The following is a 115,343-nucleotide window of genomic DNA, read 5'->3' as shown; positions in this document are numbered from 1 at the left end:
GTCATGACCACCATCGCCCACCACCGCACGGCCGGTCCGGCCATGGAGTCCGCGGGCGCCCTTCGGCTCGGCTCCGGCCTGATGGCACTGGCCGGCGCCGCGTTCGTCGCCTACGCGGTGATCTTCTTCGTACGGAACTTCACCGGCTCCTTCCTGGAGCTCGGCATCGACCGGGCCGAGGCCGGAACCACCAAGGCCGGCATCCGCGCCTTCAGCGGACCTGTACGAGTACATCTCGCACCTCCACGTCGCCGTGTCCGGGTTCATCGCCGCGGCCGGGCTCGCCGTGACGGCGCTGGCCTGGTTCGGCGTGCGACGAGGCCTGCTGTGGGCCTACGTCACCGCAGTCGCGGTCCCTGTCCTCGGCCTGGCGGTGGCCCTGCCCGCCCACTACCCCTACAACCTCGACACACTGGGCCACCTCGGCCTGATCTACCTGGCCACCGCCGTGTTCGTCATCGGCGCCGCCATCGCCCTCAAGCCCCTGCTGGCCGCCCGGGCGCATTCACCCGAACCGTGACGTCCACCCGGCAACGTTGTACTGCCGGACCCGTGCTCGATCATGCGAGGAACATCGCCAAGGCTGTCGGCTGAGGGCATGTCAGACGGCTTGTGCCGTCCACAGGCCCGGGCGGGACGGCCGGCCCGACGCGATGGCGAGGAGATTCCACTCGGAGCTCTCAGCTTGGGCAGCTGCGGTCGCTTGCGGCCAGTCTGAGCGCTGACCTGTGCGAACGGCTGGTAAGGGCTGATCAGCCCGGGCTAGGCATGGGACGGTCTACGCGCCAGGAGCCCTGTACTGGACTTGCTCGGCTTTGCGCAGGGCTTCCACTGTTTCATCGACGGTCAGGAGAACAGTCGTCTCGAACGAGCTGAGCGCGCCGCCTCCACTGATCGCCAGGGCAACCGCTGCCATGGACACGTTGTCGGGAGCCTCCCACAGGTTGTAGCCGTCGTGCGTGCCGAAGGCGTACCAGAAGCCGTGGAGCTTCCCGCCCACGGACTCGATGTACGACTGAGCGGCCTTTGCGCGGTCCTCGGGGTGGCCGATCAGCCTCCCCCAGGTCTCCGGCGTGTAGCTGAATCTCGATAGATAGAGCGGCATCGTGTCTCCCTTTCGTTCATCAAGGGATGCCCCACGGGGTGAGGAACGCGCCGGAGGTGGCCCGCGTATCCCCCGAACGGCCGGGGACGATGACCGGCATGGCCACTGCCGCCGGGTGAGCGACCCAGGTCAGTCGTCCCTGCGGGGGGTCCAGTCGGCCGTCGGTGCTCGACCGAAGGCATACTGGCGACATGAGCCCGGTTGGCGAAAGTGGCGACAAGCCGTCTGAGCAGGGCCCTGTTCCTGATCGGGTCGGCGTGGTCCAGTACGAGTGCAACGGGGCCTGGGTCGTCGTCGCTCACGGCACCTATGACATGAACTTGATCGCGCCCCTGGTCGAGGCGCTGGAGGCCGCCGCCGAGAAGCACTCACGTGTGGTGGTGGACGCCTCCGGCCTCAACTTCGCGGATTCGACGTTCCTGAACCTGCTCCTACGCATCCATCACACCACTGAGCTGCGCGTGGTTGCGCCCGCACCACAGCTACGGCGCGTGCTGGAGCTCACCGGAGCCGATGCGGTGCTGGATGTACGGGCGACACTCGAGGACACCACGTCCTAGCCCTCCTGCCTCAGTCAGGTCGGCCAGTGACTACGCGACTCGGCGGCACACCATCCGCCGCAACAGTCCCACGACGGCCCGGCAGCACCCTCGTGCGCCGGGCTCAGCGCATGATCGGGCCGATCGCGGGTAGGCGTTGAGTCGTCTCGGGGGCGGACCTAAGGTGCGGTGTTATGACTGAGATCCCGGCAGAGGTCTTCGCATCGGTGGCGCGGAAGGCTCTGCAAGACCTGTCCAGCGCCCCGGACCTGCGGGCCCTGGAGGCCCTGGCCGGCTGTGACGTGCTGATTCCTGCGATCGGCGGGATCCGGTACACGCGTAACCGCAGTGAGCTCGTGCGGCTGGTGCTGCCGGTGATCGAAAGCGTCTACGACGCCCCCGCGGTCATGGTGTTCACCTCGGAGGAGCGGCTGTTCCAGGCCTTCCCCCTGGTGCCCTGCTACCGGCCTGTCACCCTGCGGGACCTGGCCTCTCGCTGGCCGACCGACGAGGTGGTGCTGGTGATCGACGCCGGGGACGAGGACGAGCTGACCCTGTCCGCGCACAATGCGCGGTGGCTGCTCGGCCGCTGCCTCGTGTGACCGCCAGGTATGGACAGCCGCCGCGCACTCCGCGAGCGTGGTGAAGTCGTCCTCGCGCAGGCCGGTTCGCGGGCTGACGTGGTGGACCAGTGCGGGCCCGGGATGGTGGCCGGCCACGAACTCCTCATCCCGCCTGGGTCTGTTCGCCGTCCAGCCGAGCGACAGGAGCGGCCGCCGGCGGACGCCCCGATCGCCTCCGTCCGTGGGCTGGCTGCACTCGGGGCAGGCCGGCGCGGTGGTCCGTGCCCCGAGCTGGACCGAGGTGACAGGGCACGCGACCCGGCCTGGGCACAGGCTTCCCGGCTCACCTACGATCGACAACGGGTAACGGATCCAGCTTGTCCTGTTCCCTGCTGGGAGTGCCCCGCAGGAGCCCCTCGTACCCCAGAATGCCTCAATGGGTAACGGCATGATTGCGCTCGTCGTTGCGGTAGTCGGTGTGGCAGGAACGCTTCTTGCTCCGATTCTTTCGCAACGTCTACTGGCCCGGTTCCAAGGCCAACAGTTCGAACGTCAACAGCAGGCCGCTCATGCCGGCTGGCTCCGCGAACAGGAGAAAACCGCGCTGGCAGAGCGCAGGGCCTGCTATGTCATGACAAACGCGGCTTTTCGGCGCTTCCGAATCCAGCTCATGGACTACTTGTGGCACCTGAACCGTGGGACTGCCGATACAGAGACGCGGGCCGAGTTGGCCGCTGCCCGTGACGCACACAATGCTGCGTTCGCCGAAGCCCAGATGGTCGCTTCCGCAGCAGTACTGACTCACCTCGACGACATGGTCACAGCACTCCATGCTGCGTATGTGAAGATCGTCTACCTGGAGAGAGGCGATCCACGTGCCGATGGATCGCCTGAAGACATAGACAGGGAGCTTCGCGAACTCGGGGACCGCTCGCATGAGATGCGCAGCGTCATGCGTGCCGACATGGGGATCGACGCGCCGTCTGCTGTCCCGGGTCAACAGAGCCTCTGACCTCTTCGAGCGGCGTAGCGTCGAGGCGGCCGACGCTGAAGTAGGGGACTGTGTTGCGGACTACCGTCGCCCGGGGGTGCAGCTGCTGGGACTGAGGTCGGTGGAGTCTCATGCCGAACGTCGGCTTGAGGTAGTTGCGGTGATGCCTTCGGTCCGCTCGTACGACGTCTCGTCGAGCTCCGCGACACCGAGCCAGCGGTCGAGCAGGAAGGCCGAGGTCACTTCGCGCTTGGGGTGACGTTGCTCGTCGATCTGGTGGAGGAGCTTCGTGCGGACCTTCTCGGCTTCGGCCTCCGTCTCGGCCTGCTCGTGGAGGTACACATCCTTCTTCGTGAGAGGGTCACGCCCGGCGTACACCCGGACCTGGAAGCCGGACCCGTTGGGGCGGATGCTGCCGCGCTGACCAGCCGATGACGACGGTGCGCAGGCCATCAGCTTGGGAAGCGACGGCGCTGGGGCAGCCGGAGCGCTTCTGACCTGGGCATACGTGCTCTGGCGGGGCGCCTGGGAGCGCACGATCGCACCGTAGTCGACCGTGGTTCACCGATCCCACGGGCCCGCTATGGGCACGCTGAGGGCACAGCACCGAGGAACGATGTCGGGAAACGACAGTCGGCGTGCCGCTTCGACGGGCTCCTGGCCCGACTCGGCTCAATCACCTGGCCGACGGGGGCGCTTCGCCGGTGCACATTCCTCCGCCGAAGCCGCTCCCTTGCCGGCTTCCGGGTCCCTCCGGGTTGATCGCTCTCGCCTGCCATGTCGTCGGGCGTAGGCTCGAGGGCACCGAGGGCGCCTCGTGTGCCGGCTCACGCGCCGGTGCCGTTCTCGGCGAACGACGACGCCGGGCCGGACCCGTCCGGACCCGGAGCAGGGTTCGCCCATGACCGTGAACACGCCGGACCGCCCGGAGACCGCCCACCCCGGGACACCGGGGCGACGACCAAGGCTTCCCGAGGCGCCGCCGCAGCGGCGCCGGCCGGGGCCCTCACCCGAGCAGGGCGAGTTCGTCCGTCCGCTGACCCGGCGCCAGATCGACGACCGCATGCGAGAGCTCGGCGAGCTGTACACGCACACCTCGTTCAGCCAGGTGCGGGCCTCGGACGCGTCGAACCAGGACCGGTCCGCCGCATTCCGGCGACGGCTCGCGGGCCACATGCGGTGGCCGGGGTTCGAGCTGCTCGTGGCGGAGACCGCCGGCCCCTCGGGCGTCGTCGTCCTCACGGCATGCGCCTATGGCTTCCCCGTGCGCGGCGACGGGCCCTCGTGGGACGGTCTCGACGGGTACCTCCCGGAGAGCCTGCTGCGCGTCGCCGCCTTCGGAAGGCTCTTCGCGATCGCCGACATTCTCGTCGAGCGACGGGTACGCACCCAGGACCAGAGCCGCGAGTGGAACCTCGCCCGGCGCCTGCAGAAGCGGCTGCTGAGCGATCACCCAGCCGCGCTCGGTGTCACGCTGGTCGACCGTGACAACTCGGACACACTCGAAGCACTGCTGTCCTGGGGCTGGCGCTGCCTGTCGACCGAGGCCCGCGAGGCGTCTCATCTCGCTCCCAGCCGACTTCTGGTGCTCCGCTGACCGGCGACCGGCGGGCGCGCCCTGTCCGTTCTCGTTTGACCGGCACCCGCGTGGACCGCCCTGCCGGCCGTTCGTGTTCCACCCATCCCGGATCCGTCCCGACCTTTGTGAGGCACCATGCGCTGTGTGATCGCCCGTTACCCCTTCGACCTGTCCAAGGCCGAGGTGGAGATGTCGATGGAGAACGTCCGGCCCGAGCCCGCGACGGGGGAATGTGTCGTCATCGGGGAACGGGTGTACCCCGTCAAGCAGGTGGGAGTGGTGATCACCCGCCAGGACCCGCGCGACTTCACCGCCGTGGAGATGGTCCGGGCACTGGTCCGTCTCGGCTTCACCTGCCGGACCGCACCTCAGCAGCCCTCGCCCACGCCCGGCCTGTCGTACGGTTCCGTCGACCGGTTGCTCGGCTGACCCGTACGTCCGCCGCGATCCGGCCAATCCGGGACGCCGCCCTCCTCCGCGCCGCCCGCCCGCGCAGGTCACCGCACCCGCGCCGGGCCGACGCCGAGTTCCCGCCGACGGGGGCGGCGCGACCGGTGGCGCGAAGCCTGCGGTCGCCCGACCGCCGGCCGTCCGGTGTGCTTCGACCGCTGCGGGGTAACCGGCCCGCAGCACCGGCACGCCGTGACATACGCGACCGACGGGTCCCACGGCAGCCGCACGCCGATCCAGAAACACGCACCACACACCACGCGCCACGCACGCGAAGCGACAGCGGATCCCGGAACATCACGGGGAAGCGAAGCCCGGTCCCGCGCCCGCAAGCAGACCCAGGAACAAGCGCAGGAGCAGAGGCACACCCATGCCCGTGCCGAGGCCCGCGCTGCCGTCGCTGGTCGCGGACCGGCTCACCGGGTGGTGGTCCGGACGTACCGGAGGACGGATCCTGACGGCCGCGTCCTGGCTGGCCGGCCCGCTGACCAGCCCCTCCACCCCCGACGACTACCTCGCCCTGCTGACCCGCTGCTGTCCGCTCCGGCCGGATCGTCGCCGTGCGTGCCGAGAGCCCCGTCGCGGCCACCCTGACCATCCGGCCGGCTCCAGCCCCTCTACGCCGCCCTGCTCGCGCCCGTCTTCGAGTGGGGGCATCGCCCTGTACGACCTCGAGGCGGAGGCCGTGCCGGCCGGCCGCAAGAGCTGCGGGCCTTCCTCGGCGGCCTCACCGGCCTGGCCCGTAAGGCGGTGGCCCAGTTCGCCAAGGACTGCGTCCTCTTCCCGCTGCTCGCCGGCCCCTCCGCCGTGCCCTGCCTCCTCGGCTCACGGCGACGCCCTGCGCAACATCTGGGCCCACACGGTCATCTTCTGCGGCCACTTCCCGGGAGACGTACGGACCTTCACGGACGACCAGATCGAGGGCGAGACCCGCGGCCAGTGGTACCTGCGCCAGATCCAGGGCTCGGCGAACATCGAGGGCCGCTCCCTCTTCCACGTGATGACCGGCAACCTCAGCCACCAGATCGAGCACCCCGTCTTCCCCGACCTGCCAGCAACCGCTACGCCGAGGTCGCGCCCCGGGTGCGGGAGATCTGCGCCCGGCACGGACTGCCGTACGTCACCGGGCCTCTCCGTCGGCAGTACGCGTCGATGCGGGGGCGCGTGCTGCGCCACGCGCTGCCGTAGGCGTTCCCCGCCAGGCGTCCTGGGCGCTGGCATAGGCCGGGAAGCGGCCGAGTACGCCGCCGCCGAGCAGGACGAGGTCTATGCCGCGGCTGTTGTGGACGACGCGGACCCAGCCCCGTCGGGCCCGGCAGTCGTCCCACGCTTCGCACAGCGGTCGCAGGATGCTTCCGTCCGCGAAGGTCACCTCGCGGAGATCTACGATGAGGAAGACGCGCCCGCATCCGGTGCGGGCACCCTCCAGAGCGTGCACCAGGGGTGCCAAGGTGGTCAGGTCCAGCTCGCCGCGGGCGCGCACCATCCGGCATTCGTCGAACAGTTCGGGCGTACGGAAAGGCTCGGGCGGGTCGGGATGAGCGCACATGCGCCCCATCTCCTCTGTCCGGTTGGAGCTTCAGTGTGCGCAGAGCCTCTGTTGCGCGGAACGGACTGCACGGAGAGGGCCGGGGCCAAGGGCTGCCGCGTGTCGAGCCTACTGCCGTGTGGTGCCGTCCGGCGTGTCTTTCGCGGAGGGGGCGGCGGCCGCACACCGTCACGTGTCCCGGGAGTCGGGGCTCCCGAGCGCTTCCGAGGCGGCCTGGAGGGGGCTGCGGGCGCGCTCGTCCAGGAGCGGTGCGGCCTCGGGACGGGCGTGGCAGGTGAAGCCGAGGCGGGCCATGGCCCGGGTGACCTCGCCGCTGGTGAAGTCGCGGCGGTCCTGCCGGGTGATGACCTCACCGACCTGCATCACGGGATAGCGGCGGCGGCCGATGGTCACGGAATCACCGGTGACGATCTCGGGCGTGACGCCTGCCATCGAGGCCAGCACTCCGTGCTTGGTCAGTTCGAACGGGTAGCGGGCGATGACACAGCGCATGATGCCTCACAGGGAGAAGGGGAGGGGCTGACGACCGGGCACGGTGCGCCGAGGACGTCCCGCAGCCGGACGCGGTCCGTGTAGGCGGAGCTGTCGCGGTGCACGGCGAGTTCGGCCCGGGTGACCGAGCCGGTGCTCTCGTCGTCCCCGTCGCACAGGAGCAGGTACTCCACACCGGCACCGGCCATGATGGACAGGGCCACCTCGACGGTGATGTCGTCGAACACCCGTAGCTCGACCGGGTCCAGGTGGTCGACCCGGGTTATGACGTCGGGAGTGGGCGCGTTTCGATGGGTCCGAAGCGGTGTCACAGCTGCCTCCTGCGGTACGGGCGGATCTTCTGAGCGCGACGGCTTTGCGCAGGCGGTCCGTCGCCGACCGGCGATGGGCCGGCGACATGTCATGCTGCGCGGCGCTTCCCGGCGGGCCCGCCCCGAGCGGCACGCCCTCGACGGCCTCGGGCCGAGGCCGAAGCGCGGGCTGCGGCCCGCCGGGGCGGCTCCGCGGGCGGCGCGGTGATGACGACCGGGACGCCGGTCGGGGTCCGGGCGCCGGTGATGCGGCTCAGTTCCGCCTCTCCCGAGCGCACCGCGGTGATCCTCGGGGTGATGCCGGCCGAGGCCATCAACCGGCTCACGTCGCGGCGTTGGCCCGGCGTCACCAGGGTGACGACGCTGCCGGACTCCCCGGCGCGCGCCGTACGGCCGCCACGGTGCAGGTAGTCCTTGTGGTCGCCGGGCGGATCCACGTTGACCACCAGGTCGAGGCCCTCGACGTGGATGCCACGCGCCGCGACGTTGGTCGCCACCAGCACGGTCACCTGCCCGCTCTTGAACTGCGCGAGGGTCCGGGTGCGCTGCGGCTGGGACCTGCCGCCATGGAGGGCGGCGGCGCGGACACCGCTGCCGAGGAGGTGCTTGGTCAGCCGGTCCGCCGCGTGTTTGGTGTCCAGGAACATGATCACCCGGCCGTCCCGCGCCGCTATCTCGGTGGTCGTTCGGTGCTTGTCCGCCTCGTGCACATGGAGCACGTGGTGCTCCATTGTGGTGACGGCACCTGCCGGCGGGTCGACGGAGTGGACCACCGGGTCGGTCAGATAGCGGCGGACCAGCCGGTCGACGTTGCGGTCCAGGGTGGCCGAGAAGAGCATCCGCTGGCCCCCGGGACGCACCTGGTCGAGCAGCGCGGTGACCTGAGGCATGAACCCCATGTCGGTCATCTGGTCCGCCTCGTCCAGGACGGTCACGGCGACCTCGCCCAGCAGGCAGTCGCCCCGGTCGATGAGATCCTTGAGCCGCCCCGGTGTCGCGACGACGACCTCCGCCCCGGCCCGCAGCGTGTTCGCCTGCCTGCCGATCGACATCCCGCCGACCACGGTGGCCAGTCTCAGCCGTACGGCGCGGGCGTACGGGGTGAGCGCGTCGGTGACCTGCTGGGCGAGCTCCCGGGTGGGGACCAGGACGAGGGCCAGCGGCCGCCGCGGCTCGGCTCGCCGGCCTGCCGTTCGGGCCAGCAGCGGGAGGCCGAAGGCGAGGGTCTTGCCCGAACCCGTGCGGCCACGGCCGAGTACGTCACGGCCGGCCAGGGAGTTCGGCAGGGTCGCCGCCTGGATCGGGAACGGCACGGTCACACCCTCGTGGCCGAGCGCGGCCAGCAGCGGCGTCGGCAGGGCGAGATCGGCGAACGACTCGACGGCGGGCAGTGCGGGCACGGTCGTCTTCGGCAGCGCGAACTCGCCGCGGTTCGCACTCTGCCCGCCTCCGCTGCCCTTGGGGCGGCGCGGAGCGCCGGAGCGGGCGTGGGCGCGGGTAGTGCGTGAAGGGCGTGCTCGGTTCATGCGGAACCTTCCTCGATGCGGGCGCGTATCAAGGAATTCCCGCAGCACAATGAACGGCGCAGAGAATCGCGAGAACGAGCCGGATACGGCAGGGGCGATTCCCCCTGAAAATGCAGCGAGCTGGGGCCCGCACCCCAAGGTGCGGGCCCCAGCTGCGAAGTATGCGTCTGTGCCGTGGTCAGGCCGGAACGATGTTCTCGGCGGTCGGGCCCTTCTGGCCCTGAGCGATGTCGAACGACACCTTCTGGCCTTCCTGCAGCTCGCGGAAGCCCTGGGTGGCGATGTTCGAGTAGTGGGCGAAGACGTCGGCGCCGCCGCCGTCCTGCGCGATGAAGCCGAAGCCCTTTTCGGCGTTGAACCACTTCACAGTGCCGGTGGCCATGTCATTTCTCTTTCGGAAACGGTGCTCGGAGTTCGCCTTGTGCGGTCTCCGTGTCGCCGCGATGATCAGCCCGTCAGAAAAGTGAACCTATTGGCAACCACAACTGCAACCTGTCTCGACAGTAGCACGGTGTGCTCGGCCGCCTGCCGCGAATAACTCCGCTCCGCCGGTGGGCAGGGGAATATTCCCTCTACCCCGTCTTAAATTCTCCCTTCGAGCCGACAGATATCTGCCACCGCCGCGGCCGACCCCGCGGTCCAGGGTGATGACATGCTCCTCGCCCGCGGATCCGGTCGGTTCCACGCGATCACTCGGCCGGGTGCCATCACCGTGTGCGGTACGTCGGGCCATTGGGCGGCGTCCACGGTGACTGCCACCGTGGTGCCCCGCCCCCGCCCCCGCCCCCGCTCCAACGCGGCTACGAGCGAGGGCAGTTCCAGTTCCAACGCGTCGCAGCGCGGCCACCATGCGCCGTCCAGCGCCCCTCGCTGAGGCCCGGGGTGAGGGCCAGGCGGGGCAGGGGCACGCGGTAGGTGTGCCCGCCGTACGCGGGCGGGTCTTCGGCCGGCGTTCTGCTGGGTTCCATCGTGCGGTCCCGTCCCGGGAGCTGAGGTCGGCTGCCCGTTTCGTCACTCGCCGGGACCGGCACCGCCGGTCGCGCTGCGCGAATAGCCCTCGGTGGGTCGAGCCAACGCCCGGACGGTTGGCAGCGGGCCGAGGAGCGATGCCCGGCCGGTCACAGGGCCAGCACCGCACGCACTCTGTTGCCACCTCCGTCGACCGGATCGATGTCGAAGCGCTGCGCCAGACACCGCACCATGGCGAGGCCCCGCCCGCTCTCACCCCACGTCGTCAGCGGCCGAACGCCGGGTCGGCCGCGACTGCCGTCGTAGACCTCGACGGTCACCTGGGTGTCCGACATGTGCAGGCGCAGGCGGCAGCTGCCGCCGTGCCGCGTGGCGTTGGTGACCAGCTCGGAGACGATGAGGGTCGCGTCGCCGATGTGCTCGGCGTCGAGCCCCGCCGTCCGGCGGTTGGGCCGGGCGAGGAACTGCGAGGTCAACTTGCGCGCCCTGCCCGCCGATTCGGCCTCGTCGGGCAGCAGGTACTCGACTCGTACGGAACGCCGATGGGTACGCCGATGCGTACGCATGGCGGATCACTTCCCCTCCTGGGCCACCCGACCACCATGGCCGTGGCCGCTCGCCGGGCCGCGGCATGTCCTGCCCGGCCGGGCCTGCCCGGTGCTGATGCCCCGTGCAGGTGATCGCCAACCGGAAGCGGGTGGGCCGGGCGTCGCCGGCGCGGCACCGTGAAGGTCACATGTCCCGCGCCGGGCGACTGCCTCGCGTGTCCGCCAGGAGCGCGCTCGCGGTGAGGCGGAGCGCCGGATCGGCGGCGGCCGTCATCAGTCGCCCGGCCGTGGCCGTCCCGGTACCGGGCGGGACGACCAACAGGTCCCGGCGTCCGACGCCATAGGCGAAGAGCCGGATGGCGTGCGGGTCGAACCCGGACGTGAACCACGCCGCCCGCACGGTGTGGCCGGCGACCGGCAGCTCGCACGGTGCCTGGGGCCAGGCGCTGCGGTGTGCGGCCATACGGGTCACTCGCCCCCATGACCTGTCGAACGCCTCGATGAGAGCGGGCAGTTCGGTCGGCAGGTCGTCGGAACGGGGCCACCAGGCGCCACTCACCGGTCCGGGCGGGAAGGTCGGCGGACGCAGGGTGAGACGGGCGGGCCGAAGCGAAGAAGGGCGTATCCGCTCGGGCGAGGCGCGTTGACCGGTGGGCGCGTTCATGTCGCGGTCCCTGTCCCCGGACCGCCGTGCGACGAACCGGTGTCGTGGTGCGCCGAGAACGACGCCGACGGGGAGCCGGCGTACGGGCAACTCCCGGTTCGCTCCACGCTACTCCGCCCCGGTGCGTCGACAGCCGGGCCGTCCGAGGGATTCTCCATGGCCCCTCAAGGGTTCTCACCCGGGACGAGACCATCTAGGCTCGATGTATTCCCGCCGTGCACAGGTTTCCGCAGGAACGCACGCCGTTCGGCAGCCCGTGAGCTGCCTGTGCCCCGAGCCCCTGGGCAAGGACCGATTCGCAACCTCTGCAGAGCAGTCGGCTTTCGTTGACCGTTGTGGTCGGCTCCTGTGCTCCCCTCGTCCTGCTTCCCCTCGTCGCGAGACCGGCGCGGTGACCTCCCGCTTGCCCGTCGCACGGTCCGATGCGGGGCACACGGCTCCCGATCGCGCGCCCGCTCAGGGGGATTCGGCCGCGCGGGGAGGCGCAGACGGCCGCCGCCGAGGATCGGACGACCGGCGGCGGCCGTCGGAAGGCGCTTGCGCCGGCGGATCTGTGGCCGCTTGTGCGCGCGGCAGCCGCCCGGTTCACGCGCGCAGCAGCCGCCCGGTGATCTCCCGGTACTCCCGCATCGCGAGCCGGAGTTCGGCGGACTGTGTCTCGGGGTTCTGGTCCTGCCAGCCCGCGCGCAGGACGCGCCGCCGTTCCGCGAGGGCGTTGACCAGCGCGTCGGTGGCTTCGTCGAAGGCGCTCTCGGCCTCCTCCAGGGCCTCGCCCGGAGTGTCCGCGAAGGTGTTGACGGCGTGTCCGAGACGCCGGGTGATCTTGTCCCGCTCGTCGGACGGGAGCAGCGGTTCCGGGCCCGGGGCGCGGCGGTCGGCACGGCCCGGGGGCCGGTCGGCGGGTTGCTGGGCGCGTGTCTGGTCGTACATCGTCGTATGCACCGTTCCCGTTGTGAGGGGGGCGCCGCCCGAAGACGCTTCTGCTCTTCTCGGCGGCCTGCTGCAAGCAGTCGGAAACCCGGTCGGGCCTGCTCTTCACGGCCCTGCGCCGTGCCGTCAGTCAACGTCCGGCGACGATCCGTGTCAACGCGGCACCTGCCCGAGCGCACCCCGCCCGGGGCGTCTGACCAGCGGTCTCCGAGTGTTTCCCGGCACGGGGAGTACGGTGGGGAGAACGAGGGTGCGTCGTGCCGGTATGACAGGTCGTCTCGAGCACACCACCCATCCACCAGGGGCAGCCCCTGACCCCGGCCGCACCTCCGTCCCAGCGGCCTTCGCCGAGGTCAAGGAGCTCCCTCCATGTCATCCAGCCCCACCACACCCGCCAAGACGACCCCGCCGGTCACCGCGTCGCCGCCCCAGGGCTACGACGGCACCTCCCCCTTCCCGTCGGACGGTCCGCTCCCCGCACGCGACGGCGGGGAGCGGCTGTACGTGGCGGTGACGGCGGTGATCGTCGTCCTGCCGTTCGTGGCTCTGGGCCTGGCCGGCTGGTTGCTGTGGGGGCGGCTCATCCATCCCGTCGACATCCTGCTTGCCGCGGTTCTCTACGTGATCACGGGTCTGGGCGTCACGGTCGGCTTCCACCGAGGTCTCACGCACGGCGGTTACCGTGCGGTCCGTCCCGTGCGGGTCGCGCTCGCGGTGGCCGGCTCGCTGAGCTTCCAGGGCGACGTCATCGACTGGGTCGCCACCCACCGCCGCCACCACGCCTTCACCGACCGGCCCGGCGATCCGCACTCCCCGTACCGCTACGGCACGCATCTGCGTGGCCAGCTGCGCGGGCTGCTGCACGCCCACGTGGGCTGGCTGTTCCGCAACGACAGAACGCCTGCCGAGCGCTACGCTCCCGACCTGCTGGCCGACCGTGACATCCGTGCCGTCTCCCGCGCCTTCCCGGCGTTGTGCGTACTCACCCTCGCCCTGCCGTTCGCGGCGGGCTGGGCGATCGGCGGCACGTGGCTGTACGGCGTGACCGGCCTGCTGTGGGCGGGACTTGTGCGCATCGCGCTGCTCCACCACGTCACCTGGAGCGTCAACTCGCTCTGCCACATGATCGGTGAGCGCCCCTTCCGTACCCGGCGGCACGACCGGGCCACCAATCTGTGGCCGCTGGCCCTGCTCTCCTTCGGCGAGAGCTGGCACAACCTCCACCACGCCGACCCCACCAGCGCCCGGCACGGCGTCGACCGCGGTCAGATCGACCCGTCGGCCGCCGTCATCCGCCTCCTCGAACGCCTCGGCTGGGTGCACGACGTGCGCTGGCCGACGGCGGAGCGGATCGCGGCCCGTCGTGCCTGACGTCCATCACCCCATCGTGCAAGGCAGTTGGCAGGAGCCGACATGACCACCGAACTGCAGTCCCCGCTTCCCTCCCAGCCCGTCCTGCGCCTGCGTCTGGCCCCCCACAGGGACCTGCCCCGGGCCATCGACGGCGCGTGGTGGCCGCGTTCGTACGACCTGCTCGCCGAACTTCCGCAACTGCTTGCCGGGTTGCCGCGCACGTGGGGCCACATCACCAGCGTCACGGTCAGCGGGGCGACGTGGGCCGCGGTGCCCGGCCGGACGCTCGTCTCCAACCAGGTCGTACGACTGCGCAGGACACCGGGGGCATCCGCCCCGCGCACCGTCGTCCTGCTCGCCCCCGGCCGGGGGCGCTGGGACCTGCTGGTCGTCCCTCCGGACACGACCGAGGAGGCCGCGGAACCCCTCATGGCGGCCGCCGCGGCCGGTCAGGTCTGACCGGCCCGTCACGGACTGCCGGGCGGCTCACCAGGTCACCGGGGTTGCTGAGCGCCTGTGGTGGTCACGTCCCCGGCCGAGCACCCGCCGCCCGTCACGCACGCTCGGCTTCCTTCGAGAGGGGGCCCCGTGAGGCCGCGCGCTGAGCCGGCCGGGAATGTGACGCGGGCTCGGACGGCCGGGGTCGGGAGCCGGCCGTCAGAGGCCCGCCGCCGGGTCGGACCCGGCCTCGTACGACGAGGCAGTGCCGTCGGGCTGTTCCGCCGCCATGAGGGCGGCCGCGGTCGAACGCCGGCCGGTGCCGGCGCTCGCGGCGGCCATCGGCCGGGCGGCCGAGGGGTCGGCGGTCTCCGGGGGAACCACCAGGAGGTCCCAGGGACCCACCGTGCCGGACAGGAGCCGGATTTGTGCGGATCCAGCTCCGAGGTGAACCAACCAACCTTCACTACATGGCCGTTGACGAAGATCCTGCGCGGAATGATCGGCCAGTAGCGGGGATTGAGGGCGATCCGGGTGATCCGGCCCCACAGCGGGTCCAGTACGCCGGCCAGTGGGGGAATTTCCTGTGCCAGGTCGCGTGAGCGGGGCCACCAGGCGCCGTCCAGTTCGACGTGTTCCGGGGCGGGGGTGACGGGTTTGAGGGCGAGGTGTGCCGTCGGGGCCCTGAAGGGCAGGGCGCTCAGCGGAGGATGATCGGTGCTCGCGGACATCGTGCGGACCCGCCTCCGGACCCCCTGCGCCTGGGCAGTCGTCCGGTGTCGTGCTCACCAGGAACGACACCGGTATCGGGACCGGTGCGCGAAATGCTCTCGATGACCTGACGCTACTCCCCGAACAGGCCGGACGGACCGCTCCCGGCCGCCGCATCACCCGCGCCGGCGGTCCTCCTCCGAGGAGCGGCTGGTCTCCAGCCAGGACCGCGCCGGTTCCGCCGCCCGCGTCGTGTCCACGACGAGTTCGAGGCGCGTTCCTCCCCCGACGCCCGCGGGATAGCTGCGCTGCTCGGTGGCCGCGAAGCAACGGCGGAGCACCTCCGCGACGCGACGGGCGACCTCGGGGTCGGCCGCGACGATGCGTACGTCGGCGTGCCCTTCCGAGGGTGCTTCCTTGGGCTGTTGCATGGCGACCTCATCGTCTGAGCACGATCGGCGGACCGGATCTTCGACTCTACTCCGGCACGCCTCGCGGCTCACCCGCGTGACCAACGGGCTGCCCGGCCGCCGTGCGCCGCGGAGTACTGTGAAACGAGGAATCCACTCCGCGTTTCCCGTCGGCGGACAGACAGGTGAGTGTGATGCCCGACTCCGACCCCCCGCGTGCGGCCAGGCTCCTGCCGGACACGCTCCACCAGGTGGTGAAGCCCGGGACGGCTGTCGTACGGCTGGAGACGACACATGACCGCCAAGGCGTTTTGGACGGGGCATGGTGGCCGCGATCCCGTGACATCGCGGCCGAGCTGCCCGCCCTGATCGCCGCGCTGACCGAGTATCTAGGCCCGGTCGCCCGCATCGGCCTGGACGCCACCGCCTGGGAGGAACTGCCGACACGACTGATCATCGACGACCGCGTGGTCCACATCGACTCCTTCCCGGTCGGCGACGACACCGTCCTCATCACCAGGGGCGACCAGGACCACTTCTCTCTCCTCGTCGTCCCGCCGCACGCGACGCCCGGGGCGGCACGTGCCGCGATGGCCGAAGCGGTACGCGCCGACAACATCACCCAGGCCGCACAGATCCTCATCGACACCGGCACCGGCCCGGTGGTGCCGGAGACGTGACGACGGTCGGTCCGGTGCCGGAATGGCCGAGGTGCCGAAGCCGCCCGAGACGATCCGGGGGGCGAGGAACCTGTGAGGCCGGCGCGGCCGGTCGACTCGGCTGCTCCTCAACTGGATCACGTGGCGACGCGTGAACCCGGCAGGGGGCTGCCCTCAGCGCGGTCGACGATCTGCGTCGCTGGATGGGCCGGGGCCGTCTCCTCATGCCGGAGATCACAGAGGACCACCTGGGCGCCGCCCAGTCCGTCCGCGTCCGCCACCGCACGCTCGACCTCGACCTCGCCGACGCGGTGAACGTGGCGCTCGCCGCCGATTAGGACACGGACGCGATCCTCACCCTCGACCGACGAGACTTCCGGGCCGTACGCCCGCTGGGCCGCCACAAGGCACTCCGGGTGCTCCCCGACGACCTCCCGTTCTGACGCAGGACCCTCGGCGGTCAAGTGCCACCTCCCACAAGGGGCTTGCACCGCCCGCGACGAAGCACGTGCAGGACGGTATCCGCCATCGCCCAGGAACAGCGGGCTGAGGGCCCGCCTCCGGTTCATCTACGCTAAAGTGCAGGTCAGCGCCATGCTGCGACTTGAATGGGGCACCCTCTCAAGGCGCGTGTGCCCTCTGCGTGCCCCATCTCGGGGGTACAGGAGTACTCGCAAAACGCAGCAACGGCGGGGCCTTCCCCGCGATCGTGGACACCGGTTGTCATGCGGCGGTGGCCAGCGTAGTTGATCGCTGCTCGTAGGTGGTCGGGCTGATCTGGCCGAGGCGGGAGTGCCGGCGGCGTGTGTTGTAGCGGGTTGCCCATCTGAAGACAGCGAGGCGGGCCTCACGGGCTCCATTCCACCGCTTTCGTCCTTGCAGCGTTTCGCGTTTCATGGTCGCGTTCAAAGATTCCGCGGCGGCGTTGTCCGCGCTGGTGCCCACTGCTCTGAGCAGCCTGGCGGGAGCCTGGACGCAGGCGGCCCTCCGATCCCTAACGGGTCCCCTGCATCCGTCGCCGTCCGGCCACGTTGGTGTCAGTCGTGGATGTCATCGTGTCTGGCAGATGCCTCCCCCCTCTAGCGAACGGCATAGCCATCGGTGAGCGCGAGGGCGGAACTGTCAGACCTCGAACAGCGCATCCCCGTGTGCCTGAGGTGTCGGATCAAGAACCTGACGAAGCCGCCCCAATGGCGCCTCACCGCGCCCTGCCTGCCGTTTCCAGCGTCTCCCCAAAGTTCGGGTAGCTGTTGGAGCGCCGTTGGCTGCCGATTCAGTACCCGCAGTTCCCCGTGATTCTCGCACGGCCTGGCACGTGTCGGGCACGAGTCACTCGTCGTCGCATCTCTCCAGAACCAGGCTCGCCGCCCCGAGTGACTGGTCGTCCAGAGCGTCCGGCTTCAGCCCCGCCGGCTGCGCTTCCTCCACGGCCTCAGCGGAGACGGTCACATCTGTCATCAGGTGTCACTTCCTGGTCGAAGATCCACCGTTGACCGTACAGACCCGCGGCAAGGGCACCCCGGACCGCGTCGCCGCGCACCCCCGCGTGTTTGCCGCCTTCACCGCGCCCAGCTTCGGCCCGGTCCACAACCGCCCGACAGGCCGGGCCGGTTCGGTCCGCCGCTGCCGTTGCGGCACGCTTCACGACCAGGACGACACTGCACTCGGTACCCCGCTCGACGAGGGTGGGCCACAGCAGCTCGCGCGCCTGACCCGTGACCGCGACCCGGCGATCGCCGATCGGCTCGGCGCCATGATCCGGGACAGCGGGGGAGAGGCCCAGGTCCCCGGCTAGGGGGATGTGGCATCCAAGTGGACTGATCGTTTCAGAATGAGGTTCGGAGTCGTCCCAAGACCGAGTCGCCCGCTCAGGTGAACCGCCTGATACTGGGTTTATGGCCCAGAAGACCGCGAAGTCACATGGGCCGTCCACCGTGACGGTCAAGGGGCGGGACTTCCGGCTGCGTTCCATCGGCTTCTTCGTGCTCGCAGCTCTGGCCATCTGGTTCATAGCCGCCAACACCAACTCTGTGACCATCCGGCTCTGGATCTCCGAGGTCACCCTCCCCCTGTGGATCGTCCTGTCCGTGACCCTCCTCGTCGGCATCCTCCTGGGGCTGCTGATCGCCTACCGCCGGGCCCGCAGGTAACCCGTGCCCGGAAGCGGCATCGGTCAAGACTGACCGTCGGAGGCCGGGCGCTGGTGTGGGCATCCGCGCCTCGGGCTGTAGGCGAGCCGCGAGGTCGGATGGGACGCGCCCACTCAGTGGCACGCGTGTGGCACGGCGCCTGAAACGGCCAAGGGCCAGCTTGGGAGGAAAACGCTCCTGAGCTGGCCCTTCTGTGTGTGCCCCCGGCAGGATTCGAACCTGCGACACCCGCTTTAGGAGTTCGATCCATCCTCGGCAGGGTGGGGTCTTCCTTCGCGCACTGGGGTCGTGGGCGACCGCCGACAACTGCGGCTGTTCCTAGCCGTTGATGTCAGCGATGGATGTCAGCGGAACAGCTCTGGCACCGGGCATGTCTCCAGGGGCTCGTCCGGCCGGTCGGCTCGGTTCCACCAGACATGCCGCCCGGCACATCTTCACAACGCACGGCAGGCACGCCGGTTGTCGTCTTCCCGCTCATAGAGCACGAATTCATGGGCTGCCCGCAGTAAGGACAGGTCAGTGCGCCGCTGGTCATGTGGCGCGCACCTTAACGGGGAGGGGCCGCGGCTTCGCGCTGGCGTGTACTGCGCCGCTGGAGGCCTGAACCTCAGCCCACGACAGTCAGCCACGACGGCGAGTAGGCCGGCCGATCAGGCGCGCGTGTGCCTCGCTGCACCCCCCACCGGCCTCAGCCACGCTGTCGGGGTTTGTCGTCAACCACGGCAAGTCGCGACGGCCGACCCGCGACGACGACACCGGAGCCCTCAGCTTGGGAAGCTGTGATCATTTGCGGCCAATTCGGGGGCTGACCTGCGGGAACAGTCGGGCTGTGACCTCGTGGGCTCGGCTGCTTTCACCGTGATTCCCCGCTGCTTCCCGCTCGATCTGGTGCGGTTGTGGTGCGCTCATTGATCTGCTGATCTGGTCCGTCGGCCGTCTGGGTGCTGTGGACGCCGAGATCCTGCGGCTCACGGTGGATTACGTTTCGCAAGCCACTCCGTCACCGTCTCGGTCAAGATGTGGCGCGTAGCCAGGCTCACCCTCATAGATGGGCGCGGCGCCCGCGGCTCGTGCCTCAGCGCAGTTCTCGTAGTAGGGGGAGGCTTCGCTGGGCCGCGGCTCCGGCCCGGTCACCTCGCGTATGTCAGCCGCGACGATCGTGCCGTCGTGAACCGTGTAGGTGCCTTCGAAGACCCGAAGCGAGCCGTCGGTCTGCGTGGCCTCCAAACTGACCGAGACGGTATCGCCGGCCGTGTCGAGGATGTGAACTGTGTCGTGGGCGGTGGTGGCGAACCCGTCCACGAAGGCTGTGTAGGAGCCTGAGAGGTTCTTGCCCCCGAGCTCCCAGGCCCGTCGATAGTCCTGAGCGTTGATGGCAGCGAAATACTCGCGTACGACGGACGATTCGTCGGCGACCGTCGACGGAGTTGTCGGCCGGGGGGACACGGGCGCCGGCGTTGTCGGCTCGGGCGCAGCTGTCGTGGTCTCGGGTGGTGGGGTCGTCGGCTCGGTGACGGTCTTGGTCACTGTGGCAGGGTTCTGCGTGGGCGTTGAGTCATTGTCCCCACAGCCGCTCACGCCTATCACTGCGGCTACCAGCAGCGGCACGACTGCCGCATGAACGAGGCGGCTCATGGGCGTCACCTCACGACACGAGGCTCTTTCCCTTCAGACTGCGCCGCCGTCATCGGAAGAGCAACGCATGGTGGACAGAGCACGCGAGGCGAACTGGAGCTGCCCAGCTGACCCCGGGCACCTGAGCTTGGGAAGCTCGGGGCGTCTGGGGCTTGCTCCAGGCCTGACCTGCGGCGGAGTGGTGCTGGCACCCCGTTCGTGCCCGCGGCAAGTCCCCGCTGTTCCCCGTGGTTCCCCGCACGATCTGGCATGCGAATGGCACGTTCCCTGTTACGGAGCATCCTGGGCGCAGGCAGAACTTCGGCGCGCTGGGGCTTTGCATTGGGTGGTGTGCCTCTCTCACGTGCTGCGATGGTCCGTAGGACTCCCCGATTGTCCGTCGGTGTACATCGGCGTTGTCACAGAGTTTGAGACTCGGCCGCCTGATGGCAATCCTGCGGAAAGTGCCTCCAGGAATCACCCTGTTGGCCGGGAGGTAGAAATTGGCGCATCTGGTATGTATGTACGCGTCTGCATAATTTAGGGGAGTGGCATGCCTTATTGGCAAAAGGTTGTCTTGCAAGCGGCTGGCCCTGTGATCTCGGCAATCATTCTGGGCCTGATTGGAGCATGGATTGCCCGCCGGGCACAGCTGCGCAAGGAACAGTGGTCCTTGCGCCATGAGTTGATCCATGAAATGACAAAGGCCGCAAGTGCGCTATATAACGAAACGCTGCGCTTCCGTCGGGCGGTTGTACTCTTTAAGGTAGATGACAATGGAGAGGGAAGGGGAGAATATCAAAGTGACCTGGAGAGGCAGTACAAAAAGTCGCGCCTCGCTGGGCAAGTGATCGAAGATCGACTAAGTGCGTATTTTCCTACCGGGGATGCCAGGAAATTTTGGCATCGCGCAATGGACCTCTTGTCTATGAGATATTTTTTGCTGACCGAGGCGGACCTGCCAAAGGAATTTATTCGCGATTACTCGGGGGATGATCACACTGGACTTACTGTAGACAGTGGGTTGTGTGATCATCCTGCACTGTTGGAGAAGTATCGTGAAAGCCGCGAACTAGCGGCGAATGCGGTCCTGAACGATCCATTTGTTGGGGAGTGGATCGGGTGGCGGGTCGGACTTCGATTGTTACTAACGTCGTCGTCCGGTCAATCACAGGAAGAAAGTGAGCGTGCCGTGAAGCGACACCCGCTTTAGGAGAGAGGCTGGGGTGTTGTACCGGTGACCTGAGGCTTCGATGACTGGTGCGATGCCCAGCAACTCGACCGCCTGACGCCCCGGTTGACCGTGACTGACCCCTGCATCTGGCACGACAGTGGCACGAACCTCGGCCGACGACAGTCAGCCACGACGGCGGGTGCGCCGGCCGACCACGCGCGCGTGTGCCTCGCTGCACCCCCACCGGCGTCCGCCACGCTGCCGCTGCCGTCGACCAGAGCAAGCCGTGACGGCCGTCCCGTAAGGACGGGCCTGAGCCCTCAAGGCTTCCTAGTGGATTCTGTGCTGCTCAGCGTTTTAGGGCTGTCGTTCATTCTTGCCAGCCTGGCGATAGCGGCGGCAAGCGGGAGACGTTGGACGGCGCATCGAAAGCTTGTGGCAACCAGTGCTGCAAGAATTAGCCCGATTGGCCCTGAGGGGATGCGGGTTTCGCGGCTTAGGTATGCCATGGCCATGAGAGGCCGGGTGCCATCCAAGCTGGCTCGACTATGGGAGCGAATCCGAGATGGGGCAGGATGAGAATCTGAGATTGCAGGAGTGGATCCAAATATCCATCGAGGAGTACCACGAGGTCGAGCAGGAAAAGCGCCTATTTGAGCAGAGCGTGTATGCACTCGTAACGCTTCTTGCGGTCGGAACAGTCGGTGTCTTGACTGCGTTTCTTCACTCGAAGACCCTCACGGATCGACTCCTCGTTATGCTCATCCTCCCGATTGGTCAAATTCTGCTTATTGTTCTGATTGTGTTTCTTATGGTGATGTCTCTGCGGTTCGGCATGTATGCCGCTGCGATAGAAAGGCGAATTAACGTTATGGCGGGGGGCGAGCTCCTGAGATGGGAGCTCCACGGGGTGAAAGATTGGCCCGGACGCACAGTCTTTTCTGGGAGTCGATCAAGGAACCCCCTGGAGGGAACGTCGGCCACCCTTGCCATGCTGGCGGTGCTGGCACTGCTGGGGGAAATCGGGTATCTAGAGTTTTTGATCAACAGGGCGATTGAACCTACGTGGTTAAGGATTGCCGTGATGATCGCTTATCCCGCCTTTTTTAGCTTGATCGGGGTTGTCCTGACGCTATACCTGAAAGGTCTTCCTGAGTGGACCAAACAGATTCATGAAGAGTATTCCCATAACCCACTGTTGCCCGGCGCGGGGGCGGCAGATCGCTAGCTGCTAGCAGTAAGGGGTGCTGGGTGCGGATTCTCCTTGGCGGGGACACGTATTACCCGCATGTGAATGGAAACTCATATTTCACGCAGCGACTCGCCGCGAGTCTTCTGGCGCGCGGTCATGAGGTTCATGTTTTGGCGCCTTCGCGGCGTATGCGGCCAGAGCATTTCCAGCACAATGGAGTGCGAGTACACGGCTGCGGGTCGCTCCCCCTCGTATCCCACCGGCCAATCAGATTCTCGCCTTACCCTTGCTGCGTCGGACACATCACGGAAGTTGTTCGCAGCACTCAGCCTGACGTCATTCACTGCCAGAGTCATCTCTTCGTAGGTCGGGCACTTCTTGAGGCCGCCAAGCGGGCCGGTATCCCATCGGTTGCCACAAACCATTTCATGCCGATTAACCTTACTGTGCATCTTCCTGTGGGAGATGGGCTTAGGTCTGCTATTGAAAAGCTGGCATGGCGTGACTTGGTATCAGTCTATGGTTCGGCAGACGTCGTCACCGCACCGTCCAATGTGGCCGCTGAAATGCTGGGCAGGGTTGGACTGGGTAAGAAAGTTTTGAGCATTTCATGTGGCGTAGACGTTGAGAGGTTTCGCCCGATGACTGTGAAGAGAAGACGGGCTACTGTCAAACCTGGATGTCTCTATGTGGGGAGATTGGAGAAAGAGAAGAATGTGCATCACCTGATACATGCTCTCTCCATTGTGCGTAGGAGGGTCGATGCTGAGCTGGTAATCGTCGGGTCTGGAAGTCAAAGGTACAGCCTGGAGAGGCTGGCCGATTCGCTCGGGGTCAAGGATTGCGTCGTTTTCAAAGGCTTCGTGCCTGACAGCGAGATGCCAAACATCTATTCCTGCACAGATGTCTTCTGTAACCCGAGCGGTGCGGAACTGCTAAGCCTCGCTACTTTGGAGGCTATGGCCTCGGGGAAGCCGGTTGTGGCAGCGGACTCGGCGGCCCTTCCGGAAGTGGTGCGCAATGGTGTTAACGGTCTCCTCTTTACCCTGGGAGATATCGGCAATCTTTCGGAAGTTTTGACTTGCTTGTTGATGAACCCTTCGAAGTGTTCGGAGATGGGGCGTCAAGGTAGAAATATCGCAATGCTGCACGACAATGAAATGTGTATTGATGCATATGAGGAGCTGTATGAGACCTTGACGGCCGTGTCAGAGCTTCGTGATAAAGTCGTTTGAAAATACCGGAACTTTCCGCATTGCGCAGCGACTGACCTGTGACATGAGGGCGCCGCTGAGCTGCTCGGCCATAGCGCGGCGCGGACGTCGGCCGGGCTGGAGCGGGGCGGAGACAGGAGCGCAGGCCCGGCCGGGGGCCGGGCTGCGCGCGGGGAGCGGAGCGAGCCGCCTTGAACCCGTAGAGAAGGTTGTAACTCAGTCTGAGGCGTGGGGCTTGAAGTCGTATGCACAGGCTGGGAGTTCGGTGCCCTGACGGTGTGCCAGTGGCAGGAAGAGCACTGGTCGGATTGTCCATGTGATTCGGGTGGTGGCGTGGGTGACTGAGACCATGGACGGCTCAGCGCGAAGGAGCGCTCGGCGTGTGTGGATGCGGCCCTCGTACAGCCAGGCCCATGCCTCCTCGCACGCCTCGGGGTCGAGTGCCGGTGAGATGGTGCGCAGTGCGACCGCAACCCATCTGTCGGCCTGGGGCGCCGAGTACGCGTCGAAGCTTGCCCGGAGTGCCGGCCAAGTTCCCTCGGTGAGGTCTTCGGTCCAGCACTCGCACCAGTAGCCCCGCTGCGGCTTGTCGATCAGCATGGGTGACCTCCCGAGCGGGCCGTGGTGAAGAGCTCCGCGGTGACCGTGTGGGCGCCGTCGCAGTCGTGGACCACGACCCTGTGCGCGATCGCGCTGACCATGCCTAAGCCCCGGCCGTGCTCCGCCTCCTGGTCCTCGTGCTCGACCTTCGGGGCCGTACCGGTGCCGCCGTCGTCCGTGACCGACAGGGCGATGACCTGCGGGGAGACGGCCACGGCCAGGTGGAAGCTGCCTGCCTCCCGCCCGGTGGCTGTGTGGAGGATCGCGTTCGCGCTCAGCTCGCTCACGATCAGTTCGGCGTCTTCGGCTAAAGGGGAACCGCTCAGGATGTCGCGGGTCCAGCGGCGGGCCCTGCTGACCTCTTCCGGGAATCCTGGGCAACTCATTCCCCAGACCCGGGCTGTACTCGTATACTCGTGCATACAAGTTCCTTCGTGCTGGTAGGCCGCCATGTGCAGCGGGTTCGGGCTAGACGAGTTTCACGCCGTCGTGGGCGCGGATGGCCGGCGGGGATGCCGCGTCCAGAGCGTCCAGAACGCGGATCGCGTACGCCTCGTCGGCGAGTTCGGTGACTTCTTCGCGGGTGGCCCAGCGCAGTGCGCGGGTCTCGTCCCCGGTGGTGGGTGTGCCGTCGGCGGCTTCGCAGCGGAAGACCAGGGAGACGATCAGGCCCGTCATGTTCTTGTAGACGCCGGTGAGGGTTGCGGGAAGTGCGATCTTGATGCCGGTTTCTTCGAGGACTTCGCGCTGGAGGGCTTCGGGGATGGTTTCCTCGCGTTCGAGGACTCCGCCCGGGGGTTCCCACTTGCCGTTGTCGCGGCGCTTGATCAAAAGGGCGCGGCCCTGGTCGTCGACGATGACTCCGGCAACGCTCACGGAGTGCGGACGGTCAGTGCTCACGTTCCTCGGCCCTCTCGGCTGGCTAGGCTCTCCACCGTAGCAACAACACTCGCCCACTCGTCTAGATACCTAAAGGAGTACACGTGACGTCTCTTCCAAGCCTCCTCGGCGATCTCGACCCCACGAGTGATCGTGCGGTCTTTCGGCAGATCGCCGACCAGCTGCGCGAGGCCATCGACCGTGGGCGATTCAAGGAGGGCGAAAAGCTGCCCTCCGAGGCGGAGCTCGTCGAGCATTACGGGGTTTCCCGTATGACGGTCCGAAACTCCTTCTCCGTCCTCCAGGGCGAGGGCCTGGTCCACGCCGAGCACGGCAAGGGTGTCTTTGTGCGCCCTCGGCCACCTGTGCGGCGGCTCGCCTCAGATCGTTTTGCCCGGCGCCATCGCGAGCAGGGCAAGTCTGCCTTCATCGTGGAGGCGGATGCTGCCGGCAGTCACCCGCAGGTGGACAGCCTGGAGGTCAAGGAGGAGAAGGCCAGTCAGGACATCTCCACCCGGCTCGGCTCCGTGCGGCGCGTGCTCGCCCGGCGTCGGCGGTATCTGCTCGATGGGCGGCCGGTCGAGTTCGCCACCTCGTAAACACCGCGACCGGCGAGATCGGCAACGTCCTCCACCGACTCGACTCCTCCGACCTCCCCGCCGGCCACCTCCTGGTGCGGTGCAACAACCGCCGCACGACCCGCTGCGCGGCCTGCGCCGAGGTCTACCGCCGCGACACCTTCCACCTGATCACCTCCGGCCTGCGCGGCGGCAAGGGCACCCCGGAACGCGTCGCCGCACACCCCCGCGTGTTTGCCACCTTCACCGCGCCCAGCTTCGGGCCGGTCCACAACCGCCCTTCCGGCCCGGCCGGTTCAGTCCGCCGCTGCCGCTGCCGCTGCGGCACGTTTCACGACCAGGACGACGACGTACTCGGCACCCCACTCGACCCCGACACCTACGACTACGAAGCCGCCGTCCTCTGGAACGCCCACGCCGGTCCACTCTGGCGCCGCTTCTCGACCTACCTGCGCCGGGAAGTCGCCAAGCGGGCCGGACTCACACAGCGCGCCTTTCGCCAGTACGCCCGGGTGTCCTTCGCCAAGGTCGCCGAGTACCAAAAGCGCGGCGCAGTCCACTTCCACGCCGTCATCCGCATCGACGGCCCCGACGGTGGCAACACCCCGCCTCCCGCCTGGGCCACCGCCGAGCTGCTCACCGACGCCATCCGTGCCGCTGCTACCAGCGTCCGCGTGGTCGGCCCGGTCATCGATGATCGTCCGCACGTCTTCGCCTTCGGCCGTCAACTGGACGTGCGCACCATGCGCAGCGCCGACTTCGACGGCGGCCAGGAACTGACCGAGCGGGCCGTCGCCGCCTACATCGCCAAGTACGCCACCAAGGGCGCCGAGACCGCCACGGGAGCTCTCGACCGGCCGCTCAAGTTCCTCGCCGAACTCGCCCAACTCGACATCAGTGACCACGCCCGCCGCCTGATTCGAACCGCCTGGGCTCTGGGCGCACGCAAGGACCTGGAACACCTCCGCCTGCGTGCCTGGGCCCACATGCTCGGCTTCCGCGGCCACTTCTCCACCAAGTCCCGCCGCTACTCCACGACCCTCGGCGCCCTGCGCACCGCACGCGCGGAATGGCGGCGGGCCCAAGCCGCTGCCGCAACCGACGTCGAGTCGGACACGACCTTCGTGCTCGCGCACTGGGTCTTCGCCGGAACCGGCCTGTCCGACGCCGAAGCCTGGCTGGCCGCATCCCTCGAACCCGCCCCAGGAACCGAAGGAGAGCCGACCCATGCATGACGACGAGCTGTTGACGGTGCCCGACGTGATGAAGCGGATGAAGCTCGGCCGCTCCACCGTCTACGACCTGATCCGCTCGCGTCGCCTGCCCTCGATCACCATCGGCCGCTGCCGCCGCATCCCGGCCCGAGCCGTCCATGACTACATCACCAACGAACTGGAGGCGGCCGCCTGATGGCCCAGCAACGCAAGCGCAACCCGAACGGCGCCGGCACCATCACCAAGCGCAAGGACGGCCGCTTCCAGTGCGCGGTCTACGTCCTTCAGCCGGACGGCACCCGCGCCCGAAAGTTCGCCTATGGCAAGACCTGGGCCGAGTGCGACGCCAAGCGCCGTGAACTGCTCGACAAGGTGGACCAGGGCGTACCCGTGCCCACCAAGTCGGCCAAGCTCTCGGAGTGGCTTCCGTACTGGCTGGACAACGTCATCAAGCCCCGGCGGAAGCTCAGCACCTTCGACAAGTACGAAGCGCACGTCCGCCTCTACCTGGTGCCGCTCCTCGGTGCCAAGCGGCTCGAATCCCTCGGCGTCGCTGACGTCCGGCGCTTCCTCGTCCGCCTGGAGAAGGAGACCACGGCCGCAACCGCCAAGGAGTCGCACCGAGTCCTGCGCTCGGCCCTCTCCTCCGCCTGCCGCGAGGAACTGATCACACGCAACGTCGCCAAGCTCGTCGAGCCGCCCCGCACCGACAACCGTGAGCTGAAGCCCTGGACGCTGGACGAGACCCTCGACTTCCTCGCTGCATCCCGCCGTGACCCGCTCTACGCGGCCTTCGTACTCGCCATCGCCATGGGGCTCCGCCGGGGAGAGATCATCGGTCTCCGCTGGTCTGACCTCGACCTCGACAACCGCGTCCTGTACGTCCGTCAACAGACCCAGCGCCGCCGTGGCGTGCTCTACGACGACGACCCCAAGAGCCGCCGTCGTCGCGCCGTGCCGCTCCCCGCCCTCTGCATCGCACCCGTTCGCTGGCACCGCATGCGCCAGGCGGCCGCACGCGCCAAAGCGGGGGAGAGGTGGCAGGAGTCCGGCTACGTCTTCACCACCGGCACCGGGCGCCAGGTCGAGCCGCGCAATGTCTACCGCTCCTTCACCCGCGTCGCCGGGTCCGCCGGCCTCCGCGTCATCCGGCTGCACGACGCCCGGCACGGCACGGCCACCCTCCTCACAGCGGCCGGAGTCGCGCCCCGTGTCGTGATGGAGATCCTCGGCCACTCCCAGATCAGCATCACCATGGACGTGTACACGCACGTCGTGCAGGACACGCAGCGCGAGGCCATGAGCCACATGGATCGGCTGCTGCGGAGGCCTCCCGGTCGTCAGTGACCGCCCTCGTTGATGTCAAAAGTAGATGTCAAAGGCCCCGGACCATGATCGGTCCGGGGCCTTTTGGCTGGTGCCCCCGGCAGGATTCGAACCTGCGACACCCGCTTTAGGAGAGCGGTGCTCTATCCCCTGAGCTACGAAGGCGGGGGCTTGTAAAGAACCTTGGAGAAAACCCAGCGAGTGGATCTTCAGCCGAGATATACAAGCCCGCTGGTCAGTGGGGGTGCGCTGGTGCTCGCCACGGTTTCCCGGGCGGACATCTGGCGCGACCTGACCGCTGACGTGAACAGCGTAGCGGATCGGGGCGGAGCAGTGGTGTGGAGTACGGGGGCTGGGGTGTCGCGAAGGGTTTGACCTGCAGTTCCGCGCAGGGTCGGTTGGTGTTCGCCCCGACTGCGCGTGGTCGGAGGCTCGGTTTGTCCGTTCAGTGGCGGACGTGGAGCCGAGGTTGTTTCAGGTGGCGGAGTGACCGTCGCCGGCCTTTCTCCGCGGAGCGCGTCGGGCCAGATCACCTGCCGCCTGGCTGATACCGAAGTGCGGATCGGTGAGGGGCCGGGCCAGAGCTGATGGTCGAGTGCGTCCTCCAGTCGTGTGAGGGTGCCGATGTCTGGCAGGACGTCGCCGTTGAGGACTCGGGCGACGGTGGAATGCGCGACACAGGCCACGTCGGCCAGTCTGCGAAGCGAGAGCTTGCGGGAGCGCATAGTGCGGTTCAGGTCGCTGGCGAGGAGCAGCCCGCAGTGGGCGCTCAGTTGAGCGTCGTGGGTCAGGATGACCTCCGGCCAGTCTCCGTCCGCTACGTAGTACAAAGGGTGCCTTCGCGGTGGCAGAGGCATGCTCCCCGTAGGGAGGTGCGGCGCTGGGCGCCGTGACTCTGACGGCGTGCGACTGTTGGAAGCTCGGGGCTGTGGGCCGAGCGTCGCGGGGCCGGGTGGTGTCTGTGTTTGCCGAGCCGGACCTGGCGTGTCGCCAGTAGCCGTGCTCCGCAGGTGAGTTATCCGTCCTCTGGGTAAAACGGAGGGTGGGTACCGGACCGACATCGGATACACCGAGACGGTCCAGCCGGGGGGCGAAACTGAGGGTGGGGGCGAGTTCCCCACCGGTCAGGTGGTAGGTCAGGACGTCGAAGGACTTGATGTCCAGCAGCACCAGGTTGGCATCGGCGAGGAGTTCGTCGCTCGCGCGAGCGACGAGGAAGCCGGAGGTGTCGAGGGCAGTGCAGCCCGGCCTCCTTGCAGCGGCGCAGGATCTCGCCGGTGAAGGCGGATTGCAGCAGCGGCTCGCCGCCCGTGACGGTCCCTCCGGCACCGGACGTCGTGATGAAGTCCTGATCCGGCGCACGCTCGTGGTGCCTGAGCCCCGGTGCTCGGCGAACTGACATAGGCACATCTGCGGGACCTGTGGTCGCGCGTCTGCAGCAGCTTCCGCACCCCGGCACCGAGTACGACACGTGGAACATCCGGCCGATCACCGTCTTCACCCGGGCCGGCGTCCACCGCTGGTCGCGCCGGCCGTGCGCCAGGGGCCCCGCTGCAAGGCGGCTTCCAGTTGCGCGAACTGCTCCTGGCTCAGCCGCGGCCGGGACGCCGGTCCCCTCGACCGCAGCCCTTGCGGCCCCGCCGCCTGCCAGGCGCGTCGCCACCGATTCGCCGACATCCGCGTGACCCGCAACTCCTCAGCGACCTCGCTGTCACTCCGCCCCTGGCCAAACAGTTCACCAGCCTCCAGACGGACCTTCTCCCGCCCCGCACGCTCCTTGGCGGTCAGGCCCCCACCCTGCGCATACCGCATGACGACGGCATACCGCACCGCCACCCGCACGTCATCCGTCCGCAGAACACCACGAGTCAAAGATCAGCAGAGGTCACGCGATGGATCGAGGTCCAGGGCGAGTTGGGCGAACCGACTCGGCCACCCGGGACTCGAGCTCTTCCACACGCTCCCGGGCCACGGTCACCCCATCGAGAACGTCGACGCCCTGGGTGGCCGTCCGGCACGCGCGCCGAACGGCTACCCAGGGCGGGATGCCTTCCGACACTCCGTTGTAGCCCGTCGAACGATCTACCGCCTACTTCAATTGCATGGTGAAGATTGAACGCCCAATTGGATGACGTCGTGATAGTTGGCAAGGTTGAAGGAAGGTCCCATGAGCCTGCCTGAGCATTGGTGGAGCGCAAGTCGAAGTTATGTCTCGGAGATCCTCTCGCTGCTCGCAGCGACGCCGGATCGAGATGTCGTTCATTGGCGTGGCGAGGCCTTCTCTGGTGGCGACCTGATTCTGTCCGTGACGGAAACATTCCTTGCGCTGCGCAACCGCGGAGTGGGTAAGGGGGATGTGGTCGCGATTCTGGTCGCACCCAACAGTCCTGAGATGCTCACCGTGCGGTACGCGACACATCTGCTCGGCGGCGCCGTGTGCTATCTGCGAACCACTAATCCTGGTACCAGGACAACGGTCCTTCCTCTGGATCACCAGATCCAAATCCTGCGCGAAACCGAAGCCGTGACCGTCTATGCCGATGCCGAAAGTTCGAAGCGCGCGACAGAGCTCGCTGATGGTGGTGGGATCCCCGTAACGCGACTTCAGGACGGGGAACGCAGTGAGGTCGGCCGGGTCGATGGTGGCGATACTCCGGACGCCGTGTCATGGGATCCGGATGCGCTGGCCTTCATCGGCTTCACGAGCGGCAGCACGGGCCGGCCCAAGGGCATCCGGTTGTCGGGCCGCGCATGGGAAGCCACGATGCGTGCATGGATGGGCGTCGGTCGTGAATACGACTGTGCGTCGATCCTGGTGTCGACCCCTCTGAGTCATGGTGTTGCCGCGATGGTAGACGCAGTCTTCGCCCTGGGCGGAGCGCTCTATCTCCATGAGAGCTTCGATGCCGGGAAATTCGTGGACACCGTCTCCGCGGAGAAGGAGGTCTCGTGGACGTTCATGGCGACTAATCACGTGTTCCAACTCATCGACCATCTGGCCGAGCGAGGAATCCGTGACACTGACGCTGTGGAAGCTGCGGGCCTGTCTTCGCTGAAGCGGATTGTCTACGGCGGCAGCCCCGCGGCACCCGCTAGAATTGCACAGGCTTTTCAGCTTTTCGGCCCTGTTCTGGCGCAGGGGTATGCCACGAGTGAGAGCGGCCGGATCACGATCCTGACACCTCAGGAGCACGGCGACCCGGAGCTCGCGGCCACGGTCGGTCGGCCCTTCCCCGAGGTGGAGGTCGTTGTCTGCAACTCGGATTCGGGTGCGCAACTAGCGGCTGGGGAAATCGGTGAGGTTCGCGTCCGCTCGCCTCAGATGATGGACGCCTATAACGGCGAACCGGAACTGACTGCACGAGTTCTTCGTGACGGCTGGTATTTCACCGGAGATATCGGCCGTCTCGACGAGCGGGGCTATTTGACTCTCTTGGGCCGGGTGGCCCACGTCATCAAGGTCGGTGGCGTCAAGGTTCATCCAATAGTTCTCGAGGCGGAGATTCTTGCCCACCCGGGTGTCCGGCACGCCGCCGTCTACGGTGTGCAGGACGAGGATGGAAGCGAGCACATCAACGCCGCGATCGAATGCGATCCGGCTGAGCTGGTCGAAGTGGAAAACATCCGCGCGAGAATTGCTGAGGCGCTGTCCCCGATTCACGTGCCCGAGAAGATGCATATCTTGAGCGCTCTGCCGATGAACAGCAACGGCAAGCCCGACAAGGTGCTCCTGAAATCGCAATTTTCCTAGCATAGACCTTTCGGTTCGCAGGTCAATCCAACCGCTACGTCGAGAAGGCGAGTGAATGAACGTTCACCTGGCATCGTACCTGAGTGGTGCAGCCGCTGACGATCTTGCTGGAAGCAAGCGTGAGTTCCTGGAGATCGGCCGTCGTTCCGGTGATTATCCCATGGCCACTGCGCGGCGTGATGGGGTGGATTCGGAAGTAAGCGTCTGGTGCAGCAACGACTATCTGGGAATGGGCCAGAATCGCCAGGCCATCGCGGCCATGCAAGCCGCGATAGATACCCATGGCGTAGGCTCCGGAGGTTCCCGGAACATCGGTGGAACCAACCATTATCACGTCCTTCTCGAAAATGAGCTGGCGGATCTGCACGGTAAGGAGTCCGCTCTCCTTTTCACATCGGGATACACGGCCAACGAGGGATCCCTCACCGTGCTGGCGGGGCTGCCGAAAGACACCGTCGTATTTTCGGATGCGAAGAACCACGCCTCGATCATCGACGGTCTCCGGCACAGCGGCGCGAAGAAGCACGTCTTCAGGCACAACGACGTCGCCCACCTGGAAGAATTGATCGCGGCTGCTCCCGCCGACTGCCCGAAGCTCATCGTCGTGGAATCGGTCTATTCCATGTCGGGCAACGTTGCGCCGCTCGCCGAGATCGCCGACATTGCGGACAAGTACGGTGCCTCGACTTTCATCGACGAGGTCCACGCGGTCGGCATGTACGGTCCGCAGGGCGCCGGCATCGCCGCTCGGGAAGGCATCGCCGATCGGTTCACGGTCGTGATGGGTACCTTGGCAAAGGGGTACGGAACGGTCGGCGGCTACATTGCGGGACCGGCGGCCCTCGTGGACGCGGTGCGAACCTATGCGCGCTCGTTCGTCTTCACGACCTCGCTGCCGCCGGCGGTCGTGGCCGGCGCACTGGCGTCGGTCAAGTACCTGCGGTCCTCCGATGTCGAGCGAAAGCTTCTCTCGGAGAACGCGCGGCTTCTGCACAGCCTTCTGATCGAGGCCGACATCCCGTTCATTTCGACGGACTCCCATATCGTTGCGGCCTTCGTCGGCGATGACGACATGTGCAAGTGGGCGTCCCAGCTGCTGTTCGAGCGGCACGGGATCTACGTCCAGTCCATCAACGCCCCCAGCGTGCCCGCGGGCGAGGAGATCCTGCGCATCGCTCCGTCTGCCGTGCACGATCAGAAGGAGGTCGAGACCTTCGCCGACGCCCTTCATGGGATCTGGAAGGAACTGAACATCCCGACCGCGAGTGCCCGGGAGTGGTCCACGTCCGAGCTCCGCGGCGGCGGCGCCCGCACCGCCGGATGACCATGTCAGTTGCCGGCGTGCTGGCCGACACGGCGGCGCAGCGACCCGACCACTCGGCCGTGATCTACGAGTCCGAGCATTTCACCTACGGGTGGCTGTGGGAACAGGCGCGTCGCTACGCCGCCGTGCTGCGAGCCAACGGGGTCCGGCCAGGAGACCGGGTGGCCATGCTCCTGGTCGACACCCCGCAGTTTCCCGTCGTCTACTTCGGCGTGCTGGCGGCCGGCGCCGTCGCGGTCCCGCTGAATGTCATGTCGACCGCGTCGGAGATCGATCACGTACTGACCGATGCCGACGCCCGTTTTCTGGTGTGCGCCGCCTCGTTGCTCGCCCAGGCGAGAGGCGCGGCGGAACCGCTCGGCACGGTGCTCCTCACCGTCGGCCCGGGCCCCGCGGGCACTGTCGACCTGCAGAACACGGCACAGGACACGGCGCCGATCGACGATTCCGCGGTACGGGAACCCGACGATGTCGCAGTCGTGTTCTACACGTCCGGTACGACGGGTGAGCCGAAAGGGGTGATGCTCACCCATCGGAACATTCTGTACAACGTCGAGAGGATGGTCACCACTCCGTACATGTTCCGGAGTGACGACGTATTGCTCGGGTGTTTGCCGCTGTCGCACGGCTTCGGTCAGATTTGCGGCATGCTGACTGGCTTCCGCGCCGGTATATCCATCGTCATGATGCCGAGGTTCTCCGGGCGGGAGGCCCTCGCGCTGATGGCGAAACACCGATGCACGGTGCTCATGGGCGTGCCGACCATGTATTTCAAGTTGCTCGACGCGGCGGCCCAGGGAGAGCAGGTTCCTCGACTCGACCGCGTGTACAGCGGGGGATCGGCGCTTCCGGTCAAGACCCTCGAAGATGTCCGAAGCACGTTCGGATGTCCTGTGTACGAGGGCTACGGGATGACCGAGACCTCCTGTAGCGTCGCATATCACTATCCGGGCGTGACTTTTCGATCCGGAACAGTCGGTGTTCCGATCACTGGCATCACCGTCGGTATAGCCCGGCCGAATGCCGACAGGGTCGATCTCCTGCCGGTCGGTGAGGTGGGCGAGATCGTGGTGCGCGGTCCGAACGTCATGGCCGGATATCTCGGTCGTCCGGATATCACCGCGGAGGTTTTGATCGACGGCTGGTTCCTTACCGGCGATCTCGGCAGGCTGGACGGCGGCGGCTACCTTACGGTCGTGGGCCGTAAGAAGGACTTGATTCTTCGTGGCGGCTACAACGTCTATCCGCGCGAAATCGAGGAGATCCTCGTCGGGCATCCGGCCGTGGCGCAGGTGGCGGTTATCGGTGTTCCGCATCCTGAGCTAGGTGAGGAGGTCTGGGCGATTGTCGTGCCTGCCCGGCCGGACGATGTCACCTCTGGATCGGATGACGAGATCATCGAATGGGGCAAACAGCGTCTCGCGGCATATAAGTACCCTCGTCGAGTCGAGTTCACCGACGCTCTCCCGATGGGAACCAGCGGAAAGGTTCTCAAGCGGATGCTCGTCTCGAAATACGAGCCGGCCGTCAGCTCGTAACTGCAAACGAAAAAGAATCAAATTGGCGTAGCACCCGCGGCACGGCTGCGGGTGCTATGCCTCCTCTCAGGCATCGTACGTGACAATAGGTGGGGCGACTCGACCATGGTTGAATTCCAAGCTGACACGTCGATATCGACCGAGGCGATCGCGATCGTCGGTATGTCCTGCCGACTGCCGCACGCGGAGAACCCCGCGCAACTGTGGCAGCTGCTGCGCGACGGCCGCAGTGCGATCGGCGCGCCCCCGGCAGGCCGCCCCGAACTGCCCTCTCGGCCGGGGGGCTATCTCGAGGACGTCAGCGGCTTTGATGCAGGCTTCTTCGGCATCAGTCCGCGTGAGGCGTCGTCGATGGATCCGCAGCAGCGGCTGATGCTCGAGCTCGCCTGGGAGGCACTGGAGGACGCCAGGATCCTCCCGTCCGATCTTGCCGACAGCCGGACCGGTGTCTTCGTCGGCGTCATCGCCGACGACTATGCCGCCCTCACGCGTCAGCACGGGGTCGAAGGCATCACCCGCCACACCCTGACCGGTCTCAACCGCGGCGTCGTCGCCAACCGGATCTCCTACACCCTTGGTCTGCACGGACCGAGTGCGGCCGTGGACACCGGCCAGTCCTCCTCACTGGTAGCTGTGCACCTGGCAGCCGAGAGCCTGCGCCGCGGCGAGTCCACCATGGCCATCGCCGGCGGTGTCAACCTCAATCTGGTGCCGGAGAGCACCACCAGCGCCGAGCGGCTCGGCGCACTTTCACCAGACGGCCTCAGCTTCACCTTCGACGCGAGGGCGAATGGATATGTACGGGGCGAGGGCGGCGCGTTCGTCGTACTCAAACCGCTGCACGCCGCCGTAGCAGACGGCGACCCGGTCTACTGCGTGCTGCAGGGCAGCGCGATGAACAACGACGGGACGACCGAGGGTCTCACCGTCCCGAGTCCGGCCGGCCAGCAGGATGTCCTGCGGCAGGCGTACGAGCGTGCCAAGGTGTTCGCGGAGCACGTGCAGTACGTCGAACTGCACGGCACGGGTACCAAGCTGGGCGACCCGATCGAAGCGTCGGCTCTGGGCGCGGTGCTCGGTGACGGCCGCGTGGACGGAGCCGAGCTGCGGGTCGGATCGGTGAAGACCAACGTCGGACACCTCGAGGGTGCCGCCGGCATCGTCGGCCTGCTGAAAGCGGCGCTCTGCATCCGTCACCGCGAGCTCGTGCCGAGCCTGAACTTCGAAACCCCCAACCCGGACATTCCGTTCGACGAGTTGAAGCTCGCCGTACAGCGAAGGCTCGCGGCATGGCCGCGGCCGGACGAGCCGCTCTACGCAGGTGTCAGCTCGTTCGGTGTGGGCGGTACGAACTGCCACGTCGTGCTGTCGGACTGGCGCACCGAGTCGGCCGCGGCGGAGGAGTTGCCTGGCGCCGAGTCCGGCTCGGGTGTGGTGCCGTGGGTGGTGTCGGGTAAGTCGGCTGAGGCTGTGGCCGGTCAGGCCGGGCGGCTGGCGTCGTTCCTGGAGGGGCGTCCGGGGCTCGATGTCACGGCGGTGGGTCGCTCGCTCGTGGTGTCGCGTGCTCGTTTCGATCACCGTGCGGTGATTGTGGGCGAGACGCGCGAGGAGCTTCTGGCGGGTGTTCGGGCGTTGGCCGCGGGTGTGCCTGCGGCTGGTGTGGTGACAGGTCGCGCGGTGCCGGGTGGCCCGGGCAAGACGGTGTTCGTGTTCCCGGGGCAGGGTTCGCAGTGGCAGGGCATGGCTCTGGAACTCTTCGACTCCTCCCCGGTGTTCGCCGCCCGGCTGGTGGAGTGCGAGCGGGCGCTGGCGCCGTTCACGGACTGGTCGCTGCTGGATGTGCTGCGCGGTGTGGAGGGTGCGCCCGGTTTCGATCGGGTGGATGTGGTGCAGCCGGCGCTGTGGGCGGTGATGGTGTCCCTGGCCGCGTTGTGGCGTTCGGTGGGCATCGAGCCGGATGCGGTGGTCGGCCACTCGCAGGGCGAGATCGCGGCGGCCGTGGTGTCGGGGGCGCTGTCGCTGGACGACGCGGCGAAGGTCGTGGCGTTGCGCAGCCGGGCGATCGTGAAGCTGGCGGGTACGGGCGGGATGGTGTCGGTGGCCCTGCCGGCCGACGAGGTCCGCGAGCTCATCACCCGTTGGGACGGCGCCATCGACATCGCCGCACACAACGGCCCCGTGAGCACGGTCGTCTCCGGCGACCCGGAGGCCCTGGCCGACCTCGTCGCTCAAAGTGAGGCCAAGGGATACCGCGCCCGCACCATTCCGGTCGACTACGCCTCTCACTCCGCCCACGTCGACTTGCTGAAGGATGAGCTGCGGGCGCAGTTGGCCGACGTCACGCCGCGTACCGGTGACGTCAGGTTCTTCTCCACTGTCACCGGGCAGCCGCTGAACGGTGAGGAGCTCGACGGCGGGTACTGGTTCCGCAACCTCCGCCGGACCGTCCGGTTGGAAGACGCCACCCGTGCTCTGCTCGGCGACGGGCATCACGTCTTCATCGAGGTCAGTGCCCACCCGGTGCTTACCTCGGCCCTCAGCGACACGGCCGACGAGGCCGGCGTCGGCGGCACTGTTGTCGTCGGATCGCTGCGGCGCGACGACGGTGGACAGGATCGTTTCCTGACCTCGGTCGCAGAGGCGCACGCCAACGGTGTGGAGGTGGAGTGGGAGCGCTTCCTGCCGGGTTCGGATGTGGTGGATCTGCCCACGTACGCCTTCCAGCGTGAGCGTTTCTGGCTGGAAGGTTCGGCGACCGGGCCGGTCCAGGTCCGGACCGTCGCGGCACAGCGGAGCGGTCCGAAGCGGTCCGCGCCGCGCGGCGATGAGCTGGAGCTGGTGCGTGCGCACGTGGCAGCGGTGCTCGGCCACGGATCGGCGCGCGACGTGGACATCGACACGACCTTCAAGGACCTGGGCTTCGACTCCGTCTCGGCCGTCGAGCTTCGGAACGCGCTGAACAGGGCCACCGGGCTGTCGCTGCCCTCCGGCCTCCTTTTCAACCACCCGACCCCGGCCATACTCGCCGAACACCTCGGTGGTCAGCTCCTCGGCCCGGACCAGGGCCAGGATGACGATGAGTACGAGGCCATAGCCCTTGACGAGCCGATCGCGATCGTGGGCATGGCATGCCGGCTGCCGGGAGGGGTCGCCTCTCCGGAGGACCTGTGGCGTTTGGTCAGCAGCGAGGTCGATGCGGTCGGCGGATTCCCGACCAACCGAGGCTGGGACCTTGATTCGCTCTTCACCCCCGATCCGGACAGCCCCGGCAAGACCTATGCCACCAAAGGTGGTTTCCTGCACGATGCGGACCGGTTTGATGCCCAGTTCTTCGGCATCAGTCCCCGCGAGGCGGCGGCGATGGAGCCCCAGCAGCGGCTGCTGCTGGAGACGGCCTGGGAGGCCTTCGAGCAGGCGGGCATCGACCCCACCACGCTGCGCGGCACCCGCACCGGTGTGTACGTGGGCGCGACGGCCCAGGAGTACGGGCCGCGGCTGCACGAGCCGTCCGGCGGATACGACGGCTATCTGCTGACGGGCAACACCGCCAGTGTGGCCTCGGGCCGGCTGGCCTACACCTTCGGTCTTGAGGGCCCGGCGGTGACGGTCGACACCGCCTGCTCGTCCTCGCTCGTCGCGCTCCACCTCGCCGCGCAGTCGCTGCGCCAGGGCGAGTCCTCCGTGGCCATCGCCGGCGGTGTGTCCGTCATGGCCACGCCCGGCATGTTCGTGGAGTTCTCCCGGCAGCGCGGGCTGTCGCCGGACGGGCGGTGCAAGGCGTTCTCCTCGTCGGCGGACGGTACGGGCTGGGCCGAGGGCGTGGGTCTGCTGGTGCTGGAGCGGCTGTCGGACGCGGAGCGGAACGGGCACCAGGTGCTCGCGGTGATCCGTGGTTCCGCCGTGAATCAGGATGGCGCGAGCAACGGTCTGACGGCCCCGAACGGGCCTTCGCAGGAGCGGGTCATCCGCGCCGCGCTGGCCAACGCCCGCCTGTCGGCGTCCGAGGTGGACGCGGTGGAGGCGCACGGCACGGGCACCAGGCTCGGCGACCCGATCGAGGCGCAGGCCCTGCTGGCCACCTATGGCCAGGACCGCGAAGAGCCGCTTCGACTCGGCTCGCTGAAGTCGAACATCGGTCACACGCAGGCCGCGGCGGGTGTCGCGGGCGTGATCAAGATGGTCATGGCCATGCGTCACGGGGTTCTCCCGGCGACGCTGCACGTGGACGAGCCGACCTCACACGTCGATTGGTCGGCCGGCGCGGTGGAGCTCCTGACGCGGGCCCAGGAGTGGCCGGAGCTCGACCGTCCGCGCCGGGCGGGCATCTCGTCCTTCGGCATCAGCGGTACCAACGCACACCTCATCGTCGAGCAGGTCACGGAGATCGAAGCTCCGGTGGCGGAGCTGTCGGTGCCGGGTCCGGTGCCGTGGGTGGTGTCGGGCACGTCGGGGGCTGCTCTGTCGGAGCAGGCGGATCGGCTGGTGTCGTTCCTGGAGGAGCGGCCGGAACTGGACGTCGTGGCGGTGGGCCGTTCGCTGGCCGTATCGCGTGCTCGTTTCGATCACCGTGCGGTGGTCGTGGGGGAGACCCGTGAGGAACTGCTGGACGCTCTGCGGGCGCTGACCCCGAACGAGGCCGTCTCGGCGGGTTCGGTGGCGTTCCTGTTCTCCGGGCAGGGCAGTCAGCGTATGGGTATGGGCCGTGAGTTGTATGCGGCGGAGCCGGTGTTCGCGGCTGCGTTCGATGAGGTTGCTGCGGCTCTTGATGTGTATGTGGATCGATCTCTTGCTGTGGTGATCGAGGGCGAGCCGGAGCTTTTGGATCGGACGGTGTTCACTCAGCCGGCGTTGTTCGCGGTCGAGGTGGCCCTGTTCCGTCTGCTGTCTCATTTCGGGGTGACTCCGGATTACCTGGTGGGGCATTCGGTGGGGGAGCTGGCGGCGGCCCATGTGGCGGGTGTGCTGTCGCTCGAGGACGCCGCGCGTCTGGTGTGTGCGCGGGCGCGTCTGATGGAGGGTGTTGCCGAGGGCGGGGCGATGGTTGCCCTGAACGCGGGTGAAGCGCGCGTCGCCGGGTGGCTCGAGGGCCGTTCCGGTGTGGAAGTGGCCGGGTTCAACAGCCCTGCCGGCACCGTGATCTCGGGTGACGAGACGGCAGTGCTCGAAGTCCTGGAGCTGGCTCGCGGGGAGGGTGTGAAGGCGACGCGGCTGAAGGTGAGCCATGCTTTCCACTCCGGGCACCTGGACGGAATGCTGGCGGAGCTCACCGAGGTCGCCCGGACTCTGACCTATTCGGCTCCCCGGATCCCGGTCGTTTCGAATGTCACCGGTGAGGTGGTTGAGGGGTTCACTGCCGAGTACTGGGCAGCTCAGGCCCGTTCGGCGGTCCGTTTCGCCGACGGCATCAACACGCTGGCCGGTCTTGGTGTGACGGCGTTCGTGGAGCTGGGTCCCGACGGGACGCTTGCGGGTCTGACGGGTGAGTGCCTGGCCGACACCGAGGGCGTCGTCGTGGTTCCGGTGCTGCGCAAGGATCGTGCCGAGAAGCGTTCCCTCCTCGCCGCCCTGGGCGCTGTGCACGCACATGGTGTGGGTGTGGACTGGGAGCGGTTCCTGCCGGGTTCCGGTGTGGTGGAGCTGCCCACGTATGCGTTCCAGCGTGAGCGTTTCTGGCTGGATGCGCCGCGTTCCGGTGATGCGGCGGGTCTGGGTCTGACGGCTGTGGATCATCCGTTGCTGGCTGCGGTGATCACGGAGCCTGATGGTGATGCCGTGCAGTTCTCGGCTTCGGTGTCGTTGTCTGCGCATCCGTGGCTGGCTGATCACACGATTGGTGGGACGGTCCTGGTTCCGGCGACGGCGTTCCTGGAGCTCGCGGGCACCGCGGCCGAGCAGCTGGGTTACACCACCGTCGAGGAACTCACCCTCCAGACACCCCTGATCCTCTCGGAGAAGACGGGCGCTCAGCTGCGGCTGACCGTCGACCGGGCCGACGCGCGCGGCGATCGTCAGTTCACCGTGTACTCGCGGATGGGCGAAGAGCAGTGGACCGCCCACGCGGCCGGCCTGCTCACGTCCGCCGTCCCCTCGCCGGGCGTCTCCCTGGACCAGTGGCCCCCGGCCGATGGCACCCCCATCCCGCTGGACGGCGTCTACGACCGCCTCGACGACCTGGGCTACGGCTACGGGCCGGCCTTCCACGGCCTGCGCGCCGCCTGGCGCGCCGGCGACGACCTCTTCGCCGAGGTCGCCCTGCCCGACCAGCTCCACACCGGAACCGCGCGCTTCGGCATGCACCCCGCCGTCCTCGACGCGGTTCTGCACCCGCTCGTGCTCGTGCTGGAGGCCGCGGCCTCGGCGCAGGACGACGGCACGATCCGTCTGCCGTTCTCGTTCTCGGGCTTCGTGCTGCACGCGGTCGGTGCCACGGTGCTGCGCGTCCGCTGGACCCGTACCGGCCAGGACACGGCCCGTCTCGCTCTGGCCGACGGCGACGGCGCTCCGGTGGCGGCGATCGAGTCGGTCGCCCTGCGGCCGATCGCCCGCGATCAGCTCGCCGTTGTCGGCCCGGCCGTGGAGTCCCTGCACCGGGTGGCCTGGGAGGCCGTCCCGGCGCCCGAGCCGGCCGCCGACCAGCGGTGGGTCCGGCTGGGCAAGGCGCCCTACGCCGACCTCGCCGCGCTCGGCGCCGCGGTCGATGCCGGATCTGCCGTACCGGAGTTCGTGGTGATCGGCGAGCAGGAGCTCGTCGTAGGCACCACCGGTGATGTACTCGACCAGACCCACGCCACGGCGGCACGTGGGCTGGAGGGGGTGCGGGAATGGCTGGCCGCCCCGCAGTTCGCGGAGAGCCGCCTCGTCCTCGTCGTCCCGGACGGCGCGCTGCACACGGCCCCGCTCGTGGGCCTGATCCGCACCGCGCAGACCGAGCAGCCCGACCGACTGGTCCTCGTCCACGTGGACGAGGGTGGTCTGGAGCTGCTGCCTGCCGTGTTGGCTTCGGGTGAGCCTGAGGTGGCGGTGCGGGGCGGCGAGCTGTTCGTGCCGCGTCTGGCGCGTGCCGCGGGTGCCGTGGCGGGTGTGGTGGAGGGTCTGGATCCGGAGGGTACGGTCCTGGTGACCGGTGCTCTGGGTACGTTGGGCCGTCTGGTGGCGCGCCGGTTGGTGACGCATCACGGTGCGCGGCACCTGCTGCTGGTGTCGCGTCGTGGTGGTGGGACCCCGGGTGCCGCCGAGTTCGTCGCGGAGCTCGCGGAGTTGGGTGCGCGGGCTCGGGTGGCGGCCTGTGACGTGTCGGACTTCGACGCGCTGACGGGTCTGCTGGACGAGGTAGCGGTCGAGCGTCCGCTGACTGCCGTGGTGCATACGGCGGGTGTCCTGGACGATACGACGGTCGCCTCGCTGTCGGCCGGTCAGCTGGAGCGGGTGATGCGTCCGAAGGTGGACGCGGCCTGGAACCTCCACCGCCTCACCGAGTCCCACGGCCTCGCCTCGTTCGTCATGTTCTCGTCCATCGCGGGTCTCATGGGCAATGCCGGCCAGGCCAACTACGCGGCCGCGAACACCTTCCTCGACGCCCTCGCGCAGCACCGCCGCGCCCAGAACCTGCCCGCCACCTCCCTCGCGTGGAGCCTGTGGGACAGCGCCGACGGCATGGCCGGAACCCTCGCCGACGCCGATGTCGCGCGGTGGAAGCGGAGCGGGATCGTCCCGCTGACCCCGGAACTGGGTCTCGATCTGTTCGACGCGGCGCTCGCCTCGGCGGAGCCGCTGCTGGTCCCCGCCGAACTCGACCTGGGCGCCCTGCGCGCCCGGGCCGCGGAGAACGCGCTCCCCGAGCTGTTCACCGGCCTGGTCCGCGTCCGCCGCCGGCAGGCGGCCGGCGCCGCCCGCGGCGCCGACTCGTCGTGGGCCCAGCGGCTGATCGCGCTGGCCGAGGAGGAGCGGGCGCAGGCCGTACTCCAGACCGTACGGGAGACCGTGGGGCTGGTTCTCGGGCACGGGGCCGACGCCGGCATCGACCCGGCCAAGGCCTTCATGGACATCGGCTTCGACTCCCTCACGGGTGTCGAGCTGCGCAACCGGCTCCACTCGGTGACCGGGCTGCGACTGCCCACCACCCTCGTGTTCGACCACCCGTCGCCCCAGGCGGTGGCGGACTTCCTGCTGGACCGGCTTGACGCGACCGGAACGGCCGTCGTCCCGTCGGTGGCCGCCCATGCCCCGGGACTGGACGAGCCGATCGCCGTGGTCGGTATGGGGTGCCGCTTCCCGGGCGGGGTCTCCTCGCCGGAGGACCTGTGGCGGCTCGTGGCGGAGGGCCGGGACGCGATCGACGAGTTCCCGTCCGACCGCGGCTGGGACGTGGAAGGCCTCTTCGACCCGGACCCCGAGAAGATCGGCAAGTCGTACACGCGCAAGGGCGGATTCCTCTACGAGGCCGCCGAGTTCGATGCCGGGTTCTTCGGTCTGAGTCCGCGTGAGGCGATCGCGACCGACCCGCAGCAGCGTGTGCTGCTGGAGGTCGCCTGGGAGGCGCTGGAGCGTGCGGGAGTCGACCCCGCCTCGCTGCGCGGTTCCTCGACCGGTGTCTACGCGGGTGTGATGTACAACGACTACGGGTCGCGGCTGGGCAGTGCTCCGGAGGGCTTCGAGGGGCATTTGCTGACGGGCACGATCTCGAGTGTCCTGTCGGGCCGGGTGGCTTACACGTTCGGTTTCGAGGGGCCGGCGGTGACGCTGGACACGGCGTGTTCCTCGTCGCTGGTAGCGATGCACCTGGCCGCTCAGGCGCTGCGCCAGGGCGAGTGCTCGATGGCACTCGCCGGTGGTGTCACCGTGATGTCCACGCCGACGACCTTCGTCGAGTTCTCGCGTCAGCGTGGTCTGTCGCCGGACGGGACCTGCAAGTCGTTCGCGGCTTCGGCGGACGGCACGGGTTGGGGCGAGGGCGCGGGCATGCTGGTGCTGGAGCGTCTGTCGGACGCTCAGCGGCTCGGGCACAACATCCTTGGTGTGATCCGTGGTTCCGCGGTCAACCAGGACGGTGCGAGCAACGGCCTCACCGCCCCCAACGGGCCCTCGCAGGAACGCGTCATCCGCCAGGCCCTCGCCAACGCCCGCCTCGCTCCGCACGAGGTGGACGCGGTCGAGGCGCACGGCACCGGTACCCGGCTCGGTGACCCGATCGAGGCCAACGCGCTGCTGGCCACCTACGGCCAGGACCGCGAAGAGCCGCTGCGTCTGGGCTCGATCAAGTCGAACATCGGTCACACGCAGGCTGCCGCGGGTGTCGCGGGCATCATCAAGATGCTGATGGCGATGCGCAACGGGGAGCTTCCGCCGACGCTGCACGTGGACGAGCCGACGCCGCACGTCGACTGGTCGACGGGTGCGGTGGAGCTGGTCACCGAGCGTCGGCCGTGGCCGGAGGTGACGCGTCCGCGTCGCGCGGCCGTGTCCTCGTTCGGTATCAGTGGTACGAACGCGCATGTGGTCCTGGAGCAGGGCCCGGAGCCGGTCGTGGCCGGTGAGCCGGTGGTGGCGGTGCTTCCGCTGGTGGTCTCGGCGAAGAGCGAGGCGGCCCTGGCGGCGCGTGCCGGCCAGGTGCGTGAGCTGCTGGCCTCGGAGTTCGTCGACCCGGCGCGGGTGGCTTCGGCTCTCGCGACCCGGGTTCCGCACCTCCCCTTCAGGGCGACGGTTTCGGGCGCCGGCCGGGACGAGCTGTTCGCGGGTCTCGAGGCGCTGGCCTCGGGTGGGTCCGCGGCCAACCTGGTGCAGGGCGCGGTCACGGGCCCGGGCAAGACGGTGTTCGTGTTCCCGGGGCAGGGTTCGCAGTGGCAGGGTATGGCTCTGGAACTCTTCGACTCCTCCCCGGTGTTCGCCGCCCGGCTGGTGGAGTGCGAGCGGGCGCTGGCGCCGTTCACGGACTGGTCGCTGCTGGATGTGCTGCGCGGTGTGGAGGGTGCGCCCGGTTTCGATCGGGTGGATGTGGTGCAGCCGGCGCTGTGGGCGGTGATGGTGTCCCTGGCCGCGTTGTGGCGTTCGGTGGGCATCGAGCCGGATGCGGTGGTCGGCCACTCGCAGGGCGAGATCGCGGCGGCCGTGGTGTCGGGGGCGCTGTCGCTGGACGACGCGGCGAAGGTCGTGGCGTTGCGCAGCCGGGCGATCGTGAAGCTGGCGGGTACGGGCGGGATGGTGTCGGTGGCCCTGCCGGCCGACGAGGTCCGCGAGCTCATCGCCCCTTGGGACGGCGCCATCGACATCGCCGCACACAACGGCCCGCGTTCCGTGGTGGTCGCCGGAGAGGTGGCCGCTCTCGAGGAGCTGGTCGCCCACTGCAAGGACAACAGGATGCGTGCCAAGCGCATCCCGGTCGACTACGCCTCCCACTCCGCGCACGTCGAAAGCCTGCGGGACGAGCTTCTCGACGCCCTGTCCTCGCTCACCCCGCGCGCCGTCAAGGTGCCCTTCCTCTCCACCGTCACCGGGCTGCCGCTGGACGGCACGGAGCTCGACGGCTCGTACTGGTTCCGCAACCTCCGCCGGACCGTCCGGCTGGAGGAGGCCACCCGGACCCTGCTCGACCAGGGCCACCGCGTCTTCATCGAGGCCAGCGCCCACCCGGTGCTGACCGTGGCGCTCCAGGAGACGATCGACGACACGTCGTACGACAGCGCCGTCACCGTGCCCTCGCTCCACCGTGGCGAGGGTGGACTCGACGACTTCCTCGCCTCCGCGGCGCAGGCCCACGTCTCCGGCGCCCCGCTCGACTGGACCGCCGTGGTCGGCGGACCCGATGGGGGTCCCCCCGGTCGAGCGAAGTCGAGACTGGGGGAGGTCGTCGACCTGCCGACCTACCCCTTCCAGCGCCGGCGCCACTGGCTGGAGGGCCCGGCGACGGCCGGGGACGCGGGCGGGCTCGGCATGGCCGCCGAGCGGCACCCGCTCATCGGCGCCGCGCTCTGGACGGCCGACGCGGACAAGCTGGTCCTGAGCAGCAGGATCGCCCTGAACACGCAGCCCTGGCTGGCGGACCACGCCGTGGCCGGCACCGTGCTGCTCCCCGGTACCGCCTTCGTGGACCTCGCCATCCGGGCGGGTGACCACACAGGCCTCGACCAGCTCGACGAGCTGACCCTCCAGGCACCGCTGGTGCTGGCCGGCCGCGGCGGAGTACAGCTCCAGGTCGTGGTCGACGCTCCGGACGAGGAGGGCCGGCGCGCGCTGTCGGTCCACTCCCGCCCGGAGCCCGAGTCCGACGACGCCGCGATCCACCCGTGGACCCTGCACGCCACCGGCGTACTGGGTCACGCGGAAGGATGTGCGGGCGTACCGGCCGACACCGCCTGGCCCCCGGCCGGCGCCGAGCCGGTCGACCTGACGGCGGCGTACGACACGCTCGCCGAGCGGGGCTTCCAGTACGGACCCGCCTTCCAGGGCCTGCGGGCGCTGTGGCGTGCAGGCCGGGAGATGTTCGCCGAGGTCGCGCTCCCGAAGGACGTCCCCCCGGGCGAGTTCGGGATCCACCCGGCCCTCCTCGACGCCGCCCTGCACCCGCTGGCGCTCGCGGAGGACGGCCGCCTGGCGCTGCCGTTCGCCTGGACCGGTGTTCGGCTGCACGCGGTGAAAGCCGGCGTGCTGCGCGTACGGATCACCCCGGAGGGCTCGGGTGCCGCCCTGTCCCTCGCCGACGCGAGCGGTGCGCCGATCGCGTCGGTGAAGACGCTCAGCCTGCGGGCCGTGGACCCCGCGCGGCTGGCCGGCTCGGGCACCCCCCGCCGGCCGCTGCTCCAGGTGGAGTGGACGACCGCCCCGGAGGCCGCCCCGGCCGCCGGATGGGCCGTCCTCGACGACTCCGACAGCGGCCGGCGGGGGCTGCCCGCCCCTCTGGGCAGCTACTCGGACCTCGCCGGCATGGTCGGTACCCCGCCGCTCGTCGTGGTCCCCTTCCCCGGCGAGGACGGCCCCGGCGCCGTGGCACACCGGGCCCTGCGGCTGGCCCAGGAGTGGCTCGCCGAGGAGCGGTTCGCCGGCTCGCGCCTGGTCTTCGTGACCCGTGACGCGACCACCGCCCGCACGGAGGCCGGACTCGGCTCGGCTCCCGTCTGGGGGCTGGTGCGTACCGCCATGGCCGAGAACCCCGACCGGTTCGGCCTGCTGGACCTGACGGACTGGGACCTCTCCGAGGCCGAGCTCGGCCGTGCGCTGGCCGTACCGGGCGCGCAGGTGAGCCTGCGCGACGGCGCACTGCTGGTACCGCGGCTCGTCAAGTCGCCGACGACGGGCGACACCGTGCCCGCCCTGAACCCCGAGGGCACCGTGCTCATCACGGGCGCCACCGGCACCCTGGGCCGGCTGTTCGCCCGCCACCTCGTCGCCGAACACGGCGTACGGCACCTGCTGCTGGCGAGCCGCCGCGGCCGGGACGCGGCGGGCATGCTGGAGCTGGAGGCCGAACTCACGGCCCACGGAACCGACGTGTCCGTGGTCGCCTGTGACACGGCCGACCGCATGGCGGTCGCCGCGATGCTGGACGCGATCCCCTCGGAGCACCCGCTCACCGCGGTCCTGCACACCGCGGGCGTCCTCGACGACGGCACGCTGCACGCTCTCACGGCCGAGCAGCTCGACACCGTACTGCGCCCCAAGGTCGATGCCGCCCGGCACCTGCACGAGCTGACGGCCGACCTGGAACTGGACGCGTTCGTCCTGTTCTCCTCGCTGGCCGGTACGGTCGGCACCGCGGGACAGGCCAACTACGCTGCGGCCAACACCTATCTGGACGCCCTCGCGCACCACCGCCAGGCCCTGGGCCTGCCCGGTACGTCGCTGGCCTGGGGCCTGTGGGCCGAGGGCAGCGGGATGACCGGTCACCTGACCGACGCCGACCTCGCCCGCATGTCCCGGGGAGGCATCGCCCCCATCGGCAGCGAGCAGGGGCTGGCGCTGTTCGACGCGGCCCTCGCGACACGTCGGCCGGTTCTCGTTCCGGCGCTGCTGGACTACACCGGACTGCGGGCACAGAGCGAGGACGGCACCCTGCCCGCGCTGTTCCACGGCCTGGTGCGCCCGGCGCGGCGCGCCGCCGTCGGCGAGCAGGCGGGCGGGAACTCCCTCCAGGAACGCCTGGCGCCCCTGGCCCCCCAGGACCAGGAGCGCGCGCTGCTGGAACTGGTCCGCGGCGTGGTGGCCTCCGTACTGGGACACACCGACGCCGACCAGGTCGCGCCCGACCGGGCCTTCAACGAGCTGGGCTTCGACTCGCTCAAGGCAGTGGAACTGCGCAACCGGCTGAACGCGGCCGCAGGTCTGAAGCTGCCCGCGACACTGGTGTTCGACTACCCGAGCACGGTCGAGCTGGCCGGCTTCCTGCGAACCGAACTGCTCGGCTCGGCCGCCGCGGTGGCCGGGGCCGAACCGGTCGTCGGTGCCTCCGACGAGCCGATCGCGATCGTCGCGATGGCCTGCCGCTACCCGGGCGAGGTCAGCTCGCCGGAGGAGCTGTGGGCGCTGCTGTCCGACGAGCGGGACGCCATCGGCCCGTTCCCGAACGACCGCGGCTGGGACCTGGACGGCCTGTACGACACGGACCCCGACCACGTGGGCACCTCGTACACCCGGCACGGCGGATTCCTCTACGAGGCTCCGCAGTTCGACCCCGAGCTCTTCGGGGTGAGCGCCCGGGAGGCCACCGCCATCGACCCGCAGCAGCGCCTGCTGCTGGAAATCTGCTGGGAGGCCTTCGAGCGCGCGGGCATCGACCCGACCTCTCTCAAGGGCAGCCAGACCGGTGTGTTCGCCGGTGTCATGGCCAACGACTACGCGGCACGCCTGAAGGACGCCCCCGATGCCTTGGAGGGCTACCTGTCGGTCGGCAGCACGGTCAGTGTCGCCTCCGGCCGCGTCGCCTACACCTTCGGCCTGCAGGGACCGGCGATCACTGTCGACACCGCCTGCTCCTCCTCGCTCGTCTCCATCCACCTCGCCGCGCAGGCGCTGCGGAACGGCGAATGCGGGCTGGCCCTGGCCGGCGGTGTGACCGTACTGGCCGCGCCCACCCTGTTCGTGGAGTTCAGCAGGCAGCGTGGCCTGGCACCGGACGGCCGGTGCAAGTCCTTCTCCGCGCGGGCGGACGGGGCGGCCTGGGCCGAAGGCGCCGGAATCCTCCTGCTGGAGCGGCTCTCCGACGCCCGGCGCAACGGCCGCCGGATCCTCGGCGTGATCCGCGGAACCGCCGTCAACCAGGATGGTGCGAGCAACGGCCTCACCGCCCCCAACGGCCTCTCCCAGGAGCGGGTGATCCGCCAAGCCCTCACCAACGCGGGCCTGACCACCGCGGACGTCGACGCACTGGAAGCCCACGGCACCGGCACCACGCTGGGCGACCCGATCGAGGCCCGGGCCGTACTCGCCACCTACGGGCAGGAGCGTACGTCGCCCCTCCTGATGGGCTCCCTGAAGTCCAACATCGGACACTCCCAGGCCGCCGCCGGTGTGGCCGGCGTCATCAAGATGGTCATGGCGATGCAGCACGGGGTGCTCCCCAAGAGCCTCCACATCGACGAGCCCAGCCCGCACGTGGACTGGTCCGCCGGCGAGGTGGAACTGCTCACCGAGGCAGTGCCGTGGCCCGAGTCCGAGCGGCCGCGCCGGGCAGGCGTGTCCTCCTTCGGCATCAGCGGTACCAATGCCCACGTCGTCGTGGAGCAGCCGCCGGCCGAGGGGACGGTCCCGCCGGCCGAGCCGATGCCGGTCGTGCCGCTGCTGCTGTCCGCGCACACCGACGCGGCCCTGCTGGCGCAGGCGGACCAGGTGGGCGCGGCCCTCGCCGGCACCGCGCAGCAGGACCTGGCGTCGACGGGCCGGACCCTGGCCGTCGGACGGGCCGGACTGCCGCACCGCGCCGTGGTGGTGGCCTCCGCCGCCACCGAAGCGGTCGACGGATGCGCGGCACTGACCGTGCGGGGCACACCCGTGGACGGCCGTACGGCCGTCCTCTTCACCGGTCAGGGCAGCCAGCGACTCGGCATGGGCCGGGAGCTGTACACCGCCTACCCCGCCTACGCCGAGGCCCTGGACGCCGTATGCGAAGAGCTCGACCCATGGCTGGAAACGCCGCTGCTCGACATCCTCTTCGGTGCGGACCCGGCGCCGCTGGACCAGACCGGCTTCACGCAGGCCGCCCTGTTCGCAACCGAGGTCGCGCTCTTCCGGCTCCTCGAAGGCTGGGGCGTACGGCCGGACTTCCTCGCGGGTCACTCCATCGGTGAGCTGGCCGCCGCGCACGTCGCCGGCGTCCTCTCACTGGCGGACGCGGCGCAGCTCGTCGCGGCCCGCGGCCGGCTGATGCAGGCACTGCCCGGCGGCGGCGCGATGCTCGCCGTGCAGTCCGAGGAACAGGAGGTGCTGCCGCTGCTCGCCGGACGGGAGGATCTGCTGGGCATCGCCGCCGTCAACGGCCCCACCTCCGTGGTGCTCTCGGGCGACGCCGAAGCCGTCGAGGCCATCGGAGCCGAACTCTCCGCCCAGGGACGCAAGACCAAGCGGCTGCGCGTCAGCCACGCCTTCCACTCCCCGCACATGGACGCGATGCTGGACGAATTCCAGACGGTCGCGAAGGGGCTCACGTTCGCCGCGCCCACCATCCCGATCGTCTCCACCCTGACCGGGCAGTTGGTCAGCGCCGAGGAGCTGACCGCGCCCGAGTACTGGGTCCGGCACGTCCGCCGGCCCGTGCGCTTCCTGGACGCGGCACGCGCCCTGGAGGCCGAAGGCGTACGGACCTTCCTGGAGCTCGGCCCGGACGGCGTGCTCAGCGCGATGGGGCAGGACTTCCTCGACGCGGGATCGCTCCTGGTCCCGGTGCTGCGCGGCGGGCGCCCCGAGCCGCACACCGCCGTCACCGCCCTGGCCCACGCCCACGTACGGGGCGTGCCGGTGGACTGGCGCGCACTGTTCGGCGAGAACGCCGGACCGGCCGCGGACCTGCCGACCTACCCCTTCCAGCGCCGGCGCTACTGGCTCACGGAGGGGCCCGGCGGCGACGTCACCTCGGCCGGACTCGACTCCGCACGGCACCCGCTGCTCGGGGCCGCGGTTCCGCTCGCCGACTCCGACGGTGTCCTGTTCACCGGCCGGATCTCGGCCCGCAGCCACCCCTGGTTCGCCGACCATGCCGTCGCCGGCACCCTGCTGGTCCCGGGCACGGCCCTGGTGGAGCTCGCGCTCCACGCGGGCGCCGCACTCGGCTGCGAGCGGCTGGAGGAACTCGCCCTCCAGGCACCCCTGGTCCTTCCCGACGAGGGTGCGCTCCAGCTCCAGATCACCGTCGGCGACCCCGACGGAGACGGCCGCAGGCCCGTCGCCGTCCACTCGCGCGGGGACCAGGAAGGCGACGTCTGGAACCGGCACGCCACCGGAACCGTGGTGGCCGCCGTTCCCGGCGGCCCCGAACCCGACCTTGCGTCCTGGCCTCCGGCCGGCGCCGAGCCCCAGCCGGTCGAGGACCTGTACGACCGCCTCGCCGACCAGGGCTACGGCTACGGCCCCGCCTTCCAGGGCCTGAAGGCGGCATGGCGCTCGGGCGAGGACCTCTACGCCGAGGTACGGCTGTCCGTCGACCCTGATGGATTCGCCCTGCACCCGGCACTGTTCGACGCCGCGCTGCACGCACTGCTCCTGGAGGAGTCGGCCGAACTACGGCTGCCCTTCTCCTTCGGCGGTGTCCAGCTGACCGGGGCCCGGGCCGGCACCCTGCGGGTCAAGCTGTCGCCCGGCCCGGACGGAACGGTCGCGGTCGGCATCGCCGACGAGACGGGCGCGCCGGTCGCCACCGTCGCATCGCTGGCCCTGCGGGCCCTGCCGGCAGGGACCGCACCGACCCGCCCCTCCGACCCGCACGTGTACGCGGTGGAGCGGGCCGGTGTGGAACTTTCCACGGGTGGTGACACGGCCATCGCGGTCCTCGGCGAGGTCGACCTCGGACTCGCCGCCGAGCACCACGCCGACCTCGCCGACCTGGCCGCCTCGACGGCGGACGGCGCGCCCGCACCCGACGTGGTTGTCCTTCCGGTACGCCCGGCCACTGAGCAGGAGACCGGCCGGGTCACGGAGGAGGTGCTGGCGGTACTGCGGCAGTGGCTCGCCACCGACGCGCCGGCCGCAGCGCGGCTCGCCGTGGTCAGCACCGGGGAACTGGCGCACAGCGCACTCTCCGGGCTGATGCGGACCGCCGAGTCGGAACACCCGGGACGCTTCCAGCACGTGATCACGGACGGCCTGCCGGCCGGCCGCGAGCTGCTGGCCGCGGCCCTGGCCGACCCCCGACCGCAGCTCGAACTGCACCAGGGACAGGCCTACGTGACCCGGCTCGCCAAGGTCCCGTACCCGGTCCGGACCTCGGACGCCGACGATGCGTTCGACCCGGATCGTACGGTGCTGATCACCGGTGGCACCGGCGCACTCGGAGCCCAGGTCGCCCGGCACCTGGTGACCGCCCGCGGCGCCCGTCGCCTGCTGCTCACCAGCCGGCGAGGCGGGGCGGAGGACCTGGTCGCCGAACTGACGGCGCTCGGCGCGGACGTACGGGTCGCGGCATGCGACGCGGCCGACCGCGACGCGCTGGCCGGGCTGCTCGCCTCGATCCCGGACGAGCACCCGCTCACCGCGGTTGTGCACGCGGCCGGAGTTGTCGAGGACGCCACGCTGGAGGCGATGAGCCGGGAGAGCCTCTCCCGGGTCCTGCGGCCGAAGGTGGAAGCCGCCTGGAACCTGCACGAGCTGACCGCCGGACTGGAGCTGACGGACTTCGTCCTCTTCTCGTCCGTCGCCGGCCTGGTGGGCAACGCCGGACAGGCCAACTACGCCGCCGGCAACACCTTCCTGGACGCGCTCGCCGAATACCGGCGCGCCGAGGGCCTGCCCGCCGTGTCCTTCGCCTGGGGAATGTGGCAGGACGGCATGGCGAACGACCTCGACCGGGCCGACCGGGCCAGGCTCGCACGCAACGGGATCCTGCCGATGCCGACCGACCGGGCACTCGTGGCCCTCGACACGGCCCTGGCCGGAGCCAAGGCGCCGCAAGCCGACGGCGAGGCGGCGACCCGACCGGTGCTCGCACCGGTGGCACTCGACCTCGCGGCACTGCGGAGCCTCGGGGACGCACTGCCCGAGCTGTACCGGGGCCTGGTGCGCACCGAGCGCCGAGCTGGCCGGCGTGCCTCCGCTCCGGCGGAGATCCCGCCGGCGCAGCGGCTCACGGGCCTGGACGTGGAAGAGCAGCAGCAGCTGCTGCTCGACCTCGTCAGGGAACAGGTCGGCATCGTCCTGGCCCACCCGGCCCCGCGGACGATCGACGTCCAGCGCGGACTGCTGGACCTGGGCTTCGACTCCCTCACCGCGGTCGAACTGCGCAACAGGCTGAACACCATCACCGAACTGCGGTTGCCCAGCACGCTCGTCTTCGACCACCCGACCACCCAAGCCGTCGCCGAACACCTGCGGGGCGAGCTGGTCGGCGAAGTGGCAGACCCGGTCCAGGCGGCCCTGGACGCACTTGAGGCCGCACTCTCGGCCGCCGGCCCGTCGGACGGCGACGGACCGGCAGGAACGTACGCCGCGCGACTGCGCGGCCTGCTTCGGACGGTGGACGGCGGCCCCGACGGCACCGACCTCGACCTGGCGACCGACGACGAACTCTTCGCAGCACTTGACAACGAACTCGGCAGGTAGACATGAACAACGAGCAGAAACTTCGCGACTACCTCAAGCGGGCAACGGTCGATCTGCGGGAGAGCCGTCAGCGTGTGCAGGAGCTGGAGGAGCGCGCACACGAGCCGATCGCGATCGTGGGCATGGCATGCCGGCTCCCGGGCGGTATCGCCTCCCCGGACGACCTGTGGGAGCTGCTGAGCGCCGAACGTGACGCGGTCGGTCCCTTCCCGGACGGCCGCGGCTGGGACCTGGAAAACCTGTACCACCCGGACCCCGACCACATCGGGACCTCGTACACCCGCGAAGGCGGCTTCCTGTACGAGGCGGACCGGTTCGACGCCGAGTTCTTCGGCATCAGCCCTCGCGAGGCGGCGGCGATGGACCCCCAGCAGCGGTTGCTGCTGGAGACCGGCTGGGAGGCCTTCGAGCACGCAGGCATCGCCCCGACCGCGCTGAAGGGCACTCGCACCGGGGTGTACATGGGCGTCATGTACGACGACTACGGCTCCCGGACCCCCCAGGCGCCCGAGGACTTCGAGGGCTACCTGCTGACCGGAAGCGCGGGCAGCGTCGCGTCGGGGCGTCTGGCCTACACCTTCGGCTTGGAGGGGCCGGCGGTGACGGTCGACACCGCGTGTTCCTCCTCGCTCGTCGCGCTTCATCTTGCCGCTCAGGCACTGCGTCAGGGTGAGTGTTCGATGGCGCTTGCCGGTGGTGTGACGGTGATGGCGACACCCGGCACGTTCGTGGAGTTCTCCCGGCAGCGCGGGTTGTCGCCGGACGGGCGGTGCAGGGCGTTCTCGTCGTCGGCGGACGGCACGGGCTGGGCCGAGGGCGTGGGCGTGCTGGTGCTGGAGCGGCTGTCGGATGCGGAGCGCAGCGGGCATCGGGTGCTGGCGGTGCTTCGTGGTTCCGCGGTGAACCAGGACGGTGCGAGCAGCCGGCTGACCGCGCCGAACGGGCCTGCGCAGGAGCGGGTCATACGGGCCGCGCTGGCCAACGCGCGGCTGTCGGCGGCCGAGGTGGATGCCGTGGAGGCGCACGGTACGGGTACACGGCTGGGTGATCCGATCGAGGCGCGGGCGCTGCTGTCCGCTTACGGCCAGGCCCGTGGGGACGACAACCCGTTGTGGTTGGGTTCTGTCAAGTCGAACATCGGTCACACGCAGGCCGCGGCGGGTGTCGCGGGCGTGATCAAGATGGTCATGGCGATGCGCAAGGGGGTCATGCCCTCGACCTTGCACGTGGACGAGCCGACCCCCGAGGTCGATTGGTCGGCGGGCGCGGTGAAACTGCTGACGCAGGCTCAGCGGTGGCCGGAGCTTGATCGTCCGCGTCGGGCGGGTGTGTCGTCCTTCGGGATCAGCGGGACCAACGCTCACGTGATCCTCGAAGAGGCGCCGCGTGCTGTGGTCCAGCAGCCGGAGCCGGGGCGACCGACGCCGCCGGCACCGTGGTTGCTCTCGGCCAAGTCGGAGACCGCGCTGCGGGCACAGGCGAGCCGGCTGCTGGCCTGGCTCGCCGACCATCCCGAGGCGGCTGACGCCGATGTCGCCGCCGTGCTGACCACCGCGCGCGCCCAGCTGGGCCGGCGCGGCGCGGTGCTCGGCGCCGACCGGGCCGGTCTGCTCGCCGGCCTCACGGCCCTGGCCGCGGGTTCGGCATCCCCGTATGGGGTGTCGGGTGCCGCGACCACCGGCGGGACGGCCTTCCTGTTCACCGGCCAGGGCGCGCAACGTGTCGGTATGGGCGCGGAGTTGGCTGCCGCGTTCCCCGTGTTCGCCGCTGCCCTCGACGAGGTGTGCGCGGAATTCGATGCCCTGCTGGGGGGATCGCTGCGCGAGGTCATGTTCGGCGAGACCGAGGCCACGGACCTGCTCGACCGGACGGAATTCACGCAGCCCGCGCTGTTCGCGTTCGAGGTGGCGATGTACCGCCTGGTCGAGTCGTTCGGAGTGACCCCGGATGTGGTGGTCGGGCATTCGATCGGTGAGCTGGCCGCGGCCCATGTGGCCGAGGTGTGGTCGCTGGCCGACGCGTGCCGGCTCGTTGCCGCCCGTGGTCGGCTGATGGGCGCGTTGCCGAGCGATGGAGCGATGCTCGCCGCCGCGGTGTCGGAGGAGCGGGCGCTGGAACTGCTCGCGGCCGGGACGGTCTCGTTGGCGGCCGTGAACGCGCCTGCCGCGATGGTGTTCTCGGGCGAGACGGCGGCGATCGCCGCACTGGAGGAGCGGCTGGCGGACGAGGGTGTGAAGACGACCCGGCTGACGGTCGGTCATGCCTTCCACTCGGCGCTGATGGAGCCGATGCTTGCCGAGTACGAGCAGGTCGCCGGATCGGTGGCCTATCGGGAGCCACGCATTGGCGTGTGCTCCACGGTGTCCGGTGCGCCGGCCGGTCCCGAGCTGCTGACGCCGCAGTACTGGGTGCGGCAGGTGCGCGAGGCCGTGCGGTTCGCCCCGGCGGTGCAGTCACTCGTCGATGCCGGTGTGCGCCGGTTCGTCGAGGTGGGTCCGGACGCGGTGCTGGCGGCGCTGACCCGCCAGACACTGATCGACGACGTGGCGTCCCGCTCGCTGGTCGCGGCGGCGGCACGGCGCGGCGTCGATGAGGTCGGCCAGTTCCTGCGGCTGCTCGCCGCCGCCCACTGCTCGGGCGTTGCCGTGGACTGGGCGCCGCTGTCACCAGGAAGGCCGGTCACCCACCTCGACCTGCCTGTCTACGCTTTCCAGCATCGCCGCTACTGGGTGCAGCCCGACGACGATGCGATCGGTGACATGGGCCGCGCCGGCCTGTCCGCGCTCGATCATCCGATGCTGCGCGTCGCCGCGCCGCTTGCCGGTCGCGACGAATGGCTCTTCAGCGGCAGGCTTTCCACCACCGACCAGCCGTGGATCGTCGACCACACGGCCTTCGGAGCGATGCTTCTGCCCGGCACCGGGTTCGTGGATCTCGCGTTGGCCGCGGGCAGCCGCCTGGAACTGCCCGTCGTGGACGAACTCGTCCTGGCGACGCCGCTGCTGTTCGACGGTGCCGCTGCCGTGGACGTGCAGGTCTCGGTGACCGAGCCCGACCACACCGGCCGTCGACGCCTGTCGATCCACTCGCGTGCCGTCAACGGCACCGCACCGTCCAATCCGGGCGAGCCGGACTGGACGCTGCACGCCACCGGCACCCTCGCCCCCGCCGACGGCGTGACGCCGGCCTGGACCGACCCCGACTGGCCGCCGGCCGACGGCACCCCGATCGACGGCACGCGTCTGTACGACCGGCTCGCCGACCTGGGATTCGGCTACGGCCCGAGCTTCCAAGGCGTGCGCGCCGCCTGGACCAGTGGTGACGACGTGTTCGCCGAGGTGACCCTGGACGAGACGACAGCAGGCCGGGCGGCGGGCTTCGGGGTGCATCCGGCGGTGCTGGACGCGACCTTCCACGCTGCCATCGATGTGCTCGCCGACGACCTGCCCGACGGCAGGCTGCCGCTTCCGTTCTCCTTCGGCGGCGTCCGTGTGTTCCGGCGCGGCGCCACCGCGGTCCGCGCCCGCATCATCCGTACGGGGCCCGAGAAGGTGCGCATCGACGCCTGCGACGCCACCGGCGCCGCGGTGCTGTCGATCGACGCTGTGCTCGCCCGCCCCGCGGACGCCGGCGCTCTCGCCGGTACCCGCAGCTCGCTCTACGCGATCGACTGGACGCCGGTGACGGCGCCTGCGGTGTCGGACCGGCAGCTGGTCGCACTGGGTCGACCCGTCGCAGGCTGCGCCGAGACGTTCGAGGATGTCGCGGCGTTCGCGGCAGGCGGGGGCCACGCAGGCGCGGCTGTCGTCTGGTCGCCCGAAACGGCGCCGGCGGACGGCGACGACGTCCCCGCGACCATCCGCACCGCCGTGCACAACGCCCTCGCGGTGCTGCGCGACTGGCTCACCGAACCGGGCTGCGCCGACTCGACGCTGATCGTGCTGACCCGCAAGGGAGCAGGTCTGCCCGGTGAGACGCCAGACCCAGCGGCAGCGGCCGTCCGCGGCCTGGTACGCAGCGCGCAATCGGAACATCCGGGTCGCATCGTGAACGTCGACCTCGACAACAACGACCCCGCGGACCTGCACCAGCGGATCGCCGCAGCAGTCGCCACGGACGAACCACAGCTCGCGATCCGCGACGGCGCCACGATGGCACCGCGGCTGATCCGTGCGACCACCGTCGAATCGACCGGCGAGCTCTTCGGTGGGGGCACGGTCCTGATCACCGGCGGGGCGGGCGGACTGGGCGCCGTCACCGCACGCCACCTGATCACCCGGCACGGGGTGCGCAGGCTGCTGCTCGCCTCGCGCCGCGGCTCCGCCGCGCCGGGCGTCGCGGAGCTGGTCACCGAACTGACCGCGCTGGGCGCCGACGTACGCGTCGCCGCATGCGATGTCAGCGATCGCGCCGAAGTCGCGGCGCTGCTGGAATCCGTACCGGCGCACGAACCGGTGACCGCTGTCGTGCATACCGCGGGCGTGGTCGCCGACGGCACCATCGAAACCCTGACCGCCGAGCAGGTTGACCGGGTGCTCGCCCCGAAGGTCGATGCCGCCTGGCATCTGCACGAGCTCACCCGCGACATGGACCTGTCGGCGTTCGTGCTGTTCTCCTCCGCCGGGCCGCTGCTCGGCGGGCAGGGCCAGGGCAACTACGCGGCCGCGAACGCGGCGATGGACGCGCTCGCCCAGGCGCGCCGCAGCGCCGGTCTGCCCGCGCAGTCGCTGGCCTGGGGGCTGTGGAAGCGCGGCATGGCCGAGGCATTGAACGACCCGGGTGCCGAACATCTGGTGCGTCAGATCCGCACGCGTCTCGGTCTGTCCCCGATCGAACCGGACACCGGCATGCAGATGTTCGACGATGCGTTGACCACCGGCGAACCGATGCTGATGACCGCGCTGCTCGACACACCCGCCCTCACCGCGCTGGGCCGGCTCGGCACGCTGCCCGCGGTGCTGCGCGGCCTGATCCATGTACCGTCGCGCGGCCAGATCGCCGACAGCCCGTTGCGCCAGCGGTTGCTCGACACCCCCGCCGATCAGTGGGAAGCGCTGATCCGCGATGAGGTCCGCGCGATCGCCGCCGCGGTCCTCGGCCACGAGTCGGCCGACGCCATCGACCCCGAAACACCGTTCACGGAACTGGGCTTCGACTCGCTCGGCGGAGTCGAGTTCCGCAACAAGGTGACCGCCGCCACCGGTGTTCAGCTTCCGTCCACCCTGGTGTTCGACTATCCGACCACCGCCGCTGTCGCGGGCTTCCTGCGTACCCGGGTCGACGGCTCGGCGCCGACGCGCCCGCGCCCCGCCTCGACCAGGGCCAAGGCCAGGGCCGACGAGCCGATCGCGATCGTCGGCATGAGCTGCCGGTATCCCGGCGGCGTCGAGAATCCTGACCAGCTCTGGGAACTGATCGCCGGGCGCGTCGACGCGATCACCCAGATCCCGGGCGACCGCGGCTGGGACGTCGATCACCTGTACGACACCGACCCCGGCAAACCCGGCAAGATCTACACCCGGGAAGGCGGATTCCTGCATGCCGCAGGTGATTTCGATGCCGCCTTCTTCGGCATCGGCCCCCGTGAGGCAGCAGCGATGGACCCGCAGCAGCGGCTGCTGCTCGAGGCGTCCTGGGAAGCGCTCGAAGACGCCGGTATCGATCCGACCTCACTGCGGGGCAGCGACACCGGGGTGTACGCGGGCGTCATGTACCAGGACTACGGCTACACGGCGCGCGAGGCCGCCGACGGTGCCGCGGAAGGCTATCTGGCGACCGGATCGGGCGGCAGCGTCGTCTCCGGCCGGGTGTCCTACGCCCTCGGTCTGGAAGGACCCGCGGTGACGGTGGACACGGCATGTTCGTCGTCGCTGGTGGCCCTGCATCTGGCGGTGCAGGCACTGCGCGCCGGGGAGACGTCGCTGGTCCTGGCCAGCGGGGTGACGGTCATGTCGACTCCGATGCTGTTCCAGGAGTTCTCCCGGCAGCGGGCGCTGTCACCGGATGGGCGCTGCAAGGCGTTCTCGAGTGCCGCGGACGGTGTCTCGTGGGCCGAGGGCGTCGGCGTGCTCGCCCTCGAGCGGTTGTCCGACGCACAGCGCAACGGGCGCCCGGTGCTGGCCGTGATCCGCGGTAGCGCCATCAACCAGGACGGTGCGAGCAACGGCTTGACCGCACCGAACGGTCCGTCCCAGGAGCGGGTGATCGCGCAGGCACTGGTCAACGCAGGGGTGGCCGCGGCCGAGGTGGACGCGGTGGAGGCGCACGGCACCGGCACCACGCTGGGTGACCCGATCGAGGCACAGGCGCTGATCAACGCCTACGGACAGGATCGCGCCGAGCCGCTGCGGATCGGGTCGTTGAAGTCGAACATCGGGCACGCGCAGGCGGCTGCCGGTGTCGGCGGTGTGATCAAGATGGTGCAGGCGCTGCGGCACGAGACGCTGCCGCCCACCCTGCATGTCGACGAGCCGTCGCCGCACGTGGAGTGGTTGGCGGGCGCGGTACGGATCCTGACCGAGGCCGAGTCGTGGCCGGTCGGGGAGCGTCCGCGCCGGGCGGGAGTGTCGTCGTTCGGGATCAGCGGGACCAACGCGCACGTGATCCTCGAAGAGGCGCCCGCGGTCCAGCCGCGGCCGGTCGATCCACCGCGCCCGGCGGCCGTGACGCTGCTGCTGTCCGCGCGGACGCCTGCCGCGCTGCGGACCCAGGCGCGCCGTCTGTACGGCACGCTGAGCGAACGTCCGGAGCTCGACCTGACCGACGTCGCGGTGACGCTGGCGCTGCACCGCGCGCGGCTCGAGCAGCGCGCCGCCGTCGTGGGCTCGGACCGGGAGACGCTGCTGGCGGCCTTGGCGCGCCTGGCAGCCGACGAGTCGGGACCGGGCATCGCCAACGGCGTCGGCCAGACAGGTACGACAGCGTTCCTGTTCACCGGCCAGGGCGCGCAGCGGATCGGGATGGGCGCTGGGCTGTACCGGGCGTTCCCGGTTTTCGCGGCCGCGCTCGACGAGGTGTGCGCGGAATTCGACGCACACCTGGGGCATTCGCTGCGGGATGTGATGTTCGGCGCGACTGCCGAGACTCTGCTGGACCGCACCGAGTACACCCAGCCCGCGTTGTTCGCGTTCGAGGTGGCGATGTATCGCCTCGTCGAGTCGTTGGGCGTGACGCCGGATGTGGTGGCCGGGCATTCGATCGGCGAGCTGGCCGCGGCGTATGTGGCCGGTGTGTGGTCGTTGTCGGATGCGTGCGCACTCGTTGCGGCCCGGGGCCGATTGATGGGGGCGCTGCCGACAGGTGGGAGCATGCTGGCCGCCGCGGTGCCGGAGGGGCGGGCCGTGGAGCTGCTGGCGGCGGTCAACGCCGATTCGGCAGCCACCGCGGCCTCGCTGGCCGCGGTGAACGCTCCCGATGCGGTGGTCTTCTCCGGAAACACCGAGGCGGTATCGGCGCTCGAGTCGAGGCTGGTGGCCGAGGGCGTCAAGACCAGCAGGCTGCGGGTGAGCCACGCGTTCCACTCCGCCTTGATGGATCCGATGCTGACCGAGTTCGCGGAGATCGCCGCGGGCCTGACGTATCACGAGCCACGCATACCCTTGTGCTCCACGGTTTCCGGCGCATTCGCCGACGATTCGGTGGGTACGCCCGAGTATTGGGTACGGCAGGTGCGCGAGGCAGTGCGCTTCGCCCCGGCGGTGCAGTCACTGCTCGATTCGGGTGTGCGCCTGTTCGTCGAGCTGGGCCCGGACGCGGTGCTGACGACCATGACCCGCTCCACTCTGGCGACAGACCTCGCAGCGCGCGCATCGGTGGTCGCGGCATCCCGTCGCACAGTCGCCGAACCCGAGCAGCTGGTCGCCGCGCTGGCAACCGCGCACTGCGCGGGCCTGCCGGTGCGGTGGGCGGCCTACTTCGGAGCTCGACCGCAGGCACGGATCACGTTGCCTACCTATCCCTTCCAGCACGAACGATTCTGGCTGCTGCCCGCGGAGGCCGCCGCGCCGCTCGCCGGTGCCGACTCCGCCGACCATCCGCTGCTGCACGCCCAGGTGCAGCTCGCCGGCAAGGACGAGTGGCTGTTCACCGGCAGGCTCTCGCTGCGCACGCACCCATGGCTTGCCGACCACGCCGTCCTCGGCGCGGTCTTGATGCCAGGTACCGGATTCGTGGAACTGGCTCTGGCCGCCGGCGCCCGGCTCGGCGTGCCGCGCCTGGCGGAACTGGTGCTCGCGGAGCCGCTGATCCTCACGGCCGATGGTGCCGCGGATATTCAGCTCGCCGTGGGCGAACCCGACGCCGAGGGGCACCGGACCGTGGCCATCCACGCCCGCGCCGCCGACGCCTGGGTGCTGCATGCCCGTGGCCTGCTCACGGCCGCCGCGCCAACCGCGGCGCCGGGCTGGTCCCAGGTGTGGCCTCCGGTTGCGGGCGATCCGGTCGACGGGCAGCAGGTGTACCGCGCGCTCGGCGACCTCGGCTTCGCGTACGGCCCGGTGTTCCAGGGTGTTCGCGCCGCGTGGTCGCGTGGGGAGGAAGTGTTCGCCGACCTGGCGCTCAACACCGACACCGCAGCGCGCGCCACCGCCTTCGGACTGCATCCGGCACTGCTGGACGCGGTGTTCCACGCGGCTGTCGGCCATCTCGCCGAGGGCGGGGCCGACGGCCGGGTGCCGCTGCCTTTCGCCTTCGACGGTGTCCAGCTGGCACAGTCCGGCGTGGGTGCCCTGCGCGCCCGCATCGCCCGCGTCGCACCGGACACCTTCTGCGTGGAGGCCGTCGACGCGACCGGTGCCCTCGTGCTGAGCATGGAGTCGGTGCGGTCCCGCCCGATCGAGCGGCGGGCGCTGGCCCTTCTGCGCGGCGCGGCACCGTTGTTCGACCTCGAGTGGGTCACCGTGCCTGCCGTCTCCAAGGCGGACACCGGGCGCATCGTCGTGCTCGGCGACCCGGCGACCGTCGAGGCCCCTGAGCCCCCGACATGCTGTGCCGATCTCGCGGAACTCGCTGTGCTGCAGGATGTCCCCGACACGGTGGTCTGGTCGGCGCCCCGCGGAACCGGTGCCGGCGCGGCGGACATACACGCCGGCGTGCTGACGACCCTCGCACTGTTGCAGGGCTGGATGGCCGCCGGACACCCCGGCCGGCTCGCGATCGCGACGCGCACGGCCGCCGGGCTGCCCGGCGAGGAACCCGATCCGGTCGGAGCCGCCGTGGCGGGCCTGGTGCGTAGCGCACAGTCCGAGCACCCGGGCCGGTTCCTGCTCATCGACCACGACGGCGAGGCCCTGCCGATCAAATCGCTCGCCGACGCCCTGGCCCAGGACGAACCGCACCTGGTCGTTCGCGAGGGTCGGCTCCTGGCACCGCGATTGCAGCAGCTGCCCGCCACCGAACCGGGCGTGCCACCGTCGTTCGACCACGGCACGGTGCTCATCACCGGCGGCACCGGCGGCATCGGCGCGATCGTCGCTCGGCATCTGGTCGCAGCGCACGGCGCACAACGGCTGCTGCTGGCATCGCGGCGCGGTGTCGCCGCGGACGGCGCCGCCGAACTGGTCAGCGAGCTGACCGACCTCGGCGCCCACGTCCGGGTCGTGGCGTGCGACGTCACCGAACGCACCGCGGTCCAGGCCCTGCTGGCCGACATCGACACCGACGCCCCGCTGACCGCCGTCATCCATGCGGCGGGCGTCCTGGACGACGGCACGCTCGACACCCTCACCGCCGCGCAGACGACACGGGTGCTGGCACCGAAAGCCGATGCGGCACTGCACCTGCACGAGCTGACCCGCGACCTGGATCTGGCGGCGTTCGTGCTGTTCTCGTCCGCGGCGCCGTTGCTCGGCGGACAAGGACAGGGCAACTACGCCGCCGCGAACAGCGTCCTGGACGCGCTGGCACGCGTGCGGCGCAGCGCGGGCCTGCCCGCGCACTCACTGGCCTGGGGACTATGGACCGTAGGCATGGCAGGGATACTCGGCGGGGACGGCGCCGAGCAGTACGCCCGCCAGATCCGGGCCAGGCTGGGCCTGATCCCGATCGACCCGGAGTCCGGGATGGCGCTGTTCGACAACGCGCTCGCGACGGATCGGGCGACACCGATGACGGCCCTGCTGGACACGGCGGCGCTCACAGACCTGGCGCGTGGCGGCACACTGCCCGCCGTACTGCGCGGCATGATCGGGGTTCCCCCGGCCGCCGCGAGTGCCGGTGTCGGCCTGGCGCGACAGCTGGCCGCACTGCCCGACGCCGACCGCGACGGTGTGATCCTGGGAGAGGTGCGCAACGTCGCCTCGGCGGTCCTCGGCCACCTGTCCGGCGACGCGATCGACCCGGAGGCACCGTTCACCGAGCTCGGTTTCGACTCCCTCGGTGCCGTCGAATTCCGGAACCGGCTCGCACAGCTGACGGGGCTGACGCTGCCGTCGACGCTGATCTTCGACTACCCGACCGCCGCCGATGTGGCGAAACTGGTGCGATCGCTGATCGAGGAATCCGACACCGGCGTGGTCGAGCAGGCACCGGCCGGCGTGCGCGGCACGATCACCGACCTGGTGTCGGCGGCGCATCGCCGCGGTGAGCTGGAAGGGGCGATGCCCCTGCTGATCGCGAGCTCGGCTCTGATGATCGCGTACTCCGTCGGCGAGGCCGCCGCACGGCGCCCGGATGTGCAGCTCCTGGCGCGCGGCGCCGCGGCACCGGCACTGGTCTGCATCCCCTCGTTCCTGGCGGGATCGGGCCCGCACCAGTTCGCGCGCCTGGCCCGCGAACTGGGCGGCGAGCGGCAGGTCAGTGCGGTGCGGCTGCCCGGCATGCGCACAGGCGACGACCTGCCGGCGACCTGGGCGGCGGCGATCGAGAGCCTCGCCGCGGCCGTCGCGTCGGAACTCGAGCGAGGCCCGGTGGCGCTCATCGGCTATTCGGCCGGTGGTGCGCTCGCCCATGCGGTCGCCCGGCGGATCGAGGACGACGGCGGCGAGCTCGCGGGCGTCGCGATGATCGACACCTACTCCCCGGAAGAGCACGAACTCAACCGCCTCGTGCTCACCGACGCGCTGGGGCAGATCCTGTCCCGGGACAACGCGCTGACCCCCGTCGACGACCACGGCCTGGTCTCCATGGGCGGCTATGTGCGGATATACCCCGAGCGCGAGGCCGAGCCGATCGCCGCGCCGACGCTGAATCTGCGGGCCACCGTGACGCTGAGCAGCTTCGGGGACGTCGACCCCGTCCCCGACTGGCAACACCGTGCATTGGCCGAGTACATCGAGGCAGATCACTTCTCGATCATCGAGGAACAGGCGGCAGAGACCGCCGCGCACCTCCGGCGCTGGCTCGATTCGCTCAGCGGCCATTGATGTCCGAACCGTCGGATTCGAGGAACGAGGACAAACGACGACACATGACAGCCCTGGACAAGCCCGGCCGCCCGCGGGGCGTACTCGGGCGCCTGCGCCGAGCATTCGACGACGTTCACGCGGTCCACCGCTACTTGGGACACGACCCCGCATCGGCGGTCCGGCCGGGTGGCGCCGACCTGCAACACCAGACAGACCACGGAACCGTGGAGGGCGAGTGAGGCAAACCGGGAACCCTCAGAACGACAGTTCAGGCAACACCCCCGCGGCCCTGCTGGACCTCCTTGACGGCTTTCGCAGAACCAAGGTCCTGGCAACGGCCGTCCGACTCCGTCTGTTCGACCTCCTCGCCGACCGCGGCGCGCTGAGCGCGGCCGAGGCGACCACGGCGCTGGGCCTGGCTGAGTGTCTCACGCACATGCTGCTCACCGCCTGCTGCTCACTGGGACTGCTGGACCGCCGCCATACCTCCGGCTATGTCGAGGTCTGGCTGCGGGCACCGATCGAGGAGCTGCGCACACGCGAGGGCCGCGCCGCGTTCTACGGCCCCGAAGGGACGGACGCCGGGGCTCTGCGCGGTGTCGTCGGGGTCGACACCCGCGCGGAGTTCCCCCGCACCCCCGACCTCGTCATCGACAACCATGGTGAGACGACGGCGGAGCGAGCGGCGGACCTCATCATGCGGGCGGTCGTGCCGTAGTGCTTTCTCGCCGCAACCCTCCGGGAGTGAATTCCTTCGACTCGCAAATCCGCCAGAGGCACAAAAATGCTCAGTTCGCAAATCTGGCAGAGGCATATAGTTCGTTCGGTCGCAATAGTTTTGGCGAGAAACTCCAAGCTTGACAGCGTTGTGGTGCTTGCTTATATTCCACTCGGTCAAGGTCCCGTTCATCGATATCCGAAGGTGTTCATGACCGTGCCTCCAAGGCTGCCGAAGTCCGGGCAGCAGTTGATTCTTGCCATTCTTATGCTGTGTTCACTGCTGATTTGGATAGAAAATACCGTCCTGAGTACCACGCTGGAGACCCTCGCGGACCCGGTCCGTGGACTGGGGGCCGATCCCGGTCAGCTGCAATGGGCGACCGGTGCGTACACTCTGGCCTTCGCCACATTGATGTTCACCGCAGGAGCATTGGGCGATCGGTTCGGTCACCGGACTGTGTTCTCCAGTGGGTTGGTGATCTTCGCCGGGTCTTCGCTGTGGGCGGCGTACGCAAGCGACGCGGGCCAGCTGATTGCAGCTCGAGCTGCGATGGGTGTGGGCAGCGCGCTGATCACGCCCGCCATGATGGCCATCCTTATGTGGACCTTCACCGGCCCCGCGCGGGCTGCCGCAATCGGCATTTTCTCGACGTCGGCCGGTGTCGGCATGGCCGCCGGCCCGGTGCTGGCGGGGTTCCTGCTCGATCATTTCTGGTGGGGCTCGGTCTTTCTGATCAATGTTCCGGTCGCGGCATTGGCGTTGATCGGGCTCGCCGTGCTGGTTCCGAATTTCCGCAGCCCCACTCGGCGACCACTGGACCCCGCTGGAATGTTGCTGTCGATCAGTGGGCTCGTGGCGTTGGCCTACGGGCTGATCCGCGCGGGGCAGGTGGCAGCGTGGAGTCGTACCGACGTTTGGGTGCCGATCGTTGTCGGTCTGGTTCTGCTGGCCGTTTTCGTACTCGTCGAACTGCGCCTCAAGGCGCCCAGCTTTGATCCGCGACTGTTCGCGCAACGCACATTCGGTGGCGGCAATGTGGCGCTCGGACTGCTGCTCTTCGGTGTGGCCGCCATCACCTTCTATAACGCGTTCTACCTGCAGGGCGCGCTCGGATTTTCGCCGATGAGGGCGGGCTTGGCCAATATCCCGACCGCAGTCGGCGCGCTCGCGGGGGCGCCCCTTGCCTCGCGCCTGGTTCGCCATCTGCCGCTGCGCCTTGTGACCGTGCCGGCGCTGACCGTGGCTGCGCTGACCATGGGTGGGTACGGGTTCCTCGGACTCCACACTCCACTGGTCTGGATCGAGATCCTGTTGTTGGTACAGGGTTTCTCGGTCGGCATGGTGATCGGCCCCGTTACGGCCGCATTGATCAGCGACCTGCCGTTGGAACAGGCCGGTGCCGGATCGGCCGTCACCAACACCGTGCGACAAACCGGCAGCGTGATCGGAATCGCAGTAGGCGGCACGATCATGTCGATCACGTACCGACGTGCGATCGAACCTTCGCTGGAGGGTGCATCAGGTGCGGTGCAGGATCAGGCGCGAGTCTCCGCCGAACAGGCCCGCCACGTCGCCACCACTGTCCACCGGCCCTCTCTTGCGCAGGCTGCCGATGACGCGTTCATCCATGCCATGCACGTCGGCGCGGGCTGGATCGCGGCCATCGCACTCCTCGGAGCAGCCGTGCTGCTGATCACCTTGCCTGCTGCCGGAAAGAAGAAGAGCCCGACACCGGTGCCGGACCACGAAGAGGCCCGCGCCGGTCGCCTCTCCTGATCTTCCCCATTTTCCCGAGCGTGGCAAAACATCGCCGCCGGCATCCAAGGGCGGGCTCGCCCATAAGGAAGGAGACCCCTGTTGTCGAAAACCAATGATCCCGCCGTGCGTGCGGTTGAATTGGAGCAGGATTATGTGTCCTCCTTGTATGAGTTGCTCACCGAGCGGCTTTCCGAGGCGCGAGCAAATCGAGCGAATGTGTTGAAGGCCCCGGCGGACAGCGCCGGTGAGGCATACGAGAGAGAAAACGCCGCCGAGCGTCTGGCCAAGGAAATCGGACGGCTGGAGGGCGCCGAAAAGGGGCTGGTCTTCGGGCGCATCGACTGGTCGGACGGCACGGCCCTGCGCATCGGGCGGATCGGACTGCACACGGAGGAGGATGACCTGCCTCTGCTCGTGGACTGGCGCGCGAACGCGGCGCGGCCCTTCTACGAGGCGACACCGGTCCATCCGATGGACCTGCGGCGCCGCCGGCACCTGCGCCTCGAGGAGCGCACGGTCGTCTCGGTGAGCGACGAACTGCTGGACGGGACCGCCCCGACCGACGAGGACGTCGTGGGGGACGGCCCGTTGACCGAGGCTCTGTCGGCACGGCGTACGGGCAGGATGCACGCGGCCGTCGCGACGCTGCAGGCCGAGCAGGACGAGATCGTCCGCTCCGCCCACCGCGGCGTGACCGTGGTGCAGGGCGGACCCGGCACCGGCAAGACGGTGGTCGCCCTGCACCGGGCGGCCTATGTCCTGTACGCGTTTCCGCGCGCCACGGAGGAGGGTGTCCTGGTGGTGGGCCCGAACGCCCGCTTCCTCGACTACATCTCCCAGGTCCTTCCCTCGCTCGGAGAGAACGACGTCGTTCTGGCGACCTGCCGGGAACTGGCCGGAGTGTCCACGGACACGGTGGGCCCGTTCGACACGGCGCGTCTCAAGGGAAGGTCCGACCTCGCCGACGCCCTGGCCTGCCTGCTGCGCGTCCACCAAGCCCCCGCCGGTGACTTCACCGTGCGGGTCGGACAGGAACTGGTTCACCTTTCCGGCGAGGAAGTCGCCACGGCACGCGATGCCGCCTTGGCAGCCGTATCGGGGCACAACCCCGCGCGCCAGGTGTTCAAAGAGCTCATGGTCGACGCGGTCACCGACGCGATGCAACGAGACATGGGCGACCTTCTGGAGCAGATCGACGCCGATGCCGAAAGGATGACGGGCCTGAACCTCGACCGGTTCACGGGAGTCGCCCAGCGCCGTGCCGAGGGTGCGGCCGACCCGGGGCCGGTCCACGAGCTGGACCTGGACGCCATCCGAGCCGATCTGCTCGACGACGCCGACGTCGACCTAGCGGTCGAGGTGTTGTGGCCACGGCTGGTACCCGGTGACCTCGTCAAGGCGCTCCTGACGGACGCCGGCGCTCTCGCCGAGCGCCTGCCCCGCCTGACCACGCAGGAGCGGTCCCTTCTGCTGCGCGGTCCGGACGACCCGTGGACCGATGCCGATGTGCCGTTGCTGGACGAGGCGGCGAACCTGGTCGACGGCCCCCCTGAGCGGACCTACGGGCACGTCGTCGTCGACGAGGCGCAGGAACTGACCGCCATGCAGTGGCGGATGATCGTCCGCCGCTGCCCGGCAAGAGCGATGACGCTGGTGGGTGACTTCGCCCAGGCAGGCCCCGTCGCTACAGCACGCGACTGGAAGGAAGCACTGAGCCCCCACCTCGGACCGCGGTTCAAACTGCACAACCTGACCGTCAGTTACCGCACCACGCAGGAGATCCTGGAGAGCGTCCGTGACCTGCTCGCGCGGATCGCTCCGGACCAGAACCCCACACGGTCACTGCGAAGCGGTGAGAGCCCTCGCACCGTGACCACACCTCCGGACGGGTTGGTCACCGCCGTCGTCCAGGAACTCCGCGCCCAGAGCACCGCGCACCCGGGCGAGCTTCTGGGAGTGATCTGCGCGGACACCAGGGTGAGCGAGCTTATGGCCCAGGGCATCGCTCGCCACGCACGCATCGTGCCGGCGTCCGAAGCACGCGGCCTGGAATTCGACGGGGTCGTCGTCCTGGGCCCCGAGGAAATCATCACGGCCCGCCCCGGTGGGGAAAAGGACTTGTACGTAGCCCTGACCCGGGCCACCAAGCGCCTCTGCACCATCACCGTCCAGCCCCGCTGACAACTCGGCGCCCGCGTCGTCCCCGCGGGCGCACCCGGCATCACGCGGCCTGGTCCGAGCCGACGACGTTCGGATCCCCTTCGCGCAGCAGGATGAAGTCGACGTCGAGCTTCGGGTCGTACAAGTCGGGTTCGATGCCGAGTCCGTGCGTGCTGTACTCGCCGCCCGGCCACCCAGGGGATGTGCTTGGCCGCCTCGTACAGGCCCATGCTGGTGCCCTTGACGAAGGTGGTGAGCACGTAGCGGCCGAACGGATCGTCAAGTTCTGATGGCCGTCGGAGTCCATCCGCAGCGCACCGCTCGGCCAACCGGATCGTCGGGATGAACCCGGCATCCGCGATCAGGCCGGGGTCATCGAACGTGGCAAACAGTTCCGCGGGCCTGTGCGAAATTTTACTTGAAATTTTTCTTCAGAGATGCCCTTGTCGATCGAGCGTGGTGGCCAGTTCGGGGTGGACAGTTCCTGTCACTCCGTGCCATGCTCATCTATCAGGAGTCGAACCTTCCAGATTTCAGTGTGAGGAAACGGGGGGACCACTGATATGGGCAACGGGGGATCGCTGATATGGGCAGCGTGAAGAGCAGGTTAACTTGGCAACCGGTTTCGAGCAGTGAAAATCAAGAAAACTACAGCAGCCGGATAGGCGACTTGGCGCCTGACATATCTGGCGGACGAGCCTCCCTGCAGGCTGGACGATCCCTGTTACAGACTGGGATAGCACTGATAATCGAAGACGACATTCGTCGATACAGTATCGAGGGAATGCTTCGTTCGCTCGACATCCAGTTGACAGTTCAATCCGTCACGGATACCGAAGATCTCTCGACATTCTGCAACGGCTGGCTGGTCATTTCAGACAGCAATGCTTTGGGGTCTGTACCTGGCGAGATCGCTGAAAAGCTGCGCATCCAGAACACACAGGTACTGATCCTGGTGGATTCAGCAGACGTTGTTGAGCAATCCTGGGCCGATCATGCAAACGGTTTCCTGGACTGGGCAGTTCTCTGCCCCGAGTCCCTGCGCGAAGCGATCGTCGACGTGAAGGCCGGACGATTTCATGTGTCGGCGACCCTGGCGCGACGGTCCGTGACGGTGTCCGACCAGGCCAGTGATGACACCACCTCGAAGCGCGCGTCGATGATTTCACTGACGGCACGTGAACACCAGGTGCTGCGCCTGATTGCCGAGGGGCTGAGTAACCGACAAGTCGCTCGATCGCTGAGTATATCTGAGCATGGAGTTAAGCGCACGGTCGGCATCATTTTGGCCAAGCTCAACTGCCCAAATCGGACTCTTGCGGTTGTTCGGGCCATAGAGTCGGGGCTCCTCGTTGTGTGAGGTGTCGACCGATTGGAGAAGTTCTGTCCGTCGGCACGGCTAGTCCAGAAATAGACTTCTTGATATACCACGCTATGGGGCAGGCTGTCCTCTCTCGGTCGCGGCCTGCCGCTGCTTGACGAGCAAGCTGCAGAGGGCTGGGGCATTCGCGAATGCCCCAGCCCTTGAGTCTGTGAATTGCAGCCCTGAATTTCCCCCTCGGGTTATTGGTTCCGGATTGGAATAAGCCTCTTGGGGTCGGGCGCCTTGTTTCCCTTCTGCGTCGGCCGCACCCGGATTGCGGCGAATACCTCGAACAATACTCAACATTTCGCTACTGATCTTGTCCGCGCTCCACTGCTCTTCCGGCTCGGTCAACTTTTCGGCCCGCTGCCGCAGTTGGCTTTCCTTCGGTTGGATTCGCCAGAGGAGCAAGCACTGAGCTGTTTCAGCGTTGCCGCTCCGGAGTGAGGACGGCCGCGGCAATCGACGACATTCGATTTGGGCTGCACCGGGATCTGCGGAAGATGCGCCAGGACTTCAGCCGTGCGACGCCGCGCTCGACCGGCGTCCGTGTCGCGGACAGTGCCCGGTTGACGGTTGTCCCGTCCAACAGGACACCACCACGGCCACTGCCGTCTTCGACGCTCTCGTTGCTCACGACATGGGTACCTACTTCGCCACTCCGTGCGGCGTGCCGGCACCACTGCCGGCCCAGTTGCAGGAGTGCGCCGACTACCAAGTGGTGGTGGGCGTGGGGATCAGGACAGGGGGACCCGGGTGAAGCGGCTTGCCATGTGGAGGTCTGCCTCGATGTGGGTGGCCGCGGCCTTCAGCTCGGGGAGGATGTCCTCGACGCATTCCCGCAGTGTGCGGCGTGCCGCGTGCAGGGCCACGTTCGCTGCGGCGGTCACCCTGCCCGTGCGGTCGCGGACCGGGACCGCGATCGCGCGCAGGCCCTCCTCCCGTTCCTGGTCGACCAGGGCGTAGCCCGGGGTTCGTACCTCATCCAGGCCCAGCAGCACCCTCCCCAGCGCCGTCTCCCGTGCCGGCAGTCTCGTGCCGATGGGGATGTTCACGCTCATCACTCGGCCTGTTGCCGCGCGTGCCGTGTATTGGATCTCCTCGCCGGAACCGGAACCGCCGGAATCATCGGAGCCGCCGGAGTCCGTCAATACCGCCAGCGCCGCCGTCTCGCCCACCCTCGCGGACAGGTCCGTCAGGTGGGGCGTCGCGATCCTCGGGAGTGATGTGCGGGAGAGAGGGGGGAAGCCCAGGGCGAGGACCCGGGGGGTCAGGGAGAACGTGCGGTCCGTGGGGGTCGCGGTCACCAGGCCCAGGTGTTCGTAGGTGATCAGCGCCCGGCGGGCCGTCGCGCGTGCCAGACCCGTCGCTCTGGCCACCTCCGTCAGCGTCAGCCGTGCCCGCCCCTCGCCGAAAGCCGTCAGTACGGTCAGGCCGCGGGCCAGGGACTCGATGAACTCCCTGCCCAGTTCCTGCTTCGACGCGCCCGTCCAGGTCGCCAGGCCCGCCGGTGCCGGTCCCGGTTCGGCCGGTGGCGCCAGGCGCAGTTCCCGTTCCATCTCCGCCACCGCCGCCCTCAGGCGGGGCAGAACTGTGTCGCGCAGGTGGGTGGCCGTGTGGCGGCTCGTGTGGCTCACCACGCTTGCCACGCAGGCGATCCGGCCCGTACCCGGGGCCCGTACGGGCACGGAGACCGCCACCAGTCCCGGTTCGATCAACTGGTCGTCCAGTGCCCAGCCGTCCTTCCGCGCCCGCGCGGCACGGCGTTCGAAGTCCTTGTCCGGTGACGGGTGTTCGCGGGGCGGTACGGCCGTGAAGGTCCGGTCCTCCGGGTCCGCCGCCCGGCGCTCCCGCCAGCCCTGCCACGCCTCCTTCGTCCAGTCGCTCGCGAACAGCGGGCCCGGCGCGGTGCGTTCTGCCGGGAGCGGGTCGCCGATGCGGAAGCGCAGGGAGATCGCGCGGCGCCGGGTGGCCTGGTGGATGAAACGGATGCCGTCGCCGTCGCCGACCGCCAGGGACACCGACTCGTCCAGTTCGTCGGCGAGGGCGTCCGCGTGGGCGTTCAGCAGCGCGGGCAGACGCAGTGCGGCCAGGTACGCGTTGCCCAGCTCCATCACACGCGGGGTGAGGATCACATCCCGGCCGTCGAGTCGGACGTATCCCATGCGGGCGAGCGTGGAGGTGATCCTGTCGACCGTGGAGCGCGCGAGGCCGGTGGCGCGCTCCAGCCCGCTCAGGCTCAGCGTTCCGTCCGCCTCGGTCAGTTCCCGCAGGACGGCGATCCCACGGATCAGCGGTGTGATCGCCTCCTCGGGCACGGTGCGCCCGTTCGGCACGGGGCGTACGGCACGGGGTCCGGACTCCACACCCTCGCGGGAGTCCGTCGTACGAGGTGCGGGCGTTGCGGGCATCGCTTCTCCGGTACGGCGGTCACGGCAGCCCTACCGTAATCCGACCCACTCCCAGAACCTCCCCCCACACCGAGGCCGGCCCTAGGTCCGCGTCACCAGCACGCGATAGTTCCCCCTGACATCCACCGCCGCCACCGTGATCCGGATCCGCTTGCCCGCGTCCCTGAAGTCCTCGCCGGGCGTGAGCGCCGCGTCCGAGAGTTCGGCGTGGACGTTCGGGCTGCGGGTGCAGCCTCCGCTGTCCTGCCGGGCGTCGTACACCGTCACCGGGCCCTGGCCGGTGTCGACGTCCGCCTCGACCCGGTAGATCAGCACGCCCGGCCGGCACACGGCTTCGTCGTTGCCGCCGCGGGTGCGCAGTTCGACGGCGTATCCGGTGCGGGCGTCGACGGGGACGAAGATCAGCTTCACGCCGCCGGCGCGGGAGAGCGGCGACAGCGTGTACTGCGTCGTGCCCGGTCTCGCAGCGCAGTGCACCTGGGAGGCGTCCAGCCAGCCCAGCTTCCACTTGTGCCAGGCGAGCAGGTCGTTGTTGGCCCCCCAGTCCTCGCTCATGATGTCCCAGTGGCCGACGGCGCCCCCGCCCTCCTGGGTGTAGAGGTCGGGCAGGCCGAAGACATGGCCGTTCTCATGGGGCAGGACGCGGTAGCCGGTGCGGTGGTAGGAGCCGGAGCCGTCGTCCTGGCGGGAGTAGACGAAGGACGCGTTGCCCACCGGGACGCCGTCGGCGACCGGTGCCTCCGTGTTGCCGGCGAAGGTCACCGACAGGACCGTGTCCAGGGCGGAGGGTCCGGCGTTCGGGGTGATCAGTACGTTCAGGAAGTCGTACGAGCGGAAGTCGATGTCGGCGTCGGTCGCGGCCACGATGTCCTGGACCAGCTTGCGGTAGCCGGGGTCGAAGGGGGCGCCGCGTTCTATGCCGTACTCCCGGAAGGGCTTGGGCATGCGCAGCCAGGTGGGGATCGGGGTCTCGGGACGGTAGTCGAGACGGCCGTAGGAACTGGTGCGGAACCACTGCTGGGTCTGCGGGAAGAACTCGTGGAAGCGGTCGAGCGCGCTGCCCCGGCCGGGTGCGTCGGCGAAGTCGACCATCAGGGTGAGGGCGCGTACGGTGCCGGTGGAGCGGGAGTAGCCGCCGGGCGTCGGCACGCCCTCCGACATCTGGACGGCCGGGCCGCCGTTGATCATGCAGGGACCGAGTGCGGTGGAGCGTGCCACGGTGACCGGCCCGGACCCGGCCGAGGTGCGGCCCTGGGTGAGGTGTCCGGTGCCGGCCGAGGTGCTGACCGCGAGGGTCAGGGCGGTCACGGACGCGAACGCGGCCACGCGGCGCGAGCGTATGCGGCGGAGCGGCGGTACCCGGGGTCCCTCAGGCTGGGGCTGCATGCACGGCCTTTCGCTCCAGGCAGCCGCCGGTCACCGGCTGCACCCTCTCGATCACCCTCTGTCGAGGGGTCGGCGGGCGCGCGCTGGAGAGGCCGAACGTGGGTTTCTCGCCCGGGAGGTGATGTGACTCAGGTCACAGCAAATCTCTTCGGTGGCGGGAAATAACCGGGGATCGTTTCCCCGTTTGGAACTGTGTCCGCGCGAAACGGGGAGTCCCTCCCCGGATTGCCGGCCGGAAGACCCAAGAAGGCGCCACCGTCCACTCGACCAAGGCGCCACCGTCCACTCGACCCAGGAGTACGCCGTGCAGACCGCGACCCCCGTGCAGCGAAAGGTGACCCGGCCGCGGGCCGACGCCCTGCGCAACCGGGAGCGCATCGTCACCGCCGCCCGCGAGATGTTCGTCGAGCTCGGCCCCGATGTGCCGCTCGACGACATCGCCCGCCGGGCTGGCGTCGGCAACGCCACGGTGTACCGCAACTTCCCGGACCGCGACGCTCTGGTCCGCGAGGTCGTCTGCTCGGTCATGGACCGGACGGGTGAGGCTGCCAAGCGGGCGCTCGCCGAGACCGGCGACGCGTTCGAGGCGCTGGAGCGCTTCGTGCACGCCTCCGCCGACGAGCGGATCAGCGCGCTGTGCCCGATGGTCGCCAGCACCTTCGACAAGCACCACCCCGACCTGGAAGCCGCGCGGGAGCGCGTCGAGCAGCTGGTCGAGGAGCTCATGGACCGCGCCAGGGCGGCCGGACAGCTCCGCACCGACGTGGGCGTGGGTGACCTGATGGTCGCCGTGGCCCAGCTCAGCCGACCGCCGGCCGGCACCGGCTGCCTCAGCCATGACCGCTTCGTGCACCGGCACCTGCAGCTGTTCCTGGACGGACTGCGGGCCCCGGCCCGCTCCACCCTCCCGGGCACGGCCGCGACCATGGGGGACCTGCGCGGAGGGTGCGCCACCTGAGATCCCCTGAACCGACCTGACCTGACCTGAACCGACCTGACCTGAACCGACCTGGCCCTGACCCTGACCCTGGCTCGACCGATTGGATCCGGGCGCCTCGCCCGTCACTGATACCAGCCGTCCCTCACGACACCGTTCTCCGGTTTATTTCGTCACGAAGTCCCGAAGTGGGTACCTCCATGTCTGAAACAGCCTCAAAGGCTCAGGCCGGCACCGCCGGCGCTCTCGACGCCAACCGCTGGAAAGCGCTCGTCTTCATCGCGCTGGCCCAGCTGATGGTCGTGCTCGACGCGACCATCGTGAACATCGCCCTTCCGTCCGCCCAGCAGGACCTGGGGATCTCGGACGGCAACCGTCAGTGGGTCGTCACGGCCTACGCCCTCGCCTTCGGCGGTCTGCTGCTCTTCGGCGGACGTATCGCCGACCTCTGGGGCCGCAAGCGCGCCTTCGTCGCGGGTCTGGTCGGCTTCGCCGGCGCCTCCGCGCTCGGCGGTGCGGCCACCAACGAGGCGATGATGTTCGGCGCCCGTGCCCTTCAGGGCGCGTTCGGCGCGCTGCTCGCGCCCGCCGCGCTCTCGCTGCTCGCCGTGATGTTCACGGAGGCCAAGGAGCGGGCCAAGGCCTTCGGTATCTACGGCGCGATCGCGGGTGGCGGCGGCGCCGTGGGCTTCATCCTCGGCGGTGTCCTCACCGAATACCTGGACTGGCGCTGGACGTTCTTCGTCAACATCCCGTTCGCGGTCATAGCGGCGGCGGGCGCGTACTTCGTCATCCGTGAGCCGGAGGGCGGCCGCAACCGTTCGCCGCTCGACATCCCGGGCGTCGTCCTGTCCACCCTCGGTCTGGTCGCTCTGGTCTACGGCTTCACCCGCGCCGAGTCCGACGGCTGGGGCGACTCCGTGACGATCGGCATGTTCATCGCCTCGGCGGTCCTGCTCGCGGCGTTCATCCTCACCGAGGCCAAGGTGAAGGCTCCACTGCTGCCGCTGCGCGTCGTCACCGAGCGCAACCGCGGGGGTGTCTACCTTTCCCTCGGCCTCGCGATCATCGCGATGTTCGGCCTGTTCCTCTTCCTGACCTACTACCTGCAGATCGTGAAGGGCTACTCGCCGGTCAAGACCGGCTTCGCCTTCCTGCCGATGATCGCGGGCATGATGGTCGGCTCGACGCAGATCGGCACCCGTCTGATGACCCGCGTCGCCCCGCGCCTGCTGATGGCTCCGGGCTTCCTGGTCGCGTCGGTGGGCATGCTGCTGCTGACCCAGCTGGAGATCGGCTCCTCGTACACCGGCGTGATCCTGCCGTCGATGGTGCTGCTCGGCCTCGGCATGGGTACGGCGTTCATGCCGGCCATGTCCCTGGCCACGACCGGGGTCGAGCCGCGTGACGCCGGTGTCGCCTCCGCGATGGTCAACACCTCGCAGCAGGTGGGCGGCGCGATCGGTACGGCCCTGCTGAACACGATCGCCGCCTCGGCGACGACCGCGTACATCGAGGACCACATCGCGGGTGCCGCCTCGCGGTCCCAGCAGCAGCTGGTCCAGCTGCAGGGTCAGGTGCACGGCTACACCAACGCGATCTGGTTCGCCGTCGGCATCCTGGTGATCGCCGCCACGATCGCCGCGACCTTCATCAACACCGGCCGCCCGGGCAGCACCACGGTGGCCGGATCGACCGAGGGCGAGGGTGCCGAGGACCAGGTGGCGGTGCCGGTGGTCGCCCACTGAGCCCTGGGCTCACCGAGCCCGCCCACGGCGACCGTCCGGTCGTACCCCTTCGGCCCCTGCGTACGTGCGGGGATGGGGACGCTCCGCACGTACGACCCTGAAGGACCTGCCCTGGTGACGCGTTCAGCGGAGCCAGGGCAGGTCCGCACCGGCCTCGGCCGGCTGAAGTCCCTCGGCGAGGATCCGCATGATCTCGCCGAGGGACTTCTGCTGTTCCGGGGTGAGCCGCTCGAACACCGCCTGCCGTACGGCGGTCACATGGCCCGGCGCGGTCCGCCGCAGGACGTCGTGGCCCTCCTCGGTCAGCACCGCGAACTGCCCCCGCTTGTCGGAGGGGCAGTCCTCGCGCCGCACCCAGCCGTTCTTCTCCAGGCGCGCGATCGCGTGGGAGAGGCGGGAGCGGGTGATCTTCGCGGACATGGCCAGCTCGGTCATCCGCAGCCGGTGCCGCGGGGACTCGGCGAGCTGGACGAGGAGTCCGTAGTAGATGTGCGGCATGCCCGCGTCCCGCTGCAGCTGGCGGTCGAGGTGGTCCTCCAGGAGGGTGGAGGCCTCGATGTAGGAGCGCCACACGAGCTGTTCCTCGTCGGTGAGCCAGCGAGGCTCCTCAGCGGAGGCGGATGCGGATGCGGTGTTCATGTACTCCACTGTACGAGAATTCTCCTTGAAACTTAAACGAATGAGGCGTAGGCTCTGCAGCAGACACTTTGAGAGTTCAAGTAAGCGCGGGACGGGTAGTCCGCATGTGTAGTGCCGAGTGCTTCGGCACGTGTCTTCTCAGCAAGTGATGTCTTCCCAGGGAGTAGCCGCCATGTCCGCCGCCATCCAGGAGCGGATGCCCGCTCTCTACCTCAGTCACGGCGCCCCGCCCCTGGCGGACGACCCGATCTGGCCCGGCCAGCTCGCCGCCTGGTCCGCCGCCCTGCCGCGCCCCACCGCGATCCTCATGGTCTCCGCCCACTGGGAGGAGGCCCCGCTCGCCCTCGGCGCCACGGAGCCCGTCCCGCTCGTCTACGACTTCTGGGGCTTCCCGGAGCACTACTACCAGGTGCGGTACGCGGCCCCCGGCGCCCCCGGACTCGCCGAGTCCGTCCGCAAGCTGCTGCGCGCCCCCGGTCTGCCCGTGCAGGACATCCCGGACCGCGGCCTCGACCACGGCGCCTACGTCCCGCTGGTCGAGATGTTCCCCGAGGCCGACATCCCCGTCCTGCAGATCTCCATGCCGACCCTCGACCCGGTCCGGCTGATGGAGATCGGCCGCCGGCTCGCGCCCCTGCGCGAGGAGGGCGTGCTGATCGTCGGCTCCGGCTTCTTCACCCACAACCTGGCCGCGCTGCGGCACACGGGCGGGGGAGTGCCGAGCTGGTCCTCGGAGTTCGACGACTGGGGGCGCCGGGCGCTGGAGACCCGCGACTGGGACGCTCTGCTGGACTTCCTGAACAAGGCCCCGGCCGGCCGCTACGCCCACCCGCGCACCGAGCACTTCGCACCGCTCTTCGTGACGATGGGCGCGGCGGAGGCCGGGGGCGAGCTGGACGCGCAGAGGTCCGTGATCGACGGGTTCTGGATGGGGATGGCCAAGCGGTCGGTGCAGTTCGGCTGAACCGTCGTGCTCGGTGCGGGCTCAGAGCCCCTTCTCGTACCAGGCCACGTCCCAGTAGCGGCCGAACTTGCGGCCCACTTCCCGGTACGTGCCGACGTGCCGGAAGCCGAACCGCCGGTGCAATCGCTCGGACGCCTCGTTGGGCTGCGCGATGCCCGCGTAGGCACGGTGCACGTCCTCTGCGGCGAGCGCCTTGAAGAGGGCCTGGTACAGAAGCGTGCCGACACCGCGGCCGCTCGCATGGGGGGCCACGTAGACCGTCACCTCCACGGAGGTCGAGTACGCGGGCTTCGCGCGATAAGGGCTGGATGTGGCGTAGCCGAGAATCTCCTGTGCGTTGCCCGGCGAGCCCCCTTCGGCGGCAACCATCAGCCGGTACGGGCCGTCTTCAGGGTGGGAGAGCAGCCAGGGGCGGCGCTCCTGCGGAGTGAACGCGGCGGTGTCGAATGTGATGGGCGTCTCACGTACGTAGTGGTTGTAGATGTCGGTGAGGGCTTCGAGGTCACTCTCGGCTCCCGGTCTGACCTGGACCTCCGTACGTTCCGACGGCATCACGCCTCCTCCTGCGGCGGCACAGGGTACTGCATGATCAGAAAAATAGGGGGGCGGGTTGGGAATTCTGTCCGGATTCCAGTCGTTGTTTCCATCGGATGCAGGGCACCCGAGGAGAGTGCCGAGCGTCTGCACGACCACCCGCTGAACCACCATCGCAAAGGGAGCACGCATGGCAACCCGTGCCGTCGCCCGTCGTCAGTCCGCCACCGGCGGGACCGACGGGGCAAGCAGTGTTCGCGCCCATGGCGGCGAGATCGCCGACCGCGACCTGGTCGGCATGTACCTCGACGAGATCGCGCGTACACCGCTGCTCGACGCCGCCAAGGAGGTCGAGCTGTCCCAGATCATCGAGGCGGGTGTGTTCGCGCGGCAGGTCCTCGACGGGTACGAGGAGTCGAAGGCCGACGCCACCCGTGAGGAACTCCAGGCGCTGGTCGCCGAGGGGGAGCGGGCCAAGGAGATCTTCATCCGTTCCAACCTCCGTCTGGTCGTCGCCGTGGCCCGTCGCTACCCCCGTAGCGGCCTGCCCCTGCTCGACCTGATCCAGGAGGGCAACGCGGGCCTGGTGCGTGCGGTCGAGAAGTTCGACTACCGCAAGGGCTTCAAGTTCTCGACGTACGCCACCTGGTGGATCCGCCAGGCGATCACCCGCTCGATAGCGGACCAGTCGCGCACCATCCGGCTGCCCGTCCACCTGGTGGAGGAGCTGGGCCGGGTCCGCCGTGTGCAGCGTGAGTTCAACCGTGAACACGGCCGGGACCCGGAGCCCGCGGAGATCGCCGCCGAGCTCGGCTCGACGCCGGAGCGCGTCTCCGACGTCCTGGACTGGGCCCGCGACCCGGTCTCGCTGAACATGTCGGTGGACGACGAGGGCGAGACCCAGTTCGGCGACCTCCTGGAGGACACCTCGGCGGTGTCGCCGGAGCAGTCGGTGCTGACACTGCTGCGCAGCGAGGAACTGGACGGCCTGATCGGGCGTCTGGACCAGCGCACGGCCTCGATCATCAAGATGCGGTACGGCATCGAGGACGGCCGGGAGCGCACGCTGACCGAGGTCGGCAAGGAGCACGGCCTGACGCGTGAGCGCATCCGCCAGATCGAGAAGCACGCGCTGCTGGAGCTGAAGAAGCTGGCACGGGACACGGGTTTCGACGCGGCGGCGTAAGCCACGGCGGGGCCCCGCGTACGCCGGGTGGCGAAAGACCGCGCAAACATGGCGGTGTTACGCCGCTTCAAGCGGCATGGCCATGGGAACAAGTCTTCAGGGCTCAGGAGTTCGGGACTTCGGTCCCTGAAGTCCGGGCCCGGGGCCATGCCCCCGGCCCCCTGATCCACGTCCCGACGCACTCCCCCCGGCGCCGGGACTCACCCCCAGCCGGGCTCCGGCGCCCCACCCCCCTGGGCGCCGGGGTCCGGCTCTTTCGTCCTCGGGTGGCCTGGGCAGGGTCTCGGGTGTCCCCGGGCACGCTGAGCGGCGGGGCACCCCGTACCTGAACACCGGGGTGGCCCGCCGGATGGCAGATTGTGTCACATGGGCCGAACACCTCCGACCGGCCCACCAAGTGCCGCCCTACGCACGGCTGTTGACGGTTGAACGGCCGACGATGCCCGTCTCGGGCGCGCCGTTTCTCAGGCGCCTCCCGCCCGGACCAGTCGCCCGCCCAACTCCCGTACATGCCGCAGGAGTTCCTCCGGCTCGTGCACCGTGAACTCGACCCCCGTCATCGCCAGCCGCACCGCCAGCCACTGGGCCGAGTCCCCGGTCTCGGCCCGCAGGCGGCAGGTGCCGTCGTCCAGCGGCTCGGGCCTGCCGAGCCAGGCCGGCAGCCGGGCGGCGACCACGTCGGCCGGTGCGGCGAAGGTGACGGTGAACTCGTACGTCTCCTGCCGGCGGTACATCGACCGCCGCAGGTACTCCGCCGCGCTCCCCGTCGGCAGCTCCCGCGGAGCGAACCGCGCCCCGGTCGCGAACGGCTCGCTCACCCGGTCGACGCGGAAGGTGCGCCAGTCGGCGCGGTCGAGGTCGTAGGCCACGAGGTACCAGCGGCGCCCCGTCGACACCAGCCGGTACGGCTCCGTCACCCGCCGCGACTCGGTGCCGTCCCCGGCGCGGTACGCGAACCGCAGCCGCTCCCGTCCGGCCACCGTCGAGGCCATCACGGTCAGCGTCTCGGGCGCGATGCTCGCCCCGTCCCCGCTGGTCAGCGGTGTGGTCGCGGCCTGGAGGGTGGACACGCGGTGTCTGAGCCGCGACGGCAGCACCTGCTCCAGCTTGGCCAGCGCCCGTACGGACGCCTCGTCCACCCCCTCGACCGCGTGGCCCGCCCCGGCCCGCAGCCCGACCGCGATCGCCACCGCCTCCTCGTCGTCGAGCAGGAGCGGCGGCATCGCCTTGCCCGCGACAAGCCGGTAGCCGCCGTCGGCGCCCATGGTCGCCTGCACCGGATACCCCAGCTCGCGCAGCCGGTCGATGTCCCGCCGGACCGTACGGCGGGACACCCCGAGCCGGTCGGCGAGCTCGCCGCCGGGCCATTCGCGGGGCGTCTGGAGGAGGGAGAGGAGCTGAAGGAGCCGGGCCGGAGTGTCCGTCGTCATGTATCCGAGGATGCCGCAGAACTAGGACATGATCTGACCTAATGTGGTCATAGCTTTGGGGACATGACCTCCACCGAACCTCTTGTGGACAGCAGCGACAGCAGCCACAGCAGCTCAGCGGGCCCGGACAGCTCGGCAGACCCGGCCCAGGCCCCGGCCGCGGACCGCCGCCGCTGGTTCGCCCTCGCGATCGTGATGACCGCGGCCTTCATGGACCTCGTCGACGTCACGATCGTCAACATCGCGATTCCCTCGATCCAGCGGGAGGCGGGCGCGTCCGTCAGCCAGATCCAGTGGATAACCGCCGGCTACGCGCTCGCCTTCGCCGCCGGCCTCGTCACCGGCGGACGCCTCGGCGACATCCACGGCCGCAAGCGGCTGTTCCTCATCGGCATCGGCGGCTTCACCCTCGCGTCCGCGCTGTGCGGCTTCGCGGCGGGCCCGGAGATGCTGGTCGCCTCCCGCATCCTCCAGGGCGCCATGGCCGCGATGATGGTGCCGCAGGTCCTGTCGATCGTGCACGCGACCTTCCCGGCACACGAGCGGGGCAAGGTGTTCGGGCTGTTCGGCGCGATCGTGGGGCTCGGGGCGGTCTCCGGTCCGCTGCTCGGCGCACTGCTCACCGAGTGGAACCTCTTCGGTCTGGAATGGCGTCCGATCTTCCTCATCAACCTCCCGGTCGGCATCGCGGGCCTGATCCTCGGGCGCCGGTTCATCACCGAGTCCAAGGCGCCCAAGGCGCTGAAGCTGGACCTCGTCGGGGTCGCCCTCGTCGTCCTGGGCCTCCTGATGCTGCTCTACCCGCTGACCCGCGGCCGTGAGCTCGGCTGGCCGCTGTGGGGGTACGTCTCCATGGCCGGCGCACTCGGCGTCTTCGCGGCGCTGGTGGCGTACGAACGGCGCAAGACCGCCCGCGACGGCTCCCCGCTCGTCGAACTGTCCCTGTTCAAGGTGAAGAGCTTCGCAGCCGGCATCGCCGTGCAGACCGTCTTCGGTGTCGCACTCGGCGTCTTCTTCCTGGTGTGGACGCTGTACATGCAGGAGGGCCTCGGCTGGAGGTCGCTGCGGGCCGGGCTGACGGGCGTGCCGTTCTCGATCGCCGTCTCCACGGCGGCCGGCATCTCGGTCCAGAAGCTGGTCCCGCGCTTCGGCGGACGCACGGTCCTCCAGGCGGGCGCGCTGCTGATGACGGCGGGTGTCCTGATCTACATGGGGGAGTCCGAGCGGTACGGCACGTCCATCGCCTCCTGGCAGATGGCCCTTCCGCTGGTCGTGATGGGCGTGGGCATGGGCCTGATCGTCGCCCCGCTGACCGACGCGGTGCTGTCCGGTGTCCCGCGCGAACACTCCGGTTCGGCGTCGGGCCTCATCAACACCGTGCAGCAGATGGGCAACGCGCTGGGACTGGGCCTGGTGTCCGTGGTCTTCTTCGGCGTGATCGACGAGGACCTGGGCCACGACCAGCTGGGCCCCGCCTTCGTGAACGCCTTCCAGCATGCGCTGGGCTGGGTGGCGGCGGTCATGGCCGTGATCTTCCTGCTGATGTTCGCGTTGCCGGGGCGGGGGGCGCGGGATGCGGAGAAGGTGGCGGCGGAGGGTGCGCGGGCGACGGCTTCGGAGAGCGAGCCGGCGCTCATGGGGTGAGACGGTTCCCCGTTCGGGGAGATGTTCTCGGTGCGCCCGTCCTCATGATCCGAGGGCGGGCGCATTGCCGTGCCCGAGCGCGGGCGCATTGCCCGTGCCGGAGCGCGGCGAGCAGGCATCCGCGTGCGTGGCCATGCCCGGTTGTGTCCGGCCCGCGCCCGAACCCGTTTACTTATCGGACAACTGGGCGTAGCCTCTCGGCGAAACCACAAATTCGGGCATCAGTCGGAAGGGAACGGGCATGTACGCACCGGAGCGGCAGCAGGAGATCCTGCGGCTGGCCCGTGACGGCGGCCGGGTGGACGTGGTGTCGCTGGCCGAGGAGTTCCAGGTCACGGCGGAGACGATCCGCCGGGATCTGAAGGCCCTCGACCGGGCCGGGCTGCTGCGCCGGGTGCACGGCGGTGCCATCCCGGCCGGGCGGCTCGACTTCGAGCCGGACCTCACCGAGCGCGAGTCGACCGCGGCCGACGAGAAGGACCGGATCGCGAAGGCGGCCCTCGCGGAGCTGCCGCGCGCGGGCACGGTGATCCTCGACGCCGGTACGACCGTCGCCCGTCTGGCCGGGGCCCTCCCGCTGGAGGCGGAGCTCACCGTCGTCACCCACTCCCTGCCGATCGCGGCCCGTCTCGCGGACCACCCCGGGTTGCAGCTCCATCTCGTCGGGGGGCGCGTGCGGCACCGTACGCGCGCCGCCGTGGACGCCTGGGCGCTGCGTGCCTACGGCGAGATCCGGGCCGACGTCCTGTTCGTGGCGGCCAACGGCTTCTCCACCGACCAGGGCCTGACCACGCCCGACCTCGCTGAGGCCGCGGTCAAGCGGGCGGCGATCGCCGCCGCCCGCCGTGTGGTGCTGCTGGCGGACTCCTTCAAGTACGGCCAGGAGCACTTCGCCCGCTTCGGTGACCTGAGCGACGTGGATCTGCTGATCACCGACAGCGGACTGAGCCCCGAGGACGCCCGCGCCATCGAGCGCGGCGGCACGGAAGTGGTGCGCGCATGATCCTGACCGTCACCCCCAACCCGTCCCTCGACCGCACCTACGAGGTCCCCTCGCTGGACCGCGGAGAGGTCATCCGCGCCACAGGGGAGCGCATGGACCCCGGCGGCAAGGGCGTCAACGTCTCGCGTGCCGTCGCGGCCGCCGGACGGCGCACGGTCGCGGTACTGCCGCTGGGCGGGGCGCCGGGGGCGCTGGTCGCCGATCTGCTCCATGCGCAGGGCATCGAGGTCGCGCCGGTCCCGGTCGCCGGAGCCACCCGCTCGAACATCGCGCTCGCGGAGTCGGACGGGGTCCTCACGAAGATCAACGCGCCCGGGCCCGAACTGGCCGCGGCCGAGCGGGAGCTGCTCCTGGAGACGGTACGGCGGCAGTCGGTCGACGCCGACTGGATCGCCTGCTGCGGAAGCCTGCCGCGCGGGCTCGCACCGGCCTGGTACGCCGAACTGGTCGCGCGGGCGCACTCCGCGGGCGCGCGGATCGCTCTCGACACCTCCGGTCCCGCGCTGCTGGCGGCGCTGCGCGAGCGGCCCGACGTGGTCAAGCCGAACGCGGAGGAGCTCGCGGAAGCCGTGGGACGCCCCCTGACGACCGTCGGCGACGCGATGAAGGCGGCCGAGGAACTGCGTGAGCTGGGCGCACGCGCGGTGCTCGCGAGCCTCGGCGCGGACGGGCAGCTGCTCGTGGACGGCACGGGCGCCTGGTTCGGCAGCGCGCGCGTCGACACCGTACGCAGCAATGTCGGCGCCGGAGACTCCTCGCTCGCCGGCTTCCTGATCGCCGGCGGCAGCGGACCGGCGGCGCTCGCCTCGGCGGTCGCGCACGGAGCGGCGGCCGTGCAGCTGCCCGGGAGCGTGATGCCGACGCCGGGCGACCTGGACCTCGCGGCGGTGACGGTCACGGGCGATGTGCCGGTCGACCGCGTACTGAAGGAGCCGGTGTCAGTCCTGAAGGAGCCGGTGTCATGATCGACCACGCGCGCTCCGGCCTTCTCGGCTCCGGCCTTCTCGGCCCCGGCCTTGTCGGCCCCGGCCCTCGCGGCTCCGCACTTCGCGGCTCCGGCCCTCGCGGCTCCGCACTTCGCGGCTCCGGCCTTCTCAGCGGACCGGCCCCGGTGCGGCGAGGATCCCCGTTACTCGCCGCGGCCGACGGGCGGCAGGCAGATCTGAGCCATCCTGCCGCCCGGGTGAGGCGGGATTGCCCCGGCCCCGCCTCCACCGCCTCCACCGCCTCCGCCCTCTCCACCCACCCCCGCCGCACCCGCCGCACCCACCGCACCCCCGTCCCCCTCCCCGCCCATCCCAGTCCCCGGGCGATACGCGTGCGAAGGAGCCCGCGATGAGCGACATGATCACCGCGGATCTGGTCGACCTCGACCTGTCCGCCGACACGAAGGAAGCGGCGGCGCGCGCCCTCGCCGGGCGCATGGCCGCACTGGGCCGGGTGACCGACCTGGACGGCTTCCTCGCCGACGTGGCGGCACGCGAGGCCCAGATGCCGACCGGCCTGGACGGCGGTATCGGCATCCCGCACTGCCGCAGCCAGCACGTCACCGAGCCGACGCTCGCCTTCGGGCGCAGCTCCGTCGGCATCGACTTCGGCGCGGCGGACGGCCCCGCCGACCTGATCTTCCTGATCGCCGCCCCCGCCGGCGCCGACGACGCCCATCTGACGATCCTTTCGTCGCTGGCACGCCAGCTCATGAACCCCGAGTTCACCGACGCGCTGCGGTCGGTGTCCGAGGCGTCGGCCGCGGTCGCGCTCGTCCGAGGCGAAGAGCCTGCGGCGGCCTCCGAGGGTGCCTCCGAAGACTCCGTGGCGGCGCCGGGGGCGGCCTCCCCCGGCGCCGCCACGGGCACCACGCCGTCCGCCGACACGTCCGGCGATACGTCCGGCGACACGTCCGACGGGGGCGGGCGGCCGTTCCGCATCGTCGCCGTCACCTCCTGCCCGACCGGCATCGCCCACACCTACATGGCGGCCGAGTCGCTGGAGAACGCGGGCCGCGAGGCGGGCATCGAGGTCGTCGTCGAGACGCAGGGCTCGGCCGGCTTCACCCGGATCGACCCGGCCGTGATCGCGGCGGCGGACGGTGTGATCTTCGCCCACGACGTGCCCGTACGCGAGAAGGACCGTTTCGCCGGCAAGCCGACCGTCGACGTCGGTGTGAAGGCCGGCATCAACCGGCCCGCCGAGCTCATCTCCGAGGTCCGCGGAAAGGCGGAACGCGGCGAGGTCACCGCGGCGGCCACGCCCGGCACACCGGTCGAGCGCACCGGCGAGCCCGGCGAGGGCTACGCCACCAGGCTGCGCAAGTGGCTGATGAGCGGTGTCAGCTACATGGTCCCGTTCGTCGCGGCCGGCGGTCTGCTGATCGCCCTCGGCTTCGCGGTCGGCGGCTACGAGATCAACAAGGCGCCGTCGGTCATGGACCACTTCGTGTGGACCCAGGGCGACAGCTGGGCCGCGCTGCTCTTCCAGATCGGCGTCGTCTCCTTCGGCTTCCTGGTGCCGGTCCTGGCGGGCTACATCGCCTACGGCATGGCGGACCGTCCCGGCCTCGTCCCCGGCTTCGTCGGCGGCGCGATCTCCATGACCATCAACGCGGGCTTCCTCGGCGGTCTCGCGGCCGGTCTGATCGCCGGCGGTGTGGTGCTGACGATCCAGAAGGTGAAGATCCCACCGGCGGTGCGCGGCATCATGCCGGTGGTGGTCATCCCGCTGGTGTCCTCGGCGATCGTCGGATTCCTGATGTTCGTGGTGATCGGCAAGCCCATCGCCTCGGCCCAGAAGGGCCTGACCGACTGGCTGAACGGCCTCACCGGCTCCAACGCCGTCCTGCTCGGCGCCCTGCTCGGCCTGATGATGTGCTTCGACCTCGGCGGCCCGGTCAACAAGGTCGCGTACACCTTCGCCACCGCCGGTATCGCGGTCGCGAGCCCCAGCGACTCCGCGATGAAGATCATGGCGGCCGTGATGGCGGCCGGTATGGTCCCGCCGCTGGCCATGGCCCTGGCGACGACCGTGCGCGGCAGGCTCTTCACCCAGACCGAGCGCGAGAACGGCAAGGCCGCCTGGGTACTGGGCGCCTCCTTCATCTCGGAGGGCGCGATCCCGTTCGCCGCGGCCGACCCGCTGCGCGTCATCCCCTCCTCGATGGTGGGCGGCGCGGTCACCGGCGCGCTGTCGATGGCCTTCGGCGCCACCCTGCGCGCCCCGCACGGCGGCGTCTTCGTGGTCCCGCTGATCGGCAACCCGTTCCTCTACCTGATCGCCATCGCCGCGGGCGTATGCGTCACGACGGCGCTGGTGGTCGTCCTGAAGGGGATGCGGAAGCCGGTGCCGGGGGCCGTGGCCTCCGAGTCCGGCGCGGGTGCGACCGCGGCGGCGGCGCAGGCGAAGGAGCCGGTGGCCGCGTAGGCCGTCCCTTTGGGGTGCTGTGGGTGGTTCACGGCACCTGCGAGATACATCACGGTCCGGGGTGAATTCCCGGACCGTGGTGTCTACTGGACCGCATGCCTGAGCACGTCTCGATCTACCAGCTGGTGGGTGTGGGCTTTCTCGTCCTGGTGACCCTCGCCTGGACGCTGGGGCTGGCTCACATGCTGCGCCGCGGCCGCTTCGAAGCCGCCCTGCGGCGTGCCGGCGGCAATCTGCCCGCCCTCCCGTCCCAGCGGCGGGCCGCCCCGCGTCTGGAGTGCGTCGAGCTGACTCCGGCGGAGGAGGACGCGTTCGCGGGTCTGGTACGGCAGTTCAGCGACGGCCGCTGAGAGGCGACCGCGGGCGTTGAGGAATGGCAGCTGCTGAGGCGCGGCGCGTGCTCACGCGCGGTGGCCGCGGGGTGGGTCGGCGCGCGAGGCGCGGGCCAGCGGCAGCGCATCGCCCTGGCCGGCCGGCCCTCACAGCACCTGTGCCGCCCGCCGCTCCATCGCCTCCCGGGCCACGTCCTCGCTCACATACACCTCGCACATGTGCCGCCCGTCGGGCGTCGCCGTGTGCTCGACCTCCCACAGGGAGATCTCCTTCCCGTCGCGCAGCAGAAACGCGTGCTCGTAGAGCGAGAAGGGCAGTGCGCCGCGCCCCGCGCGGTACGGGCGGCCGAAGGCCTGTGTGATCTGGTGCGCGAACGCCTCCCTGGCCAGCAGGGCGGCGGTCGCCGCGTCCGGCCGGTCGGCGTTCTCCGCCCGGCGCAGAAGCCGGCGCGCGTGGTCCGCCGAGTCGTCCGGTACGTACGCGTGCCGGGGCGGATGCACCGGCGACAGCTGGACCGTCACCGGCAGCTCGAAGTCCGGGGTGTCCGGAGACAGCGGCAGCCGGGCCGTCGCGGCGCGCAGCTCTTCCTCCTCGGCGTACACCTCATGCTGTGGGCCGCATCCCGGCGCGGTGTTGTGGACGAGCTCCCACAGCGTGAGCGCCGAGCCGTCGGCGAGCAGCCAGGTGTGCCGGTACATCTCCCGGTGCAGCCCCGCGCTGTGGTGCGCGGAGTGCAGGGAACTGTCGTGCGCCAGCGCGCAGTCGAGCCGCCGAATCACCTCGTCGGGCAGCTCGAACGAGTTCAGGGCGCGACCGAGCAGTCGCGCGAGGTGCTCCTCCGGAGACTCGGGCGACTCGGGTGGTTCGTACGCTGTCGTCTCGTACGGAACGCTCAAGGTTTCTCCCGGCGTTGCTGCATGTCACCTTGTGGGTGCATACCGTAGCCCCTCGGTCGGACATCATGTCCGGGAACCGAGAAAACGTACGCCCGGAAAACGCCCGGGCCGCCCAGGGAAGTTCCCACGCGGCCCGAGGATCCGTCAAAACGCACTGTTCAGAGGGCACTTCGGCGAATCAGGTGATCGAAGTGACCGGATGTCCGGATCAGGCTGTGCTCTCCGAGGTCCCCGCGGTCCACTCGCTCCACGGCATGTTCCAGCCATTGAAACCGTTGTCCGGCGCCACCGGCTTGTCGGGGGAGTTCTTGACGATCACGACGTCCCCGACCATCGAGTTGTCGTAGAACCACTTGGCGCTGGTGTCGCCCTGCGCGCCCTGGACGTCCTGGAGCCCGACGCAGCCGTGGCTGGTGCCTTCGCGGCCGAACGGCGGGTTGGCCTTGTTGTACCAGTAGTTGCCGTGGATGAACGTCCCCGACCTGGTCAGACGCATCGCGTGCGGGACGTCCTTGATGTCGTACGCGTCGGCGAGGTTGACCGTCCTGCTGTCCATGTGGAGCTGCGTGAACTTCTCGGAGATCACCATCTGCCCGTTGTACGTCGTGAACTCCGCGCTGCCCGACGAGATCGGCACCGTCTTGAGAGTCTGTCCGTCCCGCACGACGGTCATGGTCTGCGTGTTGACGTCGACCGTGGAGACCTGCGACCGCCCGATCGTGAAGGTGACCGTCTTCTTCTGCACCCCGTAGACGCCGTCGGCGCCCTCGACCCCGTCCAGGTCGATCTTCATCGTGACCTTGGACCCGGTCTCCCAGTACTTCTCGGGCCGGAAGTCGAGCCGGTCCGCCCCGAACCAGTGCCCGACGACCTTCTGCCCGCTGCTGGAGGTGACCTTGATGTGGGACTGGACGGCCTTCTTGTCGCTGATCGCCTTGTCGAAGGTGAACGACACCGGCATCCCGACGCCGACGGTGGTGCCGCCGTCCGGCGTGTACGTCCCGACGAAACTGTTCGCGGAAGAGACCGTGGTGAACGTCGAGTCGGCGGCGACGGTCTTGCCGTTGCTGCCCTTCGCGGTCGCCGATATCTCGTACTTGGTGCCGCGCTCCAGCTGCTCCTTCGGCTTCCAGGCGCCGCCGTTCGCCAACAGTGTGCCCGGTACGGCCTGCCCGCTGTCCGCCACTGTCATCTTGACGCCGGTCAGCTTGCCATTGCTGACCTTGACGCCCGTCGAGTTGATCGACGCGCCGGTCGAGCCGTTCTTCGCCGATATGACTATCTTCGCGGCGGAGGACTCGGCGGAGTCCTTGCCGCCCTTGCCGTCGTTGCTCGCGTTGGCGTTGCCGCCGCACGCGGTGAGGGTGAGGGTGCCGACCATCAGGGCGGCACAGGCCCCCAGTACGCGCCGCGCTGCTATGTCCGGCGTTGTCACGGGCTGCTCCCAGTTCGTGTGATGTGCGTGATCCGCTCCAGTGCGTGGAGAAAGAGGGACGGGGCGGCCGGTGAGGTTCCCTCCGGTCGCCTCTGGCGCCAGCGCGTGACAGAACCGGGACAATCACAACTTGCGGGCGGGGGTGCGCACTAGCCTCGGCTACCGGCTACCGGCTACCGGCTACCGGCTACCGGCTACCGGCTACCGGCTACCGGCTACCGGCTACCGGTTCCCACTCCCGTACAACTCCTCGTACGACGGCCACGATCCGCCCGGTCCGGATGCCGGCTCGGCGGCGCGCACGGCGCGCACGATCGCGCGGGTCACCATGTCCGCTCCCGCCGCGAGGATCTCGTTCAGGGCGAGGGGGTTCTCCGCGGCGAGCTGGTGGCCTCCCGTGGCGAGCGCGAACACCGTGTCTCCGTCGTGGAGCAGATGCACCGGCCGTACGGCCCGTGCGATGCCGTCGTGCGCCGTGCCGGCGAGCTTCTGCGCCTGCGCCTTCGACAGATGGGCGTCCGTGGCGACCACCGCGAGCGTCGTGTTCAGTGGGGGAGGCGCGTTCTCTGCCGCGGTCTCGGCGAGGCGGCGGCGTGCCGCGTCATGGACGTGTTGCTCCGGGTACGTCACGCGCCCCTGGAACAACTCCCCGTACAGGACACCCGTTTCCGGATCCGTCACCGACCCCGCGGCGTTGGCCACCACCAGCGCGGCCACGGTGATCCCCGAGGCCAGGACGGTGCTTGCGGTGCCGACCCCGCCCTTCAGCGGACCGACCGCGGCTCCGGTGCCGGCGCCCACGCACCCCTCCTGAACCCGTGAGCCGGGTTCGCTCGCGGCGGCGGCCTCGACGGCCGCCCGGCCGGTGGCCGCGTCCGGCCTGGCCCGGAACTCGCCGCCCCGCCCCAGGTCGAAGACGCATGCCGCGGGCACCACGGGCACGACATGCGCCGGGTCCGTCCCGACGGGCACACCGCGCCCCTCCTCTTCCAGCCAGGCCATCACCCCCGCCGCCGCGTCGAGCCCGTACGCGCTGCCTCCGGTCAGGACGATCGCGTCGACCTTCTGCACAAGGTTGCGCGGGTCGAGCGCGTCGGTCTCCTTGGTGCCGGGACCCCCTCCGCGGACGTCCACGGCGGCGACTGCCCCGCCGTCGGGGGCGAGCACGACCGTGGTGCCGGTGAGCCAACCCTCGCCGGTGCGCGTCGCGTGCCCCACCCGCACGCCGGTGACGTCCGTCAAAGCGTCGGCCAATGCGTCAACTGTCATGCGGGCAGTCTCGTGCAGTCACCACGCCACAGCGGTCACCTCCGGCCGCCGTGTCCGGCCGTCAGGCCACCATGTCCGGCCTCCGCCAGGCCGCCGTGTCCAGCCCCCGCCAGGCCACCATGTCCGGCCCGTCAGGCCGCAGGCCGGGTGGCCTTGTGCTCCCGGAACGCCGTGCGCGAGGTCAGTGTCACGCCGGTCGCCACCGAGAGCGCCGACACCACACCGGCAGCCAGGACGGCCCAGTCGCCCAGGAAGGTGCAGAGGATCACCAGCAGCGCCGTGGTCGGCAGGATCAGCTGCTCGGCGATGCCTATCTTGAAGTGGCGTGCGTGCAGGGCCCAGACGGTGAGCAGGTAGAGCGCCGTCGGGAGGGTCACCGCGGCGGACGCGGCCAGCGTGGAGATGTGCGCCTTGCCGACGGCCTGCTCGACCGCGACCTCCAGGCCCGCGCCGATCGCGGCGGCCGAGGCGAAGACGATGTAGTGGCCGTAGCCCCACAGGAACGCCTGCCGGTTGGAGCGCAGATGGCCGTGGATGGGCACCACGAAGTAGATCCACCAGGCGGCGAAGATGATCAGCAGCCCGCCCGCGGCGATCGGCAGCAGCTCGCCCAGCGCGTCGTTCTCGTCGATGCCGGTCTTCACTGCGACGGTGGCCGCCGCGATCGTCTCGCCGAGCACGATGATCGTGAAGAGCCCGTACCGCTCGGCTATGTGGTGCGGGTGCCAGGACGTGGTGAAGGCCCGCTCCGCATAGAGCGGCACGCACATTTCGAGGAGCGCCATCACCAGGAACGCCCAGGGTCTGGCCTCCTCGGGCAGGACCACCAGTCCCAGCCAGCCGACCTGACAGAGCAGCACGCCGCCCGCGTACCGCCGGGCCGTCGTTCTCTCCGTGCCGTCGCTGGAGCGCGCCACGCGCAGCCACTGCGCGGACATGGCGAGCCGCATGATCACATAGCCCAGCCAGACGACCAGAAAGTCGTGGTCCTCGAACGCCTGGGAGATCCCGGCCGCGAGGACGAGCACCCCGGCGATCTGGACAAGGGTGACGGCGCGGTAGAGCACGTCGTCGTTGTCGTACGCCGAGGCGAACCAGGTGAAGTTCATCCACGCCCACCAGATGGCGAAGAAGACCATCGCGTAATTGAGGATTCCTTCGCCCGCATGCCCCTCGGCGACGGCGTGCACCAATTGCATGCCCGCCTGGGCGACGGCCACGACGAAGCACAGGTCGAAGAAGAGCTCCAGCGGTGAGGCGACCCGATGGGCCTCGTCGCGGCCCCGGGCGGTGAGTCTGCGCAGGGGACCGCGGCTTCCGGGTGCGCCCGGCGGGGAGGGGGCCGGAGTGGGACTGGACGTCATGGGTCCAAGCACAGCAGATGCGTGGCGGAAATTCTTGTGAACGAGTTCACAAGCGGGCGGAGTGCCGCCCGGGGCCCGTACTCTGGACACATGAGCACCGCCGCCGAGTCCGAGCCGCGCGAGCCGAAGCCCGCGCTGATCTTCGACGACCCGCTGGACCAGCAGTCCTCGGACGACACGGACCGGGGATGGGGCGAGCGGCCCGGCGCCACCGGCGACAGCGCGGCCGACCTGAAGCGCTTCCTCGACGAGAAGCCGCCGCATCACCTCTGAGCCGCGCGCCGGCGCTTCTGCGCCCGGGCGACGAGGCCCTACCGCCCGTCGCGCCCCGGCCCGCGCTGCTGCTGGGCGAGCAGCGCGTCGCGGATCTCCTTGAGCACCTCCAGCTCGGTCACCTCGATGACTTCGTGTGCGCTCTCCTTCGCCTTTCTCCTGGCCTCCAGTCGCCCCAGGTACTTGGACATGGGCAGGACCATCAGGAAGTAGACGACGGTCGCCGTGATCACGAAGGTGAGCGTGGCGCCGAGAACCGAGCCCCACAGCAGCCGGATGCCGCGGTCGCCCTCGCACGTCGAACTGAGGCAGGAGCTGTAGTTGTCGAGGTTCTTGGTGCCGATCGCTCCGACCAGCGGGTTGATCAGGCCCTTCACCACCGAGTTGACGATGTTGGTGAATGCGGCGCCGATGACAACCGCCACCGCCAGATCGACGACGTTCCCGCGCATCAGGAAGGCCTTGAAGCCCTGCCAGACGCTCGCATCCTTCTTCTCGCTCACCTCGGGGCCTCTCGTTGTGCGCACAGGGTGTGGAACGAACAGCTCCGCAACCTACGTCAGGAAGAGGCGGCCCTGTCCACCGGCTCAGCACAGCGTCACCGCCAGCCGGGCCGTCGCGCTCGCACCGGCCAGTCGCGTGGCGGTGGAACGCGGCACCGAGAGCACGACCAGCGCTCCGTCCTGAGCGGCGCCGTCCAGCGGTTCCGGCACTTTCGTCACCCGCGCCCCGCGTGCGACCAGCGCCGCCTCGCCGCCCGCCGTCGCGTCCCCGGCTGCGACGACGTCCACGCGGTCACCGGGCCTGAGCAGCCGGACCGTGGCGCCGTCGGCGATCCGCACCGGCGCGGCCACCAGCTCGACGGCGCGGCGCTCCCGTACCGGTTCGGCCACCGGATGTCCACGGGACCGGTCGGCTTCCCGTGGCCCCGCCGCCACCAGTGCGGCCGCGGTGACGGCGAGCCCAGCCGCCACGGCCCGCCTCCGATGCCGTACGAACCGGTGCAGCTGATATCGCCCGCCCCGCACCCGCACAGGAGCGAAGTGCGGCACCTGGCAGGTCGCGGGAGCGTCGGGCAACGCGGATGCGGAAGGGAAGGCGGACGTGGAGGAGGAGTGAGCGAAGGACACGGGACCACCACCTGTGGACGAGGGACCGGCTTGCCCTGCCACGATGAGGCCTCGGGCCGCCGCCCGCCGGAGCCCGTGGACTACCGGCCGGTTGTGGACAACTCCCTCACCCGAACGGGACGTTCCGGACGGTCCGGCGCCCCGCAACTCCCTACGGCGCCCCGCAACTCCCACGGCGCCCCCACAACTCCCTACGGCAGCACGAACCCCGGATCCATCCCGCCCAGCGCCGTCCTGCACGGGCAGTCCCGCTCCTCGTTCGAGGGCAGCGCGGCCACCGCGTCGAAGAGAACACCCCGCAGCCGGTCCACATTCGCCGCGAACACCCGCAGCACCTCGTCGTGGGACACGCCCTCGCCGGTCTCCGCGCCCGCGTCGAGGTCGGTGACCAGCGTCAGCGAGGCGTAGCAGAGCTCCAGTTCACGGGCGAGTGCCGCCTCGGGGTGACCCGTCATGCCCACCACGGACCAGCCCTGCGCCTGGTGCCACAGCGACTCGGCCCGGGTCGAGAAGCGCGGGCCCTCTATGACGACCAGCGTGCCGCCGTCCACCGGCTCCCAGTCCCGCCCGCGGGCCGCCTTCAGCGCGGCCGCCCGGCCGGCCGGGCAGTAGGGGTCGGCCAGGGACACGTGCACCACGTTCGGCACCGTGCCGTCGGGCAGCGGCACCCCGTCGAAGTAGGACTGTTCCCGGGACTTCGTACGGTCGACCAGCTGGTCCGGCACCAGCAGCGTGCCCGGCCCGTACTCGGGGCGCAGGCCGCCCACCGCGCACGGGGCGAGGACCTGGCGCACCCCGACCGAGCGCAGTGCCCACAGGTTTGCGCGGTAGTTGATGCGATGCGGCGGCAGATGGTGTCCGCGTCCGTGCCGGGGCAGGAAGGCGACCCTGCGGCCGGTGATCTCGCCGAGGATGAGGGAGTCGCTGGGGGGACCGTACGGGGTGTCCATCTCGATCTCGGTCACGTCGTCGAGGAACGAGTAGAAGCCGGAGCCGCCGATTACACCGATCTCTGCCTTCGCCATGACAGGCACACTAGCTGGCGCCCGGACGGCGCAGGGAGCGGGTCCGGATACGCCGAAGACCCTGCCGGCGTACGACGGACATGTCGTACGCCGGCAGGGTCCGGTGAGCGGGTGCTACGCGGCGGAGCTGCCGGTGGAGGCGCTGGTGCTCGACGACTTCGTGTCCGAGGACGACGAAGACGACGAGGAGGAGGACGACGACGAGGAGTCCGACGTCGACGAGCCGGACGTCGACGACTTCGAGGCGGACGCCGGCGAGCTGCTCGACGAGGAGCCGCGGCTGTCGTTGCGGTAGAAGCCGGAACCCTTGAAGACAATGCCGACCGCGGAGAACACCTTCTTCAGGCGGCCATCGCACTGGGGGCACTCGGTCAGGGCGTCGTCGGTGAACTTCTGCACCGCCTCGAGGCCCTCGCCGCACTCGGTGCACTGGTACTGGTAGGTCGGCACTTGTCTTCCTCCTGGCACTCTCACTCAATGAGTGCTAACGAGCGTCCATAGTGACGTATTCCCGAGGATCAGTCCACTGCCACCGGCATGCGGTGACCGACGCCACGTGCGACGGTACGGCCGCGGGGCCGTGCCGAAAGCCGCGAGCGCAGCGCCACCAGGGTCACCAGGGCGAGCACCGTGCCGCCCATCGGCACCAGGAATCCGGCGCCGTCCGAGAAGCGGTCCTCCAGCTGTCCGGCGACTGTGACGGCGGCCGCCTGGCCGAGCGCCACCGCGCCGGTCAGCCAGGTGAAGGCCTCGGTGCGGGCGCCGGCCGGGACCAGGCTGTCGACCAGGGTGTAGCCGGTGATCAGGGCGGGCGCGATGCACATACCGACCAGGAGGCCGAGGCCGGCCAGGACCAGCACCGAGTGCGCGGCCCACAGGCCGGAGGCGGCCAGCGCGAGGGCGGCGTACCCGATGACCAGGCGCCGCTGCGGGGCCGTCCGCCAGGCGACGGCACCGCAGACGACGCCGGAGAGCATGTTGCCCGCGGCGAAGACGCCGTACAGGACGCCGTTGAGGCCGGGCTCGCCGATCGACTCGGTGAACGCGGCCAGCGAGACCTGCATCCCGCCGAAGACGGAGCCGATGCCCAGGAAGGTCACGATCAGGACGCGCACTCCGGGGACGTGCAGCGCGGAGGCGTGCTTCACGCGCGCGTGCTCCGCCGCCGTGACGGCGGGCCGTGTGCTCTTGCGCGCGGCGAACAGCAAACCGCCGAGCAGGGTGAGCGAGGCCTCAGCGACCAGGCCGGCGGCCGGGTGGACCGTGGTGCACAGGGCGGTGGCCAGCAGGGGCCCGACGACGAAGGTCAGCTCGTCCGTGACGGACTCGAAGGCCGCCGCTGTCGTCATCAGGGGCGAGCCCTGGAGCTTCACGCCCCAGCGGGCGCGCACCATGGGGCCGATCTGCGGCACCGAGGCGCCGGTGGGCACCGCCGCCACGAACAGGGCCCACAGGGGCGCGTGCGCGAGGGCGAGCACCGTCAGGGCCAGGGCCGACAGGGTGTGCACCAGGACGCCGGGGAGCAGCACGGCACGCTGCCCGTAGCGGTCCGCGAGGCGGCCGCTGTAGGGGGCGAACAGTGCCATGGCGACGCCGGTGACGGCCGCGGCGGCGCCTGCCGCACCGTACGAGCCGGTGGTGTGCTGCACGAGGAGCACGATGGAGAGGGTGAGCATCGCGAACGGCTGGCGTGCCGCGAAGCCGGGGAGCAGGAACGTCCAGGCGCCGCGGGTGCGCAGCAGCTGCCCGTATCCGGGGCGGGAGGTGACCGTGGATGCCACGGCCCGTGCCTTTCTGCCGCCTGGTAGCGCGCGGCCCCGGTGCGGGGCGGGTTCGCCGAGAGCTGTCCTCTTGCGCGGACTGCGGTAGATACCGGCGCCCCCTGCGAAGGGCGTTGCGGCCGCCATACGGTCGCGCCAGCTCTGCGTCAGGCAGAGTTGGTTCGATCACAATGCGCCTTCATAATACAGGGATCATGAAGCGGTGGGCCTGTGAAAATGAGCACCACGCGCACGTACGCCTGTGATGGGCGCCAGTGTGAACCATACGAAACACGCCCTTAACGACCGGCGTCTCCGTTCATGCCGAGCCAGCCCGCCAGCTTGCCGCCCCGGCCCACGGCGCGCAGCCGCCGCTCCGCCGCGTCCCGGACGGGGTCCGTGGCCACCACGAGCAGCTCGTCCCCGCGGCGCAGCACCGTCGTCGGCAGAGGCACGAACGATTTTCCGTCGCGCACGACAAGGGTGACGGCGGCCCCGGCCGGCAGCCGCAGCTCTCCGACCTCGACGCCGTGCATCCTCGACCCCTCGGGGATCGCGAAGGAGAGCAGATGGCCGCGCAGCCGCTCCAGGGGTGCCGACTCGATGCCCAGGTCGGCGGCCTCCGGGTCCTTGCCCAGGTGCAGCTGGCGGGCGAGCCAGGGCAGCGTCGGCCCCTGGACCAGGGTGTAGACGACGACCAGGACGAAGACGGCGTTGAAGATCCGGCGGCTGGCGTCGACGCCCTCCACCATGGGGATCGTCGCCAGGATGATGGGCACGGCGCCGCGCAGCCCCGCCCAGGACATGAGGGCCTGCTCCTGCCAGGGCACCCGGAACGGCGTCAGACAGACCACGACGCTCAGCGGGCGGGCCACCATCGTCAGCACCAGTCCGATGACGAGCGCGGGCCAGATGTCGTCGCCCAGTTCGTGCGGCGTGACCAGCAGACCGAGCAGGACGAACATGCCGATCTGGGCGATCCAGCCGAGCCCGTCGGCGAAACCGCGGGTGGCGGGCCAGTGGGGCAGCTTCGCGTTGCCCATGACCATCGAGGCGAGGTAGACGGCCAGGAAGCCGCTTCCGTGCGCCAGGGCGCCCGCGGCGTACGCGGTGACCGCGATCGCCATGACGGCGATCGGGTACAGACCGGAGGCGGGCAGCGCCACATGCCTCAGGCCCCAGGAGCCCAGCCAGCCCACTGCGAGACCGATGGCCGCGCCGATGGCGAGTTCCAGCAGTATCTCGCCGATCAGGACGTACCAGTGCTCGATCGGCCCGGCCTGGGAGAAGGCGACCACCAGGATGACCACGGGGGCGTCGTTGAAGCCGGACTCGGCCTCCAGCGTGCCCGTCACGCGCGCGGGGAGGGGAATTTTCCGCAGCACGGAGAACACCGCCGCCGCGTCCGTCGAGGAGACGACCGCCCCGATGATCAGTGCCTGACGCCATTCCAGGCCGATCAGGTAGTGGGCGCCCGTGGCAGTGACCCCGACGCCCACCGCGACCCCTGCCAGCGCCAGCGCGGAGGCGGCCGGCAGGGCCGGCTCGATCTCCTTCCACTTCGTGCCGAGACCACCTTCGGCCAGGATCACGACGAGGGCCGCGTACCCGATGATCTGGGTGAGTTCGGCGTTGTTGAAGTGGATGCCGCCGATGCCGTCCTGGCCCATGGCGATGCCGATCCCCAGGTAGACGAGCAGGCTGGGGAGCCCGCTGCGCGAGGAGATCCGGACCGCTGCCACGGCGACGAGCAGGACGAGCGAGCAGACGAGCAGAAGCTGGTTGAGGTGGTGGACTGTCAGCGGCCGTTCCCTTCCCTCTCCCTCGCGCCTCCCGCGTGGAGCGCAGGTCCATCGGACACGGAGCCGGGAGACTCCGCACCCAAGTAGTTCGTTACCTTACCTAACTCTTGACGATTTCTTGACGCTCGGGGGACGAGATCGAACGTCCGTCCGTTCTGGTTCCGTACTCCGCGTCAAGTCGGACCGGGTCCTGCGCCTATGGTTGCTCCAGCGCCAATTCAAAAGGACAGCCCGCCCTGCCGCTCGCGTTAGGACAGCAAGGACAGCGATGCCCCCGAACACCACCGCCTCATCGGGTCAGAAGCCCGGCAAGTCCGGCAGGAAGAAGGGGCGCAAAGCCCGTTTGGTCGTGCTTGTCCTGGTGCTGGCACTCATCGGCGGCTGCGCCTACGGGGCCTACTGGTCGATCAGCACCGTCCGTGCCTCCTTCCCCCAGACCAAGGGCTCGATCACGCTGGAGGGCCTGTCGGGGCCGGTCGACGTCCGGCGCGACGGCTACGGCATCCCGCAGATCTACGCGTCCTCCGACGAGGACCTGTTCATGGCGCAGGGCTACGTCCAGGCGCAGGACCGGTTCTACGAGATGGACGTGCGCCGGCACATGACCTCCGGGCGCCTGTCGGAGATGTTCGGCAAGAGCCAGGTCGACAACGACGAGTTCCTGCGCACCCTGGGCTGGGACCGCGTCGCGAAGCAGGAGTACGACACCAAGCTGTCCGCGTCCACCAAGAAGTACCTGCGGGCCTACGCCAAGGGAGTCAACGCCTACCTGGAGGGCAAGGCGGGCAAGGACATCTCCCTGGAGTACGCGGCGCTGGGCTTCACCAACGACTACAAGCCCGCCCAGTGGACGCCGGTCGACTCCGTCTCCTGGCTGAAGGCGATGGCCTGGGACCTGCGCGGCAACATGCAGGACGAGATCGACCGCGCCCTGATGACCAGCCGCCTCGGCCCCAAGCAGATCGCCGACCTGTACCCGCAGTACCCGTACAGCCGGAACGCCGCGATCGTCCAGGAGGGCCGGTACGACGACGTCGCCGGGGCGTACGCGCAGAACGGGGGCACGTCCACGAGCGGCTCCTCGGGCACCTCCACCGGCACCTCCACGGGCACCGGCGCTTCGGCCCTGCAGAGCCAGCTGTCCGGCCTCTACCGGGTCCTCGACGACGTCCCCGCGGCCGTCGGTGTGAACGGCAACGGCATCGGCTCCAACGCCTGGGCCGTCTCCGGCGAATACACCATCAGCGGCAAACCGCTGCTGGCCAACGACCCGCACCTCGGTCCTTCGCTGCCGTCCGTCTGGTACCAGATGGGCCTGCACTGCCGCACCGTCTCCGCCAAGTGCCAGTACGACGTCAGCGGCTACACCTTCGCGGGCCTGCCCGGTGTGATCATCGGCCACAACCGGAACATCGCCTGGGGCATGACCAACTCCGGGGTCGACGTCACCGACCTCTACCTGGAGAAGCTCAGCGGCGACGGCTACCTGTACGACGGCAAGGTGAAGCCCTTCACCTCCCGCGAGGAGACCATCAAGGTCGCCGGCGGGGAGCCCGAGAAGATCGTCGTCCGCACGACCAACAACGGACCGCTGCTGTCCGACCGTGACGACGAGCTCGTCAAGGTCGGCAGGAAGGCCACCGTCGACACCGCGGCCCCCGACCGGGGCGACGGCTACGGCATCGCGCTGAAGTGGACCGCGCTGGACCCGGGCACCTCCATGGACGCCGTCTTCGCGATCGACAGGGCGGCCGGCTGGGACGACTTCCGCGCCGCGGCCCGGCTGTTCGACGTGCCCTCGCAGAACCTGGTCTACGCCGACACCGAGGACCACATCGGCTACACCCTGCCCGGAAAGATCCCCACGCGCGCGAAGGGCCACAACGGCTCGGTCCCCGCGCCGGGCTGGGACCCCCGGTACGCCTGGACCGGCTACATCGACCAGGACGAGCTGCCGTACGAGTACGACCCGAAGCGCGGCTACATCGTCACCGCCAACCAGGCCGTGATCGACGAGGACGAGTACCCCCACACGCTCACCACCGACTGGGGCTACGGCGCCCGCAGCCAGCGGATCACCGATCTGATCGAGCAGAAGATCGACGGCGGCGGCAAGATCTCCACCGACGACATGCGCCAGATGCAGCTCGACAACAGCAGTGAGGTCGCCAAGCTGCTCGTGCCCGAGCTGATGAAGATCGACACCGGCGACAAGGACGTCCGCGAGGCGCAGAAGCTTCTCGAGGGCTGGGACTACACCCAGGACGCCGACTCGGCGGCCGCCGCGTACTTCAACGCGGTCTGGCGCAACATCCTCAAGCACGCCTTCGGCAACAAGCTGCCCAAGGAACTGCGGGTCAAGGGCCAGTGCCTGTGGGTCGACCCCGTCAACACCACCGGGCCGGTGGACGAGGCGGAGAAGGTGCGCGAGTGCGGCCGGCGAGATGCCGACCAGGCGCAGCCGGACGGCGGCGACCGCTGGTTCGAGGTGGTGCGCAGCCTGATGGACGACGAGGGCAGCGACTGGTGGCAGACGCCCAAGAACGGCAACCGTCCCGGCGCGACCGACCGCGACCAGCTGTTCAGGCGCGCCATGATCGACGCCCGTTGGGAGCTGACCGCCAAGCTCGGCAAGGACATCGACACCTGGAGCTGGGGCCGGCTGCACCGTCTGTTCCTGAAGAACCAGACCCTGGGCACGAGCGGCCCCGGCTTCCTGCAGTACGCCCTCAACCGCGGCCCGTGGAAGCTCAGCGGCGGTGAGGCGGCGGTCAACGCGACCGGCTGGAACGCGGCCGGCGGCTACGGCGTCGTCTGGGTGCCGTCGATGCGGATGGTGGTCAACCTCGACGACCTCGACAAGTCGAAGTGGATCAACCTCACCGGTGCCTCCGGGCATGCCTACAGCGCCCACTACACCGACCAGACCGGCCGGTGGGCCGAGGGTGAACTGCTGGACTGGTCCTTCTCGGACAAGGCGGTCGACGACAGCACGAGCGACACGCTGGTGCTGAAGCCCTGAGCGGGCACGGCCATGAGAACGGGGCCCGCACACGCGCGTGTGCGGGCCCCGTTCCGGCTCGCCTCTCTCAGTGCGGCACATCCGCTCCGAACCGGCGCACACCGGACGGCGTCACCACCGCGTGCACCGGCTGGTCGTGCTCCTCTGCGGGGACCCGCCCGACGACCTCGGAGTCGTACAGCAGCACCACCAGCGCGGGACGGGCGCCCGCCTGCTCCAGCCGGGTGAGCACCCGGTCGTACGACCCGCCGCCGCGTCCGAGCCGCATGCCGCGCGCGTCGACCGCGAGACCCGGCAGCAGGACCACGTCGGCCGTCGTCACGGCATCCGGGCCGAGGCGCTCGCCGGCGGGCTCGAAGAGCGCCATCCTGCCGCCGTGTTGCACGCGCGCGAGGGAGCCCTCCCCGGCGTACGCGCCCCAGTCCAGGTCGTTGTCGGGCAGCAGCGCGGGCAGCAGAACGCGCACGCCCCGCGCGCGCAACGTGTCCAGCAGCGCCAAGGTCCCGGGCTCGGTGCCCACGGAGACGTACGCCGCCACCGTGCGCGCCCGCTCCAGCTCGGGCAGCTCCAGTGCCCGCTCGGCCAGCGCGGCGGCCGCCTCCCGTACGTCATCCGCCGTCAACGTGTTCCTCACCGCGAGGAATTCTCGCCGCAACGTTCGCTTGTCAGGCTCGGCCGGACGTCCGATGTGACTCAAAGTTGCTCCCGTACCCATCCATTGCGCTCATATGAGAGCCAATTAACCGGACCTACAGATTCCCTGCAAAGGCACCGGATAAGGTTGCGGGCATGACCCAGTCGCACCCCAGGATCAGCAAGGCTGTCATCCCCGCAGCAGGCCTCGGCACCCGGTTCCTTCCTGCCACCAAGGCCACTCCCAAGGAGATGCTGCCGGTCGTCGACAAGCCGGCGATCCAGTATGTGGTCGAGGAGGCCGTGGCCGCGGGCCTCGACGACGTCCTCATGATCACAGGCCGCAACAAGCGGCCCCTCGAGGACCACTTCGACCGCAACTACGAGCTCGAGTCCGCCCTGGAGAAGAAGGGCGACGCCGAGCGGCTGGCCAAGGTCCAGGAGTCGAGCGACCTCGCGACCATGCACTACGTGCGTCAGGGCGACCCCAGGGGTCTCGGTCACGCCGTCCTGTGCGCGGCCCCCCACGTCGGCAACGAACCCTTCGCCGTCCTGCTCGGCGACGACCTGATCGACCCGCGCGACCCGCTGCTCGCACGCATGGTCGAGGTCCAGGAGCAGCGGGGCGGCAGCGTCGTCGCGCTCATGGAGGTCGCTCCGGAGCAGATCCACCTCTACGGCTGCGCGGCCGTGGAGCCGACCCAGGACGGCGACGTCGTCAAGGTGACCGGCCTGGTCGAGAAGCCGGACGTGGCGGACGCCCCGTCCAACTACGCGATCATCGGCCGTTACGTCCTCGACCCGGCCATCTTCGGCATACTGCACAAGACCGAGCCGGGCCGCGGCGGCGAGATCCAGCTCACCGACGCCCTCCAGCAGCTCGCCGACGACGAGAAGGCCGGAGGCCCGGTCCACGGCGTCGTCTTCAAGGGCCGGCGCTATGACACCGGCGACCGAGGCGACTACCTGCGTGCCATTGTCAGACTCGCATGCGAACGTGAAGACCTGGGCCAGGAGTTCCGGACCTGGCTTCGCAGTTACGTAGCCGAGGAGATGTAGCAACGTTGAGCAGCGCCGCGCCCCCCACCGCCGGTCAGGACCACCTCTGGTCGGTGGACGAGCATCTGGAGGACATCCTCGCCACCGTCCGCCCCCTCGATCCCATCGAGCTGCAACTGCTCGACGCCCAGGGCTGCGTCCTGGTCGACGACGTCACGGTGCCGGTGTCCCTGCCGCCCTTCGACAACAGCTCCATGGACGGGTACGCGGTCCGGGTCGCGGATGTCGCGGGCGCGAGCGAGGAGTTCCCCGCCGTCCTGGAGGTCGTCGGGGACGTCGCGGCCGGCCAGGCCGAGCTGCTTCAGGTGGGCCCCGGCCAGACCGCCCGCATCATGACCGGAGCCCCGCTGCCGTCCGGCGCGGAGGCCGTCGTGCCCGTGGAGTGGACCGACGGGGGCCTCGGGGAGGGCCCGGTGACCGGGATGCGCGCTCGTGCGCTGGCCCCCGAGGGCGCCGAGGGCCAGGTGCGTGTGTACCGGCCCGCAGAAGCACGCGCGCATGTGCGCGCGCAGGGCAGCGACGTCAAGGCGGGAGACCGCGCCCTAGTGGCGGGCACGGTTCTCGGCCCGCCGCAGATCGCCCTGCTCGCCGCGATCGGACGCGGCACCGTCCGGGTGCGCCCGCGCCCGCGCGTGGTCGTCATGTCCACCGGCAGCGAACTCGTCCAGCCCGGCGAGAAACTGGGCAGCGGTCAGATCCACGACTCCAACAGCTTCGCCCTCACCGCCGCCGCCCGCGACGCCGGCGCCATCGCCTACCGCGTGGGCGGAGTCGCCGACGACGCCGAGACGCTCCGGTCCACCATCGAGGACCAGCTGGTCCGCGCCGACCTCCTGGTCACCACGGGCGGCGTGAGCGTGGGGGCGTACGACGTCGTCAAGGAGGCCCTGTCCTCCGTCGGCGACGAGGACGAGCCCGGCAGCGGCATCGAGTTCCGCAAGATCGCCATGCAGCCCGGCAAGCCCCAGGGCTTCGGCTCCATCGGCCCCGACCACACGCCGCTGCTCGCGCTCCCCGGCAACCCCGTGTCGTCGTACGTCTCCTTCGAGCTGTTCGTGCGCCCCGCCATCCGCACCCTCATGGGGCTCGCCGACGTCCACCGGCCGACGACCCGGGCGAAGCTGACCGCGGACAAGGCGCTGACCTCGCCGAAGGGGCGCAGACAGTTCCTGCGCGGGGCGTACGCCGAGGGCACGGTCAGCCCGGTCGGCGGTGCCGGATCCCACCTGGTCGCGGCCCTCGCGCAGGCGGACGCGCTGATCGTCGTCCCCGAGGACGTCGAGTCCGTCGAGCCCGGCACCGAGGTCGAGGTCGTTCTGCTCGGCTGAGCGCGGGCGCGTGTGCCCGTCCGCAGTGGCTGAGCGCACGCGCGCGTGCCCGTTCGCGCCGCGGTCCTGCTCGGTTGCCCGCCCCGACATGGGGGTACCGTGTCGCGCACAACAGGCCCGCGCGCCGCACCGGGGCGGGCCGGGACCGGGAGCGCCGCACACCATGAGTACGCAGGACCGACTGACGCACCTCGACGACGCGGGCGCCGCCCGGATGGTCGACGTATCCGGGAAGGACGTGACCGCGCGCACCGCCCGCGCCAGCGGACGCGTCCTGGTCTCGCCCCGCGTGGTCGAGCTGCTGCGCGGCGAGGGGGTGCCCAAGGGAGACGCCCTGGCCACCGCGCGGATCGCGGGGATCATGGGCGCCAAGCGGACGCCGGATCTGATTCCGCTGTGCCACCCGTTGTCGGTGTCCGGTGTGAAACTGGATCTGTCGGTCGCGGACGACGCCGTGGAGATCTCGGCCACGGTCAGGACGACGGACCGTACGGGCGTCGAGATGGAGGCCCTCACCGCGGTCTCCGTCGCCGCGCTCACCGTGATCGACATGGTCAAGGCGGTCGACAAGGGAGCGGTCATCACGGACGTACGGGTGGAGGAGAAGACGGGCGGCAAGTCGGGCGACTGGAGCCGGGCATGACCACCGGGGCGTACCGCGCGCTGGTCGTGACCGCCTCCAATCGCGCCGCCGCGGGTGTGTACGAGGACAAGGGTGGCCCGCTGATCGCCGCGGGCCTCAAGAGCTTCGGCTTCACCGCCGACGGACCGCAGGTCGTGCCGGACGGTGACCCCGTCGAGGCCGCCCTGCGCGCCGGCGTCGAGGCCGGGTACGACGTCGTCCTGACCACCGGCGGCACCGGCATCTCGCCCACCGACCGCACACCGGAGGCGACCCGCGAGGTGATCGACTACGAGGTGCCGGGCATCGCGGAGGCCATCAGGGCGTTCGGCCGGGAGAAGGTGCCGGCCGCGGCGCTCTCCCGGGGACTGGCCGGAGTGGCGCGGCGGACCCTGATCGTCAACCTGCCCGGTTCCACCGGCGGGGTGAAGGACGGCCTCGCCGTTCTGGAGCCGCTGCTGGTGCACGCCGTGGACCAGATCCGCGGCGGTGACCACCCCAGACCCGCCGCCGGCAGTGGGGGTGCGAGCTGAACCGCCCATCCTGGCCCGTCGTGCTGGCGGACGGCGATGTCGTCCTCCGGCCGATAAAGCTGCGCGACCAGCGGGCGTGGCGCGAGGTCAACCGGCGCAACCGGGAGTGGCTGCGCCCCTGGGAGGCGACCATTCCGCCGCCCACGCCGGCCGGGCCGATCACCCACCGGCCCACCTATCGCCAGATGGTCAGGCATCTGCGCTCCGAGGCGAACGCGGGTCGGATGCTGCCGTTCGTCATCGAGTACCAGGGGCGGCTGGTGGGGCAGTTGACGGTCGCCGGGATCACCTGGGGCTCGATGTGTTCCGGGCATGTCGGCTACTGGGTGGACGAGGCGGTGGCCGGCCGGGGTGTGATGCCGACGTCCGTGGCGCTCGCCGTGGACCACTGTTTCCGGACCGTCGGACTCCACCGCATCGAGGTCTGCATTCGCCCGGAGAACGGGCCGAGCCGCCGGGTGGTGGAGAAACTCGGATTCCGCGAGGAGGGGCTCAGGCCCCGTTATCTCCACATCGACGGTGCCTGGCGCGACCACCTCGTCTTCGCGCTCACCGCGGAAGAGGTGCCGGACGGTTTGCTGAGGCGCTGGCAGCGGGCACGATCCCGGAGTACGCCCCACGACAATCCGGCATAGCCCATCCCGCAAAGCCGGGAAATTGAATAAATGTTCGAAAGTGATCGACGGATGACCGTCTCGGGGTGCTGAATTCGCTACCTTCGGTGGCCTAGTGATCGCATCGCTCACAAAAAAAGCTCGAAATATCAGCCAGATCGTGCGACACACCGGCTCAATTGGCGGATGGCCTCACGTAAATCCCTCTACCGTGTGAGGCGTGAGCAGCAGCGGCCTCATCTACGCAGTCATTGTCGGGGCCTGGGCCGCCTACCTGGTGCCGATGTGGCTCCGTAGGCAGGACGAGCTGAACGAGGCCCGTCCGACGGAACGCTTCAGCACAGCCATCCGGTTGCTGTCCGGACGGGCGGGGATGGAGCGCCGGTACGCCAAGGACCTGCGGGCGCGCTCCACCGACGAGGGGGAGCCCAGCGCCGAGGAGCCGGGCGCGGTCACCGATTCGGTGGACGTCCGGTCCTTCGCCATGCCCCCGACCCGTAAGCAGACCCACGCGGCCGTCGAGCCGCAGGGCGGCGCGGGAAGGGCGGAACCGGCGCGCGAACAGGTACGGGACCAGGTTCGTGAACAGGTCCGGGACCAGGTCCGGGACCAGGAGCGGGCTCGGGGACGCGCACCGCAGCGGAAGCGGGTGCCGGCCGCCCGGCGGGATGCCAGTGCGGAGGCGGCCGCCGCGCGGGCCCGGCGTACGAAGGTGCTCGCGCGCCGTCGGCGTACCACCGTGATGCTCTTCCTCGCGTTCACCCTCGGCGCGATCGTTGCCGCGGTCGGCGGGCTCGCGTTCCTCTGGGCGCCCGGCGTACCCGCCGTACTGCTCAGTGCGTACATCGCGCATCTGCGGGCCCAGGAACGCCGCCGATTCGCCTACCAGATGGACCGGCGCCGGGCCGAGGCCGCCGCACAGCGACTGCGGGAGCGCGCACGCCAGCCGCGCCGTCGCCCGACGGCCGCGGACACCGGCGCGGAGGCGGCGGAGCCGGACGAGGGGCCCGAGCCGGAGGTGGATCCCGGGATGTCGGCGCTCGCCGCGGACCGCCGGGCGCTCGTCGAGCAGACCGACCACGCCGAGTGGGTCGACCAGCAGCGCGAGCGGCAGCGCGGGCCGGGACACGGGGACAGCTGGGACCCGGTGCCGGTGCCGCTGCCGACGTATGTGACCGCTCCGGTCGCGCCGCGGGCCACCGCCGATGTGGATCTCGGAGCGGCGGACGCGTGGAGCTCGGCGCGGTCCAGCTCGGTGCCTCCGGACCAGGAGCAGGAACAGGAAGCGGAGCCCGGCGCGCGCGACGGGGGAGCGGAGGAGCCGTCCCCCGCGGAGGACAGGCCGGCGGCGGACGGCCGCAGTGACGCCCGTCGCGCCGCCTCCGCCCGCCGTGCCCGAGAGCGCGGGCGTACGCCGCTCTTCGACCAGTACGAGGACGGGGACCGGCCACGCGCGGCCAACGAGTAGGCGTCCGCCGGTCTCCGGGGTGTGGCCGTGACCAGCCCCGTAACGGATTTCCAAGCACCCTGATGGGGATGCTAGAGTTTCACTCGTTGCAAGGGCCTGTGGCGCAGTCCGGTAGCGCACCTCGTTCGCATCGAGGGGGCCAGGGGTTCAAATCCCCTCAGGTCCACGCAGCGACTGTTCTTGAGTTAGCTCGGGAGTAGTTGACGAGATCCCGTCCGATCGGAAGATCGGGCGGGATCTTCGGCGTTTCCGGGGTGTGTTCGATGCGGTGTCCGAATGTGCGGGGCGTCACGGGTGACTGCTGGTCGGGGTTTCGCCGGGGGATCGGTGGTGATTCGGTGCGGGAGACGGAGCGTGGCCGTCGCCGGGCAGCCCGAAGCTCGGGTCGTGGTGCAGGGCTGTCAGGTTGTTGCGGTGGTGCGGGTGCCGGCGGGCGGTGGAATCCCGGAGGCCGACGAGATGGGTGGCTGTTGTTCGTCGCCCCCGATGTTTTCCTCGGCGAACTCGTCGGCTGTGGGTGGGCTGGTCTGCGTCCAGCTGTGCAGGATGCCGAGGTTGGTCGTGAAGATCATCAGGGCGAGAAGGACGGTCTGGGCGACGCGGCCGTGGGCGAGTCGTCGGGCTGGGTCGGCGATGTTGACGCCATGAGACTTTGCTCTGCCGTTCAGTCCCTCGATATTGGCCCGAGCGGGCCGGTAGGCGTCCTGCCAGGACGGCTGGAGGTAGTGGCGGTCCTGGCGGAACTTGTCGATCTTTCCGAGGCTGCCGGGGTGGACGGTGACCGTCGGCCGTTGGCAGATCTTCGGCAGCTGTTCCGGAGCCGGGGGCCGCAGCCGTTCGGCCGTGGGGATGGGGACGGTGGGTTTGGCCGCGGTGTGCGCGGTGGTGGCGCGCGGGTTGGTGAGGTCGACTGTGACCGGCCGGGTGGCGGCGATCTGGTGGACCTGGTGGAAGCGGGCGCAGGAGACCGAGGGCGAAGGCCCGGCGGCCGGGCACTGCAGACGGATCGTGCCGTGCGGGTCGGGGTTCTGTTTGCGTTTGAGGAAGAACGGGGTGCGGGCTGCGAGGAGTTGGGTGAGCGGTTCGTCGTCGCCGGCTTCGCGTACGGCTTTGTCGTCCAGGTTCGTGGTGGCGTGGACGAGGGCGTCTGGCATCGCGGGGCAGGCGAGGGAGCCGTCGACGAGGAGAGCGCCGGAGGCGGTGGAGCCCTGCAGGCCGCGGTGTTCCTGTTTGTAGTCGAGGACGAGCTGGTAGCCCAGGCGGCGGGCGGGGACTGCGAAGTGGGCGGGAAGCTGGTCGGTGTAGGCGCGGTCGGCGGCCAGCAGTCCGGCGGGCAGTCCGAGGCCGTGGGCGGCGAGCCGGGTCAGGGTGTGCACGGCGTTCGGGCCGACGCGTTTGCCGGGGGTGTCCAGGACCAGGCCGAGGGCGAGCTGGGGGTGGCGGCTGACGCGTTCACCGGCCCGCCGGGCGCCGTCGGGGTGACTCCGGCTGGCGGCGACGAGGAGGGTGGCGGAGTGTCCGAAGATGCCCTCTTCAGCGCCTCCGCAGTAGTGCCAGCCCGCGGTGAGATCGACGGAGGCGAGCTCGCGACGGCGGCTGGGCGGGTGGTGCCAGGACGGGATCGGGGTGGTGTCGGCGCCGATGTCGCCGGGCCAGCCCGTGAACAGGCCGTGCCGGTAGGCGAGTTGGACGGTGACCAGGACAAGGCGGTCGCTGATCTCCTGCAACAGGGCCCGGCGGCGGACGTGTTCGGGATCGTCGTCCTCCCAGGACGCGGCGATGACGGCGGCTTCGGCGGCGGGCAGGCGCCGGCGGCGCTCGCCGCGGCGCGGGTCCAGGGCGGTGGTCAGCCGGTCGAAGGCGCGGTAGACACGGCGGGAGAAAGCGAGCCGGGCGTGTGCGTCGGCGCCGGTGAGGTCGGGAACGCCGAGCCAGGAGCGGGCGGTGGGCCGCAGGTGGTCGGCCAGGATCCGGTAGGCGTCGGCGAGGTTCGCGCCGTGGCCGTAGTGCAGGGCCAGCAGCAGGCCCACCAGGACCGTGCGCACCGGGAGGCCGTCCGGGCCGGGGCGGCCCTGAAGTTCCTGGTCGATCAGGGGCAGGATGCCCGAATCGTGCAGCAGCGTATCAAGCTGGCCGACCTTCGAGTCCGGGATCACTGGCGGGGCGTCGGTGAGGGGCCGGGGGCGGCAGCGCCGTGCCTTGTGCGGATTCCGCCAGGCGTCCGGGGCGGTCACGGACCGCTTCCGTGCAGCAGCCGCATCGCGGTGGCCTCGTCGAGCGGGGGCACGTGGTGCTGGTAGCGGGCGAGCGAGGCGGCCGAGGCGAGCCCGGCCGCCTTGGCGATCAGGTCGTGGTCGATGCGGGCGGCCATCAGCTCAACGATCCACGTCGCCCGCAGCCGCCCCGCCGACAGACCCGGCAGGTGGCCGGGCGGACGGTGGACCAGTGGCCAGGAACCGATCAGGTTCTTGGCGTAGGCGGCGGTCCGCCGGGGCCTGAACAGGTAGTTGCCGCCCGCCGCGTCCGCCAACTCGCCCAGGAGTGGGCCCCAGGCGGCGCGGGCCACCAGAGGGACGACGCGCTCGACCCCCGTGTGCAGCAGGGGACCGTCCCGTCCGAGCCGACGCAGATGGGTGCCCCGGCTGGCCGCCACCTCCTTCGGGGTGAGCCCCCAGCCAGCCCCGAGCCCCAGCAGGGCCAGCCCGTCGGTGCGCTGCTGGCGCGCAAGGTGCTCCGCCCAGTGCCTGAACGCGGCCAACTCGCCCCGGGTGTAGGGCTGGTGGGGGTTCGGCCGGGCGTGCAGCAGGGCCGGAGCGGCTTCCCCGCGCTCGCTGAACGCCAGCGCGTCGCGCACCCGCAGCAGCCACGTCCGGTACGTGCGTTTCGTCGACGCCTCGATCGTGCCCGCCCGGGAGAGGACGAACGCGTCGATGACCTCGTTGCGCAGCCACACGTCAGGCTCCCGCCCCAGTCCTGTGCCCACCGCCCACAAGGCCAGACAGCCGGTGACGTGCAGCAGCCGCTCCACGTCGTAGGGGACCGCGCTGACTGTCGAGGCGACCACGCTGCGCACCACCGTGGCGACCTCGTCCCAGGCCGGCGGCGCGTCCTTCGGCCGATAGCGGGTGATCTTCGCCGACGTGTCCGGATCAAGCTCCACGGTCCATGCATGCCGGCTGGACAAACAGCCATTCCATGACTGATCGACTTCTATGGACAGGACGGTGCGCACATGGTCGGCGGACGCGCCCGCGCACGCCCCCCGAGGCAGCACACCCGTGATCCGGAAACCTGGCCCGAACAACCGTGTACCGACCCGGCCGCCGAGGCCGTCCGCCACATCGCCCGCGCCCTCGCGGGCGTCCTGGAGGAACGGGGCCTGAGCCTGCGGGCCGCCGCCGATGGCTCCGGCGTCAACCGGCAGGCCATCGCCGACCTGCTCGCCGGACGCTCCTGGCCCGACGTCGCGACCGTCGCCCGGCTCGCGGCCTTCACCCGCTCCGGGCTGTGGCCGCCGGCGGCGGGCGTTGACCGTATGAGGAAACACTGAGCCTCGATCCGTGCCCTGATCTGCCAACAGGCGACCGGGCATGGCGATTTCGCGGCTCGGCCCTCCGAGCGGCCTGCACGGCGACTACGCTCGAAGGGCGCGAGCCACCCTTCTGCTGGGACCTCACGCAACCGGCGCCGCCGAGCTGAACCCTCGGCGGTGCCACCCCGCCCGGGAAACGGACCGCACCACGGCGGCCCGCCGGGCCTTTCCGATCAGGCTGTTCCGGGGCCCTCTCCGCCGTTTCCGGGGTGCTCCCGCGCGGCGGGCGTGATCGCGAACCAGGCCGGGGACACCTCCGCCACCAGCCCCTCCTTCGCTAGCTTCTTCAGTCGCGAACGGGTCGTCTCCACCCGCTCCGGATGCTCACCGATCGCCTCCCCGATGTCCTGTACCTTCAACGCCTGGTGAGCGCCCGTCAGCAGCACCAGAATCCGTTCCCGCGCCACTTCCAGATCCAATGGACCCGGCGTCGGGGTCGGTTCGTCACTGGCCATACCGGTCTGGGACGCGGGACCCGGGACGGGCGGCGGGTCCGGCATCGGGTGAAGCGCCCTGACGGCAGCACCTCCACGTCCGTCGCCCACCAGCGATGCCAGCGTCTCCCGGGTGATGGTCAGACGCGCGAGCCGTTCCTCCAGCACCGCGGCCTTCTCCCGCAGCGCCGCCAACTCACCGCGCACCACCGACTCTTCATGGTCCAGGCGCTCGAACAAGGGCGGTAGTGCCACGCGCAAAAGCCGCCGATCAAGGTCGCGTCCTCGTCGTGGAGCGATTGGCGCAATGGTAAGAGCGTGCCGTCTGATCCTCGGACCGCCCGTGTCCTGGTGACAGTGCTGAAGAGCTTGGCTCGGCGCACGAATCCGTCGTTCGTGCCCTGCGACGAGGCGTGGTGGGAACGGGAGTGGCGGCGGGCCCGGGATGAGCGGCATGCAGGCGGCAGAAAAGGTGGCCGGCCGCGGAAGCGGCTTCCTGTGGGCATGCCGACTGCAGGAGAGCGGACCGGCTCCCCTGAGTTGGTGGCAGACAAAGTGGCTCTTCGCAGTTGAGGGTGTAGCGCCGAGAACATAGAGCTGTTGGGCGGTTGGATGTGAGTCGTCAGGAGGTGCGAGCGTCGGAGTTCTCGCGGTTTGCGAGGACCTCGGCCATGTGTGTCTGCGCCCAGTTTCTGAGCCCGCGCGTCATGTGATGAAGCGAGAGGCCGAGGTCGGTCAGCTCGTAGGAGACGGTGACAGGGACGGTTGGCGTCACGGTACGGGTGAGCAGACCATCGCGCTCCAGCGACCGTAGCGTCTGGGTCAGCATCTTCTGGCTGACCCCAGCCAGAAGACGAAAGATCTCGGAGTAACGCATCGCCTTCGGAGCGTCTGCGTGTGCTGCACCGGGCTGGCCAGGGCTGTTGTCGCCGCCCAGCGCACACAGGATCAGGACGACCCACTTGTCCGAGATTCGGTCGAGCAGCCGCCGGCTGGGGCATGCTGCCAGGAACGCGTTGTACTCCACCTTGGCCTGAGCCCTCTTCTGGGCCGCCTTCATCGTCGTCACTGATCGCACCTCTCACCAATGGGTGGGTTACGCACTCCAAAGTGCCTACTTCCCGACAGGAAGTTTCTCTCCAATGCTGACGCAGGGAGGCAGCACGCGCCACCCCCAAGTGCACGACGAAAGGCAACAGGATGAGCACACCCTCCCCCTCTCTTCCCGGCGGCACCTGGACTCTGGGCGACCTGACCGTCAACCGGTTCGGCTACGGCGCCATGCAACTGGCGGGCCCGTGGGTCATGGGGCCGCCCGCCGATCGCGACGGTGCCCTGGCCGTTCTGCGAGAAGCGGTCGACTGTGGCATCACCCACATCGACACCAGCGACGCCTACGGGCCGCGCGTCACCAACGAGTTGATCCGCGAGGCACTGCACCCCTATCCCGAGTCGCTGCACATCGTGACCAAGGTGGGCGCGACCCGCGACGAACAGGGTGGCTGGCCCACGGCCCGGCGACCCGAAGATCTGCGCCGCCAGGTCCACGACAACCTCAAGTCCCTCCGGCTCGACGAACTCGACCTGGTCAACCTCCGACTCGGCAACGCCGAAGGTCCCCAGCCCGGCTCGCTCGCCGAAGCGTTCGAGGCGCTCGTGGAACTCCAACAGCAGGGCCTGATCCGCCACCTCGGGGTCAGCAACGCCACCGAGGAGCAGGTCACCGAGGCACAGAGCATCGCGCCGATCGCGTGCGTGCAGAACATGTACAACCTCGCCCACCGCCACGACGACAAACTCATCGACCGGCTCGCCACCGACGGCGTGGCGTACGTGCCCTTCTTCCCCCTCGGCGGCTTTACCCCGCTTCAGTCCTCGGCGCTCTCGGCGGTCGCCGCTCGATTGAAGGCGACACAGATGTCCGTCGCACTGGCCTGGCTGCTGCAGCGATCACCGAACATCCTGCTCATCCCCGGCACGTCATCGACAGCGCACCTGCGCGAGAACATCGCCGGCGCGGGACTCTCCCTCTCTCATGAGGACTTGACCGAGCTGGACGACATCGGCCGCTGAATGCCCCGTAGCTGAACGGCCCACAAGCCACGACCGAAGCCACCGTTCAAGTTTCGGCCCCGATCACCTTCGCGCGACCGGGGCCGAAGCAGGACGATTCGCCCTCACCTGGTTGACTTCAGATCATCAACCGTCAGGAACTTGTGCCCACCGGCGGTGGCAGCCCACCCCGCGTCGGTGACCGGGTAGGCGTCGAGGTCTCCCGAGGAAGGGGGTCCCTACACCAAGCCCATTCGGAAGACCTCGACGTTGCACGACGCTACCCCTGAGGCGGGCTTCGCCCGCGCTGACATGACTACCTTCTGCCGCCTTGACGAGCTCGGGCTCGAAGTCACCGGTCAGAGACTCGCCCCGGATCGTGCGGTTCTCGCGTGCCGGGTCGTCGAGTCCGATCAGTGGTGCCGCCGCTGCGGTTGCGAAGGCACACCGCGTGACACCGTGACCCGACGGCTGGCGCACGAGCCACTCGGCTGGCGGCCCACGATCCTTCACGTCACGATCCGCCGCTACCGCTGTGAGGCGCCCCGAAGTTCTCGGACAGCGGTCCCCATAGGATCGAAGTCCAGAACGGCGGAGAGAGCACGTGGCACAGAAGCGTAGGAAGTTCAGTCCTGAGTTTCGGGACGAGGCGGTGAAGATGGTGGTCGTGGAGTCCCGCCCGATCGCCGAGGTCGCCCGAGAGATACAAGTGAACGAGGGAACGCTCGGCACCTGGGTCAGCCGGTACCGGCAAGAGCACGCCGGGGAGGAGCCTCCGCTGAACATCAGCGAACGCGCCCGCCTGCGCGAGCTGGAACGCGAGAACAGGGAACTCCGTATGAAGACCGAGTTCCTGGGAAAAGTACCCATGACGGCGCTGTGCGCCGGCACCGTGGCGGGATGAGAATCCGGGGCGCGTAACGGCTTCTGGCCGGTGGGTGGTTGGCTTCTGTGCGCGGGTTGAGTGCTCTGTGGCGCCGTTC

Annotated in this window: 85 protein-coding genes, 2 tRNA genes and 10 pseudogenes (1 of these 97 running past the window's edge); 51 read left to right on the top strand and 46 right to left on the bottom strand. The window is 69.7% G+C overall.

Annotated elements, in window-relative coordinates; translation table 11 throughout:
• On the top strand, positions 1–7 hold the 3' portion of the coding sequence (locus F7R91_RS12585) for a methyltransferase domain-containing protein (RefSeq protein WP_150947676.1). 818 nt of this gene lie to the left of the window's left edge; only the last 7 of its 825 coding nucleotides appear in the window; the start codon falls outside the window, past its left edge; its stop codon occupies positions 5–7.
• 246 nt (positions 8–253) lie between these two features.
• Complete coding sequence (locus F7R91_RS42660) at positions 254–520, top strand: hypothetical protein (RefSeq protein WP_225320618.1); 267 nt, start codon at positions 254–256, stop codon at positions 518–520.
• 258 nt (positions 521–778) lie between these two features.
• On the opposite strand, the gene F7R91_RS12575 is transcribed toward F7R91_RS42660, so the two are convergent.
• Entirely contained in the window at positions 779–1,105 is a 327-nt protein-coding gene (locus F7R91_RS12575; RefSeq protein ID WP_150947674.1) for a GYD domain-containing protein, read from the bottom strand.
• A gap of 191 nt (positions 1,106–1,296) precedes the next feature.
• Between F7R91_RS12575 and F7R91_RS12570 the strand changes: the two genes are divergently transcribed.
• The 3 genes from F7R91_RS12570 to F7R91_RS12560 all read left to right on the top strand — a co-directional run bounded on the left by F7R91_RS12570 (position 1,297) and on the right by F7R91_RS12560 (position 3,219).
• Positions 1,297–1,665 (top strand): STAS domain-containing protein, encoded by a 369-nt coding sequence (locus F7R91_RS12570; RefSeq protein WP_150947672.1) that lies wholly within the window; start codon positions 1,297–1,299, stop codon positions 1,663–1,665.
• Positions 1,666–1,838: 173 nt separating this feature from the next.
• The gene (locus F7R91_RS12565) at positions 1,839–2,246 is read left to right on the top strand and encodes an SseB family protein (protein ID WP_150947670.1); all 408 of its coding nucleotides are present in this window, start codon (positions 1,839–1,841) and stop codon (positions 2,244–2,246) included.
• A 397-nt stretch (positions 2,247–2,643) separates the two neighbouring features.
• Positions 2,644–3,219, top strand: a complete 576-nt coding sequence (locus F7R91_RS12560) for a hypothetical protein (RefSeq protein WP_150947668.1) — start codon at positions 2,644–2,646, stop codon at positions 3,217–3,219.
• Positions 3,220–3,327: 108 nt separating this feature from the next.
• Here F7R91_RS12560 and F7R91_RS12555 read toward each other — a convergent pair whose 3' ends face one another.
• Positions 3,328–3,735 (bottom strand): hypothetical protein, encoded by a 408-nt coding sequence (locus F7R91_RS12555; RefSeq protein ID WP_150947666.1) that lies wholly within the window; start codon positions 3,733–3,735, stop codon positions 3,328–3,330.
• Positions 3,736–4,099: 364 nt separating this feature from the next.
• On the opposite strand from F7R91_RS12555, the gene F7R91_RS12550 reads away from it, so the two are divergent.
• Together F7R91_RS12550 and F7R91_RS12545 are read left to right on the top strand one after the other, a co-directional pair.
• On the top strand, positions 4,100–4,795 hold the full coding sequence (locus tag F7R91_RS12550) for a hypothetical protein (protein WP_150947664.1): 696 nt from the start codon (positions 4,100–4,102) through the stop codon (positions 4,793–4,795).
• 117 nt (positions 4,796–4,912) lie between these two features.
• Positions 4,913–5,206 (top strand): SCO5918 family protein, encoded by a 294-nt coding sequence (locus F7R91_RS12545; RefSeq protein ID WP_150947662.1) that lies wholly within the window; start codon positions 4,913–4,915, stop codon positions 5,204–5,206.
• A gap of 846 nt (positions 5,207–6,052) precedes the next feature.
• On the opposite strand, the gene F7R91_RS41990 is transcribed toward F7R91_RS12545, so the two are convergent.
• The 10 genes from F7R91_RS41990 to F7R91_RS12500 form a co-directional block, all read right to left on the bottom strand.
• Entirely contained in the window at positions 6,053–6,202 is a 150-nt protein-coding gene (locus F7R91_RS41990; RefSeq protein ID WP_191971465.1) for a hypothetical protein, read from the bottom strand.
• A gap of 145 nt (positions 6,203–6,347) precedes the next feature.
• On the bottom strand, positions 6,348–6,776 hold the full coding sequence (locus F7R91_RS12535) for an STAS domain-containing protein (RefSeq protein WP_191971464.1): 429 nt from the start codon (positions 6,774–6,776) through the stop codon (positions 6,348–6,350).
• Positions 6,777–6,944: 168 nt separating this feature from the next.
• Positions 6,945–7,268, bottom strand: a complete 324-nt coding sequence (locus tag F7R91_RS12530) for an SCO5918 family protein (RefSeq protein ID WP_150947660.1) — start codon at positions 7,266–7,268, stop codon at positions 6,945–6,947.
• Entirely contained in the window at positions 7,232–7,579 is a 348-nt protein-coding gene (locus F7R91_RS12525; RefSeq protein ID WP_408056026.1) for a CBS domain-containing protein, read from the bottom strand. The genes F7R91_RS12530 and F7R91_RS12525 overlap by 37 nt, the downstream gene beginning before the upstream one ends.
• A gap of 89 nt (positions 7,580–7,668) precedes the next feature.
• On the bottom strand, positions 7,669–9,105 hold the full coding sequence (locus F7R91_RS12520) for a DEAD/DEAH box helicase (protein ID WP_150947658.1): 1,437 nt from the start codon (positions 9,103–9,105) through the stop codon (positions 7,669–7,671).
• A gap of 178 nt (positions 9,106–9,283) precedes the next feature.
• Positions 9,284–9,487 carry a cold-shock protein gene (locus tag F7R91_RS12515; protein ID WP_030952702.1) on the bottom strand — a complete coding sequence of 68 codons (204 nt, stop codon included), beginning with the start codon at positions 9,485–9,487 and terminating at the stop codon, positions 9,284–9,286.
• Positions 9,488–9,687: 200 nt separating this feature from the next.
• Entirely contained in the window at positions 9,688–9,933 is a 246-nt protein-coding gene (locus F7R91_RS42655) for a DUF5994 family protein (RefSeq protein WP_230989794.1), read from the bottom strand.
• A 290-nt stretch (positions 9,934–10,223) separates the two neighbouring features.
• Positions 10,224–10,640: an ATP-binding protein gene (locus F7R91_RS12510; protein ID WP_150947657.1), complete on the bottom strand. Its 417-nt coding sequence runs from the start codon at positions 10,638–10,640 to the stop codon at positions 10,224–10,226.
• A 166-nt stretch (positions 10,641–10,806) separates the two neighbouring features.
• The gene (locus F7R91_RS12505; protein ID WP_150947655.1) at positions 10,807–11,286 is read right to left on the bottom strand and encodes a DUF5994 family protein; all 480 of its coding nucleotides are present in this window, start codon (positions 11,284–11,286) and stop codon (positions 10,807–10,809) included.
• Positions 11,287–11,871: 585 nt separating this feature from the next.
• A complete protein-coding gene (locus F7R91_RS12500) occupies positions 11,872–12,216 on the bottom strand; it encodes a hypothetical protein (protein ID WP_150948041.1) in 345 nt (114 codons plus the stop codon).
• 369 nt (positions 12,217–12,585) lie between these two features.
• On the opposite strand from F7R91_RS12500, the gene F7R91_RS12495 reads away from it, so the two are divergent.
• Positions 12,586–13,587: an acyl-CoA desaturase gene (locus tag F7R91_RS12495; RefSeq protein ID WP_150947653.1), complete on the top strand. Its 1,002-nt coding sequence runs from the start codon at positions 12,586–12,588 to the stop codon at positions 13,585–13,587.
• A gap of 42 nt (positions 13,588–13,629) precedes the next feature.
• Positions 13,630–14,028, top strand: coding sequence for a DUF5994 family protein (locus tag F7R91_RS12490; protein ID WP_150947652.1), 399 nt, complete (start codon positions 13,630–13,632; stop codon positions 14,026–14,028).
• 198 nt (positions 14,029–14,226) lie between these two features.
• Here the strand turns inward: F7R91_RS12490 and F7R91_RS44035 are convergent, their stop codons facing one another.
• From F7R91_RS44035 to F7R91_RS12480, 3 genes and pseudogenes are all read right to left on the bottom strand, one after another.
• On the bottom strand, positions 14,227–14,391 hold the full coding sequence (locus F7R91_RS44035) for a hypothetical protein (RefSeq protein ID WP_191971463.1): 165 nt from the start codon (positions 14,389–14,391) through the stop codon (positions 14,227–14,229).
• A 104-nt stretch (positions 14,392–14,495) separates the two neighbouring features.
• A pseudogene (locus tag F7R91_RS44030) lies at positions 14,496–14,738 on the bottom strand (DUF5994 family protein); the annotation flags it as partial.
• Positions 14,739–14,894: 156 nt separating this feature from the next.
• On the bottom strand, positions 14,895–15,149 hold the full coding sequence (locus F7R91_RS12480; RefSeq protein WP_150947650.1) for a hypothetical protein: 255 nt from the start codon (positions 15,147–15,149) through the stop codon (positions 14,895–14,897).
• Positions 15,150–15,322: 173 nt separating this feature from the next.
• On the opposite strand from F7R91_RS12480, the gene F7R91_RS12475 reads away from it, so the two are divergent.
• On the top strand, positions 15,323–15,808 hold the full coding sequence (locus F7R91_RS12475; protein ID WP_150947648.1) for a DUF5994 family protein: 486 nt from the start codon (positions 15,323–15,325) through the stop codon (positions 15,806–15,808).
• Positions 15,809–15,880: 72 nt separating this feature from the next.
• Positions 15,881–16,230, top strand: a pseudogene (locus F7R91_RS12470) (VapC toxin family PIN domain ribonuclease).
• A gap of 280 nt (positions 16,231–16,510) precedes the next feature.
• Here F7R91_RS12470 and F7R91_RS12465 read toward each other — a convergent pair.
• Positions 16,511–16,735: pseudogene (locus tag F7R91_RS12465) on the bottom strand (integrase core domain-containing protein); the annotation flags it as partial.
• A gap of 381 nt (positions 16,736–17,116) precedes the next feature.
• Entirely contained in the window at positions 17,117–17,245 is a 129-nt protein-coding gene (locus F7R91_RS43800) for a hypothetical protein (RefSeq protein WP_269144746.1), read from the bottom strand.
• Positions 17,246–17,294: 49 nt separating this feature from the next.
• Here F7R91_RS43800 and F7R91_RS12460 point away from each other — a divergent pair.
• Positions 17,295–17,468: pseudogene (locus tag F7R91_RS12460) on the top strand (replication initiator); the annotation flags it as partial.
• A gap of 214 nt (positions 17,469–17,682) precedes the next feature.
• Positions 17,683–17,937: a lipopolysaccharide assembly protein LapA domain-containing protein gene (locus F7R91_RS12455; RefSeq protein WP_225320617.1), complete on the top strand. Its 255-nt coding sequence runs from the start codon at positions 17,683–17,685 to the stop codon at positions 17,935–17,937.
• A gap of 978 nt (positions 17,938–18,915) precedes the next feature.
• On the opposite strand, the gene F7R91_RS42645 is transcribed toward F7R91_RS12455, so the two are convergent.
• Positions 18,916–19,572, bottom strand: coding sequence for an excalibur calcium-binding domain-containing protein (locus tag F7R91_RS42645; RefSeq protein ID WP_225320616.1), 657 nt, complete (start codon positions 19,570–19,572; stop codon positions 18,916–18,918).
• A gap of 532 nt (positions 19,573–20,104) precedes the next feature.
• Here F7R91_RS42645 and F7R91_RS12445 point away from each other — a divergent pair.
• The 3 genes from F7R91_RS12445 (at position 20,105) to F7R91_RS12435 (ending at position 23,152) form a co-directional block, all read left to right on the top strand.
• Positions 20,105–20,764, top strand: a complete 660-nt coding sequence (locus tag F7R91_RS12445; RefSeq protein WP_150947646.1) for a hypothetical protein — start codon at positions 20,105–20,107, stop codon at positions 20,762–20,764.
• Between the two features lie 526 nt (positions 20,765–21,290).
• Complete coding sequence (locus tag F7R91_RS12440; RefSeq protein WP_150947644.1) at positions 21,291–21,953, top strand: hypothetical protein; 663 nt, start codon at positions 21,291–21,293, stop codon at positions 21,951–21,953.
• A gap of 23 nt (positions 21,954–21,976) precedes the next feature.
• Positions 21,977–23,152 carry a glycosyltransferase gene (locus F7R91_RS12435; protein ID WP_150947642.1) on the top strand — a complete coding sequence of 392 codons (1,176 nt, stop codon included), beginning with the start codon at positions 21,977–21,979 and terminating at the stop codon, positions 23,150–23,152.
• Between the two features lie 195 nt (positions 23,153–23,347).
• Here F7R91_RS12435 and F7R91_RS42640 read toward each other — a convergent pair whose 3' ends face one another.
• From F7R91_RS42640 to F7R91_RS12420, 3 genes are read right to left on the bottom strand one after another with little or no spacing between them, the layout of a single operon-like run.
• Positions 23,348–23,731, bottom strand: coding sequence for a PH domain-containing protein (locus tag F7R91_RS42640; RefSeq protein WP_150947641.1), 384 nt, complete (start codon positions 23,729–23,731; stop codon positions 23,348–23,350).
• Positions 23,725–24,153 carry an ATP-binding protein gene (locus F7R91_RS12425; RefSeq protein ID WP_150947639.1) on the bottom strand — a complete coding sequence of 143 codons (429 nt, stop codon included), beginning with the start codon at positions 24,151–24,153 and terminating at the stop codon, positions 23,725–23,727. Before F7R91_RS12425 ends, F7R91_RS42640 begins: the two co-directional genes overlap by 7 nt.
• A gap of 46 nt (positions 24,154–24,199) precedes the next feature.
• On the bottom strand, positions 24,200–24,607 hold the full coding sequence (locus tag F7R91_RS12420) for an NUDIX hydrolase (RefSeq protein WP_141594898.1): 408 nt from the start codon (positions 24,605–24,607) through the stop codon (positions 24,200–24,202).
• A 107-nt stretch (positions 24,608–24,714) separates the two neighbouring features.
• Between F7R91_RS12420 and F7R91_RS12415 the strand changes: the two are divergent.
• From F7R91_RS12415 to F7R91_RS12400, 4 genes and pseudogenes are all read left to right on the top strand, one after another.
• Positions 24,715–25,206 (top strand): annotated as a pseudogene (locus F7R91_RS12415) (GntR family transcriptional regulator); the annotation flags it as partial.
• Positions 25,206–26,423, top strand: a pseudogene (locus F7R91_RS12410) (replication initiator); the annotation flags it as partial. The pseudogenes F7R91_RS12415 and F7R91_RS12410, both read left to right, overlap by 1 nt.
• Positions 26,416–26,598, top strand: a complete 183-nt coding sequence (locus F7R91_RS12405; RefSeq protein WP_150947637.1) for a helix-turn-helix domain-containing protein — start codon at positions 26,416–26,418, stop codon at positions 26,596–26,598. The pseudogene F7R91_RS12410 and the gene F7R91_RS12405, both read left to right, overlap by 8 nt.
• Positions 26,598–27,749, top strand: coding sequence for a tyrosine-type recombinase/integrase (locus F7R91_RS12400; protein WP_150947635.1), 1,152 nt, complete (start codon positions 26,598–26,600; stop codon positions 27,747–27,749). The genes F7R91_RS12405 and F7R91_RS12400 overlap by 1 nt, the downstream gene beginning before the upstream one ends.
• A 68-nt stretch (positions 27,750–27,817) precedes the next feature.
• Here the strand turns inward: F7R91_RS12400 and F7R91_RS12395 are convergent.
• From F7R91_RS12395 to F7R91_RS12380, 4 genes and pseudogenes are all read right to left on the bottom strand, one after another.
• Positions 27,818–27,893, bottom strand: a tRNA-Arg gene (locus tag F7R91_RS12395).
• 44 nt (positions 27,894–27,937) lie between these two features.
• On the bottom strand, positions 27,938–28,453 hold the full coding sequence (locus tag F7R91_RS44230; protein WP_225320615.1) for a helix-turn-helix domain-containing protein: 516 nt from the start codon (positions 28,451–28,453) through the stop codon (positions 27,938–27,940).
• 340 nt (positions 28,454–28,793) lie between these two features.
• A pseudogene (locus F7R91_RS42635) lies at positions 28,794–29,073 on the bottom strand (pyruvate formate-lyase-activating protein); the annotation flags it as partial.
• Between the two features lie 152 nt (positions 29,074–29,225).
• A complete protein-coding gene (locus tag F7R91_RS12380) occupies positions 29,226–29,540 on the bottom strand; it encodes a helix-turn-helix domain-containing protein (RefSeq protein ID WP_150947633.1) in 315 nt (104 codons plus the stop codon).
• 355 nt (positions 29,541–29,895) lie between these two features.
• On the opposite strand from F7R91_RS12380, the gene F7R91_RS12375 reads away from it, so the two are divergent.
• The 9 genes and pseudogenes from F7R91_RS12375 to F7R91_RS12335 all read left to right on the top strand — a co-directional run bounded on the left by F7R91_RS12375 (position 29,896) and on the right by F7R91_RS12335 (position 70,414).
• On the top strand, positions 29,896–31,479 hold the full coding sequence (locus F7R91_RS12375) for a class I adenylate-forming enzyme family protein (protein ID WP_150947631.1): 1,584 nt from the start codon (positions 29,896–29,898) through the stop codon (positions 31,477–31,479).
• Positions 31,480–31,534: 55 nt separating this feature from the next.
• On the top strand, positions 31,535–32,803 hold the full coding sequence (gene hemA / locus F7R91_RS12370; RefSeq protein ID WP_150947629.1) for a 5-aminolevulinate synthase: 1,269 nt from the start codon (positions 31,535–31,537) through the stop codon (positions 32,801–32,803).
• 17 nt (positions 32,804–32,820) lie between these two features.
• Positions 32,821–34,341: an AMP-binding protein gene (locus tag F7R91_RS12365; protein WP_331000556.1), complete on the top strand. Its 1,521-nt coding sequence runs from the start codon at positions 32,821–32,823 to the stop codon at positions 34,339–34,341.
• 105 nt (positions 34,342–34,446) lie between these two features.
• Positions 34,447–53,073, top strand: coding sequence for a type I polyketide synthase (locus tag F7R91_RS12360; protein ID WP_150947625.1), 18,627 nt, complete (start codon positions 34,447–34,449; stop codon positions 53,071–53,073).
• Positions 53,074–53,093: 20 nt separating this feature from the next.
• Positions 53,094–64,433 (top strand): annotated as a pseudogene (locus F7R91_RS12355) (type I polyketide synthase); the annotation flags it as partial.
• A 217-nt stretch (positions 64,434–64,650) separates the two neighbouring features.
• Positions 64,651–65,133, top strand: a complete 483-nt coding sequence (locus F7R91_RS41975) for a methyltransferase family protein (protein ID WP_191971461.1) — start codon at positions 64,651–64,653, stop codon at positions 65,131–65,133.
• 150 nt (positions 65,134–65,283) lie between these two features.
• A complete protein-coding gene (locus F7R91_RS12345; RefSeq protein ID WP_225320614.1) occupies positions 65,284–66,912 on the top strand; it encodes an MFS transporter in 1,629 nt (542 codons plus the stop codon).
• Between the two features lie 135 nt (positions 66,913–67,047).
• Complete coding sequence (locus tag F7R91_RS12340; protein WP_191971460.1) at positions 67,048–69,075, top strand: HelD family protein; 2,028 nt, start codon at positions 67,048–67,050, stop codon at positions 69,073–69,075.
• Positions 69,076–69,640: 565 nt separating this feature from the next.
• Positions 69,641–70,414, top strand: coding sequence for a helix-turn-helix transcriptional regulator (locus F7R91_RS12335; RefSeq protein WP_150947619.1), 774 nt, complete (start codon positions 69,641–69,643; stop codon positions 70,412–70,414).
• A 427-nt stretch (positions 70,415–70,841) separates the two neighbouring features.
• Here the strand turns inward: F7R91_RS12335 and F7R91_RS12330 are convergent.
• From F7R91_RS12330 to F7R91_RS12320, 3 genes and pseudogenes are all read right to left on the bottom strand, one after another.
• Positions 70,842–70,994 (bottom strand): annotated as a pseudogene (locus tag F7R91_RS12330) (IS5/IS1182 family transposase); the annotation flags it as partial.
• 160 nt (positions 70,995–71,154) lie between these two features.
• Positions 71,155–72,828 (bottom strand): IclR family transcriptional regulator domain-containing protein, encoded by a 1,674-nt coding sequence (locus F7R91_RS12325; RefSeq protein WP_150947616.1) that lies wholly within the window; start codon positions 72,826–72,828, stop codon positions 71,155–71,157.
• An 81-nt stretch (positions 72,829–72,909) separates the two neighbouring features.
• A complete protein-coding gene (locus tag F7R91_RS12320) occupies positions 72,910–74,214 on the bottom strand; it encodes a M6 family metalloprotease domain-containing protein (protein WP_150947614.1) in 1,305 nt (434 codons plus the stop codon).
• 304 nt (positions 74,215–74,518) lie between these two features.
• Between F7R91_RS12320 and F7R91_RS12315 the strand changes: the two genes are divergently transcribed.
• Positions 74,519–75,172, top strand: coding sequence for a TetR/AcrR family transcriptional regulator (locus F7R91_RS12315; RefSeq protein WP_150947612.1), 654 nt, complete (start codon positions 74,519–74,521; stop codon positions 75,170–75,172).
• 179 nt (positions 75,173–75,351) lie between these two features.
• Complete coding sequence (locus F7R91_RS12310; RefSeq protein ID WP_150947611.1) at positions 75,352–76,899, top strand: MFS transporter; 1,548 nt, start codon at positions 75,352–75,354, stop codon at positions 76,897–76,899.
• 123 nt (positions 76,900–77,022) lie between these two features.
• Here F7R91_RS12310 and F7R91_RS12305 read toward each other — a convergent pair whose 3' ends face one another.
• Positions 77,023–77,538: a MarR family winged helix-turn-helix transcriptional regulator gene (locus tag F7R91_RS12305; RefSeq protein WP_150947604.1), complete on the bottom strand. Its 516-nt coding sequence runs from the start codon at positions 77,536–77,538 to the stop codon at positions 77,023–77,025.
• Positions 77,539–77,710: 172 nt separating this feature from the next.
• On the opposite strand from F7R91_RS12305, the gene F7R91_RS12300 reads away from it, so the two are divergent.
• Complete coding sequence (locus tag F7R91_RS12300; protein WP_150947601.1) at positions 77,711–78,502, top strand: dioxygenase family protein; 792 nt, start codon at positions 77,711–77,713, stop codon at positions 78,500–78,502.
• A gap of 21 nt (positions 78,503–78,523) precedes the next feature.
• Here the strand turns inward: F7R91_RS12300 and F7R91_RS12295 are convergent, their stop codons facing one another.
• Positions 78,524–79,054 (bottom strand): GNAT family N-acetyltransferase, encoded by a 531-nt coding sequence (locus F7R91_RS12295; RefSeq protein WP_150947599.1) that lies wholly within the window; start codon positions 79,052–79,054, stop codon positions 78,524–78,526.
• 172 nt (positions 79,055–79,226) lie between these two features.
• Here F7R91_RS12295 and F7R91_RS12290 point away from each other — a divergent pair, with 172 nt between their 5' ends.
• The gene (locus F7R91_RS12290; protein ID WP_150947597.1) at positions 79,227–80,222 is read left to right on the top strand and encodes a sigma-70 family RNA polymerase sigma factor; all 996 of its coding nucleotides are present in this window, start codon (positions 79,227–79,229) and stop codon (positions 80,220–80,222) included.
• Between the two features lie 464 nt (positions 80,223–80,686).
• Here F7R91_RS12290 and F7R91_RS12285 read toward each other — a convergent pair whose 3' ends face one another.
• Positions 80,687–81,652 carry a helix-turn-helix transcriptional regulator gene (locus F7R91_RS12285; protein ID WP_150947595.1) on the bottom strand — a complete coding sequence of 322 codons (966 nt, stop codon included), beginning with the start codon at positions 81,650–81,652 and terminating at the stop codon, positions 80,687–80,689.
• A 63-nt stretch (positions 81,653–81,715) separates the two neighbouring features.
• Here F7R91_RS12285 and F7R91_RS12280 point away from each other — a divergent pair, with 63 nt between their 5' ends.
• From F7R91_RS12280 to F7R91_RS12260, 5 genes are all read left to right on the top strand, one after another.
• Positions 81,716–83,296 carry an MFS transporter gene (locus F7R91_RS12280; protein WP_150947593.1) on the top strand — a complete coding sequence of 527 codons (1,581 nt, stop codon included), beginning with the start codon at positions 81,716–81,718 and terminating at the stop codon, positions 83,294–83,296.
• Between the two features lie 241 nt (positions 83,297–83,537).
• Complete coding sequence (locus tag F7R91_RS12275) at positions 83,538–84,299, top strand: DeoR/GlpR family DNA-binding transcription regulator (RefSeq protein WP_150947591.1); 762 nt, start codon at positions 83,538–83,540, stop codon at positions 84,297–84,299.
• Positions 84,296–85,264: a 1-phosphofructokinase gene (gene pfkB / locus F7R91_RS12270; RefSeq protein WP_150947589.1), complete on the top strand. Its 969-nt coding sequence runs from the start codon at positions 84,296–84,298 to the stop codon at positions 85,262–85,264. Before F7R91_RS12275 ends, pfkB begins: the two co-directional genes overlap by 4 nt.
• A gap of 370 nt (positions 85,265–85,634) precedes the next feature.
• Positions 85,635–87,716 (top strand): PTS fructose transporter subunit IIABC, encoded by a 2,082-nt coding sequence (locus F7R91_RS12265; protein ID WP_150947587.1) that lies wholly within the window; start codon positions 85,635–85,637, stop codon positions 87,714–87,716.
• Positions 87,717–87,811: 95 nt separating this feature from the next.
• Complete coding sequence (locus tag F7R91_RS12260) at positions 87,812–88,066, top strand: hypothetical protein (RefSeq protein ID WP_150947585.1); 255 nt, start codon at positions 87,812–87,814, stop codon at positions 88,064–88,066.
• Positions 88,067–88,195: 129 nt separating this feature from the next.
• Here the strand turns inward: F7R91_RS12260 and F7R91_RS12255 are convergent, their stop codons facing one another.
• The 4 genes from F7R91_RS12255 to F7R91_RS12235 form a co-directional block, all read right to left on the bottom strand.
• On the bottom strand, positions 88,196–88,945 hold the full coding sequence (locus F7R91_RS12255) for a DUF6227 family protein (RefSeq protein WP_150947583.1): 750 nt from the start codon (positions 88,943–88,945) through the stop codon (positions 88,196–88,198).
• A gap of 208 nt (positions 88,946–89,153) precedes the next feature.
• Entirely contained in the window at positions 89,154–90,380 is a 1,227-nt protein-coding gene (locus F7R91_RS12250) for a L,D-transpeptidase (RefSeq protein ID WP_150947581.1), read from the bottom strand.
• Positions 90,381–90,602: 222 nt separating this feature from the next.
• Complete coding sequence (locus F7R91_RS12245) at positions 90,603–91,649, bottom strand: P1 family peptidase (RefSeq protein WP_150947578.1); 1,047 nt, start codon at positions 91,647–91,649, stop codon at positions 90,603–90,605.
• 131 nt (positions 91,650–91,780) lie between these two features.
• A complete protein-coding gene (locus F7R91_RS12235) occupies positions 91,781–93,013 on the bottom strand; it encodes a low temperature requirement protein A (protein ID WP_150947576.1) in 1,233 nt (410 codons plus the stop codon).
• Positions 93,014–93,103: 90 nt separating this feature from the next.
• On the opposite strand from F7R91_RS12235, the gene F7R91_RS12230 reads away from it, so the two are divergent.
• Complete coding sequence (locus F7R91_RS12230) at positions 93,104–93,286, top strand: hypothetical protein (RefSeq protein WP_150947575.1); 183 nt, start codon at positions 93,104–93,106, stop codon at positions 93,284–93,286.
• A gap of 38 nt (positions 93,287–93,324) precedes the next feature.
• On the opposite strand, the gene mscL is transcribed toward F7R91_RS12230, so the two are convergent.
• From mscL to F7R91_RS12195, 6 genes are all read right to left on the bottom strand, one after another.
• On the bottom strand, positions 93,325–93,789 hold the full coding sequence (gene mscL / locus F7R91_RS12225; RefSeq protein WP_150947573.1) for a large conductance mechanosensitive channel protein MscL: 465 nt from the start codon (positions 93,787–93,789) through the stop codon (positions 93,325–93,327).
• Between the two features lie 84 nt (positions 93,790–93,873).
• Entirely contained in the window at positions 93,874–94,416 is a 543-nt protein-coding gene (locus F7R91_RS12220; protein WP_408056025.1) for a CpaB family protein, read from the bottom strand.
• 191 nt (positions 94,417–94,607) lie between these two features.
• Positions 94,608–95,441, bottom strand: a complete 834-nt coding sequence (locus tag F7R91_RS12215; RefSeq protein WP_150947571.1) for an S-methyl-5'-thioadenosine phosphorylase — start codon at positions 95,439–95,441, stop codon at positions 94,608–94,610.
• A gap of 114 nt (positions 95,442–95,555) precedes the next feature.
• Positions 95,556–95,891, bottom strand: a complete 336-nt coding sequence (locus F7R91_RS12210; protein ID WP_150947570.1) for an FmdB family zinc ribbon protein — start codon at positions 95,889–95,891, stop codon at positions 95,556–95,558.
• Positions 95,892–95,959: 68 nt separating this feature from the next.
• Complete coding sequence (locus F7R91_RS12205) at positions 95,960–97,222, bottom strand: MFS transporter (RefSeq protein WP_150947568.1); 1,263 nt, start codon at positions 97,220–97,222, stop codon at positions 95,960–95,962.
• Positions 97,223–97,500: 278 nt separating this feature from the next.
• Complete coding sequence (locus tag F7R91_RS12195; RefSeq protein WP_150947566.1) at positions 97,501–99,003, bottom strand: potassium/proton antiporter; 1,503 nt, start codon at positions 99,001–99,003, stop codon at positions 97,501–97,503.
• A gap of 268 nt (positions 99,004–99,271) precedes the next feature.
• Here F7R91_RS12195 and F7R91_RS12190 point away from each other — a divergent pair, with 268 nt between their 5' ends.
• A complete protein-coding gene (locus F7R91_RS12190; protein WP_150947564.1) occupies positions 99,272–102,025 on the top strand; it encodes a penicillin acylase family protein in 2,754 nt (917 codons plus the stop codon).
• A gap of 67 nt (positions 102,026–102,092) precedes the next feature.
• On the opposite strand, the gene F7R91_RS12185 is transcribed toward F7R91_RS12190, so the two are convergent.
• Positions 102,093–102,740 carry a 5-formyltetrahydrofolate cyclo-ligase gene (locus F7R91_RS12185; protein WP_150947562.1) on the bottom strand — a complete coding sequence of 216 codons (648 nt, stop codon included), beginning with the start codon at positions 102,738–102,740 and terminating at the stop codon, positions 102,093–102,095.
• 74 nt (positions 102,741–102,814) lie between these two features.
• Between F7R91_RS12185 and galU the strand changes: the two genes are divergently transcribed.
• The 7 genes from galU (at position 102,815) to F7R91_RS12150 (ending at position 108,448) form a co-directional block, all read left to right on the top strand.
• Positions 102,815–103,717, top strand: a complete 903-nt coding sequence (galU, locus tag F7R91_RS12180) for a UTP--glucose-1-phosphate uridylyltransferase GalU (RefSeq protein ID WP_150947560.1) — start codon at positions 102,815–102,817, stop codon at positions 103,715–103,717.
• A 5-nt stretch (positions 103,718–103,722) separates the two neighbouring features.
• On the top strand, positions 103,723–105,045 hold the full coding sequence (gene glp / locus F7R91_RS12175; protein WP_150947558.1) for a molybdotransferase-like divisome protein Glp: 1,323 nt from the start codon (positions 103,723–103,725) through the stop codon (positions 105,043–105,045).
• Positions 105,046–105,208: 163 nt separating this feature from the next.
• Positions 105,209–105,688 carry a cyclic pyranopterin monophosphate synthase MoaC gene (gene moaC / locus F7R91_RS12170; protein ID WP_150947556.1) on the top strand — a complete coding sequence of 160 codons (480 nt, stop codon included), beginning with the start codon at positions 105,209–105,211 and terminating at the stop codon, positions 105,686–105,688.
• Positions 105,685–106,200: a MogA/MoaB family molybdenum cofactor biosynthesis protein gene (locus F7R91_RS12165; RefSeq protein WP_150947554.1), complete on the top strand. Its 516-nt coding sequence runs from the start codon at positions 105,685–105,687 to the stop codon at positions 106,198–106,200. The genes moaC and F7R91_RS12165 overlap by 4 nt, the downstream gene beginning before the upstream one ends.
• 20 nt (positions 106,201–106,220) lie before the next feature.
• The gene (locus tag F7R91_RS12160; RefSeq protein ID WP_191971459.1) at positions 106,221–106,835 is read left to right on the top strand and encodes a GNAT family N-acetyltransferase; all 615 of its coding nucleotides are present in this window, start codon (positions 106,221–106,223) and stop codon (positions 106,833–106,835) included.
• Positions 106,836–107,034: 199 nt separating this feature from the next.
• Positions 107,035–108,282 (top strand): divisome protein SepX/GlpR, encoded by a 1,248-nt coding sequence (sepX, locus tag F7R91_RS12155; RefSeq protein WP_150947549.1) that lies wholly within the window; start codon positions 107,035–107,037, stop codon positions 108,280–108,282.
• 92 nt (positions 108,283–108,374) lie between these two features.
• A tRNA-Ala gene (locus tag F7R91_RS12150) sits at positions 108,375–108,448 on the top strand.
• Between the two features lie 235 nt (positions 108,449–108,683).
• Here F7R91_RS12150 and F7R91_RS12145 read toward each other — a convergent pair.
• Together F7R91_RS12145 and F7R91_RS12140 are read right to left on the bottom strand one after the other, a co-directional pair.
• The gene (locus tag F7R91_RS12145; protein WP_150947547.1) at positions 108,684–110,516 is read right to left on the bottom strand and encodes a hypothetical protein; all 1,833 of its coding nucleotides are present in this window, start codon (positions 110,514–110,516) and stop codon (positions 108,684–108,686) included.
• A complete protein-coding gene (locus F7R91_RS12140) occupies positions 110,513–111,442 on the bottom strand; it encodes a hypothetical protein (protein WP_150947545.1) in 930 nt (309 codons plus the stop codon). The genes F7R91_RS12145 and F7R91_RS12140 overlap by 4 nt, the downstream gene beginning before the upstream one ends.
• Positions 111,443–111,514: 72 nt before the next feature.
• On the opposite strand from F7R91_RS12140, the gene F7R91_RS12135 reads away from it, so the two are divergent.
• Entirely contained in the window at positions 111,515–111,832 is a 318-nt protein-coding gene (locus F7R91_RS12135; RefSeq protein ID WP_150947543.1) for a helix-turn-helix domain-containing protein, read from the top strand.
• 215 nt (positions 111,833–112,047) lie between these two features.
• Here F7R91_RS12135 and F7R91_RS12130 read toward each other — a convergent pair whose 3' ends face one another.
• Together F7R91_RS12130 and F7R91_RS12125 are read right to left on the bottom strand one after the other, a co-directional pair.
• Positions 112,048–112,548 (bottom strand): hypothetical protein, encoded by a 501-nt coding sequence (locus F7R91_RS12130; RefSeq protein ID WP_150947541.1) that lies wholly within the window; start codon positions 112,546–112,548, stop codon positions 112,048–112,050.
• 382 nt (positions 112,549–112,930) lie between these two features.
• The gene (locus tag F7R91_RS12125) at positions 112,931–113,368 is read right to left on the bottom strand and encodes a winged helix-turn-helix transcriptional regulator (RefSeq protein WP_408056030.1); all 438 of its coding nucleotides are present in this window, start codon (positions 113,366–113,368) and stop codon (positions 112,931–112,933) included.
• Between the two features lie 140 nt (positions 113,369–113,508).
• Between F7R91_RS12125 and F7R91_RS12120 the strand changes: the two genes are divergently transcribed.
• The 3 genes and pseudogenes from F7R91_RS12120 (at position 113,509) to F7R91_RS12110 (ending at position 115,264) form a co-directional block, all read left to right on the top strand.
• Positions 113,509–114,381: an aldo/keto reductase family oxidoreductase gene (locus tag F7R91_RS12120; RefSeq protein ID WP_150947537.1), complete on the top strand. Its 873-nt coding sequence runs from the start codon at positions 113,509–113,511 to the stop codon at positions 114,379–114,381.
• 291 nt (positions 114,382–114,672) lie between these two features.
• A pseudogene (locus tag F7R91_RS12115) lies at positions 114,673–114,897 on the top strand (ISL3 family transposase); the annotation flags it as partial.
• Positions 114,898–114,964: 67 nt separating this feature from the next.
• On the top strand, positions 114,965–115,264 hold the full coding sequence (locus F7R91_RS12110; protein ID WP_150947535.1) for a transposase: 300 nt from the start codon (positions 114,965–114,967) through the stop codon (positions 115,262–115,264).
• Positions 115,265–115,343: the final 79 nt, after the last annotated feature.

Origin of the sequence: Streptomyces luteolifulvus, assembly GCF_008806595.1 — a bacterium.
Taxonomy (GTDB): Bacteria; Actinomycetota; Actinomycetes; order Streptomycetales; family Streptomycetaceae; genus Streptomyces; species Streptomyces luteolifulvus.
This window is presented reverse-complemented; position numbering and strand designations above follow the sequence as displayed.

Bases quoted from the DNA above. Each gene is read 5' to 3' on its own strand.
- F7R91_RS12125 (WP_408056030.1), bottom strand. From the start codon at position 113,368: ATGAAGGCGGCCCAGAAGAGGGCTCAGGCCAAGGTGGAGTACAACGCG.
- F7R91_RS12305 (WP_150947604.1), bottom strand. From the start codon at position 77,538: ATGAACACCGCATCCGCATCCGCCTCCGCTGAGGAGCCTCGCTGGCTC.
- F7R91_RS12440 (WP_150947644.1), top strand. From the start codon at position 21,291: ATGGGGCAGGATGAGAATCTGAGATTGCAGGAGTGGATCCAAATATCC.
- F7R91_RS12490 (WP_150947652.1), top strand. From the start codon at position 13,630: ATGACCACCGAACTGCAGTCCCCGCTTCCCTCCCAGCCCGTCCTGCGC.
- F7R91_RS12320 (WP_150947614.1), bottom strand. From the start codon at position 74,214: ATGCAGCCCCAGCCTGAGGGACCCCGGGTACCGCCGCTCCGCCGCATA.
- F7R91_RS12280 (WP_150947593.1), top strand. From the start codon at position 81,716: ATGACCTCCACCGAACCTCTTGTGGACAGCAGCGACAGCAGCCACAGC.
- F7R91_RS12455 (WP_225320617.1), top strand. From the start codon at position 17,683: ATGGCCCAGAAGACCGCGAAGTCACATGGGCCGTCCACCGTGACGGTC.
- F7R91_RS41990 (WP_191971465.1), bottom strand. From the start codon at position 6,202: ATGTTCGCCGAGCCCTGGATCTGGCGCAGGTACCACTGGCCGCGGGTC.
- F7R91_RS12360 (WP_150947625.1), top strand. From the start codon at position 34,447: ATGGTTGAATTCCAAGCTGACACGTCGATATCGACCGAGGCGATCGCG.
- F7R91_RS12515 (WP_030952702.1), bottom strand. From the start codon at position 9,487: ATGGCCACCGGCACTGTGAAGTGGTTCAACGCCGAAAAGGGCTTCGGC.
- F7R91_RS12235 (WP_150947576.1), bottom strand. From the start codon at position 93,013: ATGACGTCCAGTCCCACTCCGGCCCCCTCCCCGCCGGGCGCACCCGGA.
- F7R91_RS12575 (WP_150947674.1), bottom strand. From the start codon at position 1,105: ATGCCGCTCTATCTATCGAGATTCAGCTACACGCCGGAGACCTGGGGG.
- F7R91_RS42640 (WP_150947641.1), bottom strand. From the start codon at position 23,731: ATGCTGATCGACAAGCCGCAGCGGGGCTACTGGTGCGAGTGCTGGACC.
- F7R91_RS12230 (WP_150947575.1), top strand. From the start codon at position 93,104: ATGAGCACCGCCGCCGAGTCCGAGCCGCGCGAGCCGAAGCCCGCGCTG.
- galU (WP_150947560.1), top strand. From the start codon at position 102,815: ATGACCCAGTCGCACCCCAGGATCAGCAAGGCTGTCATCCCCGCAGCA.
- F7R91_RS12545 (WP_150947662.1), top strand. From the start codon at position 4,913: ATGCGCTGTGTGATCGCCCGTTACCCCTTCGACCTGTCCAAGGCCGAG.
- F7R91_RS12120 (WP_150947537.1), top strand. From the start codon at position 113,509: ATGAGCACACCCTCCCCCTCTCTTCCCGGCGGCACCTGGACTCTGGGC.
- F7R91_RS12550 (WP_150947664.1), top strand. From the start codon at position 4,100: ATGACCGTGAACACGCCGGACCGCCCGGAGACCGCCCACCCCGGGACA.
- F7R91_RS12570 (WP_150947672.1), top strand. From the start codon at position 1,297: ATGAGCCCGGTTGGCGAAAGTGGCGACAAGCCGTCTGAGCAGGGCCCT.
- F7R91_RS12510 (WP_150947657.1), bottom strand. From the start codon at position 10,640: ATGCGTACGCATCGGCGTACCCATCGGCGTTCCGTACGAGTCGAGTAC.
- F7R91_RS12285 (WP_150947595.1), bottom strand. From the start codon at position 81,652: ATGACGACGGACACTCCGGCCCGGCTCCTTCAGCTCCTCTCCCTCCTC.
- F7R91_RS12295 (WP_150947599.1), bottom strand. From the start codon at position 79,054: ATGCCGTCGGAACGTACGGAGGTCCAGGTCAGACCGGGAGCCGAGAGT.
- F7R91_RS12325 (WP_150947616.1), bottom strand. From the start codon at position 72,828: ATGCCCGCAACGCCCGCACCTCGTACGACGGACTCCCGCGAGGGTGTG.
- F7R91_RS12405 (WP_150947637.1), top strand. From the start codon at position 26,416: ATGCATGACGACGAGCTGTTGACGGTGCCCGACGTGATGAAGCGGATG.
- F7R91_RS12505 (WP_150947655.1), bottom strand. From the start codon at position 11,286: ATGAACGCGCCCACCGGTCAACGCGCCTCGCCCGAGCGGATACGCCCT.
- F7R91_RS12310 (WP_150947611.1), top strand. From the start codon at position 75,352: ATGTCTGAAACAGCCTCAAAGGCTCAGGCCGGCACCGCCGGCGCTCTC.
- F7R91_RS12290 (WP_150947597.1), top strand. From the start codon at position 79,227: ATGGCAACCCGTGCCGTCGCCCGTCGTCAGTCCGCCACCGGCGGGACC.
- pfkB (WP_150947589.1), top strand. From the start codon at position 84,296: ATGATCCTGACCGTCACCCCCAACCCGTCCCTCGACCGCACCTACGAG.
- F7R91_RS12265 (WP_150947587.1), top strand. From the start codon at position 85,635: ATGAGCGACATGATCACCGCGGATCTGGTCGACCTCGACCTGTCCGCC.
- F7R91_RS12275 (WP_150947591.1), top strand. From the start codon at position 83,538: ATGTACGCACCGGAGCGGCAGCAGGAGATCCTGCGGCTGGCCCGTGAC.
- F7R91_RS12530 (WP_150947660.1), bottom strand. From the start codon at position 7,268: ATGCGCTGTGTCATCGCCCGCTACCCGTTCGAACTGACCAAGCACGGA.
- F7R91_RS12215 (WP_150947571.1), bottom strand. From the start codon at position 95,441: ATGGCGAAGGCAGAGATCGGTGTAATCGGCGGCTCCGGCTTCTACTCG.
- F7R91_RS12185 (WP_150947562.1), bottom strand. From the start codon at position 102,740: ATGGGTACGGGAGCAACTTTGAGTCACATCGGACGTCCGGCCGAGCCT.
- F7R91_RS12480 (WP_150947650.1), bottom strand. From the start codon at position 15,149: ATGCAACAGCCCAAGGAAGCACCCTCGGAAGGGCACGCCGACGTACGC.
- F7R91_RS42645 (WP_225320616.1), bottom strand. From the start codon at position 19,572: ATGAGCCGCCTCGTTCATGCGGCAGTCGTGCCGCTGCTGGTAGCCGCA.
- hemA (WP_150947629.1), top strand. From the start codon at position 31,535: ATGAACGTTCACCTGGCATCGTACCTGAGTGGTGCAGCCGCTGACGAT.
- moaC (WP_150947556.1), top strand. From the start codon at position 105,209: ATGAGTACGCAGGACCGACTGACGCACCTCGACGACGCGGGCGCCGCC.
- F7R91_RS12500 (WP_150948041.1), bottom strand. From the start codon at position 12,216: ATGTACGACCAGACACGCGCCCAGCAACCCGCCGACCGGCCCCCGGGC.
- F7R91_RS12380 (WP_150947633.1), bottom strand. From the start codon at position 29,540: ATGCGGTATGCGCAGGGTGGGGGCCTGACCGCCAAGGAGCGTGCGGGG.
- F7R91_RS12425 (WP_150947639.1), bottom strand. From the start codon at position 24,153: ATGCACGAGTATACGAGTACAGCCCGGGTCTGGGGAATGAGTTGCCCA.
- F7R91_RS12495 (WP_150947653.1), top strand. From the start codon at position 12,586: ATGTCATCCAGCCCCACCACACCCGCCAAGACGACCCCGCCGGTCACC.
- F7R91_RS12535 (WP_191971464.1), bottom strand. From the start codon at position 6,776: ATGTGCGCTCATCCCGACCCGCCCGAGCCTTTCCGTACGCCCGAACTG.
- F7R91_RS12560 (WP_150947668.1), top strand. From the start codon at position 2,644: ATGGGTAACGGCATGATTGCGCTCGTCGTTGCGGTAGTCGGTGTGGCA.
- F7R91_RS44230 (WP_225320615.1), bottom strand. From the start codon at position 28,453: ATGCGCTCCCGCAAGCTCTCGCTTCGCAGACTGGCCGACGTGGCCTGT.
- F7R91_RS12520 (WP_150947658.1), bottom strand. From the start codon at position 9,105: ATGAACCGAGCACGCCCTTCACGCACTACCCGCGCCCACGCCCGCTCC.
- F7R91_RS12300 (WP_150947601.1), top strand. From the start codon at position 77,711: ATGTCCGCCGCCATCCAGGAGCGGATGCCCGCTCTCTACCTCAGTCAC.
- F7R91_RS12165 (WP_150947554.1), top strand. From the start codon at position 105,685: ATGACCACCGGGGCGTACCGCGCGCTGGTCGTGACCGCCTCCAATCGC.
- F7R91_RS43800 (WP_269144746.1), bottom strand. From the start codon at position 17,245: ATGACAGATGTGACCGTCTCCGCTGAGGCCGTGGAGGAAGCGCAGCCG.
- F7R91_RS12475 (WP_150947648.1), top strand. From the start codon at position 15,323: ATGCCCGACTCCGACCCCCCGCGTGCGGCCAGGCTCCTGCCGGACACG.
- F7R91_RS12565 (WP_150947670.1), top strand. From the start codon at position 1,839: ATGACTGAGATCCCGGCAGAGGTCTTCGCATCGGTGGCGCGGAAGGCT.
- F7R91_RS12260 (WP_150947585.1), top strand. From the start codon at position 87,812: ATGCCTGAGCACGTCTCGATCTACCAGCTGGTGGGTGTGGGCTTTCTC.
- F7R91_RS12135 (WP_150947543.1), top strand. From the start codon at position 111,515: ATGGTCGGCGGACGCGCCCGCGCACGCCCCCCGAGGCAGCACACCCGT.
- F7R91_RS12375 (WP_150947631.1), top strand. From the start codon at position 29,896: ATGAGCCTGCCTGAGCATTGGTGGAGCGCAAGTCGAAGTTATGTCTCG.
- F7R91_RS12190 (WP_150947564.1), top strand. From the start codon at position 99,272: ATGCCCCCGAACACCACCGCCTCATCGGGTCAGAAGCCCGGCAAGTCC.
- F7R91_RS12445 (WP_150947646.1), top strand. From the start codon at position 20,105: ATGCCTTATTGGCAAAAGGTTGTCTTGCAAGCGGCTGGCCCTGTGATC.
- F7R91_RS12245 (WP_150947578.1), bottom strand. From the start codon at position 91,649: ATGACAGTTGACGCATTGGCCGACGCTTTGACGGACGTCACCGGCGTG.
- F7R91_RS12400 (WP_150947635.1), top strand. From the start codon at position 26,598: ATGGCCCAGCAACGCAAGCGCAACCCGAACGGCGCCGGCACCATCACC.
- F7R91_RS12335 (WP_150947619.1), top strand. From the start codon at position 69,641: ATGGGCAGCGTGAAGAGCAGGTTAACTTGGCAACCGGTTTCGAGCAGT.